The 115343-nt window shown below is 47.5% G+C and carries 107 protein-coding genes and 2 pseudogenes (2 of these 109 running past the window's edge); 39 read left to right on the top strand and 70 right to left on the bottom strand.

Annotation, left to right across the window (positions count from 1 at the left end):
• From M1D59_RS04505 to M1D59_RS04495, 3 genes are all read right to left on the bottom strand, one after another.
• Nucleotides 1–208: the 5' portion of a glycoside hydrolase family 43 protein gene (locus tag M1D59_RS04505; RefSeq protein WP_458117832.1), read on the bottom strand. It extends 1391 nt beyond the left edge of the window; the window shows 208 of its 1599 coding nt (coding positions 1–208); the start codon lies at nt 206–208; the stop codon falls past the left edge of the window.
• A 160-nt stretch (nt 209–368) separates the two neighbouring features.
• Nucleotides 369–1229: a VOC family protein gene (locus tag M1D59_RS04500; protein ID WP_458117831.1), complete on the bottom strand. Its 861-nt coding sequence runs from the start codon at nt 1227–1229 to the stop codon at nt 369–371.
• Nucleotides 1201–1659 (bottom strand): DoxX family protein, encoded by a 459-nt coding sequence (locus M1D59_RS04495; RefSeq protein WP_458117830.1) that lies wholly within the window; start codon nt 1657–1659, stop codon nt 1201–1203. Before M1D59_RS04495 ends, M1D59_RS04500 begins: the two co-directional genes overlap by 29 nt.
• Nucleotides 1660–1889: 230 nt before the next feature.
• On the opposite strand from M1D59_RS04495, the gene M1D59_RS04490 reads away from it, so the two are divergent.
• From M1D59_RS04490 to M1D59_RS04480, 3 genes are all read left to right on the top strand, one after another.
• A complete protein-coding gene (locus M1D59_RS04490; RefSeq protein WP_020450605.1) occupies nt 1890–2228 on the top strand; it encodes a winged helix-turn-helix transcriptional regulator in 339 nt (112 codons plus the stop codon).
• Between the two features lie 153 nt (nt 2229–2381).
• Complete coding sequence (locus tag M1D59_RS04485; protein ID WP_023855896.1) at nt 2382–3359, top strand: glycosyltransferase family protein; 978 nt, start codon at nt 2382–2384, stop codon at nt 3357–3359.
• A 106-nt stretch (nt 3360–3465) separates the two neighbouring features.
• Complete coding sequence (locus M1D59_RS04480) at nt 3466–4044, top strand: class I SAM-dependent methyltransferase (protein WP_026580631.1); 579 nt, start codon at nt 3466–3468, stop codon at nt 4042–4044.
• Between the two features lie 149 nt (nt 4045–4193).
• On the opposite strand, the gene M1D59_RS04475 is transcribed toward M1D59_RS04480, so the two are convergent.
• From M1D59_RS04475 to glvA, 3 genes are all read right to left on the bottom strand, one after another.
• A complete protein-coding gene (locus M1D59_RS04475; RefSeq protein WP_026580632.1) occupies nt 4194–5786 on the bottom strand; it encodes an alpha-glucoside-specific PTS transporter subunit IIBC in 1593 nt (530 codons plus the stop codon).
• A 15-nt stretch (nt 5787–5801) separates the two neighbouring features.
• Nucleotides 5802–6572 (bottom strand): MurR/RpiR family transcriptional regulator, encoded by a 771-nt coding sequence (locus tag M1D59_RS04470; RefSeq protein WP_458117829.1) that lies wholly within the window; start codon nt 6570–6572, stop codon nt 5802–5804.
• 107 nt (nt 6573–6679) lie between these two features.
• Nucleotides 6680–8029, bottom strand: coding sequence for a maltose-6'-phosphate glucosidase (glvA, locus tag M1D59_RS04465; protein WP_020450600.1), 1350 nt, complete (start codon nt 8027–8029; stop codon nt 6680–6682).
• A gap of 182 nt (nt 8030–8211) precedes the next feature.
• Here glvA and M1D59_RS04460 point away from each other — a divergent pair, with 182 nt between their 5' ends.
• Nucleotides 8212–8541 (top strand): YnfA family protein, encoded by a 330-nt coding sequence (locus M1D59_RS04460; protein ID WP_161513128.1) that lies wholly within the window; start codon nt 8212–8214, stop codon nt 8539–8541.
• Here M1D59_RS04460 and M1D59_RS04455 read toward each other — a convergent pair.
• The 5 genes from M1D59_RS04455 to M1D59_RS04435 form a co-directional block, all read right to left on the bottom strand.
• Nucleotides 8538–10373: a sigma-54-dependent Fis family transcriptional regulator gene (locus M1D59_RS04455; protein WP_020450598.1), complete on the bottom strand. Its 1836-nt coding sequence runs from the start codon at nt 10371–10373 to the stop codon at nt 8538–8540. The two genes, M1D59_RS04460 and M1D59_RS04455, sit on opposite strands and share 4 nt — an antisense overlap.
• 102 nt (nt 10374–10475) lie before the next feature.
• Nucleotides 10476–11852, bottom strand: coding sequence for a dihydrolipoyl dehydrogenase (lpdA, locus tag M1D59_RS04450; protein WP_216922033.1), 1377 nt, complete (start codon nt 11850–11852; stop codon nt 10476–10478).
• Between the two features lie 18 nt (nt 11853–11870).
• On the bottom strand, nt 11871–12998 hold the full coding sequence (locus M1D59_RS04445; protein ID WP_079289350.1) for a dihydrolipoamide acetyltransferase family protein: 1128 nt from the start codon (nt 12996–12998) through the stop codon (nt 11871–11873).
• Between the two features lie 22 nt (nt 12999–13020).
• Nucleotides 13021–14055 (bottom strand): alpha-ketoacid dehydrogenase subunit beta, encoded by a 1035-nt coding sequence (locus M1D59_RS04440; protein WP_268489595.1) that lies wholly within the window; start codon nt 14053–14055, stop codon nt 13021–13023.
• Between the two features lie 21 nt (nt 14056–14076).
• Complete coding sequence (locus M1D59_RS04435) at nt 14077–15051, bottom strand: thiamine pyrophosphate-dependent dehydrogenase E1 component subunit alpha (RefSeq protein WP_101561777.1); 975 nt, start codon at nt 15049–15051, stop codon at nt 14077–14079.
• Nucleotides 15052–15262: 211 nt separating this feature from the next.
• On the opposite strand from M1D59_RS04435, the gene M1D59_RS04430 reads away from it, so the two are divergent.
• The 5 genes from M1D59_RS04430 (at nt 15263) to M1D59_RS04410 (ending at nt 21300) form a co-directional block, all read left to right on the top strand.
• Nucleotides 15263–15814, top strand: coding sequence for a DJ-1 family glyoxalase III (locus M1D59_RS04430; protein WP_016886252.1), 552 nt, complete (start codon nt 15263–15265; stop codon nt 15812–15814).
• A 267-nt stretch (nt 15815–16081) separates the two neighbouring features.
• A complete protein-coding gene (locus M1D59_RS04425) occupies nt 16082–16456 on the top strand; it encodes a Na-translocating system protein MpsC family protein (RefSeq protein WP_016886253.1) in 375 nt (124 codons plus the stop codon).
• Nucleotides 16457–16631: 175 nt separating this feature from the next.
• The gene (locus M1D59_RS04420; RefSeq protein ID WP_458117828.1) at nt 16632–18164 is read left to right on the top strand and encodes an NADH dehydrogenase subunit 5; all 1533 of its coding nucleotides are present in this window, start codon (nt 16632–16634) and stop codon (nt 18162–18164) included.
• Nucleotides 18161–20782, top strand: coding sequence for a DUF2309 domain-containing protein (locus M1D59_RS04415; protein ID WP_458117827.1), 2622 nt, complete (start codon nt 18161–18163; stop codon nt 20780–20782). Before M1D59_RS04420 ends, M1D59_RS04415 begins: the two co-directional genes overlap by 4 nt.
• 11 nt (nt 20783–20793) lie before the next feature.
• Nucleotides 20794–21300 (top strand): carbonic anhydrase, encoded by a 507-nt coding sequence (locus M1D59_RS04410; protein WP_026580640.1) that lies wholly within the window; start codon nt 20794–20796, stop codon nt 21298–21300.
• Nucleotides 21301–21334: 34 nt separating this feature from the next.
• Here the strand turns inward: M1D59_RS04410 and M1D59_RS04405 are convergent, their stop codons facing one another.
• The 6 genes from M1D59_RS04405 to M1D59_RS04380 all read right to left on the bottom strand — a co-directional run bounded on the left by M1D59_RS04405 (nt 21335) and on the right by M1D59_RS04380 (nt 27767).
• Nucleotides 21335–22177, bottom strand: coding sequence for a PRD domain-containing protein (locus M1D59_RS04405; protein WP_020450591.1), 843 nt, complete (start codon nt 22175–22177; stop codon nt 21335–21337).
• A 42-nt stretch (nt 22178–22219) separates the two neighbouring features.
• A complete protein-coding gene (locus tag M1D59_RS04400; protein WP_023855886.1) occupies nt 22220–23596 on the bottom strand; it encodes a sucrose-specific PTS transporter subunit IIBC in 1377 nt (458 codons plus the stop codon).
• A 314-nt stretch (nt 23597–23910) separates the two neighbouring features.
• Nucleotides 23911–24651 (bottom strand): YfjL-like protein, encoded by a 741-nt coding sequence (locus M1D59_RS04395; protein WP_458117826.1) that lies wholly within the window; start codon nt 24649–24651, stop codon nt 23911–23913.
• Complete coding sequence (locus tag M1D59_RS04390) at nt 24644–25849, bottom strand: MFS transporter (protein WP_026580644.1); 1206 nt, start codon at nt 25847–25849, stop codon at nt 24644–24646. Before M1D59_RS04390 ends, M1D59_RS04395 begins: the two co-directional genes overlap by 8 nt.
• Nucleotides 25850–25952: 103 nt before the next feature.
• Nucleotides 25953–26273, bottom strand: coding sequence for a YckD family protein (locus tag M1D59_RS04385; RefSeq protein ID WP_245118177.1), 321 nt, complete (start codon nt 26271–26273; stop codon nt 25953–25955).
• 300 nt (nt 26274–26573) lie between these two features.
• A complete protein-coding gene (locus M1D59_RS04380) occupies nt 26574–27767 on the bottom strand; it encodes a macrolide family glycosyltransferase (protein ID WP_458117825.1) in 1194 nt (397 codons plus the stop codon).
• Between the two features lie 107 nt (nt 27768–27874).
• Here M1D59_RS04380 and M1D59_RS04375 point away from each other — a divergent pair, with 107 nt between their 5' ends.
• Nucleotides 27875–28450, top strand: a complete 576-nt coding sequence (locus M1D59_RS04375; RefSeq protein WP_025810226.1) for a TetR/AcrR family transcriptional regulator — start codon at nt 27875–27877, stop codon at nt 28448–28450.
• 29 nt (nt 28451–28479) lie between these two features.
• Here the strand turns inward: M1D59_RS04375 and M1D59_RS04370 are convergent, their stop codons facing one another.
• The 6 genes from M1D59_RS04370 to M1D59_RS04345 form a co-directional block, all read right to left on the bottom strand.
• The gene (locus M1D59_RS04370) at nt 28480–29205 is read right to left on the bottom strand and encodes a YfjL-like protein (protein ID WP_020450584.1); all 726 of its coding nucleotides are present in this window, start codon (nt 29203–29205) and stop codon (nt 28480–28482) included.
• 1 nt (nt 29206) lies between these two features.
• Nucleotides 29207–29770, bottom strand: coding sequence for a hypothetical protein (locus M1D59_RS04365; RefSeq protein ID WP_023855880.1), 564 nt, complete (start codon nt 29768–29770; stop codon nt 29207–29209).
• On the bottom strand, nt 29760–30254 hold the full coding sequence (locus M1D59_RS04360; protein ID WP_023855879.1) for an RNA polymerase sigma factor: 495 nt from the start codon (nt 30252–30254) through the stop codon (nt 29760–29762). The genes M1D59_RS04365 and M1D59_RS04360 overlap by 11 nt, the downstream gene beginning before the upstream one ends.
• 216 nt (nt 30255–30470) lie before the next feature.
• Complete coding sequence (locus M1D59_RS04355; RefSeq protein ID WP_223254885.1) at nt 30471–30941, bottom strand: DUF6884 domain-containing protein; 471 nt, start codon at nt 30939–30941, stop codon at nt 30471–30473.
• Between the two features lie 50 nt (nt 30942–30991).
• Nucleotides 30992–32398: a 23S rRNA (uracil(1939)-C(5))-methyltransferase RlmD gene (gene rlmD / locus M1D59_RS04350; protein WP_249175949.1), complete on the bottom strand. Its 1407-nt coding sequence runs from the start codon at nt 32396–32398 to the stop codon at nt 30992–30994.
• 2 nt (nt 32399–32400) lie between these two features.
• Entirely contained in the window at nt 32401–33264 is an 864-nt protein-coding gene (locus tag M1D59_RS04345) for a DNA-3-methyladenine glycosylase family protein (protein WP_023855876.1), read from the bottom strand.
• A 134-nt stretch (nt 33265–33398) separates the two neighbouring features.
• On the opposite strand from M1D59_RS04345, the gene corA reads away from it, so the two are divergent.
• Nucleotides 33399–34361: a magnesium/cobalt transporter CorA gene (corA, locus tag M1D59_RS04340; RefSeq protein WP_023855875.1), complete on the top strand. Its 963-nt coding sequence runs from the start codon at nt 33399–33401 to the stop codon at nt 34359–34361.
• Nucleotides 34362–34418: 57 nt separating this feature from the next.
• Nucleotides 34419–35015, top strand: a complete 597-nt coding sequence (locus M1D59_RS04335) for a hypothetical protein (RefSeq protein WP_149169176.1) — start codon at nt 34419–34421, stop codon at nt 35013–35015.
• Nucleotides 35016–35193: 178 nt separating this feature from the next.
• Here M1D59_RS04335 and M1D59_RS04330 read toward each other — a convergent pair whose 3' ends face one another.
• From M1D59_RS04330 to M1D59_RS04320, 3 genes are all read right to left on the bottom strand, one after another.
• Nucleotides 35194–36297, bottom strand: coding sequence for a glycerol dehydrogenase (locus M1D59_RS04330; RefSeq protein ID WP_023855873.1), 1104 nt, complete (start codon nt 36295–36297; stop codon nt 35194–35196).
• A gap of 174 nt (nt 36298–36471) precedes the next feature.
• Nucleotides 36472–37263 carry a delta-lactam-biosynthetic de-N-acetylase gene (gene pdaA / locus M1D59_RS04325; protein ID WP_025810242.1) on the bottom strand — a complete coding sequence of 264 codons (792 nt, stop codon included), beginning with the start codon at nt 37261–37263 and terminating at the stop codon, nt 36472–36474.
• 109 nt (nt 37264–37372) lie between these two features.
• Nucleotides 37373–37558, bottom strand: a complete 186-nt coding sequence (locus tag M1D59_RS04320; RefSeq protein ID WP_003179806.1) for an SE1561 family protein — start codon at nt 37556–37558, stop codon at nt 37373–37375.
• A 143-nt stretch (nt 37559–37701) separates the two neighbouring features.
• Between M1D59_RS04320 and yfkAB the strand changes: the two genes are divergently transcribed.
• Nucleotides 37702–38823 (top strand): radical SAM/CxCxxxxC motif protein YfkAB, encoded by a 1122-nt coding sequence (yfkAB, locus tag M1D59_RS04315; protein WP_080131283.1) that lies wholly within the window; start codon nt 37702–37704, stop codon nt 38821–38823.
• Nucleotides 38824–39054: 231 nt separating this feature from the next.
• On the opposite strand, the gene M1D59_RS04310 is transcribed toward yfkAB, so the two are convergent.
• The 3 genes from M1D59_RS04310 to M1D59_RS04300 form a co-directional block, all read right to left on the bottom strand.
• Entirely contained in the window at nt 39055–39846 is a 792-nt protein-coding gene (locus M1D59_RS04310; RefSeq protein ID WP_020450573.1) for a YfkD famly protein, read from the bottom strand.
• A gap of 66 nt (nt 39847–39912) precedes the next feature.
• On the bottom strand, nt 39913–40968 hold the full coding sequence (gene cax, locus M1D59_RS04305) for a calcium/proton exchanger (protein WP_080131282.1): 1056 nt from the start codon (nt 40966–40968) through the stop codon (nt 39913–39915).
• A 104-nt stretch (nt 40969–41072) separates the two neighbouring features.
• Nucleotides 41073–41453, bottom strand: a complete 381-nt coding sequence (locus M1D59_RS04300; RefSeq protein WP_020450571.1) for an OsmC family protein — start codon at nt 41451–41453, stop codon at nt 41073–41075.
• Between the two features lie 100 nt (nt 41454–41553).
• Between M1D59_RS04300 and M1D59_RS04295 the strand changes: the two genes are divergently transcribed.
• Nucleotides 41554–42732: an MFS transporter gene (locus M1D59_RS04295; protein ID WP_023855869.1), complete on the top strand. Its 1179-nt coding sequence runs from the start codon at nt 41554–41556 to the stop codon at nt 42730–42732.
• Between the two features lie 211 nt (nt 42733–42943).
• Here M1D59_RS04295 and M1D59_RS04290 read toward each other — a convergent pair whose 3' ends face one another.
• The 3 genes from M1D59_RS04290 to M1D59_RS04280 are packed head-to-tail and all read right to left on the bottom strand — an operon-like array spanning nt 42944 to nt 44600.
• The gene (locus M1D59_RS04290; RefSeq protein WP_020450569.1) at nt 42944–43759 is read right to left on the bottom strand and encodes a YihY/virulence factor BrkB family protein; all 816 of its coding nucleotides are present in this window, start codon (nt 43757–43759) and stop codon (nt 42944–42946) included.
• Nucleotides 43756–44106, bottom strand: coding sequence for a hypothetical protein (locus tag M1D59_RS04285; protein ID WP_458117824.1), 351 nt, complete (start codon nt 44104–44106; stop codon nt 43756–43758). The genes M1D59_RS04290 and M1D59_RS04285 overlap by 4 nt, the downstream gene beginning before the upstream one ends.
• Nucleotides 44107–44129: 23 nt before the next feature.
• A complete protein-coding gene (locus M1D59_RS04280; protein WP_025810251.1) occupies nt 44130–44600 on the bottom strand; it encodes a low molecular weight protein-tyrosine-phosphatase in 471 nt (156 codons plus the stop codon).
• Nucleotides 44601–44783: 183 nt separating this feature from the next.
• Between M1D59_RS04280 and M1D59_RS04275 the strand changes: the two genes are divergently transcribed.
• Nucleotides 44784–46142, top strand: a complete 1359-nt coding sequence (locus M1D59_RS04275; RefSeq protein ID WP_023855866.1) for an alanine/glycine:cation symporter family protein — start codon at nt 44784–44786, stop codon at nt 46140–46142.
• A gap of 91 nt (nt 46143–46233) precedes the next feature.
• Nucleotides 46234–46449, top strand: a complete 216-nt coding sequence (locus M1D59_RS04270; RefSeq protein ID WP_020450565.1) for a DUF1128 domain-containing protein — start codon at nt 46234–46236, stop codon at nt 46447–46449.
• A gap of 38 nt (nt 46450–46487) precedes the next feature.
• Here the strand turns inward: M1D59_RS04270 and M1D59_RS04265 are convergent, their stop codons facing one another.
• Complete coding sequence (locus M1D59_RS04265) at nt 46488–47003, bottom strand: type 1 glutamine amidotransferase domain-containing protein (protein ID WP_020450564.1); 516 nt, start codon at nt 47001–47003, stop codon at nt 46488–46490.
• A gap of 229 nt (nt 47004–47232) precedes the next feature.
• Between M1D59_RS04265 and M1D59_RS04260 the strand changes: the two genes are divergently transcribed.
• The gene (locus M1D59_RS04260) at nt 47233–51570 is read left to right on the top strand and encodes a multifunctional 2',3'-cyclic-nucleotide 2'-phosphodiesterase/3'-nucleotidase/5'-nucleotidase (protein ID WP_458117823.1); all 4338 of its coding nucleotides are present in this window, start codon (nt 47233–47235) and stop codon (nt 51568–51570) included.
• A 41-nt stretch (nt 51571–51611) separates the two neighbouring features.
• Here M1D59_RS04260 and M1D59_RS04255 read toward each other — a convergent pair whose 3' ends face one another.
• Nucleotides 51612–52295 carry an NAD(P)H-dependent oxidoreductase gene (locus M1D59_RS04255; protein WP_020450562.1) on the bottom strand — a complete coding sequence of 228 codons (684 nt, stop codon included), beginning with the start codon at nt 52293–52295 and terminating at the stop codon, nt 51612–51614.
• A gap of 130 nt (nt 52296–52425) precedes the next feature.
• On the opposite strand from M1D59_RS04255, the gene M1D59_RS04250 reads away from it, so the two are divergent.
• Entirely contained in the window at nt 52426–52818 is a 393-nt protein-coding gene (locus M1D59_RS04250) for a winged helix-turn-helix transcriptional regulator (protein ID WP_020450561.1), read from the top strand.
• On the opposite strand, the gene M1D59_RS04245 is transcribed toward M1D59_RS04250, so the two are convergent.
• The 5 genes from M1D59_RS04245 to M1D59_RS04225 all read right to left on the bottom strand — a co-directional run bounded on the left by M1D59_RS04245 (nt 52815) and on the right by M1D59_RS04225 (nt 58562).
• Nucleotides 52815–53726 carry an alpha/beta hydrolase gene (locus tag M1D59_RS04245; RefSeq protein WP_075755089.1) on the bottom strand — a complete coding sequence of 304 codons (912 nt, stop codon included), beginning with the start codon at nt 53724–53726 and terminating at the stop codon, nt 52815–52817. The two genes, M1D59_RS04250 and M1D59_RS04245, sit on opposite strands and share 4 nt — an antisense overlap.
• Before the next feature lie 80 nt (nt 53727–53806).
• Nucleotides 53807–55102: a nucleotide sugar dehydrogenase gene (locus tag M1D59_RS04240; RefSeq protein ID WP_458117822.1), complete on the bottom strand. Its 1296-nt coding sequence runs from the start codon at nt 55100–55102 to the stop codon at nt 53807–53809.
• A gap of 85 nt (nt 55103–55187) precedes the next feature.
• The gene (locus tag M1D59_RS04235) at nt 55188–56252 is read right to left on the bottom strand and encodes a Gfo/Idh/MocA family protein (protein WP_035339200.1); all 1065 of its coding nucleotides are present in this window, start codon (nt 56250–56252) and stop codon (nt 55188–55190) included.
• Nucleotides 56249–57358: a DegT/DnrJ/EryC1/StrS family aminotransferase gene (locus M1D59_RS04230; RefSeq protein WP_458117821.1), complete on the bottom strand. Its 1110-nt coding sequence runs from the start codon at nt 57356–57358 to the stop codon at nt 56249–56251. The genes M1D59_RS04235 and M1D59_RS04230 overlap by 4 nt, the downstream gene beginning before the upstream one ends.
• 121 nt (nt 57359–57479) lie before the next feature.
• A complete protein-coding gene (locus M1D59_RS04225; protein WP_031304956.1) occupies nt 57480–58562 on the bottom strand; it encodes a glycosyltransferase in 1083 nt (360 codons plus the stop codon).
• Between the two features lie 193 nt (nt 58563–58755).
• On the opposite strand from M1D59_RS04225, the gene M1D59_RS04220 reads away from it, so the two are divergent.
• From M1D59_RS04220 to M1D59_RS04200, 5 genes are all read left to right on the top strand, one after another.
• Nucleotides 58756–60999: a glycosyltransferase gene (locus M1D59_RS04220; RefSeq protein WP_035339204.1), complete on the top strand. Its 2244-nt coding sequence runs from the start codon at nt 58756–58758 to the stop codon at nt 60997–60999.
• Between the two features lie 153 nt (nt 61000–61152).
• Nucleotides 61153–62526, top strand: coding sequence for a glycosyltransferase (locus M1D59_RS04215; RefSeq protein ID WP_458117820.1), 1374 nt, complete (start codon nt 61153–61155; stop codon nt 62524–62526).
• A 66-nt stretch (nt 62527–62592) separates the two neighbouring features.
• Nucleotides 62593–63567 carry an NAD-dependent epimerase/dehydratase family protein gene (locus M1D59_RS04210; protein ID WP_458117819.1) on the top strand — a complete coding sequence of 325 codons (975 nt, stop codon included), beginning with the start codon at nt 62593–62595 and terminating at the stop codon, nt 63565–63567.
• Nucleotides 63568–63584: 17 nt separating this feature from the next.
• Nucleotides 63585–64127, top strand: coding sequence for an acyltransferase (locus tag M1D59_RS04205; RefSeq protein WP_026580665.1), 543 nt, complete (start codon nt 63585–63587; stop codon nt 64125–64127).
• The gene (locus M1D59_RS04200) at nt 64124–65215 is read left to right on the top strand and encodes a DegT/DnrJ/EryC1/StrS family aminotransferase (protein WP_458117818.1); all 1092 of its coding nucleotides are present in this window, start codon (nt 64124–64126) and stop codon (nt 65213–65215) included. The genes M1D59_RS04205 and M1D59_RS04200 overlap by 4 nt, the downstream gene beginning before the upstream one ends.
• A 178-nt stretch (nt 65216–65393) precedes the next feature.
• Here the strand turns inward: M1D59_RS04200 and M1D59_RS04195 are convergent, their stop codons facing one another.
• The 7 genes from M1D59_RS04195 to M1D59_RS04165 all read right to left on the bottom strand — a co-directional run bounded on the left by M1D59_RS04195 (nt 65394) and on the right by M1D59_RS04165 (nt 74902).
• On the bottom strand, nt 65394–67661 hold the full coding sequence (locus M1D59_RS04195; RefSeq protein WP_458117817.1) for an NTTRR-F1 domain: 2268 nt from the start codon (nt 67659–67661) through the stop codon (nt 65394–65396).
• 482 nt (nt 67662–68143) lie between these two features.
• Entirely contained in the window at nt 68144–68836 is a 693-nt protein-coding gene (locus M1D59_RS04190; protein WP_023855753.1) for an N-acetyltransferase, read from the bottom strand.
• Between the two features lie 105 nt (nt 68837–68941).
• Nucleotides 68942–69658, bottom strand: a complete 717-nt coding sequence (treR, locus tag M1D59_RS04185; RefSeq protein WP_020450546.1) for a trehalose operon repressor — start codon at nt 69656–69658, stop codon at nt 68942–68944.
• A gap of 21 nt (nt 69659–69679) precedes the next feature.
• A complete protein-coding gene (gene treC, locus M1D59_RS04180) occupies nt 69680–71368 on the bottom strand; it encodes an alpha,alpha-phosphotrehalase (protein WP_458117816.1) in 1689 nt (562 codons plus the stop codon).
• 72 nt (nt 71369–71440) lie between these two features.
• A complete protein-coding gene (treP, locus tag M1D59_RS04175; RefSeq protein WP_103750387.1) occupies nt 71441–72853 on the bottom strand; it encodes a PTS system trehalose-specific EIIBC component in 1413 nt (470 codons plus the stop codon).
• A gap of 188 nt (nt 72854–73041) precedes the next feature.
• Nucleotides 73042–74454: an alanine/glycine:cation symporter family protein gene (locus tag M1D59_RS04170; protein ID WP_458117815.1), complete on the bottom strand. Its 1413-nt coding sequence runs from the start codon at nt 74452–74454 to the stop codon at nt 73042–73044.
• A 70-nt stretch (nt 74455–74524) separates the two neighbouring features.
• On the bottom strand, nt 74525–74902 hold the full coding sequence (locus M1D59_RS04165) for a DnaJ family domain-containing protein (protein WP_020450542.1): 378 nt from the start codon (nt 74900–74902) through the stop codon (nt 74525–74527).
• A gap of 262 nt (nt 74903–75164) precedes the next feature.
• Here M1D59_RS04165 and M1D59_RS04160 point away from each other — a divergent pair, with 262 nt between their 5' ends.
• From M1D59_RS04160 to M1D59_RS04145, 4 genes are all read left to right on the top strand, one after another.
• Nucleotides 75165–77126: an LTA synthase family protein gene (locus tag M1D59_RS04160; protein ID WP_458117814.1), complete on the top strand. Its 1962-nt coding sequence runs from the start codon at nt 75165–75167 to the stop codon at nt 77124–77126.
• Between the two features lie 124 nt (nt 77127–77250).
• Nucleotides 77251–78003: a type I methionyl aminopeptidase gene (gene map, locus M1D59_RS04155; RefSeq protein WP_020450540.1), complete on the top strand. Its 753-nt coding sequence runs from the start codon at nt 77251–77253 to the stop codon at nt 78001–78003.
• Nucleotides 78004–78086: 83 nt separating this feature from the next.
• Nucleotides 78087–78242 (top strand): hypothetical protein, encoded by a 156-nt coding sequence (locus M1D59_RS04150; RefSeq protein WP_020450539.1) that lies wholly within the window; start codon nt 78087–78089, stop codon nt 78240–78242.
• Nucleotides 78243–78372: 130 nt separating this feature from the next.
• Nucleotides 78373–78504, top strand: coding sequence for a DUF2639 domain-containing protein (locus tag M1D59_RS04145; RefSeq protein WP_065644563.1), 132 nt, complete (start codon nt 78373–78375; stop codon nt 78502–78504).
• Nucleotides 78505–78544: 40 nt separating this feature from the next.
• Here M1D59_RS04145 and M1D59_RS04140 read toward each other — a convergent pair whose 3' ends face one another.
• Nucleotides 78545–79195 carry an MOSC domain-containing protein gene (locus M1D59_RS04140; RefSeq protein WP_458117813.1) on the bottom strand — a complete coding sequence of 217 codons (651 nt, stop codon included), beginning with the start codon at nt 79193–79195 and terminating at the stop codon, nt 78545–78547.
• Nucleotides 79196–79306: 111 nt separating this feature from the next.
• Between M1D59_RS04140 and M1D59_RS04135 the strand changes: the two genes are divergently transcribed.
• From M1D59_RS04135 to M1D59_RS04125, 3 genes are all read left to right on the top strand, one after another.
• On the top strand, nt 79307–79579 hold the full coding sequence (locus M1D59_RS04135; RefSeq protein WP_020450537.1) for an acylphosphatase: 273 nt from the start codon (nt 79307–79309) through the stop codon (nt 79577–79579).
• 107 nt (nt 79580–79686) lie between these two features.
• The gene (locus tag M1D59_RS04130) at nt 79687–79971 is read left to right on the top strand and encodes an autorepressor SdpR family transcription factor (protein WP_020450536.1); all 285 of its coding nucleotides are present in this window, start codon (nt 79687–79689) and stop codon (nt 79969–79971) included.
• Complete coding sequence (locus tag M1D59_RS04125) at nt 79968–80606, top strand: SdpI family protein (RefSeq protein WP_039073277.1); 639 nt, start codon at nt 79968–79970, stop codon at nt 80604–80606. The genes M1D59_RS04130 and M1D59_RS04125 overlap by 4 nt, the downstream gene beginning before the upstream one ends.
• A 40-nt stretch (nt 80607–80646) precedes the next feature.
• On the opposite strand, the gene M1D59_RS04120 is transcribed toward M1D59_RS04125, so the two are convergent.
• From M1D59_RS04120 to M1D59_RS04105, 4 genes are all read right to left on the bottom strand, one after another.
• Entirely contained in the window at nt 80647–81681 is a 1035-nt protein-coding gene (locus tag M1D59_RS04120) for a glycosyl hydrolase family 18 protein (RefSeq protein ID WP_023855760.1), read from the bottom strand.
• A 15-nt stretch (nt 81682–81696) separates the two neighbouring features.
• Nucleotides 81697–82794 carry a nitric oxide synthase oxygenase gene (locus M1D59_RS04115; protein WP_020450533.1) on the bottom strand — a complete coding sequence of 366 codons (1098 nt, stop codon included), beginning with the start codon at nt 82792–82794 and terminating at the stop codon, nt 81697–81699.
• 128 nt (nt 82795–82922) lie between these two features.
• On the bottom strand, nt 82923–84566 hold the full coding sequence (locus tag M1D59_RS04110; RefSeq protein ID WP_458117812.1) for a M14 family metallopeptidase: 1644 nt from the start codon (nt 84564–84566) through the stop codon (nt 82923–82925).
• Between the two features lie 208 nt (nt 84567–84774).
• Nucleotides 84775–85569, bottom strand: a complete 795-nt coding sequence (locus M1D59_RS04105) for an MBL fold metallo-hydrolase (RefSeq protein ID WP_026578896.1) — start codon at nt 85567–85569, stop codon at nt 84775–84777.
• A 104-nt stretch (nt 85570–85673) separates the two neighbouring features.
• Between M1D59_RS04105 and M1D59_RS04100 the strand changes: the two genes are divergently transcribed.
• Entirely contained in the window at nt 85674–86456 is a 783-nt protein-coding gene (locus M1D59_RS04100; RefSeq protein ID WP_065644555.1) for an MBL fold metallo-hydrolase, read from the top strand.
• A gap of 45 nt (nt 86457–86501) precedes the next feature.
• Here the strand turns inward: M1D59_RS04100 and M1D59_RS04095 are convergent, their stop codons facing one another.
• From M1D59_RS04095 to M1D59_RS04085, 3 genes are all read right to left on the bottom strand, one after another.
• Nucleotides 86502–87080, bottom strand: a complete 579-nt coding sequence (locus tag M1D59_RS04095) for a VanZ family protein (RefSeq protein WP_103750389.1) — start codon at nt 87078–87080, stop codon at nt 86502–86504.
• A 147-nt stretch (nt 87081–87227) separates the two neighbouring features.
• Entirely contained in the window at nt 87228–88664 is a 1437-nt protein-coding gene (locus M1D59_RS04090) for an anion permease (RefSeq protein ID WP_229129484.1), read from the bottom strand.
• A 110-nt stretch (nt 88665–88774) separates the two neighbouring features.
• Entirely contained in the window at nt 88775–89122 is a 348-nt protein-coding gene (locus M1D59_RS04085) for a general stress protein (protein WP_020450524.1), read from the bottom strand.
• Between the two features lie 195 nt (nt 89123–89317).
• On the opposite strand from M1D59_RS04085, the gene M1D59_RS04080 reads away from it, so the two are divergent.
• Both M1D59_RS04080 and M1D59_RS04075 read left to right on the top strand, forming a co-directional pair.
• Nucleotides 89318–89701 (top strand): YfmB family protein, encoded by a 384-nt coding sequence (locus M1D59_RS04080; RefSeq protein WP_020450523.1) that lies wholly within the window; start codon nt 89318–89320, stop codon nt 89699–89701.
• A gap of 50 nt (nt 89702–89751) precedes the next feature.
• Nucleotides 89752–90781 (top strand): annotated as a pseudogene (locus M1D59_RS04075) (NADP-dependent oxidoreductase).
• 43 nt (nt 90782–90824) lie between these two features.
• On the opposite strand, the gene M1D59_RS04070 reads toward M1D59_RS04075, so the two are convergent.
• A complete protein-coding gene (locus tag M1D59_RS04070) occupies nt 90825–91955 on the bottom strand; it encodes a DEAD/DEAH box helicase (RefSeq protein ID WP_106071143.1) in 1131 nt (376 codons plus the stop codon).
• 137 nt (nt 91956–92092) lie between these two features.
• Between M1D59_RS04070 and M1D59_RS04065 the strand changes: the two genes are divergently transcribed.
• Nucleotides 92093–93649, top strand: a complete 1557-nt coding sequence (locus M1D59_RS04065; RefSeq protein ID WP_020450520.1) for an ABC-F family ATP-binding cassette domain-containing protein — start codon at nt 92093–92095, stop codon at nt 93647–93649.
• Between the two features lie 221 nt (nt 93650–93870).
• Here the strand turns inward: M1D59_RS04065 and M1D59_RS04060 are convergent, their stop codons facing one another.
• Nucleotides 93871–95055, bottom strand: coding sequence for an MFS transporter (locus M1D59_RS04060; protein WP_458117811.1), 1185 nt, complete (start codon nt 95053–95055; stop codon nt 93871–93873).
• 59 nt (nt 95056–95114) lie between these two features.
• Entirely contained in the window at nt 95115–95537 is a 423-nt protein-coding gene (locus M1D59_RS04055) for a MerR family transcriptional regulator (protein ID WP_003179703.1), read from the bottom strand.
• 163 nt (nt 95538–95700) lie between these two features.
• On the opposite strand from M1D59_RS04055, the gene M1D59_RS04050 reads away from it, so the two are divergent.
• The gene (locus M1D59_RS04050; protein ID WP_020450517.1) at nt 95701–96531 is read left to right on the top strand and encodes an ion transporter; all 831 of its coding nucleotides are present in this window, start codon (nt 95701–95703) and stop codon (nt 96529–96531) included.
• A gap of 37 nt (nt 96532–96568) precedes the next feature.
• On the opposite strand, the gene M1D59_RS04045 is transcribed toward M1D59_RS04050, so the two are convergent.
• From M1D59_RS04045 to M1D59_RS04005, 9 genes are all read right to left on the bottom strand, one after another.
• Nucleotides 96569–97765 carry a cytochrome P450 gene (locus tag M1D59_RS04045; RefSeq protein WP_458117810.1) on the bottom strand — a complete coding sequence of 399 codons (1197 nt, stop codon included), beginning with the start codon at nt 97763–97765 and terminating at the stop codon, nt 96569–96571.
• A 17-nt stretch (nt 97766–97782) separates the two neighbouring features.
• The gene (gene bioB / locus M1D59_RS04040) at nt 97783–98784 is read right to left on the bottom strand and encodes a biotin synthase BioB (protein WP_020450515.1); all 1002 of its coding nucleotides are present in this window, start codon (nt 98782–98784) and stop codon (nt 97783–97785) included.
• The gene (gene bioD, locus M1D59_RS04035; RefSeq protein WP_020450514.1) at nt 98781–99488 is read right to left on the bottom strand and encodes a dethiobiotin synthase; all 708 of its coding nucleotides are present in this window, start codon (nt 99486–99488) and stop codon (nt 98781–98783) included. Before bioD ends, bioB begins: the two co-directional genes overlap by 4 nt.
• Complete coding sequence (bioF, locus tag M1D59_RS04030; RefSeq protein ID WP_458117809.1) at nt 99485–100636, bottom strand: 8-amino-7-oxononanoate synthase; 1152 nt, start codon at nt 100634–100636, stop codon at nt 99485–99487. Before bioF ends, bioD begins: the two co-directional genes overlap by 4 nt.
• Nucleotides 100626–101972 carry an adenosylmethionine--8-amino-7-oxononanoate transaminase gene (bioA, locus tag M1D59_RS04025; protein WP_268461734.1) on the bottom strand — a complete coding sequence of 449 codons (1347 nt, stop codon included), beginning with the start codon at nt 101970–101972 and terminating at the stop codon, nt 100626–100628. The genes bioF and bioA overlap by 11 nt, the downstream gene beginning before the upstream one ends.
• Nucleotides 101969–102739, bottom strand: coding sequence for a 6-carboxyhexanoate--CoA ligase (gene bioW, locus M1D59_RS04020; protein ID WP_020450511.1), 771 nt, complete (start codon nt 102737–102739; stop codon nt 101969–101971). Before bioW ends, bioA begins: the two co-directional genes overlap by 4 nt.
• 181 nt (nt 102740–102920) lie before the next feature.
• Nucleotides 102921–104123 (bottom strand): GTP-binding protein, encoded by a 1203-nt coding sequence (locus tag M1D59_RS04015; RefSeq protein ID WP_065644547.1) that lies wholly within the window; start codon nt 104121–104123, stop codon nt 102921–102923.
• A gap of 65 nt (nt 104124–104188) precedes the next feature.
• Nucleotides 104189–105862, bottom strand: a complete 1674-nt coding sequence (locus M1D59_RS04010; protein WP_065644546.1) for a nucleoside recognition domain-containing protein — start codon at nt 105860–105862, stop codon at nt 104189–104191.
• Nucleotides 105856–106968, bottom strand: coding sequence for an NAD(P)/FAD-dependent oxidoreductase (locus M1D59_RS04005; protein ID WP_103750393.1), 1113 nt, complete (start codon nt 106966–106968; stop codon nt 105856–105858). Before M1D59_RS04005 ends, M1D59_RS04010 begins: the two co-directional genes overlap by 7 nt.
• Nucleotides 106969–107100: 132 nt before the next feature.
• Here M1D59_RS04005 and folE2 point away from each other — a divergent pair, with 132 nt between their 5' ends.
• Together folE2 and M1D59_RS03995 are read left to right on the top strand one after the other, a co-directional pair.
• The gene (folE2, locus tag M1D59_RS04000) at nt 107101–108000 is read left to right on the top strand and encodes a GTP cyclohydrolase FolE2 (RefSeq protein ID WP_458117808.1); all 900 of its coding nucleotides are present in this window, start codon (nt 107101–107103) and stop codon (nt 107998–108000) included.
• Between the two features lie 135 nt (nt 108001–108135).
• Nucleotides 108136–108412, top strand: a pseudogene (locus M1D59_RS03995) (ArsR/SmtB family transcription factor).
• A 29-nt stretch (nt 108413–108441) separates the two neighbouring features.
• Here M1D59_RS03995 and M1D59_RS03990 read toward each other — a convergent pair.
• A complete protein-coding gene (locus M1D59_RS03990; RefSeq protein WP_020450506.1) occupies nt 108442–109107 on the bottom strand; it encodes a DJ-1/PfpI family protein in 666 nt (221 codons plus the stop codon).
• 125 nt (nt 109108–109232) lie between these two features.
• On the opposite strand from M1D59_RS03990, the gene M1D59_RS03985 reads away from it, so the two are divergent.
• Nucleotides 109233–110147, top strand: coding sequence for a LysR family transcriptional regulator (locus M1D59_RS03985; protein ID WP_212110112.1), 915 nt, complete (start codon nt 109233–109235; stop codon nt 110145–110147).
• 29 nt (nt 110148–110176) lie between these two features.
• On the opposite strand, the gene M1D59_RS03980 is transcribed toward M1D59_RS03985, so the two are convergent.
• The 3 genes from M1D59_RS03980 to M1D59_RS03970 all read right to left on the bottom strand — a co-directional run bounded on the left by M1D59_RS03980 (nt 110177) and on the right by M1D59_RS03970 (nt 114328).
• Entirely contained in the window at nt 110177–112066 is a 1890-nt protein-coding gene (locus M1D59_RS03980; protein WP_458117807.1) for an ABC-F family ATP-binding cassette domain-containing protein, read from the bottom strand.
• A gap of 84 nt (nt 112067–112150) precedes the next feature.
• Nucleotides 112151–113575 (bottom strand): SLC13 family permease, encoded by a 1425-nt coding sequence (locus M1D59_RS03975; protein ID WP_023855784.1) that lies wholly within the window; start codon nt 113573–113575, stop codon nt 112151–112153.
• Nucleotides 113576–113722: 147 nt separating this feature from the next.
• Nucleotides 113723–114328 carry a TetR/AcrR family transcriptional regulator gene (locus tag M1D59_RS03970; RefSeq protein ID WP_458117806.1) on the bottom strand — a complete coding sequence of 202 codons (606 nt, stop codon included), beginning with the start codon at nt 114326–114328 and terminating at the stop codon, nt 113723–113725.
• A gap of 128 nt (nt 114329–114456) precedes the next feature.
• Here M1D59_RS03970 and cyoE point away from each other — a divergent pair, with 128 nt between their 5' ends.
• Nucleotides 114457–115343, top strand: the 5' portion of a protein-coding gene (gene cyoE / locus M1D59_RS03965; protein ID WP_458117805.1) for a heme o synthase. It continues 31 nt past the right edge of the window; the window shows 887 of its 918 coding nt (coding positions 1–887); its start codon is at nt 114457–114459; its stop codon lies off the right edge, out of view.

The following is a 115343-nucleotide window of genomic DNA, read 5'->3' as shown; positions in this document are numbered from 1 at the left end:
ACCAATTCACCAAATCTGTCGAGTGCAAAACGGGAATTCCGGGAAAACAGGAAAAACTCGAGGCCGCCATAAAAAAGTCGCTGCCTTTCCGAAGGACATCGGGATCTGAGTAGTCCATGAAAAGAACGGGATTGCAAAACCGCCCGCCGTCAACATTCGGATTCCAGACAGGCGGATGTTTCGCCTTGCCAGTCAGGCTTTTTGCCATCAACCTTCACCCCTGTTTCATTTCCAATTTTTCAAATTCATGTTAGCACAGCTGCCGCCCCTGAATCTTTGTTATTAATGTCTGTTTATTCTCATTCTTTGCTATTGTTGTCCTTTGATTGAATGGCATAAAAAAAAGGCGAAACTAAAGTTTCGCCTTTTCAAGCAGTCAACCTGATATCAATGCCTGAAGCCGGGTCTTTAACAAACCATGCGTTTTCTTGATGCTCAACGGCATAACCTGAGCTTTTCAGTTTTTTCACGATGCAGTCCAATTCCGCCTGATTCGGGAGAAGAACCGTGTAATATGCCATGCCTGCCGCATTAAGTGGAGCAAATGGCGCATGTTGTCCGGCCCAGATGTTTAAGCCGATATGGTGATGGTAGCCTCCGGCAGAGACGAAAAGCGCTGACATGTGTTGATAATCTCCTGTAATATCAAATCCCAGCACAGAGTGGTAAAATTCTTTCGCCAGCTTTAAATCCTTGACGTGAAAATGGACGTGTCCGATTTTTGTTTCAGGGGGAAGACCTTTCCATTCGTGACCATCGGCTTCTTCAAGAAGACCTTGGACATCAACCGGCTCCGTACCCATCACGTAGTTCCCCTGTTCATCACGCTTCCAGCCCTCACGCGGGCGGTCCCGGTAGATTTCAATTCCGTTTTGATCAGGATCTGACAAGTAAAGCGCCTCGCTGACAAGGTGATCTCCCTGGCCGAGTTCAATGCCGGAGCGGAGCAAATGCTTCACAGCCATGCCGAGCTGCTTGCGATTTGGAAGCAAAATGGCAAAATGATAAAGGCCTGCTGCCGATCTTTCAGGCAGCACAACAGCATTTGGAATTTCCTCAATAATCAGAAGCGGATTTTTCCCGTCAACTGTGAACTCCGCCGTTTTTCCGTAACGTTTTAATACTTGAAAACCGATCACATCCCTGTAAAAAGAAACCGATCTTTCAAGACGGCTCACCTTCAGCTTCACATATCCGAGCTCAGTGCCCGGGTGGATTTGCTGCGTCATCTGTTTTTCCTTCTTTCCTTGGTTTCTCCTGCCCTTTGGAACGGAATAAACCATCAAGAGACAGCATGCGGCTTCCGCTCAAGCCCAAGTATATAGAAATTGCAAGAAGCGCTACATCAAATTCATAGCCTGCGCCTCCATCCGTTCCCATGAATCCGGCGGATAGCTTAACAGTGAAAATGGCCCCCAGCATGACAATCGCAAATAAAAGGCCAATCACACGCGTACCGAGCCCGAGAATCATTAAAGCCCCTCCGGCCAATTCGATAATCGCTACGATATAGGCGAGAAAGCCCGGAATTCCGACACTGCTGAAAAATCCTACAGTATTTTCAATCCCGCCTTGAAATTTTGAAAGACCGTGAAGCAAAAATGTAAGACCGGTAACCAAACGTAAAATAAATGCACCTAATTCGTATTTGTTGTTCATTATTTTCTCCTCTAGTTTATTTTTTATTTAAAAGACCAATGACGTACACCAACTTTATCCATCTATCAACATATCATCCGCATAAGAAGTCTGCAGTGTCCTCCTTTTTTCGTTCGTTACTTACTTTGTGTAAGTTAGTATATATAAATAAGAAACTTACGTCAAGACATTTTATGAGCTTTGCTCATTCATTGATATACCGTTATAATAGACCTAGAGAGGTGAGAAATATGAGCCTATCATCTTTATGTCCGAAATTCGAAAAAGGAATGAAAATGATAAGTCAGCGCTGGAATGGATTCATCATTCACCAGCTTCTTAACGGCCCGCAGCGGTTTTGCCATATAGAATCTTCCCTTCCCATCAGCGGAAGGCTGTTATCCGAAAGATTAAAAGAACTCGAACACGAAGGCATCATCCACCGGCACGTGTATCCAGAAACTCCGGTACGGATCGAATACTCCCTGACTGAAAAAGGACAGGCGCTCGAATCGGTCCTTAAAGGAATGGAAAAATGGTCGCAGGAATGGATCGATCCGGACGGCGCCAATGAACGGGAAAATCATTAAAAAAGGCGTGCATCTCAGGTGCATCGCCTTTTTGTTTTGCCGTTTTATTCCGCATATTTTTCAGATCCCCGCCTTTTTCATGCTTGCCTGAACATCAATTTTTAATCCTCATATATTAAATAGGGAAAGATTACTTCCTGAGAGGAGAAAGAAATGCGGAGATGCTTGAAAATATTAGTTCTGATTAAAACGTTTTGGAAGACCATGCCCAAACATGAAGTAAAGTATAAAATGATGAAATCTCTGGAGGAGTTTGCCGAAGTCATGTACTGGCATACAGACGGCTATCTTCCGGATATTTTGGACAAAATCCAATTTCGCCCTGATTTCATTTTCCACTACGACATTGCCTACGGCTTCTCATTATCCCCAAACATAAGGGGGCTCAAGGATACAAACATCCCCACCGGCGCGTTTGTGATCGATTCTCATTTTAATCAACAGATCAGAAGCAGCTATTTCGAAGAAAACCAAATTGATTTAATTTTTTCAGTGACAAAAGAGCATTTTTTAAATGAATATCCCCAGTATGAAGAAAAATTCAGATGGGTTCCATGGGCAGTTGATCCAGAAATATTCAAGGACTGGAAGTTGAAAAAAACGATAGACTATTTGCTCATGGGACTCGTGCATGAAGGAAACAAAAGATACCCCCCAAAAGGAAAATACCTTTTTAGGGAAGCTGTACTGCAGACCATGAAGCATGAAGAAGGGTTTGTTCACCACCCCCATCCCGGCAATGTCATAACTGATGAAGAAGAAATCAAGCAGGCTTTTTTGAATGAAAAGTATGCCCAGGAACTGAACAGGGCCAAGATATTTTTCACGTGCGGAAGCACCCTTCGCTACCCGTTGTTGAAATTTTTTGAAGCTCCTGCCTGCAGAACGTTGTTGCTGGCGGAACCAAATCAAGATATTTACGATCTTGGTTTTAAAGACGGCACCCATTTCATTGCTTGTGAAGTTGAAGACTTTTATGATAAAGCAAAATACTATCTTCAAAACGAAAAAGAAAGGCAGCGTATCACAGACAACGGCTACCGTCTCGTTCATTCGCGGCATACCTATCATGCGCGCGCACAAGAAATAGCAGACGCGATAATAGATTTTTTGGAGCAGCGGAAACGGTGATGAATGGATCCATTTTTCTTATCCGGCGGGATTGTTCCCGCACGCATTTTCTTTTCGGACATATATTTCTATTACTGATGATTTAAAAGATTTCGAGGTGAAAAACATGGGAACGGAAATGCCCGCTGAGTTTTATGATCAATTTATTGACCGACATCTGATTCCGCTTGAAAAAAGTCCTTGGAAAAAGGTGTATGAAGAAGCTGCACGTCTATTGCCGGAATCCAAAGATGAAACGATTGTTGATATTGGCTGCGGCACAGGGAGATTCGCAAAGCTTTTATATGACAAAGGTTACAGAAAATATTTAGGCATCGATTTTTCCAAAGGAATGCTTGAAGAAGCCAAAAGGTATAATCCCTCGTTTACTTTCATCGAAGGGAATGTATATGACGAGGCGATCGTCCGGATGCTGCAAAAATACAATGTTTTTGTTTTGCTGGAAGTGTTAGAGCATATCGAGAAAGACAAGGCGTTTTTATCAAGTCTTCCTCAAGGGAGCGATATGGTGATTTCTGTGCCTAACTATGATTCTCGCGCCCATGTCCGCCACTTCAAACATATTGACGAAGTCATCGAAAGATACGACGGCATATTGGATTTTCAGGGCAGCGAAAAAGTCGTCATTAAAACATCTGAACAGCTGAAGAATGAAATTTACGTGCTGAACTGCAAAAAAAGATAATAAACGGGAATTGGCATGCAGCGAGCTAATGCGGATAACCTGTGAAGCGTTAGCTTGTCTCTGCATCAAAAGAGCATCCCCCAATCGTACATGCAAGTCTCAGCAACTTGCATTTGTCGTTTCAGGAGATGCTATTTTCCCCGGCACAATTATGATTGATCCAGCAGCTTCTCAACCCTTTCACGGACTTGCGGAACCGAAAGACCGATGATAATTTGCAAGGCTTTCCCGTTTCTGACGACACCGTGAACGCCAAAGGACTTAAACGTACTGTCCGGCTCCACTTTCGATTCATCATACACGCTGACTCTCAGTCTTGTCGCACAATTCGTCACTTCAGCTATGTTTTCTTTTCCGCCGAGCGCTTTGATGCAAAGAACCGCCTGATCGGTTTCATCCATTTCCTGCGCAGCAGAAACCTCTTTTTCGGACTCTTTTTTCGCCTTGTATTCTTTTTTCGAATAAAATTTGGTCTCCTGCTGCTGGTCTTTTTCACGCCCCGGTGTGGCGATATCCAATTTTACAATCAAGAACCTGAATACGAAGAAGTAAATGGCGGTGAAAGACAAGCCGATCAAAATTTGAAAAATATAAGTGCTGCCATGCTGATGAAACAGAGGGATCCAGTTGAGCGTTAAAATCTCGATTAAACCGCCGCCCATATTTCCAACAACCCCTGCAGCATACATCAAGGTTGCCATCGTCGCGGCCAAGAGACTGTGTACGAAAAACAGCAGCGGCGAAATGAACAAAAACGTAAATTCGATCGGCTCCGTGATCCCCGCAATCACCGCTGTCAGCGTGATCGGAATCAGCAGACCGGCAACGATTTTCTTCTTTTCTTTTCTGGCTGTTACATAGATCGCGAGCGCGATCCCCAGAATTCCGAAGATTTTAGAGTTTCCGTGGAGCGCGAATCCGCCTTGAGGAAAGAGCTCTTTCAACGGCTCAGAGCTTGCCGAGAACTCGCTGAGATGCTGCGCCCAATAGGTGACAATTCCGCCTTCAACTACGGCCGGGCCGAAAACAAATGGCGTGTAGATGAAGTGATGCAGGCCTGTAGGGATCAAAATTCTTTCCAAAAATGTGTAAACCCATACACCGAATGCTCCTGAGGCGACAAGGAAGCTTTGCAGCGACGCAATGCCGCCCTGCACCATCGGCCAAATCCACGCGGTCGCAAGCGCTACCGGAAGCATGATCGCAAATGAAATGATAACGACAAATGAAGAGCCTTGAAATATTCCTAAAAAATCGGGCAGCTTCTTATCAAAGTAGCGATTGTGGATATAAACGACAATCGATGAAATCAGAATCGCCCCGATAATGTTCGTATCAAGGGTTTTGATGCCGGCGATTTCCGCAAGTCCGCTTGTTCCTCCGGCTTCCTGTGTCATATCAACACCGAAAAAATCGCCCCATACTGTCAAAATGGCGCTGACAAAATAATTGAAGGTCAGATAGGTAGTAAGCGCTTCCAAACATGCCCTCGCCTGCGCTTTTTTCGCCAGTGCGATCGGAATTCCGACCGCAAACAGCAGCGGCATTTGCCTGAAGACAGTCCAGCCGCCTTCTTCAAGGATATACCAGAATTGATACCAAAAGGTGTCCTGACGGGCAAGCGCTCCCATCAGCTGCTCATTTTTAAATAATGTGCTGAGGCCCACGACGATCCCGGCAAAGGCAAATAGCAAAACCGGCACAAACATGGCGCTTCCGAATCGCTGTACTTTTTGCATCAATGCGAATCCCCCCTGTTATTCCTGATTTTTCTTTTCTTCAGCATAGTCGACATAGCTGCGAAACAGCGCTTCCCCAACGAGAAAAAAGGGCGCAAAAGCTGTCAGCTCCGTTTTTGGATAAACCGTCACCGTCTGGCTCGGCGCATAGAGATTGTAAGGCGTGAGCTGGGCGAGCAGATTATTTTTCAAATTAGTCAAAGAGATAAAAGGAATGCCTTTTGCCGACAGAGACTGTGCCTGCGGAATCAGCGACGGGGTTTCTCCTGACAGCGAAATGATGATGATCAGATCGGCCGGGCTAAAATCAGGAAACATGAGGTCGAAATCGATTTGATCTTTGATCACCGTCAAATAACGGTGCTGAGAAACAAACATTCGCTGCAGCTCATAAGCGCACGTGGTCTGAGCGGTACCTGAACCATAGACAAAAATGCGGTCTGCTTCGTCAATGAGCTGACACATCTTGCGCAAATCCGTATTTTTCAAATACTTCATGCTTGCTTCCATATCCCTCATGAGGCATTCAAAGGAACGGCAATCTTCCCGCTCTTCTTCCCGTTTCTCGGCCTCCCATTTCAGAAACACCCTGAACTCACTGTACCCGCTGAAATCCAATTTTTGAGAAAGCCTTAAAATCGATGTGCGGGATACGTTGCATTTCTTTGCTAATTCGTTGATGCCCAGCTTGTAGCAAGTGTCTTGATGGTTCAAAATATATTTCAAAACATGAAAGTCGTTTTCGTTCAGCATTTTATAATGCTTGTTCATTAATTCTTCCAACTGCATCATTTTCACCCCATTTATTCTCTGTCTCTATTATATAAAATACGAGAATAAATGGGAGATATGCCTGGGCTGGCCGGTATGGCTCAGGAGCCCAGGCGCTTTTATCCTTAAAGCGACGGCTGAAGATGTTCCGCGGAGAGCTCCGGCCAATATGCTTTGTTCGCTTCAATCAGATCATCGAGAATCAGTTTGGCTGTTCTTGCATTCGGCACGGTGCGCGACAAAATCAGAGCCTGCCAAAGCTTTTGATACGATTTTTCAATCCAGGCTTCAACGACAAGCTTTTCAACAGACACCTGCTGTTCCATCAGCCCTTTTTGGAACTGCGGTATCTTGCCGATTGTGATCGGCTCCGGACCGTTTTTGCCGACAATGCAAGGCACCTCAACCATCGCCGATGAATCGAAGTTTTGGATCGCTCCGTTATTTTCAACAATTAACAGCATCCGTTCACCGGTATTAAAAGCAAGGGCGCGCGCAAGGTCGACAATATATGAAGCATGATCATCAATTTTGATTTTGCTGCCGGCGCTGGATTGGGCTTTTGCGATTTTTTCACACTCGCCGAAAATGAATTTTTCCCGCCCTTCCATTACTTCGTTCGCCCGCGTGAATTCAGGGTTTGATTTTTTCACCATGTCATCGGGATAAAAATAATATTGCAAATACGTATTTGGAAGCGTCTCAGGATCGAGTTCATATACTTCCCTCGCTTTTTTGAACGTGTCGTTCCAGCTGGCCTCAGCCTTTTCATGTTCGTGTTCAGGAATATAGCCGAACTTCCCGACGTGCTCCTTGATCGCCGGCATCAGATCATTGCCGTTTTTATCACAAATTGACGTCCACCAGCCAAAATGATTAAGACCGTAATAACGGACGACCATCTCTTTTCGTGATGACAGCCCGAGAATTTGAGCCATCCTGTCTTCGATACCGATCGGCATATCGCAAATGTTCAGCACTTTTGATGTCGGCCGCAGCCTTCTCGTCGCTTCGGCAACGATTGCAGCCGGGTTTGAATAGTTCAGCATCCACGCATCAGGTGAATAAGTTTCCATATAATCAATGAGCTCAAGGACGCCGCCAATCGACCTCATTCCGTACGCAATCCCTCCGGGTCCGCACGTCTCCTGGCCGACGACTCCGTATTTCAGAGGGATCTTTTCATCGAGCTCGCGCATCGCATATTTGCCCACTCTGATATGAGCCATGACAAAATCAACATCGGAAAACGCCTCTTCCGGATCGGTTGTCGCTAAAAATTGAATGTGCGGAGCCCTTTCTCGAACCAACACTTCACAGGCGCCGGCTATCTTGTCTTGCCGCTCCCCATCATTGTCATACAATTTCAGCTGTCGGATCGGGAAATCATCCAAATTGTCCAAGAGCATCAATACAATCCCCGGGGTAAATGTGCTTCCTCCGCCTGCAATGACAATCGAATACGTTTTATCCATTTTTAAAGCCCCCTTATAAGCGTTTACAATTTACTTATATCATGCTGAAGGAGCCGTTCCAACAGGTTCGGGAAAGACAGTTCCTATACTCGCGTTCTGTTTATTTTCCCGAAAAACGGGAACTTTCCCGGCCGTTTTATGTCGTGTAGAATAAAGGCAATTCACTGAATTGGAGTGTGTTGTTGATGCTGATCGCAATCGGTTTATTTTTGCTGGCGGGCTTGGCTGAAATCGGCGGGGGCTATCTCGTATGGCTGTGGCTGAGGGAAGCCAAACCGCTGTGGTACGGGGTAGCCGGAGGGCTGACTTTAATCATTTACGGCATAATCCCGGCTTTTCAGGCGTTTCCATCGTTCGGGCGCGTCTATGCCGCGTACGGGGGCGTATTTATTATTCTGGCTGTGCTTTGGGGTTGGCTGGTGGACAAAAAAACCCCCGACCTCTATGATTGGGCCGGGGCCGTGATCTGTTTAGCCGGTGTCAGCGTCATGCTTTGGGCGCCGAGAGGTTAAAGGTTATACTTTCGAAGCCGCTTGTAAAATGTGCTTCTTGGAATTCCGGCCTGCTTAGCCGCTTCGGACACATTTCCTTTCGTTTTTTGCAAAGCTTCCATCATCGTTTGTTTTTGAACACGTTCTCTGAATGTGAGCCGGTCTTCTTCAGAAGGCGCGCCGCTTTTCCAATGGAGTCCGTCCAGCACCGCGCTGTATTGGGACGGGGCGATCAGCCCGCCGTCCGGAAATAAAACCCTGAGCCTTTCAAACGTATTAAAGAGCTCACGGACGTTTCCCGGCCAGTGATATTCTTGAAGCCGATTGAAAAAAATCGGCGGAAAATCGGCCTTCCACCCGTGTTGCTGCTGATAGTGGCGGAACAAATCAGGTATGTCCTCTTTGCGCTCTCTGAGCGGCGGTACTTTTACCGGATAAACATGAAGGCGGTAATACAGATCTTCACGTATCTTTCCTTTTTGGAGAAGATCTTTCAGATCACGGTGTGTTGCTGTGATGATTCTGATATCGAGGGGAACTTCACGGGTTCCGCCGATCGGGGTGACCTTCCGCTCTTCGATGATCCTTAAGAGCGCCACTTGCATCTGATAAGGGATCTCACCGATTTCATCGAGAAAAATCGTACCGCGGTGAGCCTGTTCAAACTTCCCTTTTGAACCGCGGCGCTTTGCTCCTGTAAATGCACCTTCGGCATAGCCGAACAATTCGCTCTCCATCAGGCTTTCAGGAATGGCGCCGCAGTTGACGGCGATAAAAGGCCCGTTTCTCCGGGCGCTTGCCTGATGAATTGCCCTTGCGGCAAGTTCCTTTCCGGAGCCTGTCTCCCCCCATATGTATACATTCGCATCCGTCTGAGCCGCAAGCCTCATGTCGTTAAGCGCCTGCTGAAACGCCCGGCTTGTTCCTGTTTCTCCTGGATAGATGAAACCGGATGCGAGTGATGGAGCTGTTTTTTTGCGGGAGACTTCAGCCAGTGCCATCGACTTTCCGAGGGGCCTCCCGTCTTTTGCGGAGAAAATCGTCTGCTTGTGCACGCCGGCAAACCCGCGCTCATACAGATCATTGACATCCATTCTCCTCCAGTCGGAAAAACGTTCCCGCACCGATCTGCTCGCAGCTACAATTTTGTCTTTTTCATTGCAGACGATAAACGGCTGATCCGAATCGATTTTTTCAAGACAATGGCTGATGAGCTCGGCTTCGTTTTTTTTCGTGTGTACGCTGACCTCGCGCTCGATGGCGTGTGCGGCAGTAGCAGCCATCCCAAGCATAAAGGGATGCCTTCTATCCGTGAGACAGGAAATATCGATCAAACCCATAACGGTGCCGTCTTCATCGCGAATCGGTGCAGCAGAACAGCTCCAATGATGGGATGCCACCGAAAAATGCTCGGTCCCGTGAATGGTGACAGCTTCGCCGATTTCAAGTGCGGTTCCGATGGCGTTCGTGCCGACTTCTGTTTCCGTCCAGCGCACACCCTCAACAAAATTGATTTTTTTCGCCTCTTCAAGCGTCCTCAGGCATCCGGCCAAACTCAATACGTACCCGTCGGCATCGATCAAGAGCGCCATCATTTCCGACTCTTTTAATTCACGGCTGATATTGTGTAAATAAGGCAGGGCGATATCGAGGAATAACGAATGTTTCTTTTTTTGAGCGTTGAATAAATCCTTTTTTAAAATTGACTGTCCTTTATCTAAATACGGATTTACATTTCGGCTTTTGCAGCGGTACCATGATTCCATGACTCTTTTGTTCAAGCGGGCCTGGTCAAGGAGCCCCTCCTGAACAAAACGTTTCCACGTATTTAAATAGCAGGGCGTCGGATTCATTCCATCCTCTCCTAATGCTTTTTCCTCATTATATTATAAAAGCGCTTTCAATATCGATAAAAAAAACTCCGCACTTACCTGCTGTGCGAAGTTTTCCATTATTCAGCAATGAACCGCCTGGCCTGCGACTTGCAGCAAAGCTTCGTGAATCGTTTCCGAAAGAGTCGGATGAGCCGCGATGAAGTGCTCCATTGCGTCTGCCGTCAGCTCAGCGTGCATCATCACGGCTGCCTGGCCGATCAGTTCGGTTGCTCCCGGACCCACGATCGAAACCCCGACAATTTCCTGATACTCCGGCTCTGTGATGATCTTGACCTTACCGGCAGCCTCATTTAAAATAAGTGCTTTTCCGTTTGAAGAAAACGGAAACTCACCGATACGAACATCCCCGTAGCGCTCCCTCGCCTTTTTTTCATTTAAGCCGACGCTTGCGATCTCAGGCGAGGTATAGATGCAGCGCGGAATGATTTCACTGTTGACCTTCATGTCTTTGCCTGAGGCATGGGATGCGGCGACGATTCCTTCGTGAAAGGCGGCATGCGCCAGCTGAACTCCGCCTGTGATATCCCCGCACGCATAAATATGCGGAATGTTTGTCTGCATATGCTGGTTGACTTGAATCCCTTTCCTGTCATATCGCACTCCGATATGCTCAAGCTTCAAATCAGCAGTTCTCGGTTTTCGGCCGACGGCGACCAGACATCGATCCGCTTGAATATTAAAGCTGTCATCGCCATTTTTCAGAAAGACGCGCTGCCGGGCAGGATCAAGACGCTCCACTTGTACAGATGTGAAAACACGGACGCCGGATTCTTCGAGACTTGTGTGCAGAAAGGCGGCAATATCCGGATCTTCCTCAGGCAAAATCTGTTCCGCTTGCTCGGCTATCACTACGTTCGCTCCCAACCTGCTGTATATACTGGCAAATTCACAACCGATGATTCCTCCGCCGATAATAAAAATTGTTTCAGGAATGGACGGCAATGACATGGCATCTCCGCTGTCGATGATCCAGCTCCCGTCAAAAGACGCAAAAGGCAGTGCGGCAGGTTCCGCTCCTGCCGCTATAATCACATGCCCGGCATTGATGACCTCCTGTTTTCCGTCCTTTTCAACAAGTATGTCGTGTTCCGACAAGAACGATGCTTTTCCTTGCAGCACCTTGATTTTGTTTTTATTCATCAAATATTTAATACCCCCGGCGAGCCGCTGAATGATCTCTCTTTTACGGCTTTGGACGGCCTCCCACTGAACCGTCGGGCTTTCGCCTGCCAGCCCGATGCCGAATGCGCCGGCGGACTTTACTTTCTCGAACATATCGGCGCTCTCAAGAAGCGCTTTTGTCGGTATGCACCCTTCATTTAAACACGTCCCTCCGAGGGGGCCATCTTCAATCAGGATGACTTCTCTGCTATTCTTGGCGGCTGTTATCGCCGCCACGTAACCCGCAGGTCCCCCTCCTATAATCGCGAGTGTCACAGTCTATCCACCTTCTCTCTATAAAAGAATCGATGCAGGATCTTCCAAATATTTTTTTACATCTGAAAGGAATGCTGCAGCAGGCGCACCATCAAGCGCGCGGTGATCAAAAGTCAGACTGAGCGGCAGAATGGCGCCCTTTGTCAGTTCTCCGTCTTGATAGACGGGGGCCGAATACATTTGGCCGATTCCAAGTATCCCGGTTTCCGGCGGATTTAAGATCGGCGTAAAGTGCTCGACACCATATGCGCCGAGATTTGTAATCGTAAATGTCGATCCTTCTATTTCGTCGTGCAGAAGCCTACCTTCCCGCGCTTTTTTGGCGTACCATTTGATTTTCTTGGCCAGTTCGATCAGCGGGAGCCGCTCGGCATGACGGATGACGGGAACGGCCAGGCCTTCGTCCAAAGCGGCCGCCACTCCTAAATGAACATGCTCAAAGGTCGCAAGCCTTCCGTCTTGATAAACGCTGTTCATAGCCGGATGATCCAAAAGCGAAAAAACAGCTGCCCTGGCGGCAAAATCAGTGATCGTCAGCTTTGTATCATACCTGGATTGAGCTGTTTCATTAAGCTGTTTTTGCAGGGCTGTTAATTTCGTGATGTCCGCCTTCATCGTAATCGTCAGCTGGGCGCTGTTTTGCAGGCTTTCCGTCATTCTTGCGGCAATCGTTTTCCTCATCGGGCTTGCCGGCGGACGATCTTCAGCCTTATCCGCCTGCTTGTTCGGCCTGTCGGGAAGCGCCTGCAGCACATCCGCTTTCGTAATTCTCCCCCCGGGCCCCGTGCCTTTCAGCGTTTTGATGTCTATATTTGCGCTTTGCGCGATTTTGCGTGCAGCCGGAGAAATTTTAATCCGTTCTTTCGGGGAATCCGGCTGTTTTGTTTGACTTTCCGGCGTTTGTTCGTTTTCATTCCCGATCTGGCAGATGACCGTTCCCGGCGGCACTCCCTCTCCTTCGGACACTTTGATGTCCAACACGGTTCCGTTTGCCGGAGATTCGATTTCCATTTCGATTTTTTCGGAATTGATGCTGGCAATGCTTTCTCCTTTTTCAACGGCTTCACCGACTTTTTTATTCCAGACGGAAACCGTACCTTCTTTCATCGCCATTCCCAATTTCGGCATGACAACCTCGACAGCCATGTTCTCCTCTCCTTTCCAATCTTTATACCGTATGTGTTGAGATTTCTCCGAGCATCTCCAGCACGGTGTTCACCACTTTTTCCGGCGTCGGCAAATACAGGTCTTCAAGAGGCGGTGAAAATGGCACCGGCGTATGTGGAGCCGTGACCTTTTTAACCGGTGCGTCAAGCGAATCAAATCCTTTATCTGCCGCCAATGATGCGATATCCGCGGCGATGCTGCATCTCGGATTGGCTTCATCGACGATCACAAGCCTGTTTGTTTTTTCAACAGATGCAAGGACGGCCTCTTCATCAAGCGGTGAAAGACTCCTCGGATCAAGAACTTCGGCTTCGATTCCCTGCAGTGAGAGCTGTTCCGCCGCTTGAAGCGCCGTATAAACCTGTTTGCCGACTGCGACAATCGTTACATCAGCGCCTTTCCGCTTGATATCGGCTTTTCCGATCGGAAGCGTGTAATATTCTTCCGGCACATCGCCTGTCATGTTGTACAGCGTTTTGTCTTCAAAAAAGATAACCGGGTCCTGATCCTCAATCGCAGCGAGCAATAAGCCTTTCGCATCGTACGGGGTCGACGGCACAATCACTTTCAAGCCGGGAATGCTTGTAAATAGGGCATACAAGCTTTGCGAATGCTGGGCGGCTGCCCTAAAGCCGGCGCCGTGGGTCGTCCGGATCGTAATCGGAACTTCCGCTTTGCCGCCAAACATGTAGCGGAACTTCGCTCCCTGGTTCAGCACCTGGTCCAAACACGTGCCGATAAAATCGTTAAACATCAATTCCGCGATCGGCCTTAAACCTGTTGAAGCCGCCGCCATGGCTGCGCCGATGTACCCCGCTTCACTAATCGGCGTATCAAGGACGCGCTCCCGTCCAAATTCCTGAACAATCCCTTTCGTGACGCCAAGCACACCGCCCCATGCTTCATCATCCTGCAGATGATCGACATTCGCTCCTCCTGCGACATCTTCCCCCATTAAAATGACGTGATCGTCCTTTCTCATCGCAAGTTTGATCGCTTCATTCAATGCGGCTGACATGCTGATTTCCCTCGTCATGTTTCCTTCCCCCTTCATGAATTAATAGGATACATATACATCTGTCAGCAGTTCGGTTTCTTCCGGATAAGCGCTTTTTTCGCTGAATGCGACCGCTTCCTCGACCGCTTCTTCAACTTCTTTTTCAATCCGTAACTGCTCTTCTTCACTCATCAGCCCTTTTGCCAGCAATTCGCTTTTGAACACGGCAATGGCATCTTTCTCTTCCTGATGCACCGCTTTTTCGTCATTTGTTTTGTAGCGCTGGGCATCTCCTTCAAAATGGCCGTAGTTCCGGTATGTCATACACTCAATAAGCGTCGGTCCTTCACCGTTTTTGGCACGCTCTATCGCCCGGCCCGCAGCCTGGAAAACCGCGGCTGCATCTTTTCCATCCACGCGAATGCCCGGAATCCCGTAGGCGGCCGCACGATCTGCGATCGACTCGCAGCTTGACGCATAGGAAAACGGCGTCGCTTCGCCATACCCGTTGTTTTCGGCGACAAATATGACAGGGAGCTTCCAGATGGCGGCAAGGTTGATCCCTTCGTGAAACGTCCCCTGGTTGTTGGCGCCGTCGCCAAAAAAGCAAACGCTTACATTTTTAGTCTTTTTATACTTTGCAGTGAGGGCAGCTCCGCAGGCCAAGGGAAATCCCCCGCCGACGATTCCGTTTGCGCCTAGCATCCCTTTGTCAAAGTCTGCGATATGCATCGATCCGCCTTTTCCTTTGCAAAGTCCTGCAGATTTCCCGTATATCTCGGCCATCATCCCTTTCAAGTCGCACCCTTTTGCAATGCAGTGCCCATGGCCGCGATGTGTGCTCGTGATGGTGTCTTCATCATTCAGATGGGCGCAGACGCCCGCAGCGACCGCTTCTTCCCCGGCGTAAAGATGGACAAAACCCGGCAGTATCCCTTTAGCAAACAGCTGATGAACCCGATCTTCGAAATAGCGGATTTCCAGCATTTTTTGATACATCCATACCGCCTTTTCCTTTGTCAGTGCCTCTTCCATATGAAAAAACCTCCTGTCTTTTTTTACTCACACGTTATGATGCAAAAATCGTGCCAGCTCTCCGACGCGAACATGAAGCTCTTTTCAGACGAACATCCTTCCAAAACAAGAGACAAAACGAGACGGGTGTCTCAATTTGTCTACTTCATCAGTTGCGGAAATGTCTTTGCCGCAGTTAGAATGAACGGTAGAGACGAAGGAGGTTTTTTTCATGAAGAAAGCGTATGTTTTTTTAATCGGCGGATTTGAAGAAATCGAAGCGATAGCAACGATTGATATTTTACGGAGAGCCGAAGTCGAGACCGTCACCGTCTCGCTTGATCCATCGCGCAGCGTGAAAGGCGGGCATGACATTGTCGTCGAGGCAGACGTCATGTTTGAGGATGCTGATTTTCAAAAAGCGGATATGCTGATTCTTCCGGGTGGGAATGTAGGCAGCAAAAAAATGCTGGAACACCAAGCTTTGCACAAGACGCTGACAGAAGCGGCGGATGCAGGAAAATATGTCGCCGCTATCTGCGCCGCAACGATGACGCTCGGAAAAACGGGGCTTGTCAGCGGGAAAAAAGCGACCTGCTATCCCGGGGTTGAAGAACATTTAACAGGAGCGGATGTCACTGCAAATGAAAATGTTGTCGTAGATGGAAACATCATTACTTCCAGAGGCCCGGCGACCACGATTCCATTTGCCCTCAAGCTTGCCGAATTGCTGAACGGCAAAGAAAAAGCCGATGCAGTTGCCAAGGGAATGCTCGTCTGCTAAGACGGCATTCCTCTTTTTTATCCATAAAAGAACGGTATTGACATCATAAATCTTAAAAGATATGATATTTAAAAAGTAATTCCGTAAAATCAATAATTGTAATCTCATGCAAAAGAGCTTTAGCATTCGGCTATAATCCCTATGGTCGCGTGAAAAAGCACCCTTTACCATGTATGACATTAACATTTTGATAGGACGGTATATTTCATTTTCCCTATACTCATGTATAAGGAAAAGAAATATACCGTTTTTCAGGAGGATATAACATTGAAAAAACAGAAAGTGACAAAGGGGTCTCTGGAGGCGGAGATCAGCAAAACCTTAACCCAATGGGAAAAAGACTATTTGGGCCGCGGCTCCGTGTCTGTTAAAACAGACATTCTCAGAAATATGGTCATCATTTCCCTGAACGGTATTTTGACACCCGCCGAATACGAACTTTGCAGTACAAAAGAAGGCCTGCTGTCAATTAAAAGAACCCGCTCCGGTTTGGTGGAATCGGGTATAGAACAACTGAGCCGCATAATGAAGGAGCTGACCGGTGAAGAGACGATCAGCTTTCACACGGATATCAGCACCCGCACTGGCGAGCGGATCATGGTATTTAAATTGGCAAACGACCTGCAAAAAAAATTGGCATAGAAAAACGGAAGATCTTTAAAGCATGAACATGAGTTAAAGATAAGCCGGTATTATTCAGAAAGATTGGCTGAAATGGGCCGATCCTGAATATACCGGCTTTTTTTACGTTTTCAGAAAGGAAGGCAAGACATGAAACAGTATGTTCTTTTCCATCATCCCGACGGAGGGATGCCGGATGTTTGATCTGCTAGATTCTTTATTTTGGCTGAAAATATTTTTCGCGTCGCTTGCGCTTTGTTTGTTAAGCGCACTGCTCGTCCTGAATCGAAAGGTTCCATTGGCATATGTACGGATTCACGCCAAGATCATCGCCCTGCCGCCGCTTGCCGCGCTGGCAGCATTGATAACGGCAAATCCCGGGCAAGCTGGAGCTCCTTGGCGCTTGGATTCGCTGGCTTGGCTGATCGCCTTGTTTGTCTTGACAATCGGCTTCATCGTCCAGCGCTACTCTGTCCGGTATTTGTTCGGCGACCGCTCCTACCGTAAATTTTTTGTGCTGCTGACGCTTACAACAGGAGGCGCTTCATGCGCCTGGCTGAACGATGATCTTCGCTGGCTCCTCCTATGCTGGGGTATCACACTTTTCGGCTTGACCGCGCTAATCGGCTTAAACAGCGCGTGGCAAGCGGCCAAAAATGCCGCTTTGTATGCGGGCCGGATCTTTGCGCTCAGCTGGCTGGCGATAGCAGCAGCCGCTCTTTGGCTGTCTCTCGCGACAGGACACTGGCAGCTATCATCCGCCATAGCGGAGGAAAGCCTTGTACAGCTCAGCTCATGGGAGAAAACCGGGATTGGCCTCCTTATCATTTTAACGGTGATGATTCCTGCGGCACAGTGGCCGTTTCATCGCTGGCTGCTCGATTCGGCAATCGCTCCGACTCCCGTTTCCGCGGTCATGCACGCCGGACTCGTAAATGTAGGCGGCGTCATGCTGACCCGTTTCGCACCGATGTTCAGCGGTGATGGTCTGCAGCTTATTCTGCTTGTTCCCGCCGTCTTTTCCGTCTTGCTCGGAACGGGCATGATGATCGTCCAGACGGACTACAAGCGGCAGCTCGCAGCTTCAACGGTCGCGCAGATGGGTTTTATGCTCGTCCAATGCGCATTAGGAGCCTATATTGCGGCTGTTATTCACCTCATTTTGCACGGCCTGTTCAAAGCCGCCCTTTTCCTGCAAGCCGGATCAGCGGTGCGCCGTTATGAATCGTTCGCCTCTAAACGGGGCAGACCGGCTCTTTTCTGGGACATGATAGGCGGCGCCTTTGCTCTTACTGTCGTCATCGGAATCTGGGTCTCAGCTGCGGACGATGGCTATCAATTGATCAGCGCCCTTGTTTTAGGCTGGGCATTGTTCATTGCTTGGAGACAGCTTGTCACAGCCAATGACGGTCGCGTCACACGAATGGCCGGGCTTTTCATTTTAACGGGGGCTTCACTCGCGTTTGCCATCATTCATTCCGGTTTACACGGGCTCCTGAAGGAAGCTGTTGTACAGGGGGCGCAACCGCCCGTCATGGCGGCCGTTTTAACGGTAGTCGTTTTGTTAGCTGGTACTGCGGCCGGCGCCTTGATCGTTCGGCAGCGGTTTGCATGGTCCGGCGCACTTTATCTGTGTCTTGTAAAAACGGGTGAGCCTCATTTTGAATCGGTCGAAGAACGGCCGAATTATCTTGACCAATATCTTACTCAAGGAGGTCGTCAATCATGAAAGCAGCACCCACATTGTCTAAACAATTGATCTTCAAATATGAACATCAGACAGCGGACTTTAATATTGATGAATCGGTTCAATCAGCAGCACGAGTCATTGCGCCGCTTTGGCCGATTGAAACCTTTGCCGCGCGCCATCCGTGGATGGGTCTTGAAGAACAGACATTTGAACAGACGGCCCGGCAGCTTAAACAGCAGCTTCAGGTTGATATATACCCAAAGTCCTCCATTTTCCGCTCCGCAAAACAAAGGGGAGAAATCGATGAGGCCATTCTTGAAAAAAAGCTGACGCATTGGCTCGATTCACATCAGCCCGGCATGCAGAGGGAAACAGCGGAAGCGTTTTGCAAAGCCGCGCTCAAGCTGGATGAAATCCCTGAAAAGCTCTTGAGATCCCGGCAAGTCGAAAAGCTTGCCAAACAAGCGGCGCGTGGGACAATCGATGATCAAAAAACACGCTTGATCAAACCGCTCAGCGTTTTTGCCGGACAAAAAACCGCTCACCTTCTTGATCATCATGTGATTAAATGGTGCAAGCTGTTTCTCGATGAATCACAATCGGCATGGCGGCTTCCACATCGCGAGAAAGGGTTTTACAGCGCTTGGCGGCAGCTTGTTGAACATGATCCCGCCCTGGCGCGAGCGGAACGCCAACGACTGAAAGGGTGGCCGGAGGAGCCTCGGGACGCGATGAAAAGAGCACTCCGAGCGCTTGATATTTCTGATGGAGACGTTCAGGCATACCTTGAAGCTCATTTGCTCTCTCTTCCGGGATGGGCCGGGATGATGCTTTGGCGTTCCCAGCAATCGCAGGACGAACAAGGGCTGCTTCTCGAGTATTTGGCCATCCGGCTTTCAATGGAATGGATGCTTATTGAACCTTATTTGCCGCTGTCTAAGCCAAAACCTGAAAAAGAGATGCAGGTCGTTCCTTTGATTGCCGCCTGGCTGCATTGGGGCGGCCTGACGCCTGACGAATGGCTCAAACTTTCAGCAGCAGAGCAAAAAGCAAGATTAACACTCGCCCGCCGCTTTGATGATCTAACGCGCAGGCGCATCTGGCTGGAAGCATGGGAACAATCATACGCTGCTGAGGTAAGGAACCTCATCACGGCAAACAAACCTGCCGCTGCCGCCAAAAGTGAAGCGGCGCTGGCCCAGCTTGCATTTTGTATTGATGTCCGTTCAGAGCCGTTCCGACGGGCATTGGAAAAGTCAGGCCCTTTTGAAACGTATGGAACAGCGGGCTTTTTCAATCTGGCAATCGAAACGTGCGAACTTGGCACTAAGCACACTCACAGCTCTCTGCCGGTCATCCTTAAACCTCAGCATCGAGTAAATGAAACGGCCGATAAATCAAGCTTTAAATCGTATCAAGAACATAAAAAAGCAGCAGCTTCGCTGAGCTCCGCCTTTAAAAAGATGAAACAGAATCTATTGGCGGGTATGCTCCTTCCCGAAGTGAGCGGGCCATGGCTGAGCCTGCAAATGGCCGCGCGCAGCCTGGTCCCCCGCACAGCCGGGCAAACTTTCCGGAATGCGCGGAAAACATGGCTGAAAAAGCCTCAGGCAAAGCTCTCGCTTGATCGTATGGAAACATCTGATGCCGGTATTCCGGTCGGATTTACGGATGAAGAAAAAGCCGCCTATGCCAGACAGGCATTAAAGATGATGGGGATCACCGACCGGTTCGCTCCGCTGGTTGTCATTTGCGGGCACGCCAGCAGAAGCACGAATAACCCTTATGCATCGGCATTGGACTGCGGCGCCTGCGGAGGCGCATCAGGCGCTTTTAACGCACGCGTCCTAGCCGCTTTATGCAACCTTCCGAGCGTCAGACAGAGGCTCCGCTCCGACGGCATTTTTATTCCGGATGATACGGTATTCGCCGCCGCAGAGCACATTACAACATTGGATGAACTGCAGTGGCTCTATGTACCTGAGCTTCCGGCTAAAGCTCAACAAGCGTTCGACCGCATCAACTCGGTGCTTCCTGATGTGAGCCGTACTGTCGGAGCCGAACGCTTAGAAGAGCTGCCGCAGCTCGGCTACCAAAATCCGCGGAATGAAGTTGAGCGCTTCGCCGAAGATTGGAGCGAAATCCGTCCAGAATGGGGGCTGGCCCGAAATGCTTCATTCATCATCGGCACACGCCGGCTTACACGCGAAGCTGATCTTGAAGGAAGAGCTTTTCTGCACAGCTATGACTGGCGGAATGACGAGGACGGCTCCATCCTCAGCGGCATCATTTCAGGGCCTGGAACAGTAGCCCAATGGATCAATCTGCAATATTACGCGTCAACCGTCGCACCGCATTATTATGGAAGCGGAAATAAGGCAACTCAAACCGTCACTTCAGGCCTCGGCGTCATGCAAGGAAATGCAAGCGATCTTTTGGCCGGTCTCCCGTGGCAGTCCGTCATGCGGTCGGATGACGAAATATATCATGCGCCTCTCAGACTCCTGATCGTGATCGAAGCACCGGATGATGCTATCGAACGTCTCCTTGACCGCGATCACAGCTTCCGGCAAAAGGCGGAGAACGGATGGATCCACCTGGCATCTATTAACCCGGAGGGAAAATGGAAGAACTGGACAAACACGATAAATGAATGAGGTGAAATGTCATGGAAGAAAACAAAAAAATACTGATGATTATCGGAATGGAGAAACAGCTTGAACAGACCATCTGCCGGGCAGGGAATATTCAGCCTGAGAACGCCCTTGTTTTAAAAAGCGTCTTCCCTGATATTTCACAGCCCTACGGTGATATGATGAGGGATATCATTACCCTTGTCCACCGGAACAAAGCGGAAGAAATTTGGATTGTCCGCGATAAATACGAGCAAACGGCAGATAAAGATATTTCTGACCTTTTAAATAGAAACAAAGATTTAAGCGATAGAATGCAAACTTTAGAGTACCTTTTCCAAAACTGCAGTCCGGAATTTCCGTACGGCAGCATCGATGAATGGCTGTCACCGAGCGAAAATGCGGCCGAAGGCGTCCAAAAAAGCGTCGCCTCCATCCGACAGCACCCGTTAATCCCTTCGCACGTCAATGTAAAAGGATTTCTAATCGAAAATTCGGTTTTAACGGAAATTGAAACCTTAAACAAAAACGGAGCCCGATAACAGGGCTCCGTTTTGTCTTAAACACAGGCATTCTTTACACAACAGCAGACCGCTGATAAAATCTCTGAATATGCATGGTAATATAGCACAGCTCTTTTTCCGGAAATTCAAAGCCATACTCCCGCTTCACAAATGCCCCGATTTCTTCTGCGCACATAAACGCTTGTCCAAACTTCTTTTTAATGAGGCTGATCATTTCACCATCCATTTCGTAAAATGTCTCTCCCGATTCAATATGCTGAATGGCGAAACGGAGATGGTTGACAAGCCGCTCATACGAAATCGTCTCATCCTTTATTTTAATGTTGAGTTTATCTTCGATAATCTCGATAATATCCTTGATCATCGTTGTGAGATCGAGCGTTTTTGTCATATCTCCCGCGTTTGTTTTCGCTGTATGAATATGAAGCGCAATATTGGCGACTTCATCCTCCGGAATATCGATCTTCAGCTTATCTTTAATGAGGGCCTTTGCCCAGCGGCCGATTTGAAATTCTTTCGTATAGAGGACTTTAACTTCCTGAAGCAGCGGATTTTTAATGACCATTCCCTTGCTTAACCGTTCTATCGCGAATGATAAATGATCTGAAAAAGCGACATGGATTCGCTCATTGATTTTGATCCCGAGCTCTTTTTCCGCATGAGAAATAATGTCCTCCGCCACCTGAATATGATCTTCCGGCAACGTTTTTAAGATCTCCTCGAATTGGCGGTATTCTGTTGAATCTTTCATCACAAATATTTTTTCAATTTTAGATCTATCGACAATATCATTCTTCTTTTTTTGAAATGCGATTCCGGAACCTAATACGATCTTTTCCTCGCCGCCATCCTTGACGACGAGCGCATTGTTATTTAAGATTTTTTTTACTTTCATAGCTGCCTTCCTTTCATCCTGTTTTAATGAATGAAAACGGAATTATTCTTTTTCATCTTTAAAGCCAAGACACAAAGTCGCAATGAATGCTGAAATCACCGCAATCGCAAAAGCGATTAAATAATGAATGAGATTGGCGGTGCCAAGAGGGAGAATGATTGAAATCATCGGGATGCCGGACAGTCCGTAAGAGTTTGCCGCAACGTGTGTGAAGACGGCGTATGCCCCTCCGATGGCGCCTCCGATCGATGCGCCGATAAACGGTCTCGCGAGCTTCAGATTGACGCCAAACATGACAGGTTCGACGATTCCCAAAAAAGCGGTGAGAGAAGCCGGAATCGCAATCTTTCTGATAGCGGCATTCTTTGTTTTCAAAAATACGGCGAGCCCCGCTCCTCCCTGCGCGACATTGGCCATCGACCATATTGGAAGCAGAAAATTGACCCCATATTCGGGATCTGCAAGCAGCGACGCTTCAATCACATAAAAACTATGGTGCAGGCCGCTCAAAACGAGTAAGGAGTAAAGCCCGCCAAATAAAAATCCGGCGCAAGCCCCCCCAAAATGATAAACAAACCCGAGACAGTCGCTTACGAAATGAGCGATGATCAGTGAGAGCGGCCCCATGATAAACAGCGCGGCAAATCCGGAAGCCATAACTGTAATAAACGGTGCGACAAGCAAATCTAAAGAACAGGGGACGATTCTTTTTAAGAATTTTTCGATTTTGCTCATTATGTAGACGGATAAGAGAATCGGTATGACCGTCCCCTGGTATCCGATCAAAGGGACTTCAAGGCCGAATACTTCGACGGATTCCGGCTTTTGGCTGCCGAGCAATGAAGGATCGAGTAAATCGGGATGGGTCAGAATTCCGCCGATGACAGCGCCTAAAAACGGATTCGCTCCAAACTGTTTAGCCGCACTGAACCCGATCAGCACAGGCAAAATGACAAACGCTGAGCTTGAAAAAATATCGAGCATTTTCATCAGCGGGCCGCCATAAGCGCCGAGGCTGAATTCTTTAAGCACACTGATGAGACCCATGAGCAATCCGCTCGCAACGATTGCCGGAATGATCGGCACAAAGATGTCTGACAGCGTTTTGGCAAATCGCGTCAATACGTTCATGTTTGGCGGCGCCTCCCGCCGGGCTTCTTCAAGAGGAGCCGGATCGCTGTATTGAATCATTTCCTTATAAATCTTATTGACTACACCTGTACCGAAAATGATCTGAAACAAACCGTATCTGAAAAAAGTCCCCTGCACAGACTCCATCTTTTCAATAGCAGCTATATCGATTTTTTCTTCATCTCTGACATTGAAGCGCAGCCTTGTCGTACAATGGCTGATGCTGATGATATTCTCCGCGCCTCCAATGAGGGGCAAGAGAACTCTTGCAATCTCTTTATGCAGCACCCGGATCTACCTCCTCCAATTTTTCTATCCTATCAAATCAACAGAAGACGATCAAAATGAAAAATGTGCCATCACATCCAAAGACCTCCGGCGAAAGGAATAAAAAAAGACCTAAAACATGCGAAAGCATCAGCCGATAGGCGCAAAAAAAGCACACTAAGGTCTGTAGTTCCTTTAGCACATTTTAGGTCTTGCCTGCCTTACCAGTAACAATCCCGTCAATATTTGTTCTTAATATGATTCTATTCGCTTCGGCCTTGGACATCAATAGTGCAAACCGCCTATATATCCCCCGTATAAAAAAAGAGAAGGCGTTAAAGCGTCTTCTCTACATCTTCAATGGCTATCGCACGGTCCTTTAAAACATGCACACTGTACTTCACATAGCCTGGCCGGTCTTCCCCGTCTAAGCCCATACTGTCAATCTCAATGTTTTCATAATGGTAGCCGCTCAATAACTTTTTCACCACTTTTGCCTGGTCATAGACCTGCCTCCGGCCGTCCCGGCCTGAATTCAAGGTAACTGTAACAGCGATCGGTTCTGTTTGCTTCAGTTTTTTCCAATTTGTATTGACATCATAGCTTCCTGATAGAGAAACTTGGACGTCAATTACGTTTTTCAGCTTTTTTTCAAGCTCTCTCTTGATCTCATTTGAGGCTTCTTTGCTTATTCTGGCTCTCGTCTTTTCCTGTCTGGCTTCTTTGATGCCATCGTTTGTGACAGCCGGGTGCAATCCGCCTTTCACGCTGAAAATGTACTCATCATTCCGCTCATCTGACACACGAAAAAGGTATTCAGCAAACTTGAAATTATAGGAGCTCCCTTTCATATTTAAGGTTTCACCGGCGTGTCCTTCCTGCAAGTATGCCGATAGCTTTTGTTCAGCCAGCGCGCGGCTGAACGGATTTCCGTAAAAGGCGTTATACACATAACAGCCTGTCACAAGAATCAACAACGAGAGACCAGTAATGATGGCTTTCTTTTTCAATTCAATCAACTCTTTCCAAATTCTCGCGTCCCGTCCATTATGAAGGAGAATTCGGACATTAGGCAAGCTCTTTCTGCTTCGTCTCCGTCCCCAAAAAGAAGATCGCCGCGACAGCCGCAATAACGGCGACGCAGAAGATCAAAAAGATCATTGAAATCTCTGTTCCCCGGGCGACGAGATAGCCGACAAGAAGCGGGCCCAGGATGCCGCCGATTCGGCCAAAGCCGGCTGCCATTCCTGCGCCGGTCCCCCTGATTGATGTCGGGTATTGTTCAGGCGTATAAGCATAAAGCGCGCCCCAGGCACCAAGGTTGAAAAACGATAAAAACATACCTGACGCAAGCAGAAGCGCCAGCGATTCAGCCGATCCGAAGAAGTAGGCGCTGACAGCCGTCCCTAACAAGTAGACGGTAAGCACCATTTTCCGGCCGGCTTTTTCAATCAGCCATGCCGCGGAGAAATAGCCGGGCAGTTGAGCCAGCGTCATGATCAAGACGTACTCAAAGCTCTGGATCATGCTGAATCCTTTCATCACCATGACGCTCGGCAGCCAAAGAAACATGCCGTAGTAGGAAAAGACAACGCAAAACCAGACAATCCACAGCATGGCCGTAGGCCGGGCATATTTGCGGGACCAGACGTTTTTCACATTTTCCACGACGGTCGGCTTCCTTTCCTGCGAAAGCTTCTCATATTTCGGAGAATCCGGCAGGGCGATCCGCAAATATAAGGCGTAAATAGCCGGTATCGCGGTTATTAATAAAGCAACCTGCCAGCCGTAGGCCGGAATAATAAAATACGAAATGAGCGCTGCGGCCAGCCAGCCGAATGCCCAGAAACTTTCGAGCAGGACGACGACTCTTCCCCTCCGCTCCGGCGCAACCGTTTCGGATACGAGCGTAGATGCGACTGGAAGCTCTCCGCCAAGCCCCATACCGACGAAAAAGCGCAGGACTAAAAATGCCCACAATGTCGTCGTCAAAGCGGATAACCCGCTGCCGATCGAGAAAAACAGCAGCGTAATCATAAAAACGTATTTTCTTCCGACACGGTCAGCCAAAAGGCCAAAGACAAACGCCCCGACTGCCATGCCGATTGAGTTGACGCTGCCGATCCAGCTCATCTCCTGCGGCGTCAACTTCCATTCCACGTGCAAAGCGGCGATAATAAACGATAATATGCCAACGTCCATAGCATCAAAAAGCCAGCCGAGACCGGCGATGCCAAGCAGTCTGCGCTCTGAAACAGGACGGTTCTTCTTCATACTCACTACACCTCTTTACTCTCTTAGCAGTTTACATGAGTATTAGTTTACACCTGTCTTTACACTTTTGTCACGAAGAAAATGAGGCGCCGTCTATTTCAGTTTAATGAATATGATGCTTGTGAAACTTTTCTTCTTGGTGCTTCAACTTTGGCAGAAACCCGTTTTCCCGCTCTTTTTCATAGCGCTTCTCAATATGAGATTTGATTTCTTTACCCCTCTCCTGATCAAGGATTCCGTACTCCACATACTTATTGATCAGCTGTTTTTTCTTTTCCATAATGTCCTTTTGCAAAGAAGCCAGTTCATTTTTTTGCTTGTCGGTCAACTCTTGATAAACGCGTGTTTCCCCGTAGGCAGAAGACATGACAGCCGTACATGACAGCGGAATGACGAGAAGCAAGCAAACGCACAGTTTGCGCATCATGCAACATCCTTTCTGATCTATGATTCATTCTATTTTTATCTGTTTTGCGGAGTTTATGCATAAAAAAAAGCCGCTTGGTAAAGCGGCTTCAGATTGTTGACAAAATCCCAAAACGACTTTTAGTTTTGGGATTTTGTCATCCTTTCAGCGTGATTGAAAACCCTTGCAGTCTAGGAAGGCCGAGCATCGGAGCACAGCGAATGTTGGAATTCGTGAGCACCGACGCGCAGGCCTGACAACGAATGCGAGGGTTTGTCGACACGCTGAAGCCGCTTGGTAAAGCGGCTGGGCTTTCTATTAAGGCTGCAGCGATTTCCGCGCAGTATATTCATCAATGCGCGCTAATGCGTCTTTCATGTCCATGCAGTTGCTGAAGCTTTCATCAATTTTTTGAATACCTTCCTGATATTTTTCGTCAGTGAGTACTTGTTCTGCTGCACCTCTTAATCTTTCAGCATTGACCTCTTCTGTAAACAGCGGATATCCAGCATTCAGTTCTTTCAGGCGCTGGGCGATCATCGGCTGATCTTTATCATGCGGGAGCACGACCATCGGGACACGGTAATGAATGCCTTCATTGACGCTGTTCATGCCGCCGTGGGTGATGAACACATCGGCTTCTTTAAGCACTTCTAATTGCGGCACATACGGTGCAATGATAAAATGCTCCGGCACTTCTTTTATATCCGCGTAGTTCGACTTTTCGCCGGCGGCGATGACAACCTTGCCGTCGAAATCACGGAATGCATCGATGCACATATTGAAAAAATCCTCAGTTTTACCAAGTACGGTTCCCATTGAAATATAAATGACTTTCTCATTCTTTAACGATTCTATCGGAAAATCGGTCTTGTCCAGACGCTTCGGAAAACGCGGGCCGATAAACAGCACATCATCCCCAAAACGGTCGCTGTCAGGCTGAAAATACCGGCTTGTATACACAACCGTCAGCTCCGCCTGATTGCTCATAAACTGTCCTGTATGCCTAGGTGAGACGCCGTACTTTTCTTTCAGTTCACTAAGCATGTCTTCACATTCTTTATCCAATTGCAGCTCCGCACCTGAATCCGGATGCAGCGGCAGAATCTTCATATGTTCTTGTCCGAAGAGAAATGAAGCCGACGAAGCGATTCCCGGAATGTTCAAATAATCCCTGACCAATTCACCCGCACCGAATGTGTCATAATACACGGCATCGAACGAAATGCTTTTGGACAGCTCTTTTACAATGTCTAAAATATACAGCGAGGTTTTGAGATGAATTTTTAAAAATTCAAGAAGGCCGGACGGTGAATTCGGATCAATATGCGCGTTTCTCACCAGATCTTCGTATAAATGGACGGTAGCCCCGACGCCCTCCAGCCTGTCTTTATACTTTTCTGTTGAAAGATAGTGCACATTGTCGCCTCTGTCAGCAAATGCTTTGGTGATCCCTAATGTAGGATTGACATGCCCTTCCGCCGGAAAATTGACGATTAAAATATTTTTCATGATTAAAACTCCTTTTTATCCTTTTTGAAACGGGTTGACATCAATTCAGCGCCTGATTAGACTGGTGTTAGTTACTACTAACTATCATAAAATGGGGGTAAACACCTTTGCAAGAGACGAACGAACGGATCATATCTGCTGCTTTAGACTTAATGCAAAAATACGGTTTCAAGTCGGTGACGGTAAAGGATATCGCGCTCCATTCAGGCGTCAGCGAGATGACGGTCTATCGCCACTTCAACACAAAGCTCGGACTTTTGGAAGCGGCCGTTCAGCAATTTTCTTATATACCAGCCTTTCAGCGCGTATTTGAAAATGATATCACTTGGAACCTGGAGAATGACTTAACATTGATTGCAGAATCGTATTTGCTTCATATGGAAAAAAACAAGCCCCTCTACCTTATCGCTGTTCAAGACGGCGGAAGGATGACTGATCTTTTCGGTTCTCTGTTAAAGCATATGGAAGAACTCCTTCGTTATTTAACAGACTACTTTCAAACGATGCAGGACAAAAGCCTGATGAAAAAGGGAGATGCGGATTCACAGGCCTTCGCTTTTCTGTCATCTTTATACGGATACTTCTCTTCTGGCGCATTGGCTGACGGCCGGTTTCAAAAAGTCGCTAAAGACACTTATATTAAACAGATAACCGCCGCTTTCTGCGGCGGTTTGCACATCTGATCTAACCTTTCAGACTGAAGGATGGACCGCTACTCATTTAGCTCCTCAACATCCTTCAGCCTGGTATCCGTATTTTTTTCAAAGAAGGTGCTGTATTTGACATAGCCGGTCTCGTCGTCTTTGATATCTTCCCCCTCAAAAATGTTGGCATTAATCGTCACGCTTTCATAGTCGTACCTTTCTTCATTCAACAGGCGCTGAATCTTTTGCGCCGTTTTGTATACGTCTTTTCGGTCGGCATTTGCGGCATCAAGTAAAATATGAATCTCCATCGGCCGCTCTAAGCGGAGGCTTTTCTCCCATTTTGCGTCCTCTTTCAGCTTTCCTTTTAATACTTCCACATGCACGTCAACGTCTTTCAGATGGTTTATGCTTTTCGATAAAAACGTTTTGATTTCTTTTCCGGCTTCTTCTCCAAGCCGCTCCATCAGCGGTTCGTTGAGGTTCTCTTCATAGATACCGTCCGTGTGTACTTCTGGTTGAACAAACCCTCTCAAAGAAAACAGATAGGGATCTTTGCGCTTTTGATCGCCGGTATCCGTGACTTCAAATACATATTCGGAGAACTTGAAATTATAAAGCCCGCTGTCGATCCGCAAGTCTTTTTCAGGATAGCGGTCAGTCAAATAATGCTCAAGCGCCGTTTGAGACAGCTTCTTGCTTACGGGATTTCCGTTGAAGGCGTTATATGCGGCAAGCACAAAAGAAACGAGCAGCACGATCAATACGCTATACAAGATTTTCTTTTTCATCATATCAACTACTTTCTTTCAGCTTTAAGAACAGCCATCCGATCATCATCCCGGCCGCGGCGAAAAAACAGTGAATAACAGCAAGCATGAAAGCGCCAAAGACAGAATACAGCAGGTGCTCCACAACCCCTGTACCGTCGGCTGCATCCCAGCCGGCCAGAATATCCCCCATCCCCCAAATGAAAATCGGCGCAAAGGAGAGGAGAATCACAAGTTTCATATCCCGGTAAAACAAGTACACCGCAAGCCCAAGCACGGCGTACCACAAAATAAAGCCGAAGCTCTCATTTAACAGGGATGTGTGAATCGCGAGAAAAAACGAAATGGCTGTAAACATCAATTGGTACAAGGAGAGCTTCCGATTGATTTTTTTAAACATTTGACTTTCATGAACAGTCGATTCGATATGTTCCTTCGGAAGCTCGGCCTCCGTCATCTTCAAAAGCTTTTGAAGCTCTTCATCGTTTTCGGCCGCTTCCTCAATCCATTCAGCCGACTCTTTGCTTAACAGCCCCTCATGGTATAAAGGAAGCAAATCTTTGAATACACTGCGTTCCTTATCCTTCATCATAGCCCTCCATTTCTTGCTGTAGCTTGAGCTTTGCTCTGTGAAACCCGACCCTGGCATAGTTTTCAGTTTTGCCTGTGAGCATGCCGATTTCTTTAAATGATAATTCTCCGTAGATACGGAGGGTGACAATTTCCTTTGAAGCCTCATCAAGCCGGTTGATTTCCTCGAGAAGCCGCCGCTCTTTCTCGGTTTTCAGAAGGTGTTCTTCAGGAGATAAGCAAGCCGCTTCCTCATGCTGAAATATCGTGTTTGTCCCGGCTTTTGACGCTCCTGAACGAAAGTGTTTTTTCAACACATTTTTAGCAATCGCAAACACCCATGTTTTGATTGTCGACTTTCCCGAAAATGTATGATAGCCTTTCACAGCCTGATAAAATACTTCCTGTGTTAAATCTTCCGCTGTTTCTTTATGAAATGTCTTAACGTAGAAAAAGGCATAAACGGAAGGCTGAATACTCTTGTAGACTTCCTCAAGCTTCATAAAGCCCCTCCCCGGCTGGGCTGCCGCTATTTTTCCATTCACTTATTAGTACCGCTGAACCTCTTTTTGTTACAAAAAATCGCATAAAAAAAGAGGCAAAAATGAATATTTCATTTTGCCTCCGGATATCCCAGCCACCAAACAAATGCCTTCCAGATCATGCCCTGCCCTTATTCAGGCAAACCCGCCAGCGATTTTAAAAAACTCACTTTCTCTTCAGTTGTTTTCAGGTTCACTAAGCTCCCGGCCTTCATCGACAGCCCGCTTCAGCGCCTGGAGCATATAGCCGATTCCCCGATAGCCCGCCAGCGGGTAAGTGATCTGCTGGCGGCTGCCAAACACGTTCCTCAAAACAGGCCTGTATTTTTTCCCGCCGAGCATAACGATTTCGTCATAATCCATCAAGTTTTTCCGTTCACCTTGCGCCTTCAGCTCATCATCCGCCATAATCTCCGGGTGGTCCATCCCGAATGTGACATCATAGTTTTCAGGAACGATATCTTCCGGTTTTAAAAAACCGTGTTTTGCTGAAAGAATCACCCAATCCGCAAAAAACGTCTGCGCATATGCGCGGCACGCCCGATGAAACGGACTCAGATAGACATCCTTTGCGGTAGACGGGCCGATGCCCGGATCGACATCCCAGATTTTCTTCGCCCCGCACGGGATGATGCAGAGTCTTTTCATCATATGTCCCCCCTTTTGGTTCCGCTAAAAAACGCCTTTAAAAAGGCGTTTTATTTCAGCTTCAGCGATACGACCGATTCGACGTGCGCCGTCTGCGGAAACATATCGACAGGCTGAATGTATTCGACATGGTAATCCTTCGCTAAGTACTGCAAATCTTTCGCAAGTGTTGACGGATTGCATGAGACATAAACGAACCGCTTCGGCTTAACCTGCCTGATCGTATCAAGGAAGGTGCGGTCACAGCCAGTTCTTGGCGGATCGACGATGACGACGTCAGGCCTGAAGCCTTCTTTAGTCCATTTCGGCAGCCAGTGCTCCGCCGTTCCTGTGACATAACGCGCATTATCAATTCCGTGCTTTTTGGCATTTTGGTTGGCGTCATCGATCGATTCTTTGATAACGTCCATGCCGCGGATTTCTTTTGCTCCGTCGGCGATCCACATTCCGATTGTGCCGACGCCGCAGTAGGCATCGACGACTTTTTCGCGCCCGCTCAGTTTCGCCGCTTTTTTCACTTCGTCATACAGCTTGACCGTCTGGATCGGATTAAGCTGAAAAAAAGCGCGGGCGCTCAGCTCAAACGTAACCTCGCCGAGAAATTCCTGAATGACCATATTGCCGGCTAGGAGCCTTGTATCATCGCCGAAGATAACCGATGTCTTGGCTTTGTTGACGTTTTGAATTACGGATGTCACTTCAGGCAGACGCTTTTTGATTTCTTCTGCAATGAGCTCCTTGCGCGGCAGGTCTTCTTTTGACGTGACAATGACAACCTGCACTTCCCCCGTCTCAAAGCCGACCCTCGTCACGATCGTGCGGACGTCGCCCGTTCGCTTCCGTTCGTTGTAGACGGAAATGCCGAAGTCTTCAAGAATCTGCTTGACGGTTTGTGTCGTTTTGTTCGTCGCCGGATGCTGAACGATGCATTCCGTAATCGGGACAAGCCGGTGTGAGTCAAGGCCGTACAGCCCTGCTACCATCTTTCCATTTTTCGAAAGCCCGAGTTGAAACTGGCTTTTATTCCGGTAGTGCCACGGGTTTTCCATGCCGATCGTCGGCCTGATGTCCATTTTGCCGATGTCAAAACGGGTGTGCCGTTCGAGCGATTGAATGACGATGTCCCGTTTTCCTTTCAGCTGCTCTTCATAAGCCAGATGCTGGAGCTGGCAGCCCCCGCATTGCTCATAGATGATGCAGGGCGGCTTGACGCGGTGCTCTGAACGCTTGCGCACCTTTTTGACCCGCCCTTCGGAAAATTTCTGATGAACCTTTGTCGCCTCGACGACGACTTCTTCACCCGGCAGTGCGCCGGGGACGAAGACGACTTTTTTCTTGAAGTAGCCGACGCCTTCGCCATTGATGCCGAGGCGCTTGATCGTCAGCGGAAATTGCTGTCCGACTTTTAATTCTGCTGATGATCCTTTTTTGTCACGTTTCACTGATGTTCTCTCCATTTCTACTCAATGCTCCTCCATAAATACAAGGAAGCATAGCTTAAATAAGGGTGCCATTCTTTGCTCATTTCAAGCATTTGTTCTTTTGTCGGTTTATCGTTTAAGCCAAAATGGCGTTTGATGGCATTTTGGATGCCGATATCGGCGGCCGGAAACAGATTGGGACGGCCGAGTCCGAACAGCAGAACGTTTTGGACGGTCCACGGGCCGATGCCTCTTATTTTCACCAGCTTTTCCATAATATCTTCATCTGATAATTGATCAAGCTCATCAAGATTTAAACGGCCGTCTGCGATCATTCTTGATGTATCGATGACGTATTCAGCCTTCCGCATGCTGAACTGAAGTTCGCGCAAGTCGTTATAGTCGAGCTGTGCAATCGTTTCGGGAAGCGGATAAAACCAGACCCCGTCCTTTTGCTCTCCATAAGTGTGAACGAACCGCTCTGTGAGCGTATAAGCAAAAGACAGATTAAGCTGCTGGTGGATCATGCATTTCATCAAGCAATGATACAAATGAAAATCGAGCACCAGCGGCGTTCCGGCATGCTCTGCGAAAATTGATGACAAGCTTGATTGTGAAAAGTGATCCAGTACAGGCTGAAGATTTTCCTCCCATCTGAAGATCCGTTTCACTTCTTTCATCATGGCGTCTCGATCGTCTGTACCGCTGACGGCAAACGCCGGGGCTTCGACAGTTCCCGTCGCCTGCACAGCGACAATCCGGGGCTCTTTGTTTTGATTGCGGAGCGGCAGCTTGACCTCCCTTTTGTCGAGGTTGACCGCATTGAGCGGATCAAGCGAAAGCCTGTCCAAGACGCGGTCAAAATGATACGGCGGTGATACGCTTACAGTTTCCTTCCACATCGCTTCCCATCCCTTTTTCTTCTTTGTCCACAGTATACCATGTTTCAAATTCTCTTAAAAAAGAACAACATTTTATTTTTTCACCGAATGAATCACAGGGCATCGCAGCATCCTATGGAAGCGGAGGGGTGCCGATGATTAAACATTTTGCGATGACAAAGGACGGAAAACTTTTATCTACCGACATCAAAGCAGAAAGGCTGACAGATCAAGATATTGAGTGGTACTGGACGGACTTCGATCAGCCTTCGGATGAAGAAGTCTCTTTACTCAAAAGTCAGTTTCACTTTCACCCTTTAGCAGTTGAGGACTGCGTTCATCATTTGCAGCGTCCGAAGCTTGATCAATACGAAGAATATCTTTTTTTCGTCATACACGCGTTGAATCAAAGGACGCTGGCGTCTGAAGAAGTTGACTTATTCGTTGGAAAAGATTTTATCGTCACATTTCACTTTCATCGTTCAGACGGTATTGAAAAAGTAAGAAGACAGCTTTCGGAAAACAGCGAGTTGTGGAAAAAAGGACCGAGCCATATCGCCTATATGGTCATGGATCAGCTTGTGGACGAATATTTCCCGATTCTTTACAAAATAGAAGACCGCCTCAATGAAATTGCTGAAAGCGACAGCAGAAAAACGTATGGAACGCTGATGAATGAAGTGTTTGATATCCGGAGCGACCTTCTAAAGCTTAGGAAAACAATCATTCCGATGCGGGATTTGCTTTACCGGATTTTAAACATTGAAATTTCAAAAGAAAACCGCGAACGAAAAGCGTATTACAGCGACATTTACGACCACCTCTTGAAGCTGACCGAAATCGTCGAAAACAACCGCGACATGACCGCCGATTTAAGGGACAGCTACCAGACGCTCAACTCCAACCGGATGAACGCCATTATGATGACGCTGACGATCGTCTCAACGATTTTTATTCCGCTCACCTTTATTGCCGGAGTGTACGGCATGAACTTTGACAACATGCCTGAACTGCATTGGCGCTACGGCTATTTTTTCATCCTCGTCATGATGGGAGCCGTTGTCGCCGGCATGATCTTCTGGTTCCGGCATAAAGGATGGTTTGACATTTTCAAGTAAAACCGGAAACCTTTTTCCTCTCTGTTCGACTATTTCTATAACTGAGGGGGGAAAGAAATGAAGGTACATACAGGGCTTGTTGGCATCTTCTTGATCGTTCTCGGCTTGTTGATTAGCGCCGAAAATCATCAAAGCGTGTCTGCTGCAGACGCGCTTTCGGACTTTTTCAGACTGCCTGTCCGCAATTTAGTGGTTCTGATCTGCATGTTGATGCTCATCATCGGCTTCATTATGGCGTGGCGCCATTATTATGAAGTACCGTGGATCCGCTTTAAGCTGTTTTTGTTTATTATCGGCATTTCAGTATTTTACCCGCTGGTCACAGAACAGCTGATGCTCTTTCAAAAATGGAATGCACAAGGCGATGATGCCGTGGAATATATGAAAAAGAGAAGCACTTGCAGCTATCAGAGCGATATGGAGGAAGGAAACATGGACTGTGAGGTGAAAGTGAACAATTACGGAAAAAAGACCGAACGCATCCAGCTCATCCCTGATATAACGAGCGAATTTGACTTTCAGCCGGAAGAGCTGGAACTGTCTCCGCATTCACAAGAGACGTACAGCGTCACCTTTAAGGCTCCGGGAAATGAGGATGTGTATGAATCAGGGATAGAAGAAGAGCCGAGGATGAAGGTTGAAGTGGTGAAATGAGCGACTTCACTCGAGTCAAGCAGCACGCTTTTGGAAACTTTTAAAAATATTACATGGAAGAGAAGGTTTAGAAGTAAAAGGTATACAGAAAAAACGAACTGCAAACAGCCGCTTCACAAAATAATAGACAAACCTCAAAGAAAAAAGCCGCTCCTTCACGGAAGCGGCTTTTCGTCTATTAATCGCGATAAGATTCTGCAATCGCGTTGGCGGCGACGATCGCATTGTAGACATCGTCAGGGGTGACTGGGAACGGCATGTTGCCCATTGTGTCGCCTTCTGCGCAAGCGCTTTGAGCGACTTGGCGCCATTCTTCTTCGATAAATTCGTCGACTCCGAGGTCTTTTAATGTCAACGGCAGACCGACGCCTTTGATAAAGTCAATGACGGTCTCCAGCTCTTCGGCCGGCGCGTTTTCAAGAACGAGCTGTGCCAAAAGGCCGAACGTGACTTTTTCGCCGTGCTGAGCTCTGTGCAGAGAAGGAACGGCTGTCATTCCATTGTGGATCGCATGTGCGGCGGCAAGACCGCCTGATTCGGCGCCGACGCCGCTTAAATAGATGGTCGCTTCAATTGTGTCTTCAACGGCGCGTGTAGAAACGCCATGCTTGATCGCCTGCATCGCTTTTACGCCGTTTTCCAATAGCGTATCATAGCACAGGCGGGCAAGTCCCAATCCAGTTGTTGAAGGCTTCATCAGCACGAGGTTGTCGCCGTTTGCTTTAAAGCAGGCGCGCGCTTCAAAATACGTCGCCAAGGCGTCTCCGATACCGGCTGCGAAAAAGCGCGGCGGCGCGGATGCCAAAATGTCAGAATCCGCGAGAACGACATCTGGGTTCGTCGGCAAAAACAGATATCGATCAAACGATCCGTCATGTTTATAAATGACAGCAAGGGCCGTACATGGAGCATCTGTTGAAGCAATTGTCGGGAAAATCACAACCGGCAGCTTCTCGTAATAAGCGGTGGCCTTTGCTGTATCAAGCGTTTTTCCCCCGCCGATCCCAACGATGATATTAGCGCCTGCATTGCGTGCAAGCTCCCGGTTACGATCGATTTCTTCCTGTGTGCATTCGTAATTGAATTTTTCAAAAACAGCTTGATTGCCGGCTTTCTGAATCGAATTCCCCGCTTCTTTTTGAGCGCGTTCCAAAATGAATTCATCGCAAATGATATATGCGTGATCACCATAATCTTCAATGTAATCGTTCAAGTTCTCAAGGAGTCGTTTTCCTGTAATAAATTTTTTAGGCGATGTGACTGATTTTACTAATTTTGACATGGTAATTCCCCCTTCACTATCAATGATATACCTATTTTCTTTTTAAATCTAGTAATATATGTATATAGAATGGATTTTTATTCTATGGAATTGACTAGGGGAAATAAAAGAGCCTGAACCATCAACTTTTCCGCTCAAAGCAAAAACCCCGTCTCAGCGTCCGGGGCATTTCTTTCAAAAGGGCTTTAGCATCATAGATTTTTCAAACATCAGGTCATCAAGGCTTTTAAATGTATAGCCTTCTTTTTTTAAGTCGGTGATCGCCTGATCAAGCGCTTCGGCATTGTCTTTCGAGACGGTGTGAAGCAAATAGACGGCGCCGGGATGGGCCTGTTTCATCATATTGTCGTACGCATAGCGCCACCCTTTTTGGGCATTGATTTTCCAATCGACAAAAGCAACAGACCAGAATACCGTTTGATAACCGAGCTTTTTCGTTTCTTCAAGCACCCGCTCGCTGAAAACGCCCCGAGGCGGCCTCAGGTAGAGATTGTTTTTTTCGCCTGTGATTTTGTAAACCTCCTCATCGACCGATTCCAATTCCTCTTGTATCACGCGGCTTGTTTTCGTCGTGAGATCCGGATGGTGATAGGAATGATTCCCGATGATATGTCCTTCCTCGGCCATTCGCTTGATCAGCTCCGGCTGATCTTTGACAAAATGGCCCGTCACAAAAAAGGCAGCTTTGACGTTTTGTTTTTTCAGAACATCTAGCACCTTAGGGGTGTAGCCATTTTCATAGCCGTTATCAAAGGTCAGATAGATCGTTTTTTCCTTTGTGTTGCCCAAATAAAAGGCGTCGTACTGCTGCAAAAGGCTGTTCAGCTCTTGTCCCGCATCTGCCGGCCGATGGTTTTTGCTTTTTGAAAAGCCCCAATGGATCGCCTTGTTGGAAATCGCTTCAGCATTGCCGCTGAAGGCCAGCATCAGCAGGAATCCGCAGCATAAGGCAAAGAATCGTTTCATCATCTTCTCGCTCCCAGTTTTATTTTTTCTTATTGTGCAGAAGGGCTGAGCTTTTCATACCAAGCAACACTTGGAAAACAAAAAAACCGCGGCAAAGAATGCAGCGGTTTTATTTCCAGTCTTTTTTAAAGCGCTCGTATTTGGCTTCCAAGTCGTCGAGCATGCTGATCAGTCTGTCAATATCTTCAAGGTCGGTCGATTCCGGGTCTAAAGAATCGATGACTGACATAAACATATCCAATCTGTTTTTTAAATAATTGACTTGCTGTTCTTTGTCATGTACTGCGTTACCCATGATTCTCCTCCTTTTGTTCCTTTATCGTAGCCTATAAACGGCCTTTTTTCAATCATCCATGACTTGCACGCCTCAAGGATCAGGTCTAAAATGAATAGTTGGGCTATATTAGTATGTCCTATCATAAAGGAGTTAGATATGTCATGACAGAAAAAACGCAGGTTCGTCCGATTACCCCGGAATATGATCCTTGGGAAGCCTACATGGACGTTGACCAATATGGAGATATACAGCTGACGAACGTTGAATTTACGACGACGACTCTTTGCAATATGCGCTGCGAGCACTGCGCCGTCGGGTATACGCTCCAGACGAAGGACCCGGACGCGCTGCCCGTCAGCCTTCTGTTGAAACGGCTTGATGAGATTCCCCGCCTTCGTTCTTTAAGCATTACTGGCGGCGAGCCGATGCTTTCATTAAAATCCGTAAAGGAATATGTCGTTCCTTTATTAAAATACGCTCATGAACGCGGCGTGCGGACGCAGATCAACTCAAACTTGACGCTCGATATCGGGCGCTACGAGCTGATCATCCCCTACCTTGATGTGCTTCATATTTCCCACAACTGGGGAACAGTCGAAGACTTTGCAGAAATCGGCTTCGCCATGATGGATAAAAAGCCGACGTATGCCCAGCGGGCGCGCTATTTCGAAAAAATGATCGAAAACAGCCGGACGCTTGTTGATGAAGGGGTTATGGTATCCGCCGAGACGATGCTCAACAAACGGACGCTTCCTCACATCGAGCATATTCACCGGCAAATTGTCGAAGACATGAAATGCCAGCGCCATGAGGTTCACCCGATGTATCCGAGCGATTTTGCAAGCGCGCTTGAATCTTTAAGCTTACAAGACATGAGGAAAGCGATCCACCGCCTTCTTGACATTCGCGACGAAAATACGTGGATGCTGTTCGGCACCCTGCCGTTTTACGCGTGCAGCCCTGATCCTGAAGACCACGCTCTTTTACAGCGGCTGCGCGAAGCGAAAAATGTCACGGTCAGAAACGACCCTGACGGCAGATCGCGCCTGAACGTCAATATTTTTGACGGCAATATCATCGTGACCGATTTCGGAGATACTCCGCCGCTCGGCAACATTCAAACCGACAGCCTGCCAAGCGCCTATGCGAAGTGGAGAAAAACAGAGCTTGCCAAGGAGCTCAACTGCCACTGCCCGCACGTCCGATGCCTCGGGCCGAATGTGCTCGTCAAAAACAGCTATTATCAAGATGTTGATTTTACTTCCAGAACAGCAAGAGTATGAAAAAGCAAGCCGCAAAAGGCTTGCTTTCAGATTGTTGACAAGATCCCAAAACGACTTTTTGTTTTGGGATTTTGTCATCCTTTCAGCGTGATTGAAAACCCTTGCAGTCTAGGAAGGCCGAGCATCGGAGCGGAGCGAATGTTGGAATTCGTGAGCATCGACGCGCAGGCCTGACAACGAATGCGAGGGTTTCTCGACACGCTGAAAGCAAGCCGCAAAAGGCTTGCTTTTTTATTTCGGCTGATGGCTGAGCTGAAAGCCGAATGTGAGGTGATCCTGTACAGGAATCCAGGCGCCGATTCCTTGCGAGGTGATATTTTTGACGACCAGCTTTCTTTTGTTGCCTTTTAATACAATGTACACTTCACCGTAGGTGACCTTCCCTTTTTCATTGACGGCAGGTGCATAGGCGTGTAAATTCCCCAGCTTTTTCGGCTGCACTTTATAAATCTGATCGCGTTTTGTGCCGGCGCCGACGACTGTTTCAAAGGCGAGCGGCAGCTTTGTTTTTTCCATGGCTTCAAGCATCATCATGTTTTTGACATCGTCCGCTTTCGGGACTTTCGCTGTTAAGCCGCCTTTGATTTTGCTCGTCTGTTCCTGGGAATACGTGAGTTCGGCAGGTGCTTTCCCGCCCCGGTTGTCAAAGCGGTTTGTGTTGATTTTGCGGTATTCCCAGTTCGCAACGGTTTCATTCGAGGTATACCCGAGCGCCCATCTGCCCAAATAGATCGTCGCTCTGTAGCCGATTGCCAGCGGTGTGCCGGAAATGCTTGACTCATTCAGCATTTTGATGAGATGCGGATTTTCAATCGCGATATCGGTTGTTTTCAGCAGCTCTTCAGCCAGTTCGCTCGGCTGCAGCCTCGGCTGATCCTGGGAGGCGTTAGGGTATGTGTTCTCTTTGGAAATATTCGTGACAGAGCTTGGAATCTTGATCGGCTTGGCTGCATCAGCTTCCTGTACAGCGAAAAAACTAAAGGATAAAAACGCAGTTAGCGTAAAACACAAAAGCTTTTTCATACTATCACTCTTTCTGTTTCTTTTCCCTTATTGTTTTCCGGATGCTCTCCGTTTATCCCAATTTTTTTAAAGAAGGAAAAAACCGATTCCCATGATGATATAAGCAGCCAGCAATGTCGCACCCTCAAACCAGTTCGTATCCCCGTCGTTTGAAATGACGATCATCAAAAGGACGGCGGAAGCCATGGCGACGAGTTCCGGCAAGGTAAAGACGAGCGGCATGCTCACTGGAAAAAACAAAGAGCTGATCACAAGAACGGGTGCGACAAACATCGCGATCTGCAGCGTTGATCCGATCGCAATTTCAACTGCGACATCCATTTTGTCCTTATAGGCCATAATGACGGCAGAAGCATGCTCTGCCGCGTTTCCGACGATCGCGACAATGATGACCCCGATGAAAAGCTCCGACCAGCCGAATTGTTCGGCCACCGTATCAAATGTGTGGACGAGGTGCTCGGAAATGTAGGCAACGGCAATGGTCGCCAAAAATAAAATCAATGTTGCCCTCTTTCCCGACCATTCCGGCTCTTCATGCGATTCTTCCCGCTCATTTTGATTCGTCTGGTAAACCCCGCGGTGGCTGACAAGCTTGAAATAAAGCGCTGCCAGGTAAAGCAAAATCATGATGATGCTGATGCCGACGCTCATCGACAGCTTCCTCGGCTCTGTCATTTCGGCTGAAAATACTTCTGGGATGACGAAAGCGACAATCACCGCGAACATGAGCAAACCTGAATTGTGTCTCGCATCATACACGTTGAATTCCTGGCGCTTATATTTCAGGCCCCCGATGAAAAACGACAGGCCGGCGACCAGAAGAAGGTTGCCGAGGACAGATCCTGTCAGCGATGCGAGCACAATGCCGGTCAGTCCTTCCCGCAACGCGAAGATCGAAATGATCAGCTCAACGGCGTTTCCGAACGTCGCATTTAAAAGGCCCCCGATCCTCGGACCCGCAATAATCGCAAGGCTTTCGGTGGCTCTTCCCATATAGCTTGCAAGCGCGATAATCGTCAGGCAGTATATGATGAACAATAAAACCTGCGGCCAATGCAACATGCTCCCTGCGACAGAAAGGGGAACTCCCGCAGCCATCATCCAAAAGAAAAAACGGCCCATTTTTCATTCCTCTTTTCTTTTTTGGTGTAGGTTATTTTTGTGCGAACTTTTCAGTTTATATACGGCATACTGATCTATTCCGCATTGACGCAGGTTTTTAAACATCAGCGAATCTGAAATGTTTCGATGATCTTGATGCTGTTTTCAACAGATCTCACCATGGCACAATTTTTCATCGCTACTTTCAGCGCCTTTTGAATTTGTTCTGCACCGAGGTTTTCTCCCTTCAATATGAAGTGAAGATGGATGCTTTTGATGCGGCCCGCCTCTTCGGAAATGCGTTCTTCTTTTGTCTCGATGGTCATATCTTTCAGCTGTATCCTTTTCTTTTCCAATATGTTATGAAGAACGGTTCCGCTGCATGCCGCAATCGAAGCGGCCAGCAATTGATAAGGCCTGAATCCTGCTTCTTCATTGCCTGATATCTTAAGCTTTCCATATTCCAGATCAGCCTCAAAGCCGTTCTGATTCCACACGATTTCCATGATTCACACCTCTTTTGACAGAAAAAGAAAAATCGCCTTGCCTAAAAACTTGTGAAAGTTGTACGATCAAAGAAGGATTACGGATAAGGAGAATCGGCCGATGACTAGATTTCACTTTTTCATTCTCGTTTTGATTGTCAGTATATCAGGTTTTTCGCAAGGGATGCTCCTTCCGGTCATCTCTGTTATTTTCGAACAGGAAGGCCATTCGGCTGCGCTGAACGGTCTTCATGCGACAGGCCTCTACATCGGCGTCCTGATCGCTTCGCCGTTTATGGAAGCACCGCTTCGCAGGCTCGGTTTTAAACCGCTGATCGTCATCGGCGGGGTGATGGTGTGCGCGAGTTTGTTCGCCTTTGTTTTTATTCAGTCGTTTATCGTCTGGTTCTTTTTACGGCTCTTGATTGGAATCGGGGATCATATGCTGCACTTTTCAACGCAAACTTGGGTGACCACATTATCGTCTGAAAAAAACCGCGGCCGCAATATCTCTTTGTACGGCCTTTCGTTTGGTTTGGGATTTGCTGCCGGTCCTTTTTTAACGCCGCTTGTCAACATTGCCCCGTCATTGCCGTTTATCGTCTCAGGTGCATTCAGCCTGCTGGCGTGGCTGTTTATTTTTTGCCTTCAAAACGATTTTCCTGAGAAAAGCGGCTCTGAAAGCCGCAGCGATAACAGCTTGAAGCGCTTCGTCCAAGCCTTTCTGCTAGGATGGGTCGCGTTTTTGCCGACATTCGGCTACGGCTTTTTGGAAACCGCCCTGAACGGCAATTTTCCCGTCTACGCGCTCCGCTCGGGCATTTCCGTCGAAGGCCTATCAATTATTCTTCCGGCTTTTGCGATCGGAAGCATCGTCTTTCAGTATCCGCTCGGCGTGTTGAGCGACAAGTATGGAAGACGAAATGTGCTCCTTGTTATATTGGCTGTCGGGGCAGGCTGCTTCTTTGCGGCGGGCTTTTCCGATTCCGTCCCCTTGCTTGCGGCATGTTTTTTCATAGCCGGAATGGCTGTTGGATCAACTTTTTCACTCGGCATCAGCTTTATGGCCGACCTGCTTCCAAAACGCCTTCTCCCGGCCGGAAACTTGATGTGCGGAATCACCTTCAGCTTCGGAAGCATTTTCGGCCCGGTTGCCGGCGGCTGGTATATGCAGACATTTCATAACAGCAATCTGTTTTATTTGATTACAATCGTGATGGTGTTGATCTGGATCGGGGTGCTCTTTGGCAGAACGAAGAAAAACGGCGCTCTCGAACAATCTGAGGCGGCGCCAATGTAAAAAAGGCCGGCTGCTTACTATAGGCAGCCGGCCTTTTCGAAAACGTCAGGCAGTTTTAATGATATCCGTTTTGTCCGTTGGCGCTTCCGCTCGTTTTGTTTTTCGAACTTTGCTTTGAATTTTGTTTATTATGGCTGCCGCCTTTTTTCGTGTGTTTTGTCATGTTGATCCCTCCGCTTTTGAACTCATGAAACGTTCTTTTATAGATTGCTCATTTCCGCGGATTTTCTTCAGGAATGATTTTACGTTTATGTAAAAGGGCGTTGATCTCCCCTCCAAGAATAATCATCATTCCGCTTAAATAAAACCAGATCATCAGGACGATGATGCCGCCGAGGCTTCCGTATGTCGCGCTGTAGTTTGCAAATTCGCTGACGTAGTATGAAAACAGCATGCTGACGAGGATCCAGCCGGCTGTCGCTGCAACGGCTCCCGGAAGCACGAATTTAAATGACAGCCGCTTGTTCGGGGCAAAAAAGTATAAAGCCGTAAAGACGATCAGCAGCACAAGCGGGCTGATTCCCCAGCGGAGCGCTGACCATGCCGCTAGAAACATTTCCGGCGTACCGTCCAGATTGGCGATGAAATGGCCGATGGCCCTCCCGAATACCGGAAGAAGAAGCGCGACCAATATGGTGAAAACCATCGCGGCGGTCAGGAGGAGTGATGTCAGCCGAACCATGATGAATGAGCGGTTTTCCTCCACTTCATAAGCATGATTAAAGGCCCTGACAATCGCGTTCAATCCGTTTGACGCAGACCAGAGCGCCGCGATGATCCCGAAAGAAAGCAGGCCCCTGTTTCCTGTATTGAGCGTCTCTTCAATAACGGACATCGTGTCTTCTGGAGCATACTGTTCAATCAGCCCGATGACATCGCCCGTTTTGACAGGCAGGTAGCCGATCAAAGTCAATAGGAAAATCATAAACGGAAACAGGGACAGCAGGAAAAAGTAGGCAAGTTCCGCCGATTTGCTCGGCCCTTCATGAAGGAAAAAACGCCAAGCCAGCTCTTTCAAAAAGCTCATTCTTTTTCCGGCTCCGTACGCCCTTTGGATTTAGCTGTGAAGTGATCCCTCGTTTCCTCGATCAGACCGATCACTTTTGGCGTCGTCTCTTTCAGTTCTTTCATCTGTTGATTTAAGAAGTTTAAATCGTCCGATATGGAAGCGGTCAGTTTTTTGGCTTCGTCCATTTTTTCTTTCACGCATTCGGTGAACATTCCGGGATTTGCGCGGTAAAGGCGGACTTTGTTTTTGCACGCGTCAAGCTTTGCGCCGCACGCTTCTCTGGTCGGTTTGTGCAGCAGTGACATAACCGCCCCGACCGAAGCGCCGAGGAGGATATTTCTGATGAAAACGCGGTCGTTTTTCATAAAAAATCTCTCCCTTCGTTTTTTTATAATTTGTGTTCTTTTCGAATGTCCTTTAGCAATTCGCTGCATCCTTTCGCGACGAGTTCGTACACCTCATCAAAGTTCCCGGTGTAGTATGGATCAGGAACATCTGCCGTCTCACAGTCCTCGACATAGTCGAGCAGCCTCCGGATGACGGCTTTGCTCCCGTAGCCGGCAAGGCTTCTCACATGGCCAGCGTTTTCGGCATCCATCGCGATGATATAATCGAACGCTTCCGGGTCTTTGTCGGTAATCTGCCTCGCGTAAAGGCCTTCGCAGCTTATCTTTTTTGCAGATAGCAGCGACCGTGTGCCTTCATGAGGCGGTTTTCCGACATGCCAGTTCCCCGTCCCCGCCGAATCGGCTTCAATTCGGTCCTCCAGTCCGCTTTTTTTGAGCATGTCGTTAAATACAGCTTCTGCCATCGGAGAGCGGCAAATATTGCCGAGGCAGACAAATAGCACTTTGATCATCAAACAAGAGCCTCCTCTATTCTTTCCCCACATTTCAGAAAGAAAAAACACTTTTGCTTTTATACTAAAGATTTTTTTGTTTTTTTCAACTTTGGGAAGAAAAGATGACAATGCTATTGACAAATCTAACAAACTTTCAGAATATTCTAGTTAGACACAAAATTAAAGGGGGATATTTCGCCTATGGATTTTATTTCACATATTGTAGATACAATGAACGGTTTTTTATGGGGACCTCCGCTTTTGATCCTCATTGTTGGAACAGGTATTTATTTGACTTTCAGGCTGGCTTTTTTGCAGATCAGACTTTTGCCTTACTCATTAAAGCTTGCCTTTTCAAGACGTCAGGATAAATCCTCCGAAGGCGATATTTCCCACTTTCAGGCGTTGATGACTGCCCTTGCCGCTACGGTCGGTACCGGGAATATCGTCGGTGTCGCCTCAGCTGTCATTGCCGGAGGGCCTGGCGCCGTGTTTTGGATGTGGCTCGCCGCCTTTTTCGGAATGGCCACGAAATATGCCGAAGCGGTGCTTGCTGTCAGATTCCGCGTGAAAGACAAAAACGGCGAAATGTCAGGCGGCCCGATGTATTATTTGGAACACGGCCTCAAGCAAAAGTGGCTTGGTGTGTTATTTGCCATATTCGGGGCGCTTGCCGCTTTCGGAATAGGCAATATGGTTCAGTCAAATTCTGTATCCGGAGTCATGAGCTCCACATTTTCCGTGCCTGCCTGGGTAACCGGAATCATTGTCACGATTTTTACAGCACTTGTCATTCTCGGTGGGATTAAAAGCATCGGCAAAGTCACCTCGCTGTTCGTGCCGATCATGGCTTTATTTTATGTCATCGCCGGATTGATCATTCTTGTCACAAACTTTGAACTTGTCCCCGGCGCGGTCGGTTTAATTTTTTCTGACGCGTTTACCGGCCAGGCCGTGGCAGGAGGCGCGATCGGAACCGTGATCCGCTGGGGCGTGGCGCGGGGCGTATTTTCAAATGAAGCAGGGCTCGGCTCGGCGCCGATCGCGGCAGCCGCGGCAAAAACTGATATGCCGGCTCGCCAAGCGCTTGTCTCTATGACCCAGGTTTTCATCGACACATTGATTGTCTGCTCGATTACGGGGATATCGATTGTCATGGGAAACATGTATCTGACAGAAAAAAACGATGCGCTGACATCGATGACATTCGCACATTTTCTCGGCCCTGCGGGATCGACAATCGTTGCGATCGGTCTGCTGCTGTTCGCTTATTCGACGATTTTGGGCTGGTCGTACTACGGAGAAAAATGCTTCACCTACCTGCTGAATGAAAAATATGCGATCGTCTACCGTGTCATCTTTGTGATCGCCGTCTTTTTCGGAGCGGTCTTTAAAAATGACTTTGTCTGGGCGCTCGCCGATATGCTGAACGGTCTGATGGCGATACCGAACCTGATCGGCCTGCTCGGTTTGACAGGGATTGTCATCTATGAGTCCAAACAGATCCTTGCCAAAATCAAAGCCGAAAAAGCGGAAAAGCAAAACAGCGTATCCGTTTAAGCCGGAGATGCTTTTTGACAGCCGTCCTTTTCTTCTCGCTTAATTCTGTTACAATAAAGACTACAAAATCAGTGAGAAAGGATGTGCCTTCTTGTCAGAGCAGAAAACAGCCGAGCTTAACAAAATGATCGAAGAGATCTCGCAAAAACTAAACATGCTGAACATCGGCGTCATCAAAGCTGAAGCCTTCAGCAATGAAAAGCTTGAAGATCTTGAATACCTGCACAAAATGGTGATGAAAAAGAAATCTTTCAGTCCGAGCGAAATGCAGGCAATCGCAGAGGAACTGGCTGCACTCCGAAAATAAACATAAAAAAGACCGGAAATCTATTCCGGTCTTTTTCATTAGCCGAGCAGCTTCAAAGATTCGCGTGTAAACGCAGGGATGTCGTCAGGCGTCCGGCTTGTGACAAGCTGGTTCTGGCAGACGACAACTTCCTCATCCTTAAATTGAACCCCGGCGTTTTCCAAATCGACTTGAATCGATGTGTAGCCTGTTGCACTGCGTCCGTCCAGAGCCTTGGCGGTGATTAAAAGCTGCGGGCCGTGGCAGATCGCAAACACCGGTTTTTTGTCATCCATAAAGGATTTCGCAAACGATACGAAACGCTGGTCGGCTCTGAGAATATCCGGCGAAAATCCGCCCGGAATCAACAGCGCGTCAAAATCGGCCGGGCTGACTTCATCAATGGACGCATCTGTTTCCACTTGCGCCTCGCCTTGCTTGCCTTTCAGCGTTTTGCCTTTCTCTTTTTCAATAACCGTAAGCTGGTGCCCGGCGTCTTTGAACGCTTTCGCAGGCTCGGTATACTCCGAATCCTCAAAGTAATCTGTCAGAACAACTGCAATGTTTTTGCTCATATTGATCACCCTCCCAAAAGCTTCTGTCTACATAAATCCATTTCCCCCTGCCACACTAAATAAAACATCCGCACGTTCCTCGCGACAAAGTACCTAAGTCACCCGGCAGACAGGGACAGACTTTGGAATCATTTTCTGAGTGTTTACAATATTCGCAACGAAAGTTCTACAAAACTTTACAAAAAGTTCTTACAATAGAAATTGTTACTCTAATCTGAAAGGTGGAGAAATGGTGGGAATACAGAAAAGACGGTTTTCAAGGAAAAACATTCTCCGTATTCTGCTAACCTCAGTGATGATACTCAGTTTACTCATTCCAAACACCCAGACATATGCAGAAGAACCAAATGAACACCCGCTGATCAACCTCAGCATCCTGGGTACGACAGATATCCACGCCCATATCATGGACTATGACTACTATGCCGACAAAGAGACGGCAGAATTCGGACTGGTCCGCACGGCTCAGCTGATCGAAAAGCACCGGAGCCGGAATCCGAACACGATTCTTGTCGACAACGGCGACTTAATTCAAGGGAACCCTCTAGGGGAATATATCTTCAAACATGAACGTGAAGCAATTATCTCCGGAACGAAAACACACCCGATCATTGATGTCATGAACAAACTGCACTATGACGCCGGCACGCTCGGAAACCACGAATTCAACTATGGCCTTGAATTCCTTGACGGCACGATAAAAGGCGCCGAATTTCCCATTGTCAATGCCAATATAAAAACATCGGACGGAAAGAACAAATATACGCCATATCATATTGAAGAGCGGACGCTGACGGATGAAAGCGGCCAAAAGCACCAGCTTAAAGTCGGCTACATCGGCTTCGTTCCGCCGCAGATTTTAACATGGGATAAAAAGCATCTGGACGGCAAAATCACGGTGCAGGACATCACCGAATCAGCGAAACAAACGATTCCGAAAATGAAGCAGGAAGGCGCCGACGTGATCATTGCGATCGCCCACTCCGGAATTGAAAATGGCGGACAGGCGGCGGGAGCAGAAAACGCCGTATATGACCTGGCTCTCAAGACGGAAGGAATAGATGCGATCATCTCCGGACACCAGCACGGTCTGTTCCCCGGTACGGACTATCCAGGAAATGGCGTGATCGACAATCAAAAAGGAACGATCAACGGCATCCCTGTCGTCATGCCGAAAAACTGGGGCAGCCATTTAGGAATCATCGATATGCAGCTTGAACAGGACGGCAGCAAATGGACAGTGAAAGATGCCAGCGCAAAAACGGAAGCGATTGCCGGAAATGTGACGTCACGACACGAAACCGTCGTTTCCACGATTAAAGACACACACGAAAAAACGCTTGAATACGTCCGCGCGCCGGTTGGCCAAACGGAAGCTGATATTAACAGCTTTTTCGCACAAGTAAAAGACGATCCTTCGATTCAGATTGTCACAGACGCACAAAAATGGTATGCGGAAGATGTCATGAAGGGAACGGAATACGAAAACCTGCCGATTTTATCAGCGGGCGCGCCATTTAAAGCAGGAGGGCGTAACGGTGCTGATTATTATACAAACATTAAAGCAGGAAACCTTGCGATCAAAAACATCGGCGATTTGTATTTGTACGACAATACGCTCTATATCGTCAAGCTGACGGGAAGCGAAGTGAAGGACTGGATCGAAATGTCGGCCGGGCAGTTCAACCAGATCGACCCTTCAAAATCGGGTGAACAGGCGCTCCTCAACCCCGATTTCAGGTCGTATAATTTCGATGTCATTGACGGTGTGACCTACCAGATCGATGTCACACAACCGGCAAAATACAATGCGTCAGGCGGGGTGAAAAATCCGCAGGCCAAACGCGTCAAACAGTTGTCTTACAACGGAAAAGCCGTCCGCGACGATCAGGAATTCCTTGTGGTCACAAATAATTACCGCGCGTCCGGGGGCGGCGGATTCCCGCATCTGACGCAGGACAAAGTCGTTTATGCGGCGGCTGATGAAAACAGGCAGGTGCTCATGAACTACATCATGGAAAAGAAAACGGTCAATCCTGCCGCCGATAACAACTGGTCGATCGCTCCGATTAAAGGAGCCGATGTGACATTCGAATCTTCTCTCCTCGCCAAACCGTTTGCTGAAAAAGCGAAGGACATCGATTTTGTCAGAGAATCCGAAAACAGCGGATATGGCGTCTATAAGCTGAACTTTGAAGGTACAGAGCCTCCGGTTGATAATGGAAACTGGACGTTAACAGTCATGCACACGAACGACACGCACGCCCACCTTGATGAAGCGGCAAGGCGCGCTGCCAAAGTGAAAGAAATCCGCAGTGAGGCAGAAAACAATGTGCTGCTCGATGCCGGCGATGTCTTTTCCGGTGACTTGTATTTTACAAAATGGAACGGACTCGCCGATTTGAAGCTGATGAACATGATGGGCTATGACGCCATGACCTTCGGCAACCATGAATTTGATAAAGGGCCGAAAGTGCTCGCAGACTTTCTGAGCGGAAACAATGCGGCCGTCGATCCGTTAAACAGACACCAGCTGGAAAAGCCCGATTTTCCAATCGTCAGCTCCAATGTCGATGTATCAAAGGAGCCTCAGCTGCGAAGCTTTCAAAAAGAGCCTGCACTCTTAACAGCGGGAGAAAAGAAAGAAAGCGGCATCTATCCTTATATTCTGCTTGATGTAAATGGCGAGCAAGTCGGCGTATTCGGCCTGACGACGGAAGATACGTTATATACGTCAAGCCCCGGACCGAACATTGCGTTCCATGACGCTTATCTGTCAGCGGAGAAAACGGTCAAGGAACTGAAAGAAAAAGGAAAGGTCAACAAAATCATCGCCCTCACCCACCTCGGCTACAACCGGGATCTGGAGCTGGCCAAAAAAGTGAAGGGCATCGATTTGATTATCGGCGGGCATACGCATACACTCGTCGATCATTTAAAAGTGGTGGAGAGCGAAGAACCGACAATCGTCGCCCAAGTGAAAGACTACGGGCAGTTTTTAGGACGGGTCGATGTTGTGTTTGATGAGAAAGGCGTCGTTCAAACGGATCAATCAAGGTTCAATTTGATCGCGATTGACGGCAAAGTGGACGAAGATCCTCCAGCGAAAGAAGTGCTTGACGGCTTTAAAGAAGATATTGACGAACTGAAGAAGAAAAAAGTAGGCTATGCCGATGTCCCGCTTGACGGAAAACGCGAGCATGTCCGCTCAAAAGAAACCAACCTCGGCAATTTTATCGCGGACGGCATGCTGAAGAAAGCAAAACAAGCCGGCGGGGCTGACATCGCCATCACAAACGGCGGCGGAATCAGAAGCGGTATTGCCAAAGGCGACATCACACTCGGCGATGTGCTGACGGTCATGCCGTTCGGCAACACCCTTTATGCCGCTGATTTGACGGGTGCGCAAATCAAAGAAGCGCTTGAGCACGGGGTGAGCCAAGTCGAAGAAGGCGGAGGCGCGTTTCCGCATGTCGCGGGTTTATCCTTCACATTTACACTGAGCAAGCCAAAAGGTGAGCGCATCCTTGATGTGAACCTTGTCAATGACAAAGGGGATGCTGTTCCGCTCGATTTGGACAAAACCTACCGTGTGGCTACAAATAACTTCATGGGCGGCGGCGGAGACGGCTATTCCGTTTTTAAAGAAGCGAAAAACGGTGTCGATCTCGGTTTTACCGATTACGACATTTTTACAGAGCAGCTTGCCTTGTACGATTCTGTTTCACCGAACATCGAAAACAGAATCACAGAAGTGTTCCTTCCTGACCGTCAGACAGACGGCACTTGGACGCTTGCGGAAAAACCGTTCGAAACATACGCGAAAAACGCAAATCAGGTGATTGCTTATTTCCCTGACACAGAAAAAGACCACATCAAGCTGAATATGACAAAAGCACAGACTGACCTTGTCAAAGAAAGAACTGATGATCCAAATATCACCCTGAAAAACGATCGCATTGCGATGCAGCTTCCAGCCGTTAATCTGGCAAGCGAAAAGACTAAAATCAGCATCAAAATCGCCAAGAATATCAAACAGGCGGTCACAAAGGTATATGATTTCAACATTCAGCAGAGTGGAAAAACGGTCAGCACATTTAAAGAACCTGTCGGACTGTTTTTCCAAGTCGAGGCTCCTGACAAACATTTGAGCGTCTATTATGTCGACCGCAAAAACAACAGCTTCACAAAAGTGACAAACGGCTATACGAAAGGCCGTACCGTTGCAGGCTATGTCGACCATTTCAGCGAGTATACCGTGATGAATGACAAAGATGCCGGGTCTCCTTCACTTCCGCCGGGTTCAGGCGATGATGACGGTCCGAATGGCGGCAGCGGCGGTCACCCCCCTGCTTCGCCCGGCGCCGGAAGCGGCGGAGACGGATCAGGCGGTCATGGCAGCGGCGGGTCAGATGACGGAAATGAACCTTCAGATGGTTCAAACGGCGGGTTTTTGCCTGACACCGCTTCAAACGCCTATCATTGGCTGATGCTCGGCCTGCTGCTGCTTATATCCGGAAGCGGCCTGTACCTTTACCAAAGGAAGCGGCGCAAACTCCAAATCTAAATAAAAAAGTGCGGTCTGCTAAAGGCAGAACCGCACTTTTTTTATTCAACCCATTTCACGATTTGATCAAGCGCCCGTCTCGTCTTCGGACGCGGTTCTTTCACGCGGTAACCGAAAGCGGCCATGACCGAGATGTCAAAGCGGCCGTCCTCCAACAATCCTTCTTTTTCAAGGATGTCGTGGACTTTGTCGTAGTTAAAGCCTTCAATCGGGCAGGAGTCAATACCGATCAAGGCGGCCGCCGTCATCATGTTGGCTAGCGCGATGTACGTTTGCTTTGATACCCAGTCAAACATCGCTCTGTCGCTTTCGTACAAATGAAAATCGCCGTCTTGGAAACTTTTCAGAACGCCGTCTTCTTTCAGCATATTTTCAATGATGTCCTCCGGCATTTTTTTCACATGCTTTAACTGATCTGCAACATACCCGGAATCATGCCGCATTTCCTTAGCCGTGCGTCCGAGCAGCAAAACGAAATGGCTGGCTGTCGGCAGCTGTCCCTGTGCGCCCCATGAGACCTGGCGCAGTTTTTCACGCAGCTCTTTATTTTGGACGACGACGAACTTCCACGGCTCGAGGCCGACAGAGCTTGGCGACAGTCTGCCCGCTTCTAAAATGAACTGAAAATCCTCGTCTGATATCTTTCTGTCCGGATCAAACTCTTTTGTCGCGTGTCTAAATTGGAATGCGTCAAGAATCTCCTGCTTCTTGGATTGCTGTGTCATGTTCTGTTCTCTCCTTTTGTCTATAGTTTATATTCCTTTCTTAATTTCATTCTAATCATTATAATAGCAATAAGAAAGTACGCACATTTTTGTGGCATAGTATCATTTTTTATACTAAGGAGAGAGGAAAATGAACAAGAATCCGAAGGCATGCGAAACACCGGACGGTTATTCATGCCCGGTGGAAGCAACGATCGATATCATCGGCGGCAAATGGAAAAGCGTCATTCTGTATCATTTGATCGATGATAAAAAACGCTTTAATGAGCTGCGTCGTTTAATTCCCGCCGTGACACAGCGGATGCTGACCCTCCAGCTTCGCGAACTTGAGCGCGACGGCATCGTCTGCCGCACGATTTATAAGCAGGTTCCCCCGAAAGTCGAGTACAGTTTAACTGAGTTCGGCAAGACGCTGATTCCGATCATCAGTCAAATGATGAATTGGGGAGCTTCCTATGCCGGCAAAATCAAGGAAGCGCGCCAACGATCGGCTGCCGCTGAAATGCTGGAATCGCAAGGCTAATTGGCCGGCTCGATTTTCAAGAGAAAGTCTTTGATTCTGCTTAAGTATTCTTCAGGATCGTGGCGGAATCCGCCGACATGTCCCGCGCCTTCAATCAAATACAGTTTCTTTATCCCTTTTTTCCGGTCATACAGGCTTTTGGCCATTTCCGGCGGAACAAGCTGATCATTTGTGCCGTGGATGATAAACAGCGGCGTGTCTGACTGCTCAAGATTGCTGACCGGCGATATGTCGGCAAGGCTCCAGCCATGGCGCCGTTTGATCAGCCCGCTTGCCAACGGGATGAGAAACGGCACGGACAATTTGACGGCGGCTTTCAGCTGAAAGCGGCATAGCTCTGTTAAATCGCTAAAGCAGGAATCGGCAATACAAAACTTGATTCTCCTGTCCTGTTTCATCAGCTCGATGGCAGCCGCGGCTCCTAGCGATTCGCCAAGCACTCCGATCCAAAGGTCTTTGCCGAACCTGTTCTCAAGCTCGTCAGCCCACCTCGCCAAATCGTCCTTTTCGTAAAATCCGTAAGAAACGTGTGAACCGCCGCTCAATCCGTGGCACCTGCTGTCGCAAAGCAGAACATTGTAGCCGATGGACTGGAACAGCTCGACGTATTTATACCCTCCAAACAGCGACCACTTGATGCCGTGGGAAACGATGACGGCTTTCCTGCTCTTTTGAACGGGAAAAAGCAGCGCATGCAGCCGGCATCCATCCCCCGCCGTCAAAAACAGCTCTTCTTTGTCGTGTGACTCAAACACATCATCGATGATCTCGCCGTGTTTGAGTCCGCTGAAAAAGGTTTCTTCATATGTGCTCCTGTTCGGCATAACAAACAAATAGCTGACAATCAGACTGACGGCAAAAATACTGATCCCAATTCCAAAGACCATCAACAAAATTCCGATCCACACGGCCCTCACCCTTTACGTTCTTGTTTTAACTTATTGTATTCCGAACGGGTCTGGGCGTGAGTCGCGGAAAAAAATTGGCGTCAAGAGCACCCGTTTCCGAGCTGGATGACTTTCGCTTTTCCTGCTGCTTCTCTCAATACGCCTCTTGTATCAAATATCACGGTTGCATGGTTTAGTAACAGCTCTTTCGGAAGTGCGTCATGATCGGTCAAAACGACAACACAGTCGTACGCTTTCAGCATCTCTGAATCTATCGGCATGCTTGCCAGTTTTTTGCCGCTGAGGTCGAGTTCCGGAACGTGCGGATCATGGTAGGAAACATCAGCCCCCATGCCGATCAGCTTCTCTATAATATCAAGCGATTTTGATTCGCGGACATCCGCTATATTACGTTTATAGGTGACGCCATAGATTAAAATGCGGGCGTCTGTCGACTTATCTTTCGCTGCCAGTTGCAAGGAACGCTCTGCGATATAGCGGACGATTCTATCATTTGTCGCTTCCGACAGCTCGATAAAGTCGCTCGATAAACCGCTTTGTTTCATGACAAACTGCAAATACAGCGGATCGACGGGGATGCAATGGCCGCCGATGCCGGGACCTGGATAAAACGCCGCAAAGCCGTACGGCTTCGTGCTTGCCGCCTCGATGACTTCCCATACATTCACCCCGAGCTTGTCGCATATCATCGCGAATTCATTAATGAATGAAATATTAATAAACCGGTACGTATTTTCCAGCAGCTTTGTCAGCTCCGCTGTTTCAGGCGATGTGACAGGCACAACCTCTTCATAAATGCCGCTGTATAATTGATGCACCTTTTCAAGGCATGCCTCCGTCGCGCCTCCCACTACCTTCGGCACGACTTCAATCGGGAATTGATTGCCCGGATCAACGCGTTCTGGAGAATAAGCCAAATAAAAATCCTTTCCGCATACAAGGCCGCTTTCTTCGAGGATCGGTTTGACGATGTCCCTTGTCGTACCCGGATATGTCGAGCTTTCCAACACAACGAGCTGCCCTTTTTTCAAGTGCCCTCCAATCGATTCCGCCGCTCTTTTCACATAAGTCAAATCAGGACCCGCATCATCATTCAGCGGCGTCGGTACGCAGATGATGACGGCATCCGCTTCGCCGATTAAACCGTAGTCCGAAACAGGACGAAAGAAACCGGTGCCTATTCCGTCCTGCACCGCTTGATCGTTGATATCTGAAATATAGCTGTTCCCTTTCCGTAATGCCTCGACTTTCTTTTTATCCAAATCAACACCGATAACCCGAATTCCTTTTGATATCAACAACATGGCCAAGGGCAGACCGACAAACCCCAAGCCGATGACCGCTATCGTTTCGTTATGCATTTCCTGTTTGCTCATTTATCAAATCGCCCCTTCTGTACATTCCTTTAATAAACTATGTTTTAAATCTTTTTTTGAAAGGGACGATCTACCAAATCAAAACCTATTTATTTTTCATATCAGATGTTTGAAACGAAGAAAGAGGCAGCTGCACCGGCTGCTTCTGCAGCACAGACTGGTAGATTCCAAAAATCGTTTCAATCGCCTTTTTCCCTTCATAGCCGTCAACCAATAGTGTGTCTTGGCGCTTGACGGCGCTTATAAAGTTTTGGTACATGGCGGTTTGTTCGCCGCCGAGATCAATCAGCTGCGCCGCTTCTTCAGCAGCATCCTTCTCCCCGTGGATATACCAGCGGCTGATCCGGTTTAATGCCGGGCCTTCCAATGAAATCGTTCCATGTTCTCCAAAAATCGAGAGAGAGCTTCCGATATTGTTTGGCTGTGTGACAATATTCGCTTCTACTACTCCTTTCGCCTGACTGGCAAACGTCAGAACACCGACAGCAACATCTTCCGTTTCTTTTGCTCCGGAACCGCCCAGTATATCTCCGTAAACGCCTTTTACATCACCTAAAAACCATTGCAGCAGATCGATCAGATGTATCCCTTGATTGACCAGCATCCCGCCGTCTTTTTCCCAGCTTCCCCGCCAGGTTGCCGCTTCATAATAAGCGGGTGACCTGTTTAAGCGAAGCGATACTGTGCCTAAGTAGATCCTTCCCAGTTTTCCTCTCTCAATCGTTTCCTTCAGTTTTTTCATGATCGGCCGGTGGCGCATCTGGTGGCAGACCATGAGCTTCAGCCCGTTCTGTTCCGCCAGTTCTATCAGCTCATCGGCATCCTGTAATGACAAGGTCATCGGTTTTTCGACGATGACGTGCTTGCCTGCCTGCAGCGCAGCTTTGGCCATTTCGGCGTGCAGTCCCGAAACCGCCGCAATAATGACCGCTTCTATTTTAGAATCTGAAAGCAGCGCTTGATACTGCTGATAACGGGTCATTCGGCTTTCATCTCCGGCGAAGGAAGCATAGTATTGTTCCGCCTCCTTCATCCGTTCTTCCTGCAAATCACTGACGGCCGACAACTTTGCATCACCGCACCCGGCCAGTGCTTGAAGATGTTTTCTTGACATATAGCCGCAGCCGATTAAACCGAAATGAACCGTCACTTTCCCCCTCCTCCTTTTTTCAGCAGCGCGGAAATAATTTGCTCTTGTTCCTCAGCGGCTAGAAAAGGATCCATCGGAATCGCGAAAAGGGTTTCGGACAAGGACTCGGCTATAGGGAAATCGCCTTTTTTGTACTGCAATGAAGAATAGACCGTTTGCAAATGAAGGCAGCAAGGATAATACACGCCTGAATGAATGTTCTGCTCTTTCAGCGATTGAATGAATTCGTCGCGGTCTTTCGCGCCGATACAATAGAGATGATAGATATGTGTGCGGTCTTCTTTCTCAGCCGGCAGTGTGAGATGCTCCGCCGTTTTCAAACCTTCCCTGTAGCGGCTGGCAACTTTTCTTCTTTGTTCATTCCAGCCGTCGATTTTCTCAAGAAGAATGAGCAAAGCAGCGGCATGTAATTCATCAAGACGGCTGTTGAAACCGATTTTGTCATGGAAGTATTTTTTGCTTGTGCCATGGGTTCTGAGTGTTCTTAATTGCCGGGCCGCATCCGGATCTGAAATCGTCACCATTCCCCCGTCTCCCAACGTTCCTAAGTTTTTTGTCGGGAAAAATGAAAAACAGGCGGCATCCCCGATGCTGCCGACAGGACGCCCTTTATATGAAGCGCCGAACGCTTGGCAGGCATCCTCAATCACAAGCAGTCCGTGTTTTTTGGCAATCGCCATGATCTCGTCCATATCAGCCGGCTGTCCGAAAATGTGGACGGGAATGATCGCTTTAGTAGCAGGGGTGATCTTTTCTTCTATTTTTTTCGGATCAAGGTTGCAGGTTTCACGATCAACATCAGCAAACACCGGCTTAGCCCCCACCCTTGAGACAGCTTCGGCGGTCGCAAAAAAAGTGAACGGCGTCGTAATGACCTCATCCCCTTTGCCGATACCGAAAGCTTCGAGCGTCAGCACTAATGCATCCGTTCCGTTGGCGACCGCGACCGCTTCTTTTACACCAAGCTTTTCGGCTATTCTTTTCTCCAGCTCTTCAACCTTCGGCCCCAATATATATTGGCCGCTGTCCAACACATGCTCAAACTCTTGTAAAATATCTTCTTTTACCGTTTGAAACTGGCGTTTTAAATTGATTAACGGGATCATCTCTGTTCCTCCTCTAAAATCAAAAAGTTCCAAAATAAGTTATGATGCCTGCCGGTAATTTGGCACGGCTTGATTTTTTTCATAAAAAAAGACCTACTTGTTCAGTAAGTCTTGACCATGCTTATTTGTTAATGCCTAATTTCCCTTCCAGCAGCTGTTTGTTATGAAGGACGGATTTGTCATCGGGACGGTATTTTCTCGCCTCTTCATTGTGCTGATACGACTTTTCAAAGTCTCCTAAATTGTAGTAGCACACACACATTTGCAAGTGAGGGTACCAAGTGTAATATGCCGGATAGGTGAAGCTCCATTTATTCGAATCAGGCACCAGTGTTGTCGCCAGCTCATACCAGTAGATAGCGGCATTGTATTCCCGCCGCCGCTGAAAGTTATAGCCGATTCTTGAGCATGTTTCGGCACGAGGCGTTTTGGAAAATTCAAATGACTGGAAGAGCGATCTCAGCTCATTATCCAAGTCGCCGAGAAAGCGGTGGCAGTCGGCTTTGTTGATGCAGGCGTATACTTTGTCTTCAATCCATCCTTCTTTCATTTCAATGTTTTTATTGTAGCTTTCAATTGCTTTTTCGTAGTGTCTGTTTTCTCTTAATTCATTTCCGTAGTAAAAATAGTCGCGCGGGGTAAACGTGTCGCCGCGATCGATCTTCTTTTGGTAAATATTGAGGTTTCGTCCGACAGAGTGGCGGATTTTTTTATGCGTCACCGAGATATCGGCATTGATGATGTTCCCGAATACCTCCAAATATTGATGGCAGTCGCCTTTCCATTTAAAGTTTTTCTCCCTTTTCACCAGGCGGTTGCGGCGGTACCTTAAGGTCACATTTCCGAATTCATCAGTTCCCGCATCATAGTACATGGACACGGAATCAACGGAAGGATCAAGCGTTTCCTTCAACTCTTTTAATTTTTTCTGATCTTCCTCAAGCAACACATCGTCCGCATCCAGATAGAGAATATAATCCTTCGTGGCGTGTTTAAACGATTCATTGCGGGCAGCCGCAAAATCGCCGATCCATTCAAAGAAAAAGACGCGGTCTGTGTAGCGCTTCGCAATCTCTACGGTTTGATCTGTCGATCCCGTATCCACAATGTTAATTTCATCTACAATGTCTTTCACTGTATCAAGGCATCTCGCCAATACTTCTTCTTCATTTTTGACAATCATACATAGACTGATTGTAACCAAAGCCTTCACTCCCTGAGACTCTTTTTTAAAATCTACCCATAAAATATGAACCAGCAGCTGATCGCGTTTGTGCCGCTGTCACTGTTTTAGCTTTTCAGGCTGTGCTATTTCCGAAGTATTTTTCATAGAACTTTCTTTTCTCGCTTGAATATAGATACTACTAGCGAAAATGTGTTTAACCAGGAGGTTTCAGATGGATAATGAATTGGAATATTTGCTAGACTCTGTTGGGCTTAGTTGGAGAGAAACCGAAATATCCCAACTGATATTTCAACACAAATGGCACGATGCTGCGCAGAAGCTGGAAGAGAGGCTGGAAGCCGCTCCCTTCGATCCCGGCTTACTGATAAGCGCTGCTTTTGTTTATGAAAAAAAGCAGCAGGTTCAGAGAGCGTCTGAATTATATGATGATGCCCTCCTGTTTGTCAGGAGCGAACATCAACATCGCCTCATGAAGGAGAAAGAAGACCTTTTCAAAAAAATGGTCAGGCGTCCAAAGATCATTTTTTTCGTCAAACCGGATTTAGACCGGTTTTTGAATGCTGTCGTTGAGCGCCTTTCCGGAACTTACCGGACCAGAAAAATCGCGGTTCATGATTTGAATCAAATCGACACTGGTATGCAATGGGCGGATATTTGCTGGTTTGAATGGTGCGATGATTTATTGATCCACGGGAGCAAAGTCCCTTCTGCAGCGGCCAAAACATTAATATGCAGGCTCCACAGCTATGAAGCATTTACTTTTTATATTAAAAAGGTATATTGGCAAGCGGTGGATCAAGTGATCTTTGACGGGGAACACATGCGGGAATATGTATTAGATCAAGTTAAATCGTTGAAAAAAGAGAAAACGGCCGTCGTTCCAAATGGAATCAAGTTAGACGAATACACCTTTCAGCAAAGGCAAAAAGGCTTTCATATCGCATATGTCGGCTATATCAACTATAAAAAAGGTCCGATGCTTTTGCTGCAGGCTTTCAAGGCACTGATTGACAAAGACTCAAGATACAAACTGTTCATCGCCGGGACGTTTCAGGACGCCCGCTATCAGTTGTACTTCAAGCAAATGATTGATGAACTCCGGCTGACTGACAGCGTCCAATTTGACGGATGGCAGGATGATATGAATCAATACTTGGAAGATAAGCATTACCTGATTTGCACGAGCCTTCTTGAAAGTCAGCATATGTCGGCCATGGAAGCGATGGCTAAAGGCATAAAACCGCTGATTCACAATTTTTACGGCGCAAAGACGATATACGATGAATCAGTTGTTTGGAATACAATAGATGAATTCGTGGCCATGATCACAAGCGGTGATTATACATCTCTCCATTATCGGTCGTTTATTGAAGAGCATTATTCATATGACCTGAGCATGCGCAAAATTGAAGAGATGATTTCAGGCTTTGCAAAGCAGTCAGAGTTGACGGTTATGCCAAATCCGCCGCTGATTACGGTAGGCATCATCAACTATAATTACAGTAATTTTATTGATGAATGCCTTCAATCCGTTTTAAATCAACTCTACCCTAATATCGACATTCTGATCGTTGACGACCACTCAACTGACGACTCGATGCAAAAAATCAGCAGCTATCAAAAAACGCATCCGCACATTCGAACGATATGCCACAGCGAAAATACAAAACTTCCTGATCTCGCTTTTAAGGAAATCTTCCAAGAGGCAAAAGGCGAATATGTTTTGCTTTTAAGCGCAGATGATTTCCTTCCGCACAATTTGGTGCTCCATGACTTTATGCAGTGCTTTTTTGGAGAAGAGGGATTAGATTATGTGTACGGGGACCTTTTGCTTGTTGATCAACACGGAAAAAATGCGGGGCTGTGGACGTATCAAGAGTATGGCGATGAGGAGCTGGTGAGGACTATTTTTCAAAGGGGCGGCTCAGGCATTGTCCCGATGGTGGGCATGTTTAAAGCATCTTATTATCAGCAAAAAGGCTTTACTTGGCTGGTTGATCCGCAAAAGCCGCTTGCAGGGGATGTGCTGAATTGTTTGGCCAACACGAAGCGCGGCTGGAAGCGCCGCTATTTAAGAAAACCTGTATTGTGCTACCGCCGCCATCAAAACAATATTTCCTACCAATTGCATAAAAGGATTCAATCGCTTGTGTACGTCATCGACTATATTGTGAAAGAATTTGACGAAAGCGTCTATTTTCCCCATATCAAATGGAAGGAGCTTGAGGAAAATCAAAGACAGTCCTTGAAATATTTCAGCATCGGAAAAACCTTTTGGAGAATGGCCCGGAGATACGCACAAAACGGATATACCCGGCATTTAGATCAAGACGCCAAAAAAGAATGCATTCAGCCGCTTCTGGATAAAATGGATGAATACTTCCAATTAAGCCTCGCTTCAGACAATCAGTATGAACGATATATGAAAAATATTAAAAAAATCCAGCTGATATAATGCCTTCCGCTCTGTGGAAGGTTTTTCTCTTATACTCTCGCACAAATACACAGTCATATAGATTCATTTATACGTATGATAGAGCGCACAAAGCGTTTTTATTCTTCCATTAAAAGGAGAAATTGAAAGCAGCGTGATCGATGGGAGGTCATCATGAAAGATTTCAAGTCAGACATCATTCATTGTCTGGAACAAAAAGATTGGAACAAAGCCATGAAGCGCTTAAAAGAGTGGGAAGCCGACGGCTCGCATAACGAGCCCGATTTTTATTTTCTTCAAGCCTCTCTTTCTGTCTATCTCGGCCATGACCATAACGCCTGGCTATGGCTCTGGAGGGGGCTTGACCTTTTTCCTGATAACAGATCTTTAAATCTGCTGATGGGAAAAGTGTGCCTGCGCACCGGAAGGGAACAAGAGAGCGCGGCCTATCTTCAAAAAGGAGATGGAGCAGAAACCGAAAGCGGGCCAAAGCTTGATCTTCCTGTTCATGAAAAAACCGAGCCTCCGGCCGGGCAAATCCGCGTTTTGCAAGGCACAATGGAAATCGCCAACCAAATGAACACCTTGGCTAAAGGGCTCTCACAGCATGGCGCGCTTGCCCACACTTTAAATTACTATCCTTATTATTTAAATTACGCTGCCGACTACACCTGGTCATTGCTGAAAGAACGCAATACGCCCGCCATGAATGCGAAGCTGAGAAGGCTTGCCAGTGATCTCTTGCCATCCTATGATTTGTTCCATTTTCATTTTGGCACAAGCTTTACGCTGGACATGTCGGATTATCCCATTTTAAAACAGGCGGGTAAACCAATGATCATGCATCATTGGGGCAGCGATGTGAGGCTTTATTCAACATTGGCTAAAACAAATCCATACGCCGTTGTCAAAACGAAAAACGAAGCGCGAATTCGATATCACCTCAAACGAATTTCACAATATGTCCAGCACTGCATCGTCGCCGATATGGAACTTTACGAGTATGTAAAAGACTATTATGAGCATATCCACATGATTCCTACCATGATCCAGCTTGACCGCTATATTCCCGACTACAGGTCAAATGAAAAACCGCTCATCGTTCATGCCCCCACCTCTCCAGGAATAAAAGGAACCCGCCATATCCTTAAGGCGGTGGAGTCTTTAAAAGAAAAATACGATTTTCATTTTCACCTAGTACGAGGGGTTTCTCATGAACAGGCAAAGAAAATCTATCAAAAGGCGGATTTGATCATTGATCAGCTTCATATCGGCAGCTATGGATTATTTGCCGTCGAATCGATGGCAATGGGGAAACCCGTTATCTGTTGGGTCAGTGATTTTATGAAGGAGCACTATCCTTCCGAACTGCCTCTCATAAGAGCAAATCCCGACAACATTACAGAAGTGTTTGAAAATGTGCTGAAAAACCGGGATATGCTGCCGGAAATCGGCCAGAAAGGAAGAAAGTATGCAGAAGTTCATCATGATATGGTGAAAAACAGCAAAAAAACGCTGGCTGTTTATCAGGCGCTACTTTCGGGATGATGTTGAACACCTTTCGCGTCGCGGGATTTGTAATTCAAAAAAACGAAACAAGCAGGTGAACAATTGATGAGCGATATGACAGAGTTATCCGGCCAGCATATTTTCATAACTGGCGGAGCAGGCTTTATCGGATCCTCTTTAATAGGAAAGCTGATAGAGCGCAACAGCGTAACCGTATACGACAATTTTTCAAGAGACTCCCTCCGGTATAAACCTTACCGGGACCATCCTCACTTGAAAGTGGTGCAGGGAGACATTTTGGATGTGAACACGCTTAAAAAGGCGATCCAAGGGGCCAGCCACATTGTCCACGCCGCCGGCATCGCAGGGATTGACACGGTCATTCAAAATCCCGTTAAAACGATGCAGGTCAACATGATCGGTTCAGCCAATCTGCTTGAAGCGGCTGCAGGTTTAACCGAATGCAAAAGGGTCGTCTGTTTCAGTACGAGTGAAGTGTTCGGCCAAATCGCTTTCAGGGCGCGAGAGACCAGTCATACTGTTTTAGGAGCGGTGGGAGAAGCTCGCTGGACATATGCTGTCAGCAAACTCGCCGAGGAACATATGGCATATGCCTATTTTAAAGAATTGGGGCTCCCGACCGTCACCGTCCGCCCTTTTAATGTTTATGGACCGGAACAAGTCGGGGAAGGCGCCATCAAAACGATGGTTCACAGAGCTCTGTTAGATGAGCCGATTTATATTCACGGCGACGGAACGCAAATCCGGGCCTGGTGTTACGTAGATGACATGATCGACGGAATATTGCGCTGTTTGACGATGAAAGAAGCCATTGGGGAGTCTTTCAACATCGGCAATGAACGGACTGTGATCACTGTATACGGATTGGCAAGCACGATTATCAGAGTTCTTGGATCAAAATCGCAAATCTTCTTTAGAGAGAAAAAAGAAGCCGATATTGAACTTCGCATCCCTCAGGTCAATAAAGCAAAAGAAATGCTCGGTTTTAACGCAAAAGTAGATCTGGAAGAAGGGATCACAAGAACAGCTGAAAGCATTCGAAAAAATTTGGATCAATAAGAAAGGAGGCGCTTTTGTTGAAACAATGGAAAAGCGAAGGAAAAGGTGAATTTACCCTTTCCCAGCTTGGAGGGTGCGGCGAAAATGTCGTTATTGAAGACGGAGTCCGCATTTTTCATCCGGAAAATATCTATATCGGAGATAACGTTTATATCGGCCATGACACGATTTTAAAAGGCTATTATAAGCATGACCTGATCATCGGCTCAAACAGCTGGATCGGTCAGCAATGTTTTATACACGGTGCCGGCGGGGTTACAATCGGAAAATTTGCGGGAATTGGTCCGAATGTCCGGATACACGCCGCCTACCATACCGATCCTGATATACCCGATAGTACCATTTTGTTTTCGCCGCTTACATTTGCTCCCATTCATATTGAAGAAAACTGCAACATCGGGATCGGTGCGTCTATTTTAGCAGGCGTTACGATAGGCGCCCACTCCAAAATCGGAGCAAATGCCGTCGTCAATCGTCATATTCCCCCGTACAGCATAGCGGTAGGCGTGCCGGCAAAGGTGATCAAAAACCGAAGGATGAAAGATGAGGAGCGCTCATGATCAGGTTGATTGAGCCGTATATTACGTTTGAAGAAGTGGAAGCAGAATTAAAAGAAATATTTTCCTCCGGCATGCTGACAAAAGGCCCTTATGTCAGAACATTTGCTGATCATATTAAACAGTATGTAAGTGCAAAGCATGCTTTTTTAACAACATCGGCTACAACGGCTTTATCGATGTGCCTTAAAAGCCTTAACGTCCAACCCGGAGACGAAGTGATCGTCTCAGACTTTTCGTTTCCCGCCACTGTCAATGTAATAGAAGATTTAGGTGCTAAGCCGATTTTTGCCGATGTTGATCTTGAAACATTTAACATGCTTCCAGAAGAGCTGGAAAGTCAAATCACGTCCCGGACAAAAGCCGTTCTTTTTGTAGATGCTCTTGGAAACCCGACAGGCATCACCAACATTAAACACATATGTAAAGAGTATAGCTTACCACTCGTGGATGATGCCGCGTGTGCGATCGGCAGCAGTGAATACGGTTGTAAATCTGGAAAAATTGCCGATCTCACCTGTTTCAGCTTTCACCCCAGAAAGCTGCTTACGACAGGCGAAGGCGGAGCAATTACAACCGACCGGGAAGAGTTGAAAGATTGGTTTTCAGTCAAGTTAAACCATGGCGCCGCTATCTCTGACGGCCAATTGGATTTTATGGATTTCGGCTACAACTACAGATTATCTGATATCCAAGCCGCTCTTGGAATCAAACAGCTCCAAAAACTAGATGACATCATTCATCGCAGAAACCTTCAGCAGAAAGCATATAGTGAACAGCTTGAACCCCTCGGATTCCAAAGTCAAAAAATCGGACCTAACGTTGTACACAATACACAATCCGCCGTTTTCAAAATTCCAAAAAACATCGTTCGCGACGAATTGATTCAATATTTGAGCGACTGCCATATAGAGTCGACTTTCGGCACCTATTGCTTAAGCGGCACTACCTATTACCGCCGCAAATACAGACAGATTAAACCCAATTCCATTTTTCTTGAACAAAATACGATCACCCTCCCCTGTCATGACCAAGTCAATGTGGAGCAGGTAGTCTCAGCCATTCAATCATTTAGCCAACGTAAAGTCTAATCAATCAAAAACATCCCTTTCACAAAATAGTGACAGGGATGTTTTTTTTATTCTTAGAAATAAGCAATAGAAAAAAGGCAGTAAACCATAGGTTTACTGCCCCCTGAATCATTCGCATAGCATTCCAGCGAAGTTCCGGAAAAACAAACGGAAAATATTTGCTAATAGTCGTTAAATATTAAGCGCCGGTTGGACCTGTTGGACCTGTCGGGCCAGTTGGACCCGTCGGGCCGGTTGGACCTGTCGGGCCAGTTGGACCTGTCGGGCCAGTTGGACCCGTCGGGCCAGTTGGACCTGTCGGGCCAGTTGGACCTGTCGGGCCAGTTGGACCTGTCGCTCCCGTTGCTCCGGTTGGACCTGTTGCTCCCGTCGGACCTGTTGGGCCGGTTGGACCTGTTGGACCTGTCGCTCCGGTTGGACCTGTTGGACCGGTTGCGCCTGTCGCTCCAGTTGCTCCGGTTGGACCTGTTGCTCCCGTCGGGCCGGTTGCTCCCGTTGCTCCGGTTGCCCCGGTTGCTCCCGTCGGACCTGTTGCTCCCGTCGGGCCGGTTGCTCCCGTTGGGCCGGTTGCTCCCGTTGCTCCGGTTGGGCCTGTCGGGCCAGTTGCTCCTGTCGCTCCCGTTGCTCCGGTTGCCCCGGTTGCTCCTGTCGCTCCCGTCGGACCTGTTGGGCCTGTCGCTCCCGTTGCTCCGGTTGGACCTGTTGCTCCTGTCGGGCCGGTTGCTCCTGTCGCTCCCGTTGCTCCTGTCGGGCCGGTTGCTCCCGTCGGACCGGTTGCTCCCGTCGGACCTGTTGCGCCTGTCGCTCCCGTTGCTCCCGTTGGGCCGGTTGCTCCTGTCGCTCCCGTTGCTCCGGTTGCCCCGGTTGCTCCTGTCGGGCCAGTTGCTCCCGTCGGACCTGTTGCGCCTGTCGCTCCCGTTGCTCCTGTTGGACCTGTTGCTCCTGTCGGACCGGTTGCTCCTGTCGCTCCCGTTGCGCCTGTCGCTCCCGTTGCGCCTGTCGGGCCGGTTGCTCCCGTCGGACCGGTTGCTCCCGTCGGACCGGTTGCTCCTGTCGCTCCCGTTGCTCCCGTTGGGCCGGTTGCTCCTGTCGCTCCCGTCGGACCTGTTGCGCCTGTCGCTCCGGTTGCGCCTGTCGCTCCCGTCGGACCTGTTGGGCCTGTCGCTCCCGTTGCTCCTGTCGCTCCCGTTGGACCTGTCGGGCCCGTTGCTCCCGTCGGACCGGTTGCTCCCGTTGCACCTGTCGGGCCGGTTGCTCCTGTCGCTCCCGTTGCTCCCGTCGGACCTGTTGCGCCTGTCGCTCCGGTTGCGCCTGTCGCTCCCGTTGCTCCCGTTGGGCCGGTTGCTCCTGTCGCTCCCGTTGCTCCCGTCGGACCTGTTGCGCCTGTCGCTCCCGTTGCTCCTGTCGGACCTGTTGCGCCTGTCGCTCCGGTTGCTCCCGTCGGACCTGTTGCGCCTGTCGCTCCGGTTGCTCCGGTCGGGCCGGTTGCGCCTGTCGCTCCGGTTGCTCCCGTCGGACCTGTTGCGCCTGTCGCTCCGGTTGCTCCTGTCGCTCCCGTTGCTCCCGTCGGACCGGTTGCGCCTGTCGCTCCCGTTGCTCCCGTCGGACCTGTTGCGCCTGTCGCTCCGGTTGCTCCTGTCGGACCTGTTGCGCCTGTCGCTCCCGTTGCTCCCGTCGGACCTGTTGCGCCTGTCGCTCCGGTTGCTCCCGTCGCTCCCGTTGCGCCTGTTGCTCCGGTTGCGCCTGTTGGGCCGGTTGCTCCCGTCGGACCGGTTGCGCCTGTTGCTCCTGTCGCTCCCGTCGGGCCGGTTGCTCCGGTTGCGCCTGTCGCTCCCGTTGCTCCGGTCGGGCCGGTTGCTCCGGTTGCGCCTGTTGCTCCGGTTGCGCCTGTTGGACCTGTTGGGCCGGTTGCTCCGGTCGGGCCGGTTGGACCTGTTGGACCTGTCGGGCCGGTTGGACCTGTTCCTCCGCCTTCTACATCTAATAGTGCTACATCATCTACAATGACATTCGCTGTACCTGCCTGCGGCAAAGTATTAATCAAAATGAAAGCCATAGTAGAGCCAGCTGGAGCTGGGGTCGTCGTTTGATAGACTTCAAGCCATGTATTATTCTCAACAATTGGTAGTCTGTTGAACGGGATATTTAAAAAGAGACCTTGGCCTAGAAAATTAAATGAACTATCAAAATAAGACACTTGAATTTGCACCTGAGGCGATGGAGCAGGAAAACCTTCTTTAGCTAGAGAAACTAAAAATTCCAAACCTTCTCCTGCATCTACTGGAACAAATTGTGCAATAAAAGAAGTAACAGCCCCGCCCAGTAATCTTGCCGACCAAAAACCTGAATGGGAAAATTGAGTTGTGACGGTTGCATTTTGGCCTACCCAGGGTGGAAGTGCCCCGTTTTCAAAGCTGCCGTTTACAACCAAATTTTGGATCGACATCTAGGATTTTACCTCCCTTTCATTAGATTAGCTTCAATTCCCTTTTCGAGAATGAAGCTAACATATACTATGTCTCCTTGCTAAGCTCGGTCACGTTATTTTCCATATGATTAAAACACATTTATAGCAGCTAAATCTGAGAGAAGCAAAATATATTAATTTTAACAACAACGTCCTTTTACTTAATATGAAACTTAAGGGGAAAGCTCCATTTAGCTTTCCCCTTCCCTTCAAGGGAACCGAATAGATTTAAATCTCTATTAATGCTGCTGCGGAGCTGTATCAACAATTTTACTAGCCAATGGAAATCTTTGTGTACCATCCGCTGCGAGACTTCTATTGAATATTCTGATTTGAAATAAAGTTCCGTTTCTATAAACTCTTTCCCTTCACCCCCTCTTGCCGGAACAAATTGAGCAATATATGAAGTGGCTGTTCCGCCATCAGTCACATTATTTAACACGGCTAAGATTGAAAAACCGTCATTTCAGCAACCGGCCTGGATTGCCCACAGCCGTTTTGCCTGCGGGAACATCTTTTGTGATGACGGCGCCCGCTCCGATGACCGCATGCTCCCCGATGACGACCGCCGGCAGCAATGTTGCGTTGTTTCCGATTTTCGCTCCTCTTTTAATAGTTGGACCTTGATACGGGTAGTTTCCCATTCCCATATATTTATCATTTGATGTGGAACAGCAAGGACCGATAAACACTTCATCTTCGATCGTCATATCAGCGGTGATATAACAGCCCGTTTGAATCGTCACTCTCTTTCCAATTTTAGTATTGTTTTCAACCATCGCGTTGCGTCCTATAATGCTTTCTCTTCCGATCGCAACATTTTCGCGAATGCTCGCCATGTCTCCCACAAAAACGCCTTTTTCCAACAGCACGTCCCGGTATATAACAGCACTCGCACCGACTACGGCATCATCTTCTATCCGCAAAGGCGCTCCCGCCTGCTTCGGCTGGCGGGCCATTTTTTTATTTGAAGAAGCCGCTTTGCCAAGGACGGCCAAATCGCCGATTTTCACCCCGCTGCCGATCTGAGTATCCTTTTTAATAATGGCATGATGACCGATTGTTACGTTGTCCCCGATGACCACATTTTCTTCAATGACAGCCTGCTCTCCCAATACTACGTTCTTTCCGATCTTTACGGTTTCATGAATCATTGATACATCCTCCATTTCTCATTTACACCTGCTGTAGCATATTCAATGCGGACGTGATGAGAAACGGCTGCATAAAAAAACACGGCCGCCGTCAGGCGCACCGTGCTACTTTTCTCTTCTTGCAAAATCGACAAAACGGAATTTATCCAAGCGGTGTCTGCTTTCCGTATATTGAAACAAGGTTGTATCATCAAGGAAAACAAAATTCTTCACAACCACAATGTGTTCGTATCCGTTCAAATCCAAATATTCTTGATCCTCAGCCGTACATGGCTCGACCACAATTTCCTTATGGGCATAGCTGATGACGAGCCCGCATTCACCTTCAAGGTATTGGTAGATCGAGTCCTCGCATATTTCTTTCGTCAAGAGCGGCACATGCTTGCGGATAAAATAGTCTTTATCCAGGATGATGCGCTCTCCGTTAATATTCCGCGATCTGACGACCCGCCATACCTCTTCATCTCCAGAAGTGCGAAGCTGCTTTTGAATATATGCATCCGGATGCGTCAAGCCGAACTCGTGGACCGTCGTGCTTGTCTCTTTGCCAAGCGTTTCTGAAAGTTCCTTAAAGCTGACCAAACCGGAAACCGGGAACTGCATTTTCTCCCTGTGCAGCACGACTGACCCTTTTCCTTTGATCTTTTGAATATATCCGTTCTGGGCAAGCACATTCAGCGCTTTCCGAACCGTTTCCCTCGAGGTGTCGTGCTGTTCGGCAAGGTCGTTTTCAGACGGCAGGATATCTCCGGCATTCAGTATGCTTTGATCGATTTGTTCTGCAATTTGTTTGTAAATCATCATATACTTGTTGATCTTCATTTTTTTACCACCACGCTTAGTTTAGCATGGTTTGGCGAGATGATAAACAATCGATTGATACGGTTTCACTTTAAAGCGTGTAAATGACTCGGGAAGATCGGTGTCATTGGAAATGAGAACCTTGGCATCATAGCCGTCAATATCAATATCATCAGGGAGCTGAAACTCGGTCTCTTTCTCGTAAAAATTATTGATCACCAGCAGTTTTTCATCCGCTCCGTTTCTCAAATACGCATAAAGTGCTTGATCGTCTTCCAGAATCAGCTGATAATCTCCGGTTGTGATGATATCGAATTCCTTGCGGAGCTTATTCAGCTTTTTATAATGGTAGAAAATCGAGTCAGGATCGCTGAGCGCTTTTTCTGCGTTGATTTCTTTGTAGTTGGCAGGCACCGGAATCCACGGTGTCCCCGTCGTAAACCCGGCATTTTTTTCTCCGTTCCACTGCACCGGCGTCCTTGAATTATCACGGGACTTCGCTTTCAGGATTTCGATGATTTCGACTTCCGGCTTTCCTGCTTCTTTCAGCAGACGGTACATATTGAGAGATTCGACATCCCGATAAAGAGAGATGTCATCGAATTTCGGGTTGGTCATTCCGAGCTCTTCTCCCTGGTAAATGTATGGCGTTCCCTGAAGCATATGAATCGCGGTTGCCAGCATTTTCGCAGATTTTATGCGGTATTTTCCGTCGTCTCCGTAGCGTGAGACGATCCGCGGCTGGTCGTGGTTGCACCAGAACAATGCGTTCCACCCGCCTCCTTTATGCATCTCAGTCTGCCATTCAGAAAGAATCTTCTTCAGCTTTAGAAAATCAAAATCCGCCAGCGCCCATTTTTCCCCGTTTGGATAGTCGGCCTTTAAATGGTGAAAGTTAAACACCATATCGAGCTCCCGGCTTTCAGGGTTTGTATACCGGATGCAATCTGCGATTGTCGTCGATGACATTTCCCCGACCGTCATGCTGTCGTATTTTGAAAAGACCTCCCTGTTCATTTCATTCAAAAACTCGTGAACCCTCGGCCCGTCCGTATAAAATCTGCGCCCGTCCCCCTCGTCATCATCAGGGAAACGCTGGTCTTTTGAGATGACATTGATGACATCAAGTCTGAAGCCGTCGATTCCTTTTTCAAACCAGAAATGCATCATCTCGTACACTTTTTTTCTGACTTCATCGTTCTCCCAATTCAAATCCGCCTGTGTAACATCATAGAGATGGAGATAATACTGTCCGGTCTCTTCATGAAACTCCCACGCCGAACCGCCGAACTTCGATTCCCAGTTTGTCGGCGGGGCACCGTCCGGCTTCATGTCCTTCCAAATATAAAAGTCGCGATACGGATTTTCTTTTCCGGACGCTGCTTCTTTAAACCATCTGTGCTCTGTTGATGTATGGTTGACGACAAGATCCATGATCACCTTTATGCCGCGTTTGTGAGCCTCTTCTAGAAGCTCTTCAAAGTCGGCCATTGTTCCATATTCTTCATGAATGTTGTAATAGTCGCTGATGTCATAGCCGTTGTCATTTTGCGGCGATTGATAAATCGGCGTCAGCCAAATGACATCACAGGCGAGCTCCTTGATGTAGTCGAGCTTTTCGATGATGCCGCGAATGTCGCCGACACCGTTACCTGTTGTATCTTTAAAGCTTTTCGGATAAATCTGATAGACGACTGCTTTTTTCCACCATGGATTTTCTTTCGTTTCCATTTTCAACACCACCGTTTTCTTCTTTATGAAATGGGAAAAGGGCTGACAAATATGCGCGCCCCTCTCCCTCTCTTATTTCATTTTTAATTTTGCATAGAGGTATGTTCCGGCGAACGGCGCGATCAGCACGATCGCCATCCCGACTGCAAACGCTCCCCAGTATTGGCTCATGATAGAGAAAATTCCGGGTACACCGCCGACGCCGACAGAGCTTGCCAAAACCCCTTGCGAGGAAATGAACATTCCGGCAATCCCCGAGCTGATCATCGCGATCACGAACGGAAATCTGTATCTGAGATTCACCCCGAACAGCGCCGGTTCGGTAATTCCGAGATAAGCTGAAATGCCGGATGTCAAGGACAGACCTTTCTGCTTCTCATCTTTGACAATAAACATCATCGCAAGCGCGGCTGAACCTTGTGCGATATTGGACAGCGCCAGCATCGGCCATAAAAATGTTCCGCCGAGCTTTGATCCGATCAGTTGAAGGTCAACGGCAAGGAATGTATGATGCATTCCGGTAATGACGAGAGCGGCGTAAAGTCCGCCGTATAACAGTCCGCCCAGTACGGCAAATTGTTCAAAGACAGCAATAAGGCCTGATGTTAAGACATTTCCGATGGCAAATGTAATCGGTCCAATGACAATAAATGAAGCAAAACCTGTGACAAGCAGCGTAATCGGCGCCACGACAAGGAGCTGAATGCTCTCAGGCGTCCGCTTTGTCAAAAAGCGCTCAATTTTTGCAAGCAAATAAGATGCGAGCAAAATGGGAAGCACCTGCCCCTGATAGCCGACCTTCTGCACTTCCAGACCGAATAAATTCCAGACAGGAATCTCTCCGCTTTGCTCGGCAGCCCCGTATCCCCAAGCGTTTAACAAATCAGGATGCACAAGCATGACGCCCAGCACGATGCCGAGCAGCGGATTTCCGCCAAACCGCTTGACGGCCGACCAGCCGATTAATGCCGGTAGAAATGCGAAAGCCGTTCCCGCAATCAAGTTAATCATATTGGCGAGATCCGCCCATTGCGGATAGACTTCAACGATCGATTTTCCGCTGAAGAAAATGTCTTGAGCCGTCAGGATATTGTTGATTCCCATCAACAGCCCGGCGGTGACAATCGCCGGCAAAATTGGAATAAAAATATCTGCAAGCGTTTTCACAGCACGCTGTAAAGGATTCATATTTTTCTCTGAGGCTTTCTTGACGTCATCTTTTGACGATTCGCCGATTCCTGTGGCCTTCACCAGCTCCGCGTATACATTGTTGACCGTTCCTTGGCCGATCACCACTTGGAATTGGCCGTTCGTTGAAAACGATCCTTTGACAACATCTATTTGCTCCAGCACCTCTTGATTGACTTTGCTTTCATCGAGCAGTGCAAATCGCAGACGCGTCACACAATGGGTTACCGCTGCAATGTTGTCCGCACCGCCGACAGCATCGACAATCCGTCGCGCTGATTGATTTAAATCAGTCATTCCAATCCCTCCTTCTCCTCTTATAACTTGTATATACATGTTATATCTATATTGTATTCCTGTATATACAAGTAGTCAACATATTTTTATAGCGCTTTCAAAAATAAAAAAAGCCCGGCCGTTCCCTTCATAAAACGAAGGACAGCAAGGCTTCCTCCGATTTATACGCCGGGAACAACCGGCTGAGATCATAAATTGTTCACTTTTTCATCACGTTCATCAGCGCCGTCCTGCTGACCGATGTCTTTCAAATAATACTTTTCTGATGTAAAAAACTCATCATATAAAGACCTTACTTTTTTGCTCAAGAGCAGCACCGCCAAAATATTCGGAATAAGAATGAAAACGAGCGCAAGATCAAGGAATCCCCATATTGCCTTTGCTCCTCCGGCAGCCCCGATGATGACGGCGGCCAGATAGACGAATTTAATCATATGCCCCGCGAGCCGTCCGAACAGAAATTCAGCTTGTTTTACTCCGTAAAAAATGACCACTGTGATCGTTGATAAGACAAAGAAAACGAGCGAGACGGAGACGAAGTATCCGCCCACAGGGCCGAAATAGCTGCGGAATGCGGCTGCCGCCAGTGCCCCTGGATTGCTCGCAGCATTTTCAGCGGTCCAAATGCCTGATGCGAGCACAACGAAGGCTGTGGTCGTGCATATCAGCAGCGTATCGACCACAATGCCGATCACCGCCCAGAATCCCTGTCTCACAGGGTGGTCGGTCATCGCCGCCGCATGCGCAATCGGCGCCGTCCCCATCCCGGCTTCGTTGGAATAAAGTCCACGTGCAAATCCCCAGCGAACGGTTTCAGCAACCGCCGCACCTGCAAAGCCGCCGAATGCCGAAGAAGATGTAAACGCATTCGAAAAGATGAGAGAGAAAAATGCGGGTACAGAAGAAAGGTTCATGACGACAATCAGGAAACCGGCCCCGATGTACGCCCCTGCCATAAGCGGAACCGCAAGCTCTGTCACTTTTCCAATCCGTTTAATCCCTCCGATCACCACTAAACCGATCAAAAAAGCAATCCCGATTCCGGTGTATAAACGATTGAATGAAAACGACTCAGCTAATGATGCGGAAACCGAATTTCCCTGCACCATGATGCTCGGAACGAGCTCGATCATCAGCGCGACCGAAAAAAAAACACCGAGCCATTTCATAGAGAGTCCTTTTGTAATGTAATACATCGGCCCCCCGACATATTCACCTTCTTCGTTTTTTTCTCTGTAGTGGACGGCGAGGACGCTTTCCGAAAACTTGATCGCCATGGCAAACAGTGCGACCAGCCACATCCAAAACACGGCTCCCGGACCGCCGAACATGATCGCCGCAGGCACACCGACGATATTGGCGGCGCCGACTGTTGAGCTGAGAGCCGATGTCAAAGCTTGCAACGGTGTAACCGTCCCTTCTCCTTTCGGCTTTTTGCCGACGCTTCCGATCGTCTGCTTAAAGATATAGAGAGGATAGCGAAATTGAAAAAATTTCAGCAGGATCGTTAAATAGACTCCCGTTCCTGTCAGCAGTATGATGAGCGGCGGCCCCCAAAGCCAATCTGATATGTATTCAACCCAGTTCAACAATCGTTCCATCCTATCACCCTTTTATTCGTTTATGGGTCAATACCACTATAGGACAGAAATAAACCTGCTCAGCGCTTTTTTATTTCCCGCTGAGCCTTCGGTACACTTTTTCTTTATAAAACGCTGAGGCAGGTTTGGAAAACATGCCTTTTTTATCGGCGAGCCTGTCGAGCCTGAGCCGCGTTTCTGTTTTTCTCTCAATTAAACGATCGCGCTCGTCTTCATCCGCGCACTTTGCGATTAAGTCGTCAATTGTCATCAGCTCTTTCTTCAAAGCCCCTTCATCCCCCGTCATTCCGGCGTTTTTCATCACCCGGTAAGCCATGCGGAGATGCTCTGGAACATGGGCGGCATCGTCTTTTTTCAAGGGTTTCCCCATTCCCGGAAGCCCTTCGAATTCGCCGTCCTTAATGGCCCGCTTAATCTTATCTTCTGAAACAATGCTCGAAAAATCCATGGTCTACATCCTCCCCTTTCGTTCATATACTAACAACAGTCTGCCATAAAGATGCGTTCCCGCCAATGCAAGACAAGCGTAAAATATTCCCAAATGTTTTTCAGAAAACTGTAAAACCCTGATTTACCAGGGGTTTTGCGCTTCTTTTCACAAGGTTGATTTCCGCTTTTCTAAATCGGTATTTCATGGTATATTTTATACATTCGTTTTTTTCTTTCGTTCCGATGGTTTTTTACTGATCCGGAAAAAAGGAGTGTAACAATTGAAAAGATTTATTAAGGAAAGAGGTCTTGCCTTCTTCCTGATAGCCGCCATATTGCTATGGCTGAAAACTTATGCTGCGTATGTAATTGAATTTAATTTAGGAATAACCAACACAGTACAACAGATTTTGCTTTTTGTGAATCCGATTAGCTCAAGCTTGTTCTTTCTTGGATTAGGACTCTTGTTCAAGAAAAAAATACAGCAGACAGCGATTATAGTGATTCATTTTTTAATGTCTTTTTTGCTATATGCAAACGTCGTATACTACAGATTTTTCAGCGACTTTATCACGCTGCCTACGATCATGCAGGCAAAAACAAACGGGGGGCAGCTCGGGGACAGCATCTTCTCGCTCATGCACCCGCTTGATGTTTTGTATTTCATCGATACCTTTATTTTAATCGGGCTGGCTGTTTTCTATAACAGACCTTCTGAAACAACAACGAAGCGCCCGTTTAAAATTGTGATGGGAGCAAGCATCCTTGTCTTCCTCGTCAACCTGGCCGTTGCCGAGATTGATCGTCCGGAGCTTCTGACCCGTTCTTTTGACCGCAACTACCTTGTGAAATATTTGGGGACCTACAACTTCACAATCTATGATGCGGTGCAGAATATCAAGTCAAACAGCCAGCGCGCACTGGCAAGCTCCAGCGACGTGACGGAAGTAGAGAACTATATTAAAGCCAATCATGATAAGCCGAATGCCGAATACTTCGGAAAAGCGAAAGGCATGAACGTGGTTTACATTTCACTGGAATCACTTCAGACGTTCGCGATCGACTATAAGATCGACGGCAAGGAAGTCACGCCGTTCTTAAATTCACTGGCGCATGACAATGAAACGTTTTATTTTGATAACTTTTTCCACCAAACAGGACAAGGTAAAACGTCTGACGCGGAATTTATGATGGACAACTCGCTGTATCCTTTATCACAAGGGTCAGTGTTCATTAATAAAGCGCAAAACACGCTGCAGTCGGCTCCGGCCATTTTGAAGTCTCAAGGCTATACATCAGCGGCATTCCACGGCAACTACAAAACGTTCTGGAACCGCAATGAAATGTATAAAGCCATCGGTTATGACAAATTCTTTGACGCTACGTATTACGATATGAGCGAAGATAAAACGAAAAACTACGGATTAAAAGATAAACCGTTCTTTGAAGAATCAATGCCGCTGTTGAAAAGCTTGAAACAGCCGTTCTATACGAAGTTTATCACCCTTTCGAACCATTTTCCGTTCGAGATGGATGAAGGCGATACAGACTTCCCTGCCGGCGATACCGGCGACAGCGTCGTTGACCATTATTTCCAGTCGGCCAACTACATGGATCAGGCCATTGAACAATTTTTCAACGATCTGAAAAAATCCGGACTGTATGATAATACGATTGTCGTCATGTACGGAGACCACTACGGTATTTCGGAAAATCACAACAAAGCGATGGCCAAAGTATTGGGCAAAGACATCACACCATATGAAAATGCCCAATTGCAAAGGGTTCCGCTGTTCATCCACGCGCCTGGGGTCAAGGGAATCAAATCCAATAAATACGGCGGCGAAGTCGATGTAGCCCCTACCCTGCTTCATTTGATGGGCGTGAATACGAAAGATTACCTGATGAGCGGTTCAGACCTTCTGTCACCGGAACACCGTGAAATTATTCCGTTCCGCAACGGCGATTTCGTTTCTCCGGAATATACGAAAACGAACGGAAACTACTACAACACGAAAACAGGAGAGCTTCTGAACGAAAAAGACATCGATCCGAACATCGATGAGTCCGTGAAAAAAGAACTCGAAATGTCGGATAAAATCGTCGACGGAGATTTGCTGCGCTTTTATAAACCGAAAGGCTTTAAAGCGATCAACCCGAGCGACTACGACTACACCAACCACAATCCGAAAACATCAGAATCTGATGCGGCGCAAACTACGAAATCAGATTCCGGACAATAAACAGACAGCACCCGCTTATTTATAAGCGGGTGCTTTTTTTGTCTTGAAGCCGCGCTGTTCCTTTTTCGCAAGCAGATATGGTAAGCTTGAAATGGAATATAAAAAAAGAAAGCGGGAATGAATTGTGATTGTAACAAATGACCAAGAGCTGGAAGGGCTCAAGAAAATAGGCAGAATCGTCGCTTTAGCCAGGGAGGAAATGAAGGCAAAAGCAGCACCCGGCATGAGCACAAAAGAGCTGGACCTCATCGGTAAAGAAGTGCTTGAGGCTCATGGCGCCGCATCGGCTCCGGAAAAAGAATACGATTTCCCAGGAACGACGTGCATCAGTGTGAACGATGAAGTCGCCCACGGCATCCCAAGCGAATCCACGATTTTAAAAGAAGGGGATTTGATCAACATCGACATCTCCGCTGAATTTGGCGGCTACTATTCTGATACTGGCATTTCATTTGTACTCGGAAAAGGCGATGAAACGCTGCACAAGCTTTGCCAAAGCGCGGAAAGCGCATTTCAAAAGGGACTTTTGCAGGCGCGCGCCGGCAAGAAACAAAACCAAATCGGCAGAGCCGTATACAATGAAGCAAAAGCAAACGGATTTACCGTCATTAAAAACCTGACGGGACACGGGATTGGAAAGAACCTCCATGAAGCGCCCAACCATATCTTAAATTACTATGACCCGTTTGATAATGCGCTCTTTAAAAACGGAACCGTCATCGCCCTTGAGCCGTTTGTTTCCACAAAAGCCGAGCATACCATCGAAGCCGGAGACGGCTGGACATTCAAAACGCCTGACGGCAGCTTTGTGGCACAGATCGAGCATACAATCGTCATTACGAAAAACGAACCGATCATTTTAACACAGCTTGACTGATTACGTGAAAAAGCCCGGCTCATAGAAGTCCGGGCTTTTATGCTAAAATAAAAGACAAACTGTGCCGAAAGGAGCTTTACCGCATGCTGTTTGCCATCATCGGGCTGATCTTTTTCATCGAGAGCATCCTGTTAATCGTATATGCTCATAAAAAAAAGAACGGCTTCTTAAAATATATCGGAATCGTCCTCAGCATCTCGATCATTGTGATGATCGTCACCAGTTTGACACACGGCTGAAGCCTTCCTCAAACTTCCAAACTACGACGAAAGACTCAGTTTTTGAAAATTGCCGCCTATCCCTTTTCAGTGTTTTTCTATAGATGTTAGAATGCCAATTGCATCGAATTATAGAAGGGAGTTTTCTGCCATGCATTACGGAAGCAAAGGCTGGTATGTAGAAGAACTGAAAAAGCTGGGAATGACGAAGTATGAAGGAAGAAAGCTTCAAAGCTATAAAAAACACTTTTTGGCCAACCTGCTTGAAAGCGCCAAAAAATAAACATGTTAAAGCCGTGCTCCTCTTCGGACACGGCTTGTTTTTATGCGCTCAACTGCTTTAAAAATGAGCTTCTCCAGCTTTCCGACAGCGCTTCAACCTCAAGGATCTTCCGAATGGCGGGGTGATTGCCCCTGTCATGGTACATCAAATGGTTGGCGTACGAAACTGTGGCTTCATGCGCATCTCTTGAAACGAGCTGCAGCCCGGAATCGGGCGCAACGATTCCTTCTTCGAGAACCCTGAAATAAAATCCGCTGAATCCGGTGTCCCTCACCTGTAATACCATATCTTTTTGATTCAGCCGTTTGGCAAGCTTGAAACAAGGCTGGCGCGGCTGGCTGACTTGAACAAGAGCCTCCCCTAGCTTGAAGATATCACCGATGCACACATCTTTTTCGGTGAGCCCTTTAACCGTCACGTTTTCTCCAAATGCCGCCTCCGGCAGCTTCCGCTTCAAGACGCTTTCCCAATACATGTAGTGGTCCGCCGGATAGACGCAAACCGCTTTATCCACTCCTCCGTGGTGAATCAGATCCGCCTGCCCGTCCCCTTCAAAATTCGTACGGCTCAAATATACGGGTCCGCCGACAGGCTCCTTCACGATTGCCGTTTCCACCTGTTTTCCGTCGAATTCGTATGTGTGCGGACGGCCTACATGAATAGATAAAATTTCATACTCCTGATGCTCCAAAACCTCACGCCCTTCCTTTATTTTCATATTTTAACGATTTATCCGAAACATGTCTATCCCATGATCTCAAAATGAGAAATGTGGTAGCATAAAAGAAAAGGAGTGTTCTCGATGCTTCAATACAGAATCATTGTAGACGGACGCGTTCAGGGCGTGGGATTTCGCTATTTTGTTCAAATGGAAGCAGATAAGCACAAATTGACCGGCTGGGTCCGGAACCGCGACAACGGCACAGTTGAAATCCGCGCCGAAGGACCCGAGGAAAGCCTGAAGCCATTTTTAAAAGCGATTCAAAAAGGAAGTCCCTTCTCAAAAGTAACGGACGTGAATGTCGAAGAAACAAAAGAGATTGACGGATTCCACAAGTTTAATATCAGTTATTGAAAAATCCGCCGGAGATGGCGGATTTTTCAAACGAATCTTGACTAAATTCCTCTTTTATTTTAGTATTTAGTTAAATAGCTAAATACTTAATTCCAAGGATGCTGAATATGAACCAAACCTTTAAGGCTCTAGCTGACCCGACGAGAAGAAAAATTTTAAATCTGCTGAAGGATCGGGATATGACCGCCGGTGAAATATCTGACCAGTTTCAAATGTCTAAACCAAGTATATCTCAGCATTTAAAAATTTTAAAACAGGCTGAATTAATTCAAGATGAAAAAAAAGGCCAATACATCATTTACTCGCTGAACACCACAATATTTCAAGAAATCATCGGCTGGGCTTTCAGTTTTACTGAGCAAGCCGGCAAAGATAAAGGGGATGCCAAATGAGAAAACACATCTTTTCACTCGCTATAATCGCCATAAATCTAATCATGTGGGCCATCGCTTATCCGCACATTTCCGATCAAGTTCCAATTCATTGGTCATTTTCGGGAGAAGTCGACAGTTATGCTTCAAAAATGGAAGCAATGCTTATCATGACCGGGCTGCTCGTTTTTGTGTATGTGTTGATGTTCTTAACGCCAAAAATCGATCCGCGCAGAAAAAACTATCAGCTTTTTTCAAAGACTTATTACCTTCTCATCAATGCCATGCTGATTCTATTTTCCCTGATCAACGTGCTTGTAATCATGACAGGGCTCGGGTATGATCTGCCCGCTGGCAGCATTGTACCGGTTCTAGTAGGCGCTCTACTCATTGTCATAGGCAATTACCTCCCGAGAGTCCGCTCAAACTTTTTTTTCGGGATCAAAAACCCTTGGACATTGAGCAGCGATTCAATCTGGAAAAAAACCCACAGATTTGCGGCGAAAGTATTTACTTTAGCAGGACTGCTGATCATTGCGGACGGATTGTTATCTATCAGCCCAGAAATCATGCTTCCGGTTATTTTGGCAACGGTTTTCGCGCCCTATATTTATTCTTATGTCCTGTACCGGAAAGAAATCAATATGAAAAGCTGACATGAGAATAAATGAAAAAGAAGGCTCCGAATTGGAGCCTTTATTTTATTCCCTTCCGCACCGCCTGCCAAAAAGAGGCCGATTCATGTCCCATCGAGTAGACGGAAACTCCTGCGATTTTATATCGCATGGCCAGGCGGCTTTTCGCCGCAATCGTTTTTTCATCTTCATACCAAACGACATGGCGGTGTTTGTGTTGATCTGTATAAGAAAATCTCATCGACCCCGATCTTTTATCATATACAGGCTTAGCCTTCACTTTTTTCTTAAGCGCCTTCACGTCGTTCCACTGCTTCAATTTGCTGTTCTTTCGGGATGTTAAATCCCAATCATTCCCGTATGAGGGGATGCCCATAATGACTTTTTCGGCTTTGATCGTTTTCACCGCATATGCTAATGAGCTTTTGACCCAGTTCATTCCGGCAACAGAGCCCGGCTCGCTCCAGATCCCGTGTTCATCGTAAGTCATGACTTGAACATAGTCAGCTGATTTTCCGATTTCCGCATAATCATACGGCCAGCTCCAACCATCTTTTCGGTCATCTGCACTCTTCGCCGGTACCGAAACCATCGTTTTGATCTTGTGTTTTTTCAAAGCGGCTGCGACATGACGGATGAAGCTTGAGTATTTAGCTCTCTCGTTCGGCTTTACAGCTTCAAAATCAATATTAATTCCGGTAAACGACTGCTTCTTCGCAAGCGTAATAAGCTGTTCTGTAAAGTGCTGCCGTGCCGTTTTGTCGGACATGACCGTTGATGCCAGATTTCCGTCAAAATCGTGAATGGATTCGTTGTAGTTTGAAATGACCGCCCACGTCTTGAGGCGTTTCTTCTTTGCAAACGATAATTGTTTTTTCGGAGTGTCTCCGATGATATCTCCTTTTTGATTAAACGCGTAGGTGTCGAGAGCTGCGGCATTGATATAGTGATGGTATGCCGTCAGCGATTGATAGGAAGCTGCTTCCCCTGTTGTATAGCCGAGTACGATTTTGGCCGCTTTTGCTTCTGTTTCTGTATATGTAAGCATCGTTAAACATACAGCGAATACGCTGCATAGCAAGTAGATTTTTCTCATTGTCTATTCGTCCTCTCAATCGTTCGAATAAGGCTTTTCCTGATAAAAGTAATTCGGTTTAAGCGTTTTATTTTCATAATAGCTGTGAAAGATATGGGTCGCTGCCGGAGATAACGGCGGAATCAGCCATGTCCAGCTTGCTGAAAGCTCCCTTCCCGCTTCAGCTTCCTGCTCCTCGAACCGCTTGAATTGGCTTGCCGCGGTATGATGGTCAACAATGCTGACGCCGGCATTTTTATAAGAGTGAAGCACCGCCGTATTTAATTCAACAAGCGCCTTGTCTTTCCACAGCGAAGTATTCCGTTCCGTATCAAGTCCCATAATGGCTGCCACTTTTTCGAGTACATTATAGCGGTCTGTATCCGCGAGGTTGCGCGCTCCGATTTCCGTTCCCATATACCAGCCGTTAAACGGGGCGGCATTATAATGAATTCCTCCGACCTCCAGCTTCATATCGGCTATAATCGGCACACCGTACCACTTCAGCCCCAGACTTTTAAAGCCTTCAATCTCCGGATGTTCAATCCTGACCTCTTTGACGATTTCACGAGGCAGCTCATACCACACAGGGGGATGGCCATCTATTTGAAAAACAAGCGGCAAAACGTCAAAAGGCGTACCTTCGCCTTTCCAGCCGAGCGCTTCACACGCTTTTGTCAGTTCCAATGATGCCGGATCGCCGATGACACCTTGCTCCGTTTCATACCCCGCATACCTGATCAGCTGATGGTTCCAAATGGACACTTTTTTTTGCCCGCTTTGTTCCGGGGGAAAAATCGTAATGAACGGTCTGATTTTCCCTCCGTTTGTCGCAAGCTCTATATGGTGAAAAAGCGCATCCCGCACCTCTGCCTCGGTTTGAACGCCTCTTTGATCGATGACAGTAAGAGAGTGCCAAAACAGCCGGCCGATGCAGCGGCTGCTGTTTCTCCACGCCATTTTCGCGCCATGTTCGATTTCTTCTAATGTATGTGTATAGCTTCCGGTTTCTCTGATTTCTTCGTCTATTTTATGTAAGCGCATCCTTGTTTCTTCTTCGGACTTCGACAGTTCCCCGTAGCAGAGCTCGATGAAGGTCTTGGCTTCCCTCCATAATTCTTCATATGATTCCAACCGGATTCTCTCCTTCCAGATTTCAGACTGATATTTATTGTATAGGTTTCAATCTCAGTTTAAAACCATTATGTATGAAAAGACAAAAAACCGCTAAAAAGCATCCGTCAAAGACGGATGCCTGATGATTATTCCTTAATGTTAAGCGTTTTGGTGTTCAGCATGAAGCGGTAAACCGGCAGCTGTTTGCCTGTTTGAGAAGGGATGTAACCCGTGCTTACATAACTGTCAACCGATTCCGGCTCAAGCGCAATCGACAGCAGATTGCTTTGCGGCTGTGCTGTAAAATAGATTTTTGTTCCTTTTGGAAACTCTTTTTTCTGTTTTTTAAGCTTCGTTTCCACCTTGATCACAGGCCGGCCCTCAGATTCTCCCGATGTTTCTTTCGATAAAACCTCATACGCTTCAGCGGTGAGCTTTTGTTTGAAAGGAAGTGTCACGCTTTTTAATCCCTGATCCTTCAGCTTCTGCTCAATATCTTGATGGCCCGGAAGGACAAGGTAAGCGGTCGGACGTGTTCTTGACAGCACAGGGACGGCTTCCGAAGCGCTGTAATATTGGACAGGAACGTCAACTGCTTGTCCTGAAGCGATATCAGCGACTTTCAGCGTTTCTTTATACGGCCCTGCAAACTCACTGTTGATGATCACTTGGTCTTTATCGCTCACTTTTGCACCATTTTTTATCAGCTTTAATTTTTCTTTGGCGACAAGGCGCTTGATCTCGGCTGCATGCTTCACTGTCGTGTCGATGATCGTCTCATGCGTAGCAACCTGAGCCGCGACTCTTCTTGCAAAATTTTCGCGTCCGATGTCTATCCCCCTGCTTTCCACTAGGAAGGAAAGAGCAGGCTGGAGGCCGAATGCATTACGCCCGATTCTCGCTTCAGTACCGCCTTCATAGATTTCGATTTTTCCGTCCTTGCTTTTTCCTGTCGTATAATATGCATCATTAGAAAAACCTTTTTCATCAAGTTTAGCTCTGACGCCGTTCACATAAAGGCTGTCAGACGCATATCTGATCGATTCGGGAATGTTTAAGTTTTTTCCTGATAAAATTAAAATATCATGGTATTTTAATGACCCTTTTTCGCCTACGCTTTGAAATTCGTTTTGGCCGACACCGTATTCATGGGCATCAATAACGACTTCAGGCGAATATTGATTGAACTCCTGGTGAATGGCGCGGACTTCCGGAGATTCAAGCTTAACATGATCCCTGTTTCCGTCGATTCCGCTCGCCAGCCGTCTGTTAAACTGATACGAGCCGTCAGGATTGACCCGCGGAACGACGATGACATTGATCTTGTCCAACACTTTGTCGCCGTACGGCCCGGCCAGTTTTTCAGCCATCGCCAGGACCGATTCTCCCGCCGCCGGCTCATTTCCGTGTATCTGTCCTTGCAGCCAGACGGTCGGTTTTTTTGATATGGAACGTATTTGCTTATCCTTTGTGAAATAAAGCACGGGAATATTTCTTTTTTCAATTGAAAAACCGATATTCCCGATTTTGACATTCGGGCTTTTCTTTGTCAGACTGGTTATAAACTTCATTATTTCTTCTTGTGTCGTAAAGGCTTCCCCTTCTTTCACAAAAGCAGGGGTCGAGAAAGTTTCTTCCGGCTCCGGATATAATGATGACACTTGCTCTGGCTGAGTATAGTTCTTTCCATAGTAAGGGGTTTCCGCAGCGTGAACCGCATCAGACACCATCAGTCCTGCAAACATTGCCGCAGCTGCCAGCAAAGCTTGGACCCTTTTTTGAATGTTCATCTTTTCTCAGCTCCTTTCAGGCATACCTGCATTATAAATGAAATATCAGCTTATTTTGTCTAAAATTTCAGAAAATGATTCCTTTGGTATACAACAACATCCGAAATATAGAACGATGGATGGCCATCATCACATGTAAATGGTTAGTTTTTCCCTATAAAAAAACATTCAGCCTGGCTGAATGTTTTAATGGGCAGCATATGACATTTTACGAATCAGAGGCGGGAAGGCGGCCTGACAGATCAAGGAGCTCTTTGGAAAAATCGTTTCCTTTCATCGGTACACCGTGTCCCGTCAACAATGCAGCCGGTTTTAATTCCGACAGCTTCCGAACCGAGTCTGCCGCTTTTGTCCAGTCCATTGTGAAATAAGCCGGGGGTCCGTTCAGCTCCTGCTTTTGAATCGCCACTTCAAACAGAGATTCCTGCTCTACAGTTGTAACGGCGTCGCCTGCGATCAAGGTTCTGTCCGACTGCCGGAAAAGCGAAACATGACCCGGTGTATGTCCCGGCGTCTCAATCCATTTCCACCCTTTAAGAAATGGAAGCGAACCATCTTCAGAAAGCTGCTTTACATGGGACGAAATGTTGATTGAGTGCCTCGGAAACAACGGAGACATCTTTGCAACCAGCCCGCTTTTTACTTGCGGTTTGGCAGGCGGATAATCGGCTTTTCCCGTTAAATAAGGCATTTCTTTTTCATGGGCGTAAACCGGAACCGGCCATGTTTCGAGAAGACCTTCCAAAGCGCCGACATGGTCGAAATGTCCGTGCGTCAAAACGATTGCTTTTAGGCTAAAATCGCCGAACCGCTCCTTTGCCTCTCTTAAAATAAATGGAGCGGACTTGGGCATTCCGGCATCGATTAAAACGGCTTCCCGCGAATCGGGATCGAAAATAAAATACACATTGACGATTTGCACCGTCAAACCGAATACGCCTTCGGCATACTCTTCCAGGACCCCGCTGTTGATGGATGTCAAAGGCATGTAAGGATCACTCATTATGTTCACCACACTCACTTATCATATATTTTATTACTTTGCACATTTGACTTGAGGATATGCATGGATAAGCACCTTTGAAAAAATGAAGGAGGGACAAACCAATGGGAGATGGTCAATGGTTTACTGTAACAGAGCTTGATGAATCCACATATGCGATCAGCGAATACGGGCATTGGGAAAATGTGCACTCTTACTTGCTGATTGGGGCGAAGGAAGCCGTTTTAATTGATACAGGTCTTGGTATCGGCAGCATGAAGACGGTAACGGATAGTCTGACCGATCTGCCGGTCAGCGTCATCACAACCCATGTCCATTGGGATCACATCGGAAGCCACGGTGAATATCAGCGCATTTACGTTCATGAAGCCGAGAAAGACTGGCTGACGGACGGAATCAAAGGGCTTCCGATCGAGCACATTCGCCGCGATGTCTCTCGAGATATCACTAAACCTGTACCGGCCGGCTTTTCCGCTGAAACATACACCCCGTTCAGAGGTGAACCGTCGGGAACGCTGCAAGACGGCGACACAGTCGGCTGCGATTCAAGGCCGCTCGTTATTTATCATACGCCTGGACACTCCCCGGGGCATATCTGTATCTTTGATCCGGCGTCAGGCTACTTGTTTACCGGCGACCTGCTGTATACCGGAGCCCCCATCTATGCATTCTACCCGACGACTGATCCGGTCCAATTGATTCAGTCACTTGAAAAAATCTCGGCTATCGGGCGCGTGAAAAAAGTTTTCGGCGGGCATCATCAGCTCGGTCTTGCTCCTGACATTTTGCAGGAAGCCGGGCATGCGGCACTGCACTTAAAGAAACACGGGCTGGCAAAACACGGCACAGGCATGCACCGATTCAAGAATCTGAGCTTTCAATTTTAACTAAAAAAGATGATTGCCCTGGCGGGAACCATCTTTCGCACTTCTTCAAAAATGCAGACCTTTTCGGCGGGAAGCTGAGCCTTTGGCTCCGAACATGAAAGACGTCAGGCAGAAACCGATTACTCCGCCGGCCGTATTTAAAATTAAATCATCCACATTAAAGGTTCTCGCCATTATGAATCCAGTCACAGATAGCACAAGCTGGAGACTCTCAATCAAAAAGCTCGTCAAAAAAACAAAAACCGTCGCTTTTTTCAGCGAAATTTTTCTCCATAGAACGGAAAGATACACACCTAAAGGAATGAGCAATAAAACATTAAAAAATGTAAGCTTGACAGAATTCCAAAAAAACCAATCAAACCCGCTCTGCTGATGCATTTGCACCCATTCAGCGACAAAATAAAACGGAATGAGCTGAATGTTCATTTGAGCGTATGCCGGCTGCGGCGGAATGTTGATTCCGCCTATCGTATAGTGATAAACGACGCTCAAATAAACAATAAAACTGGCAAACACCATTTTTCTAAAAAAACTTGTTTTTTCTCGATTCTTCACAATGTCGTACAAAAAGTAGACGATTGCGCACATGAAACCGAGTAGCATTAAATTAACTGACCAAAACATTAATATCCCCCTTGCGTCACCATCGTTCAGTGCATACCAGTTATAACTGACTGAAATGCACACTTTTTCGACCATAAATTGTGGAATTTCAAATCAACTGCTTCAAAATAAACATAAAAAAGGACAGGATCTCTCCTGCCCTTCATTTTACCATATACCCAACAATTTCCACCACAACCCTCCGACAACAAGCCATGTCACAATATGAACAATCGACAGGATAAAGCCGATTGACCACCATTTGCTTTGCGGGATATAGCCGGCCCCGAAAAAGACGGGTGCCGCTCCAGCTCCGTAGTGTGTCGTCGAAGCAAAAAGGTTGCTGAAAAACGCAAGGCTTAATGCTGCGAGGAGCGGCGGAGCGCCTGCAGCGATAATCACGGCGAGAAAGGCCGAGTACATCGCGCTGATATGAGCGGTTGCACTCGCAAAGAAATAATGCGAATAATAGTAAACCGCAATTAAAATGAGAAATGCGCTGACCCAGGAGAATCCTGAAACATACGATTTCATCGCATCGCTGAACCAGCCGACCATGCCGAGTTCATTCAAGAAGCTCGCCAGCATGACGAGCGCGGCAAACCATGTCAGCGTATCCCATGCGCCTTGCTCTTTCTTAATATCGTCCCACGTCAGAACCTGTGTCAAAAGCAGGACGGCTAAACCGATCAATGCCGTTGTCGTTGCGTCAATTTTCAGGTTTCCGCCGAAAATCCATAAAAAAAGGACGAGCAAAAAGACCGCGACCATCGAGAGTTCCGATTTTTTGAAAGGGCCCATTTCTTTCAGCTTCTCTGTTGCGATTTTCGCCGCATCAGGCGTTTCTTTCACCTCAGGCGGATACAGTTTATAAATGACAAGCGGGGTGATGATCAAGCTGACAAGTCCTGGGACGATGGCCGCCACAGCCCAGCTTGTCCAGGTCAGATTCACACCTGCCACATCATGGGCAAGTTTGGCAATCAGCGGGTTTGCCGCCATAGCCGTTAAGAACATCGCTGAAGTGATCAAGTTCCCCTGAAAGCCCACCTTCAGCAAGAAAGCGCCAATGCGCCGTTCCGTGCCGTCCTTTGGCGTTGACTGAAAAGTTTCGGATAACGAACGAATAATCGGAAAAATAATTCCCCCGGCCCGTGCGGTATTACTCGGGATCGCCGGCGACAAAATCAAATCGCTGACAAGAAGTGAATACGAGAGTCCGAGTGTTTTTTTGCCAAACATCCGCACAAATAAATAGGCGATTCGCGCACCTAAACCGGTTTTAATGAATCCCCGTGAAATAAAAAAGGCAATGACGATCAGCCAAATCGTCTTGTTTCCAAAACCGCTGAGCGTTTCTTCAATCGACAGCGTTCCGGTCAACGCCGTGACCGCCAATGCGAATACGGCGATTGCCCCCATCGGCAGCGGTTTTGAAATAAAGCCGATAATCGTTGCCACAAAGATTGCAAATAAGTGCCATGCTTTCGGGTCCAATCCGGCGGGCGACGGAATAAACCAAATCACCGCTCCGACTAAAAACGTGACCGCAAGAGGAATGATGTTCAATGCCGATTTTTGTTCTGCATCTTTTTCTTTAGCCAAAACCTTTTCCTCCTATTCATATCGTTTTCGTTTATTATTCTACTCCTTTCCTGCTATCATTCAAATTTTATTTTATTAAAAAAACTGCCGACCTTGTCGGCAGTCTCAATTTATACCCAGGATTTCACTCTTTCATGATCCGTGACAAAGAGGAGGACTTTTCCTTCATCAAGCTGCTTCTCGAATTGTTCTGCTTCCTGTTTTGAAAAGCCGATCTCATGAATTTTATTGCGAAGTTCGTCCCCTTTTTTGTTGAAGATATTGCCCACGGCATTTTTAAGGCCTGTCTCTTCGGCTCCGATCGTATTGGCATCCGCGTTGTCTGCGAGTCTTTCAGTACGGTCGTCATCATGTGACAGAACGTAAATATCTTCTCTTGCAACTCCGATTTCCCTGAGTTCCTCAACATCCTTCATCAGTTTTTCATCATTAGTATATTGTCTTACTACTGGTTTCATATGAATCTCCTCCCTTTTTTCATGTTGTATTTAACACTTACCCTTTGTTTGCGCGGCTAAACGGATGAATGCTCTGTCATGACATTTTCATTTCAATGTTACAATTGTTATAAATTTTCAGACAAAACGTTTGAAAGGATTGCCAATTCAGGTACATTACAAATAGACAAGGCTTTGAGATGGGGTGATTGAAGCGTGTATTATTTTTCACCGGAACAGCAATATAACGCATGGATCATTAGCGATTTGGTCAAGCAGATTTTTTCAAGGGAAGGTCATCAAGAAGTTGATACTCATCGATTTGAATCTTTTGCCGCCAGACGATTCGGCATTAATATCGATTACGTCTTTTCAATCATCATGAACATCGGCGATCCGGAAGAAAGGAGAACGGCAAGCAGCACCGAAGACCTCCTCTCTTCATATCTCCTGTCATTGCTTCCTTTTATCACAAAAGACATGTTTCAATTTTCGAGAGAAAATGCCAATCAATATCTTTTAAATGAAAGAAATGCTGATGTTTTTCATCTTTTTCTGCCCGATTCTGTGCTGAAAAAAACCTTTCATGCAACCCGCTGATCTTTTGCTAAACCTCTTTTTTACGTGGTAAGTTATAAGTAAAAGGAGGAATCATTATGTCGCAAAAACAAATTGAACTCGCAAGACGTCCGCAGGGCATACCTGTTATGGACGATTTTCGCATAAAAGAAACGGAAATTCCGGAAGCAAAAAACGGTGAAGTGCTTGTAAAAACGCTTTATGTCTCAGTGGACCCTTATATGAGGGGAAGAATGCAGGACACGAAATCCTATGTCGAGCCATTTCCGCTTGATAAAGTAATCACCGGAGGCGTGATCGGCGAAGTGATATCTGCAAAAGGAGACAAGCTCAAAAAAGGGGACATTGTTTTGGGCCGCTTGGGCTGGCAGGAGTATTCAGCGGTTCGCGAAGACAATCTGCAGAAAATCGATCCGTCCCTCGCGCCTGTTACCGCTTTTCTTGGGATTCTCGGCATGACCGGTTTGACGGCTTATTTCGGACTTTTGGACATCGGACAGCCAAAAGCCGGTGAAACGGTTGTTGTCTCCGGTGCCGCCGGAGCAGTCGGCTCCGCCGTCGGACAAATTGCCAAAATCAAAGGGGCGAGAGTCGTCGGTATTGCAGGCTCTGACGAAAAAAACGGCATACTTAAAAGAAAAGCTCGGTTTTGATGAAGCAATCAATTATAAAACAACGGAAAATATGGCCTCAGCGCTTGAACAAGCTTGTCCGGACGGTGTCGATGTTTACTTTGACAACGTCGGAGGCACGATTTCAGATGCTGTCTTCCCCCTGCTCAATAAGTTTGCACGAATTCCGGTTTGCGGGGCGATTTCTTCTTATAACGTCAAAAGCGCAGAAGATGATATGGGGCCGCGTGTACAAACGGCCTTAATTAAAACAAGCGCCCTGATGAAAGGATTTGTTGTCAACGATTACAGGGACCGCTTTCCTGAAGGAACCAAACAGCTCGCCGAATGGGTAAAAAGCGGGCAGCTTCAATATGAGGAAACGATAACAGAAGGTTTCGAGCGGATACCTGAGGCATTTTTAGGCTTGTTTGAAGGAAAAAACCTCGGCAAACAGCTGATCAAAGTCGCCGATTCCGACAATGCCTGAGCATTCATATAAAAAAGAGGCCTGCCGGCAGCAGGCCTCTTTCTTATCTTTCAATAATCCGTCCTCTTTCATACACGATCCGCTGAAGCGGGATTTCAAGCTTCTTCGCCAGCTTTTTCAGCCTTTCCTCTTCAATGCGGTTGACAAGGCTGATCACGGTTCCTTCATTCCCCGCTCTTCCCGTCCTTCCCGACCGGTGGATATAGCCTTCAATGTTTGGCAAATCGGCGTGGATGACATAAGGGAGATCTTCGATGTCGATTCCGCGCGCTGCGATATCGGTCGCGAGAAGCAGCGTGAATTCGCCTGCTTCAAATGCCTGCAATATTTTGGCGCGCTCGATTTTTTTCGCCTCGCTGTGAAGAACGCCGATGTCGACATGATGAAATTTGAGCTTTTCGGCATACACGTTTAAGTTGCCGATGTCTTTGACAAAGACGAGCGCCTGCATGCCCGGAAGCCGCGAGAATTTTTGCAGGATCTTCACCTTATCCCGCTGGTCGCATACGAGAAATTGGTGTTTGATTTTTGCAGATTCTTCTTTCGACCTCTTGATCCTGAGAACTTCCGCTTCTGTCGTCATACCGCGGAGCTCGCGTTCGGCGTCGTCTTTTAAAGTCGCCGAAAAACAGAGGAGCTGTCTGTCGCGGAGCGTCGATTTGATGATGCTTTGTATCGTCCCGCGATGCTCCGGTGTAAGCAGATGATCGGTTTCGTCAAGGACGATCGTCTTCACTTCATGCATTTTCAGTTTTTTCATTTTAATCAGCTCAATTACGCGTCCAGGTGTGCCCGCAATGATGTGCGGGTGTTTTTTCAGCTTTTCCTGCTGCTTTTTGACATTGGCGCCGCCGATCAGGGAAGCGGCTCTGATATCCGAGCCTTTTTTCCATTCGACGATCACATCAAAAATCTGCATGACAAGCTCGCGGGACGGAGCCAAAATCACAGCTTGCACGTTCTTTTGATCCGCCTCCAGCTTTTCCAGAATCGGCAGGACGTAAGCGAGCGTTTTGCCTGTTCCAGTCGGCGACTCGGCGATCACGTCACGCCCGTCCAAAATCAGATCGACTGCGTTTTTTTGGACACTCGTCGGCTCTTGAAAGCCCGATGCCTTCCAGTTTTCTTGAATAAACGGTTTTGCTTTATTTAAAAATGGCCATCTTTCTGTCATGTTTTTCTCCTTTTATCAGGTTGATTCTGCTCCTAGTATCTCAAAACAAAAGCGGCTGCGCAATTTTTCTTTTATTGTTCCCTCTGAGTTCGATATAATCTTATAGAATACAGATTATATTTTTTGAGGTGCAAAACATGAGTTTACTTACAGTCACAAAGCTGAGCCACGGTTTTGGCGACCGGGCGATCTTTCATGATATATCCTTTCGCTTGCTGAAAGGCGAACATGTCGGTCTCATCGGAGCAAACGGCGAAGGAAAATCGACCTTCATGAATATCATTACAGGCAAACTTGAGCCTGACGAAGGAAAAGTCGAATGGTCCAAAAAGGTCCGGGTCGGCTATCTTGACCAGCATACATCACTTGAGCGCGGACAAACAATCCGCGACGTGCTCAGAAACGCTTTCCATTATTTATTTGCGATGGAAGAAGAAATGAATGCCATCTACACAAAAATGGGCGAGGCTGACCCCGATGAGCTTGAAAAGCTTCTCGAAGAAGTCGGAACGATCCAGGACGCCCTGACCAACAACGACTTTTACGCGATTGACGCAAAAGTCGAAGAAATCGCCCGCGGCCTCGGGCTTAACGATCTCGGCCTTGACAGGGATGTCGCGGATTTGAGCGGCGGCCAGCGGACAAAGGTGCTGCTTGCCAAACTGCTCTTGGAAAAGCCCGACATCCTGCTGCTCGATGAGCCGACAAACTATCTGGACGAACAGCATATCGAATGGCTGAAACGCTATTTGCAGGAGTACGAGAACGCCTTTATTTTGATTTCTCACGACATTCCGTTTTTAAACAGCGTCATTAATTTGATCTACCATGTGGAAAACCAGGAGCTGACCCGCTATGTCGGCGACTACAACCAATTCCGCGAAGTATACGAAGTGAAAAAACAGCAGCTTGAAGCAGCCTACAAGAAACAGCAGCAGGAGATTTCGGAGCTGAAAGATTTCGTCGCCCGCAACAAAGCGCGCGTCAGCACAAGAAATATGGCGATGTCCCGGCAAAAAAAGCTCGATAAAATGGATATGATCGAGCTCCCTTCGGAAAAACCGAAGCCTGAATTTCATTTTAAACAAGCAAGAACATCCGGAAAGCTGATTTTTGAAACGAAAGAGCTCGTCATCGGCTATGATGAGCCGCTGTCCCGTCCGCTGAACTTGAGAATGGAGCGGGGCCAAAAGATCGCTCTGTACGGAGCCAACGGCATCGGAAAAACGACATTGCTGAAAAGCCTTCTGGGTGAAATTTCACCGCTGTCGGGAGAAGTCGAACGCGGCGAACACCTTCATATCGGCTATTTCGAGCAGGAAGTCAAAGAGACCAACAACAACACATGCATAGAAGAAGTGTGGAACGACTTTCCGTCCTTTACACAGTACGAAATCCGCGCGGCTCTGGCGAAGTGCGGACTGACGACAAAGCATATCGAAAGCAGGGTATCCGTATTAAGCGGCGGGGAAAAAGCAAAAGTCAGACTATGCAAGCTTATCAATTCGGAAACGAACCTGCTTGTACTCGATGAACCGACAAACCACCTTGATGTTGAAGCAAAAGAAGAATTAAAAAGAGCTTTGAAAGAATACAAAGGCTCCGTCCTGCTCATCTCTCACGAACCTGAATTCTATATGGACATCGCGACAGAAACATGGAATTGCGAGTCATGGACAACGAAAGTTTTATAAACAAAAAAAGCTTGTTTCCTTTTAGGGAAACAAGCTTTCAGATTGTTGACAAAATCCCAAAACGGCTTTTTGTTTTGGGATATTGTCATCCTTTCTGCGTGATTGAAAACCTTTGCAGTCTAGGAAGGCCGAGTATCGGAGCGGAGCGAATGTTGGAATTCGTGAGCACCGACGCGCAGGCCTGACAACGAATGCGAGGGTTTGTCGACACGCTGTTATCATTAATGACCGGCTTTGATGCCTGCCAAATAACGGCGGCCTCCAGTCAAAACAGCCATGCCGGCAAGTACGGCGATGCATCCTGCAAAATAGGGGGTATGCGCAGTAAAATGATCGGCTAACACACCGGCGATCCAAGGCGCAATGGCCCCGCCGATGAACCGCATGGAGCTGTAGGCAGATGAAGCGACAGACCGTTCGACAGGCGCAGCTTCCATCACCGCTGTTGTCAAAATCGTATTGATCATGCCCAGAATCCCTCCGGCTATGATGATCGCCCCGATGACGAGCGCCATGTGCTCCGTCCAAATCCCGATCGCGAGCAAATCAGCTGCAAACAGCATAAACAGAAAGATCAGCGAGCGGACGGTTCCAAAGATCCGCTGTACGGCCGGAGCGATGAAAACGGAAGTGATCGCAAGAAACAGCCCCCAGCCGAAAAAGACATAGCCGAGGCCCCGTTCATTTAAGTCAAGAACAAACGGCGAATATGCAAGCAGGGTGAAGAAACCGAAGTTATATAAGAATGCGGCGCCTGAAAGCGTCAATAGCCCTTTATAACGAAGCGCTTTGATCGGCGCGCTGACGGAAATTTTCTTCCGCGGCTTTTGGACAGGCGGCAAAAGAAAAAAGATGGCCAAAAGAGCGGCCGCCATTAAAACCGATACGCCGAAAAACGGCGCTCTCCACGATATTGTGCCAAGCTCTCCGCCGGCAAGCGGTCCAACCGAAATGCCCAATCCCAAAGCCGCCTCATACAAAATAATGGCTTTTGCGCTTCCGCCAGATGCCACGCTGACAATGACGGCAAGCGCAGTTGAGATAAACATGGCATTTCCGAGTCCCCAGCCGCCGCGAAAGCCGACGAGCTGAGAAATGGAATGCGAAAGCCCGCCCAAGCCTGCAAAAACGATGATCAGGATCAAGCCGCTGATTAACGTCAGCTTTGCCCCAATCCGGCTCGATACGGCGCCTGATAAAAGCATGGCGAAACCTGTGACTAGCAGATAGCTTGTAAATAAAAGCGAAACCTGGCTGGGGGAAGCATGCAGCTGCCGCGCAATCGCCGGCAGAATCGGATCGACAAGCCCGATCCCCATAAACGAGATCACGCAGGCAAAGGCCACGGCCCAGACCGCTTTTGGCTGTTTAAACATACTTGAGTTCTCAGGTGGTTGTTCATTCATGATCTATCAAACCTTTCTTTGCAAATAAAGAAACGCTATAAAAATAGCGTTTTTCTTGTTTAATCAATTGATTGAAGCGCATTCTCGGCTTTTGCCTGCATACCCTCCAAGCGCTTCTTGAATGATTGAAATTTCTCAATTTTTTCATCAATCATTCTCATCTGTTCATTCAGCATCCTCTGAATGTCTTCGAGCTTTTCTTTTCGTTCCCGTTTGTCCAGCGATAAAAGGTATCCTTCTTTATTCATCTCCAAGTGCTTGCCCGTTTCCATGAACTGCTGGAGCTCCTGCAGCGAGAATCCCAGCACTTCCTTCGCGCTGATCACTCTTTCAAGCTCTTCAAGATCGTCTTCAGAGTAAAGACGGACACCGCCTTCCGTCCGCTTCGGTGAAGAAAGCAGACCGATTTCTTCGTAAAAGCGGATCGTTCTTTTCGTCAGGCCGCTTCGCTTGGCCATTTGATCAATCTTCATCCACTCCACGTCCATATCCCCCCGAGATTTTTCTTCTTTTCTATTATACTACTATTATACTTTTACGTAAACGTTAAGTTTTTTCGATACAAAAAAAGAACTGACTTGACATCATCCTGCTGCTGTAACGTATCATAGAATGGACAACTAAACAGGAGGACAAATAATCAGAGTGAACACTCATCAAAATCGATTTTCAGTTCAAAGTAAAGTTTCGGCATTGATTGAAAGCCGGCTGTTTCAGTCATTCATAACGACGGTCATTGTGTTGAATGCCATCTCGATCGGTTTGGAAACTTACGCTTTCTTTAAACCTTATCAAAAAGTATTTTTTATTGTGGATTGTTTGTTTTTAACGATATTTGTCATCGAACTATCTCTTAAACTATTCGTTCAAAAACAGCACTTTTTTAAAAACAACTGGAACGTTTTTGACTTCGTAATCGTCGCCGGCAGTTTGATTCTTTACAATACGAATTTCGTCAGCGTTCTCCGTATCTTCCGGGTGCTGCGGGTGCTGCGGACGATCACTTCCGTTCCCTCATTAAGACGGATCGTCAATGCGCTGTTTATGGCGATTCCGACTATCAGCAGCGTCATTATTCTGATGAGCATCATTTTTTATGTGTACGCCGTCATCGGTACGATGTTCTTTTCTGCTATCGCGCCGGAATACTTCGGCAACCTGCAGCTCAGCCTTCTGACACTGTTCCAAACCTTTACGCTCGAATCGTGGGCAAGCGGCATATTCAGGCCGATTTTTGCCGAGAGCGGCTGGTCATGGCTCTATTTCGTTTCATTTATCATCATTGCGACTTTCATTATGATCAACTTGATCGTCGGGGAAATCGTGAATAATGCACAAAAAATTTCTCAGGAAATAGAAGATGAGACAGGCGAGCTGAAAGAGGATACAAAAGAAATCAAAGAACTGCGCGCGGAGGTTAAAGAATTAAAAGCGCTTCTGGAAACCTATATCACGCAAAATGAAAAGAAAGATTAAAAAGGGCCGGCACCTGTAAGCCAGCCCTTTTTTGTCTTTAATTGAGGATGACAGGCAGCTCAGCCAGCGATCTAAAGCCGATTAACCTGCGAAATGGAACGTCTGTTGAAGCAAGCTTCAACTTAGGCAGCCGCTCCAACAATACGGGAATGGCAATTTGCGCTTCTAGCCGAGCTAATGCCGAGCCTAAACATACGTGTGCACCGGCTCCAAAGGCAAGGTGCGGATTCGGTTTTCTCGTGATGTCAAATACATGCGGATTTTGAAATATCTTCGGATCGCGGTTGGCGGCGCCTAAAAGGATGTATATGCGCTCTCCTTTTTTGATGATCTTCCCGTTGATTTCACAGTCCTCTGACGCGGTGCGCGCTGTCAGCTGTGTCGGACTTTCATAGCGCAGGCATTCTTCAACGGCTGACTCAATCAGCAGCGGATTTTCTTTCAGCGCGCTGAGCTGGCCGGGATGGTTCATGAGCAAAAACAATCCGTTCGTCAAAAGGTTGACCGTCGTCTCGTGCCCGGCAATCACAAGCAGAATGCACGTCGCAAGCACTTCATCTTCGGCGAGCTGCTCATGACCGGCGAATGTGCTGATCAGGTCTTGAGAAGGATGAGCTTTTCGCTTTTCAATCAAATCTTTAAAATACGCCGTCAGCTTGGCAACGGTATCCCCGCCTTTTGCCAGCACCTTTCGTGTGCGGGTCAAATCGATCGTTCGAATGAGATCCGCCGTCCATTGCCTGAATTGATATCTCTCCTCTGCGGGGACGCCGAGCATGTCGGCAATGATAAGGCTTGCCAAAGGAAAGGCGAATTCGGATACCATGTCCGCCGTCTTCTTGTTTTCAAGCTGATCGAGCAATTCATGGACGATTTCTTTTATAACAGGACGGAAAGATGCCGTCTTCTGCGGCATGAATTCTTTGCCGACAATCGTCCGCATCCGCTTATGGCCGGACTCATTTTGAAACAGCATCATATTCCGCTGCAATTCGTGAAGTTGTTCATATTTTGTAGAGGCTTCAGGGAGAGGAACGCGGTTTTTAAATACCGCGTCCCTCAAAATCGCCGCCGCTTCTTCATATCCGGTGACATACCATCCCGGATGCTTTAAAACGGTTCCTTTATATACAGGATGAACGGACCGCAGTTTATCGTAAAACAGATATGGATCTCTCCAAAAATCCGAATCCGATTTCAGACGCGGCCCTGCCTCGTGCAGTTCTGTCGTCATGCTATATCTCCCCCGTGTTACCGCTGTAAACTGGCTTTCATTTCTTCCACCGATTCGACTTCAAATCCTAAATCATGGAGCATCTTATGGTCCTCTGTTTCATTCTGCCCTGCCGTTGTTAAATAGTCTCCGACGAAGATCGAATTGGCGGCATACAGCCCCAGCGGCTGCAAGGAGCGGAGGTTGACTTCGCGCCCCCCTGAAATACGGATTTCCTTTGTCGGGTTGATAAAGCGGAACAAAGCCAAAACCTTTAAACAATAAAGCGGATTTAATTCATTGACCCCTTCCAGCGGAGTTCCGTCGATCGCATGCAAAAAATTAACCGGAATTGAGTCTGCATCAAGCGCCTTTAAGCTATTCGCCATATCGACGACATCCTGCTTCGTCTCTTTCATCCCGACAATGACGCCCGAGCATGGGGACATTCCGGATTTTTTGGCTGTTTCCACAGTGTTTACTCTGTCATCATACGTGTGGGACGTTGTAATGTTTGAATGATTGCTTTTTGATGTATTGATGTTGTGATTGTACCGGTCCACTCCGGCTTCCTTCAGCCGCTCGGCCTGTTCGGGCTTTAGCAGTCCGAGGCATGCACAGACTTTTAAGCCGTACGTTTCTTTAATTTCTTTAACGGCGCCGACCACTTGATCGACATCTCTGTTGGACGGGCCTCTGCCGCTCGCCACGATGCAATACGTTCCGATATTTAAATCGTGCGCACGCTTTGCACCTTCAAGCAGGGTCGTTTTGTCGACCATCCTGTAGCTGTCGATCGGCGCTTTTGATATCGAAGACTGCGAGCAGTAGCCGCAGTTTTCCGGACAAAGTCCGGATTTTGCATTCATAATCATATTGAGCTTTACTTTTTTTCCAAAGTAGCGTTTTCTGATTTGAAATGCAGCATGCATAAGCAGGAGAACGTCGTCATCCGAGCATTCCAAGATGGAAAGCGCCTCTTTTTCAGTTACTTCTCCGCCATCCAGCACCCGTTCTGCAAGTTCCATCCACTGATTCATGTTTCTGCCCCCATTTGCATTTGATTCATAATCAAGGAAACATCGACATGCTCCTTGATCATGTGGTGAATTTGTGTTGGTGAAACGTCTTCAAGCTTCGGCGTAACGCCGAGGAGCGGCACACCGCAAAATCTTTCAATCATGTCCGGATTCGTCTGTTCGTCAAGTCCGGGCCGGCTGCTGATGCCGTTGATCACGATGCCGATCACGCGTATCCCCATTTGTTTCGCGTATTGGACGGTTAAATACGTATGGTTGATCGTTCCAAGATTGGGACGGGCCACAATGACAGCCGGCAAATCGAGCGCTTTGATCAAGTCGCTGACGAAATAATCCTCTCCGAGCGGCACCGCAATCCCGCCTGCCCCTTCAACAATGAAGCAATCGTGCCGATCCTTAATCTTTTTCCAATGGTTCACGGCATCTTCCAGCCCGACGGTCCTCCCTTCGAGCTTCCCTGCTGTGTAAGGTGCAAGCGGCTCTTTAAACACGAAAGGTGTGATCTCCTCATCAGCGAGAGATGTTTCAGAGCTGTTCTTCAAAAGTGCTGTATCACTCTGCGGATCGCTGCTAAGCTCTCCACTCAAAAACGGCTTGAACACGCCGACATCAACATGCTGCTCTTTCAACAAAGCGGCAAGGCCGCAAGCGATAAACGTCTTCCCTACTCCCGTATCAGTTCCCGTTACAAAAAAACCCTTCATTTCACCAAGTTCAACTCTCTTCCCACTAATTTAAACCCCTCTAATAGAGCTTCAATATCTCTTAACTTGCGATCTGCGGTGACGGTCAGCCTGATTCGGCTCTCTCCTTCCGCAACAGTCGGCGGGCGGATGGCCGGGGCCTCAATCCCTTTCTCCTTGAGGCCGTTTGCAAATCGAACGGCTTTTTGAGGGTCTCCGATCATAACGGGTATGATCGGCGTATCTTCTCCCTTGACCGTAAACCCGATATCCTCGAGACCCCGTTTGATCGTGGTCACCGATGATTGCAAAAGCCGGCGTTTATCCCGGCTGTCTTTAATGATGTCTAAAGCTCTGCATGCCGCCGCACAGCTTGCGGGCGGGACAGCCGTTTGAAAGATAAACGTTCTCGCATGATTCAGCAAAAAATCGATCAATGCTTTAGAGCCCGCGACGAAGCCGCCTTCCGCGCCTACAGCTTTACTTAACGTGCCGATCACAACATCTGGGGAGATGCCGAAATACTCGCCCGTTCCCCTGCCGGCATCTCCCAAAACCCCTGTTGCGTGGGCATCATCAACGATGACAAAGGCCCGGTACCGCTTGGCAAGGAGCATGATTTCGTCAAGCGGTGCAATTGTGCCGTCCATGCTGAACACGCCGTCTGTCACAATAAAACAGCGAGCACGGCTCTGTGCGGTGCGGAGTTTTTCTTCAAGATCATTCATATCCGTGTGGCGGTAAACAACCGTATCAGCTTTTGAAAGGCGGCAGCCGTCGATGATGCTCGCATGGTTCAATTGATCGCTTAATATGACGTCTCCTTTTTCAGGCAAAGACGAAAGCACGCCGATATTGGCCAAATATCCGCTTGAAAACAAGAGAGCGGCTTCTGTCTGCTTAAAACCGGCGATTTTCCGCTCAAGTTTTTCATGCCATTCGGTATTGCCGGACGTCAGCCTTGACCCTGTGCTCCCGGCTCCAAAGCGACGAAGCGCCGTTTCTGCGGCGTGAATCAGCCGTTTGTCGTTCGCCAGGCTCAAATAATCGTTTGACGCCCAATTCGTACGTTTCGCTTCCGCGACAGCTTGAGGCGGTTTAAGCGAGCGGTAAAGCCCGGCTGCCTTCGTCCTGGCGAGCCGACTGCTGAGCCATTCGTCAATGGGCACGGCCTGTAACCTCTTGAATCGCTTCTTTCATAATGGACACCATAGCGCTCAGGTCATCGGCGGTGCTGGCGAGCGGAGGAAGAAATGCGATAACATCCCCGAGCGGCCTCGTCAGCATGCCAAGCTCCCTCATTTTCAAAGACACCCGGTATCCGATTCGCTCTTCAGGCGGATAAGGCTGCCTCGTTTCTTTCGACTGAACGAGTTCGATCCCGCTCATTAAACCGAGCTGGCGGATGTCGCCGACATGAGGGAGCGCTGCCAGATCATGAAAAAGCGATTCCACTATTTTCGACTTTTCCGCAACTTGAGCGACGATTTTTTCCGATTCGAACAGGCGCAAATTTTCCAGCGCAACGGCGCAGCCAAGCTGGTTCCCCGTGTACGAATGGCCGTGGAAAAACGTTTTCAGTTTGTCATAGTCATCATAAAATGCCTGATAAATTTCCTCTGTCGCAAACGTTACGGCGATCGGCAAATAGCCTCCGGTAATGGCCTTACCAGCCGCCATCAAGTCAGGCTGAACACATTCATGCTCACAGGCAAACATTTTCCCGGTTCGGCCGAATCCTGTCGCCACTTCATCGACAATCATTAAAACATCATATTTCGTACAAAGCTCCCGGACGCCTGCCAAATATCCTTCAGGCATCACGATCATCCCCGATGCCCCTTGGACCATCGATTCGACCGACAGCGCGGCGATCTCACCGTGCCGCTCGCTCAGGAGCCGTTCGAGTTCTGCGAGGCATTCATCGCGGCACTCGTCCGGGTTGCCGCTTTTCGAGCGGTATACGTAAGGAACATTTACCTTAAAGCTTTCAAACATAAGCGGCCCGTATACATGGTGGAAGAGCTCGATCGCACCGACGCTGACAGCGCCGATCGTATCGCCGTGATAGCCGTTTTTCATCGAAATGAATTTTTGTTTCTCCGGCTTGCCGATGTTTTTCCAATATTGAAAGGCCATTTTCAGCGCGATTTCCATTGCTGCAGCGCCGCTGTCCGAATAAAAAACACGCGTCAGCTTTTCCGGCGTGATCTTGATTAACACCTCGGCAAGCTCTGTCGCCGGAACATTTGTCATCCCCAGCAATGTCGAATGAGCGATTTTGCCGAGCTGTTTATTGATGGCTTCATCCAGTTCCTTCTTGCGATGGCCGTGGACATTGAGCCATACTGAAGAAAATCCGTCATAGTACTCCCTGCCGTCGATATCTTTCAGTTTGATGCCCTCCCCGCTTTCGATGATCAGCGGGTTTTCGTCATAGTCTTTCATTTGGGTAAAAGGCAGCCAAAGATATTTTTTGCTTTTTTCAACGAATGATTGATTCATGTTTTACCTCCCGACCGAATGAATACAGGCTGTTTTTCCAAGCCGTCTATACAGCTCTTGATATCTGTTAATCCATCAACAAAAAAAATCCGGCAGCCGCTCTCGTCTCCATGCTCTTTCATCCTTGTTATCCGCTGATAACCCAGCTTTTTAGCGGCAACATAGCCCGTTATGTAATCAGGGTCATCTGACCAGCATAATTCGGCGACGACAGCCGGATGCTCACATACCTTAGAAGCGATGGCAAGCGCCTCTTTCAACCGCGGATTCGGCGGCATTCCGCACAAAGCCGCCCACATTTGAAAATCGGCTTCCGGCCAATCGAGCCGTGAGACGCGCACTCCTTTTTGTTTTCTTCCGTCAATCCTCCGGCCTGAATGAATGTCAAACAAAACGGCGCCCCTTACGTCCGAGTATTCGGCAATGCCTTGAAACGCTTTGTCTACCGCGTTTTTCGGTACGCCGGCGCGGCTGATCAGCTCACGGGCAAGCGCTTGTCCTTCTTCCGCTGATTTTGTTTCATTCGTTTCAATGCGCAGAGGCTGGACAAACTTTATCGGTTCATTTACAAGATCGAAGCGAATTTGCATAAAGTCCGGCTTGCCCCGCGAATGAGACAATGCTTTTTCCAATAAATCGCTGACGGCATCCTTTACACCGATGAAAGGCGCAAGCCGCTCTCCTCCGGATATGTGTTTTCCCCCCTCTTCATGGGGACCGTTCTCGGAGGCTCTCATTCTCACACTGTAATACGCTTCTCCCTTCATGCTTTCATCCCCCCTCTAAACACCGCACTCATATGTTAACCTATAAATAATTTAAGTTAACATTACAATAAAATATTAGTATTCCTTTCCTGATATGTCAACATGGTGTACAAAACACCGGTTTGTTTGAAATAAAAAAAGACAAAAGAGCTATCTCTTTTGTCTTAATGTGGAAATTCATTTATCTAGCTCTTTCAATCTGCCAATCGAACGGGTCAGATAAAAGCGACCAGTCGTCCGCCATCTCCGAATCTGTCAAAAGGCATCGATCCGCTTCGGCGGTAATTTCTGACGGGGACAGATCCAATCCGATAAAGACGAGCTTTGTGTGGCGGTCTCCGAATTCTTCATTCCATTCTTTTAATAGCTCTGGATTCTGTCTGAGGATTTGCTCCTGTTCCGCCTTGGACAGCGCGGCCACCCAATAAGAGATCGGTTCCAGCGACACGGATGGGCCTGCCTGCGACATCAAAAGGGCAAGGCTGTTGCGCGTCGCACACCAGGCGATTCCTTTCGCCCTGACGACGTTTTCCGGCAGCGAATGAATCCAGTTATAAAACCGCTCGGTATGAAAAGGACGGCGCGCTTCGTATACAAACGAAGATATTCCGTATTCTTCAGTCTCAGGCGTATGCTGGTGGTGTCCTTCGTTTAATTCCCTGATCCAGCCTGCTGAACCGCTTGCTTCGTCAAAATTGAAGAGACCGGTGTTTAAGATGACCTTCGGATCGACCTCTCCTTTGACCGCTCTGATGATGTTTGCTTTAGGCTGCAACGTTTTCAGCACTTTCTCAAGCTTTTTCAGATCTTCCTCAGAGACAAGGTCGCATTTATTCAAAATCAGCACATCGCAAAACTCGATTTGATCGATGAGCAGATCGGCGATGTCGCGTTCATCCTCTTCACCGACAGCCTCTTTCCGGTCCAGCAGGCTGTCCCCCGACTGAAAATCGTGCCAAAAACGATTGGCGTCGACCACCGTGACCATTGTGTCCAAACGGCAGAACCGGGTCAAATCAATGCCCAATTCATCGTCGATGTAAGAGAATGTCTGAGCGACCGGGATCGGTTCGCTGATACCAGTCGATTCGATCACGATATAATCAATATTTCCTTGCTTCGCCAGTTTTTCGACTTCAACAAGCAAATCCTCTCTGAGTGTGCAGCAAATGCAGCCGTTTGACATTTCGACCAGCTTTTCATCCGTCCTCGACAGGCCACCGCCTTGCTTGACAAGCCCGGCATCAATGTTGACTTCGCTCATGTCATTAACGATAACGGCGACTTTCAGCCCTTGGCGGTTTTGCAATATGTGATTCAGCAGCGTCGTTTTACCCGCCCCCAGGTATCCGCTTAACACTGTTACAGGAATCTTTTTACTCATTTTTTCATTCTCCTTCCTCTTATCAAATCGTAATTATTACGATTTATATTTTATTTCACCACAATTTATTTAAAAATGCAAAGTGTCAGCTTCCAGATGATCATGATGATCAAAACTGACACGACTGAAGTGGCCATCTGTTTTCCCATAATGGCTGCCGCCGTTTTCATCCCCAGTTCCTTGGCAATTGTCCAAACCGTCACCATGCATGGAGTAAAGGTTGATGCCAAGTAAATGAGCAGAAAGAGCGTTGCCCCCGGCAGCACATCAAGAAGCGCTCCATTCCCTTCATTGAACAAGAGAATACCGTCTTTCCTGATCAGAGAAAAAACAAGGCCCGGCGCCGCATCTTCCGGAGCACCGAACAGGCTTAAAACAGGCGAGACAAGCAATGTCACAAGACGGATGACACCGAGTTCATTCAATACTGTCGCCGCCAGGCAAATGATGAGAAAGATCGGCATCGCCTGAAAGATAAATTGCTGGAGCACTTCTTTTACTCGAAAAACGATCCCTTTCCAGGACGGCATCTGTAAAAACGTTTGCCGGCGCTCGAAGTAAGCGGCCCATTTCTGATCAATGCGATACCATATCCGGTTATGAGCGGCTGCTGCGGCAACAAGAACAGCGAGGTAAGGGATAAACAGCCACTCCCTTCCCGCAGCATGAAAAATCGACAGCGTCGCGCCGATTTGGTAGCTGCACGCTGATCCGAAAGAAATAAATGATACACAGCGCTTTCTCGTACACATGCTGCACGACCGCGTCTGCTGAACGGCAACGACATTGCAGCCAAATCCGGTCAAAAGCGGAACTAAATCGCGGCCGTTCAGACCGATCTTCCGCATCAGCGGGTCCAGTGAATCGACGATCCGGTCCTTTAAACCCGAATCATCTGCTGCCGCATTTGCTATAGACATAAACAAAACGACAGGAAACGCCCAAACAAACGAGTAAATGCCAAGGGATAACAGGCCATAATTCCCCGCCAATGCCGCGCTCAGCCATGACGGCAAGCCTCCGACCGCATTTTGGAGAGGTTCAACCGCCCATTCGTCCGCGTATTGCTGCATCCACTCTGATGTATGATAAGCCAATATGATCGGCGCCATAAATAACAAACATAAAAGTGCAGTACTCACAACAGGCCCAACTACGGGACGATGAAACACAAACTGCTGAACAGCCACACTTTCAAGTTCAATCTGTTTCATCCGTTTCCGTTTCAGCGGATGAAATTCAGCCTCTTTTCTTAAAAAAGCGATGATATGCTCTTTTTTATCGTCTGTCACAGTTCTCGTATCAACCAACAGGACCGGGAGACTGTGCTTAGCCACTTGCTCAGAAAGCGTCCGGCGCATGGCGTCCGTCATTTTATCCTGAAACGTAACGATAAAGCAGACGCGCCTGGCATCCGGCGGAATCAGGTCCAAGACCGCGTTCAGCTCTTCTGAAAAATGGGTGCCGCGCAAGACGGCAACCACCTCATCGGCCTTTTCGATCTCTTTTTTCAGCGCTCTTTTCGACACGCTGTCATCCTCCCGAATGCCCGGTGTATCAATGGCTTGCCAGCCCGGAAGGCTTTTGATCTCCCGTTCAGCCGCAAATATCGTCGATCCTTTCACATTGGCTGCTTCGCCTGCTCTCTGATCCGTGATCGCGGAAAAAAGCGTTGTTTTCCCGACCGATTCGAGTCCGATGAAGAGCATGCGCTGCCGCCGCGTTGGCTCTTTCAGCATTCACACTGCACCTCACAGCAGCTCAAATCCGTGAGAAACATTTGATTTTCCCTGTATTCTGTCAGCACCTTTTCATCGATCGAAAACTTTCGTTTTTCCAACAAATGCTCGGCGATGACGGCGAATCGCTGCCTGAATTTATAAATGAAACAAAAGACGGCGTTTTGGTGCTGAACGCTCGGCCCGATTAAATAAAGACCGTCCGTCACGGTCGACATATCTTCATTCGTTAAAAGCGGTTTGCCGTTCTCTCCCCATTCAAACAAATTCTCGATTTGTTTTGCCCCGGAATGAAAGCCTGTCGCGATAATCGGCCGTGTTTCCGAGCGTATTTTCCTCCCGTCTGACAAATATAAATCATAGGCTGGTCCATTTTTCGCCAGTTTTTCTACCAGGGCTTTTTCCAAAAACTGAACCTTCCCTTTTTCATATGCATCTTCAAGACGCTCCCATGTATAAGGTGAAAGCGACCGGCTTGGATCGGCTTCAGCGTTTTCGCGGAGCGAATTCGGCATCACAACCGTCACATCGCTGCCATAGGACGCCAGTTGAACCGCCGCATCCATTGCGCTTTCATAGCCGCCTACCACGTAATAATGGGCTTTTTCAAATTGGCTCCATCTGGCGACCTTGCTATTGTGGATGCCAATCTCTGCACCATGAAACGAATATTTCGGGAATTGGAATTCACCGGCTCCCCAAATAACGTCTTTGGCCTTCATCGTGCCTTTATTAGTTTCAACTGAAAAACCGCCGTCGTCTTTATAAACATTGCGAACCGATGTGCCTTCTTGAATTGGAAGCTGAAAATGATCGGCCAAAAGCGCCAAATAATCTCCATACTCCTGCCCGCTCAAGTGCTCGCGGTGAAAAGTAAAGGCAGGGGATGTTCCCGGAGCAACAGCATTTAAATCCAAAGCCCCGAATCCCTGCCCGGTAAAGGACGGTGTTATCAGTTTCATTTCTTCAGGCCAGCTTCGAAATGAAGCTCCTGCACGGTCTTTTTCCAAAATCGTAAACGATTGAAAACCGAGTTTTTTCAGAACGATTCCCATTCCAATACCTGCGGGTCCCGCTCCAACAATGACGATTTCGCTATGCTGCAAAACAACCACTCCCTAAACGAAATCATTTCGATTTAATTTGCATGCTTTAGACATGACCACTTGATTTTATCACAGCATTCCCTCAAAATAAATAGGAACTATTTCGATTTACTACAGAAAGGGGTCTCATCAATGGAACGTATACTGCATTTGCCCGCAAAACCCGAACGCCACCGCCGCTTCGGATCTGTCGAAGCCGTGAAAGGAATAAAACCGAACGATAAAGAACAGATGAAGGATATTCAAAATACACCGAACGACTATTTTTTTGACATTGACCATGTCGGTGTCTCAAACGTTTCGCATCCGATTTTGATTGCATCCTCGCTCAAGCCGTCTACACAAACGACGATCGGCGCTTTTTCCTTTACAACGAGCCTTGCGCGCGGCCGCAAAGGAATCAATATGAGCCGCCTGACAGAACAGCTGCAGCGCTATCACGAAGCAAACTGGACGATTGATGTCCATACACTGAAAGATTTTGCAAAGGATTTAGCCGACAATATGGAACAGCAAAGCGCATCCGTCTCTGTCAGTTTTCCATGGTATTTCGAGCGCCTTAGCCCGGAAACCAAACTGTCAGGATTGATGCACGCCGATATCCATATGACAGTCTCTTATCATGAAAACAAAGGCTTTTCACAAACCGTCGGCATCACGGCCCATGTGACGACGCTCTGCCCGTGTTCAAAAGAAATCAGCGAATACAGCGCCCATAACCAGCGCGGCATAATCAAGATCACCGCACATATCAATGAGCAGGCGGAGATGCCGGACGATTTCAAAACCGAGCTTCTTGCCGCAGCGGAAACGAACGCAAGCGCAAAGCTTCATCCCGTCTTAAAAAGGCCCGACGAAAAAAGAGTGACTGAACAGGCTTATGAAAATCCAAGATTTGTAGAAGACGTCATCCGCTTAACGGCTGCCGACTTATACGAAATGAACTGGATCTCCGCCTTTGAGATCGAATGCCGGAACGAAGAATCGATTCACATGCATGATGCGGTGGGGCTGTCGTTTCCCAAAATATAAATCAAAAAGAGCTGCCGGTTTTTCCGGCAGACTCGATCCTTATGCAGTTTTTGATTGATTCAGCGCCCGGCTGTTTTTAAACAGGAGCATTGAAGAAATGTATAATACCGATGCAAACAGACAAACCGCCCTGACATCAGTTTATCCGCTGTTCTTTACGCCCTCAGTGATCAAATCAGACTTCAAATCATAAAAAATCTTGCAGAAGCCGGCGAACAATCGTGCAGCGCTGTTAACGTTCCCATTCCAAAATCAACCCTGTCTCATCACTTTAAAGTCCTTAGGGAATCGGGAGTCATTCATACAAGAATAGAAAGAACACAACGGTTTATTTAGGCTTCGCCTAGAGGACTTGGACAGCCGTTTTCCGGGGTTGCTTCAAATCGTTTTACAGGCAGACGAACCGTTGTAAACTGCCGGGTTCTCCCCGGCAGCTTCGACTTATTTCTCTTTCCGCACGTATTCAATATCATCCTGATACTGGCTGTACCCCTCTTGATATTCCATAACACGCGCTGTTTCTTCTATGAAGCTTTCATCATAGCCCGCTCTTCTCAATAAGTGAAAGCCCATTTCCATGCCTGAAGCAATTCCCCCGGCGGTGATGATCCGTCCGCTGTCGACGATTCTCGCCCGGCTGACGCGGCAGGCCGGCGCGATGTCCGCCAAGCGGTCGATCGGTACTTGCCCCATCTCTGACGCCTCAAGCCGATCCGGCTCTTTCCGACTTGTGGCGGAAAGCCCGTCTAAGAGCCCCATGCGCCCGTAAATCCATGAACCTGTACATACGCTCACCAAAAGCGTCGACTCAGGGAGAGAGCGGATAAACTGATGCAGCCGTTTGTTGTTGGTCTCCTGTCGTGTACCGAAACCGCCCGGAATTAAGAAAGCATCCATATCTGGCTGGTCATTGAAGCTGTAATTCGGATGAACGGTAAGCCCGGCTTGTGTCTGAACCGGTTTCATCGCATCCGCCACAAGAAAGGCGTCCAGTTCAGGATCGAGCCTCCTCGCCACTGAAAACACTCCGTATGGGGCGGCATAGTCGATGATTTCAGCATCCTTGAAAATGTACACGCCAAGTCTGAATCCTCTCGTTCTTTTCATTGTTTTCCTCCTCAATTTTTCTTTTATTCTTGCAAAACCTACGATATCATGGGGAGAGACATTTTACTTATGAATGATTACGATAGAAATCATTTTGATTTTCGATATCAAGGAGATGACAAGCTATGATTGAGCTTTTAGAGGGTAAATTTTTTAAAACCTTCATCGCCGTCATGGAAGAAAAAAACTTCAGCCGCGCCGCTGATCGGCTGGGGTATGTACAGTCGACAGTCACCAGCCATATTCAGCTTTTGGAGCAGGCTTGCGGACAGCGTTTGTTTCACCGGCTGTCAAGAGGTGTGAAGCCGACACCGGCCGGTTTGAAGCTAAGTAAATATGCCTATCAATTTATTCATTTAGGCAGCACCTTGGAAGAAGCGATGAATGAACTGGATCAGCCGCAAGGAACCGTCCGCATCCGCATGCAGGAATCGTTTTTTCTGACGCGCACGTCTCTCCTGATCCGGGATTTTATTAAAGAATATCCAAAGATTAGATTGCAATTGGAAAACGGGTTTCAGCACGATATCGTTCAGCAGGTGCAAAATCATGCCGTCGATTTCGGAATCGTACCGCAAAATCCGAATAGGCCCGACATCCTTTTTACCCCTTTGCTCGAAGAAAAGCTGGTGTTCATCGCTTCCAATGATCTCGCTGAAAAGGTTGAAACTGAGAGCCTTGGCGCTCTTAGTCGTGAAACATTCATCAGCTTCGGCACAAGCTGCGTCTACCACACAAAAGCGGGCAGATTATTGCAAGATGCCGGGATTGAAGGAAACAGCGCCCTGGAGTACCCAAGCATCGCCATGATCAAAGAGGCGGTAAAATGCGGCATCGGCTTTGCCTTCATTCCTGAAATCGCCGTCAAACAAGAACTTGAAGCCAAGCAATTCAAACTGCTGCCTGTGACTGCCCCGATTGTCTCCACCCACGGGCTCATCGTCCATCAAGACAGAGAGCTGAGTCTGGCGGCGTCTTTATTAAAGGAAAAATTAATCGGCTATTTTTGTAACGATGCTGAAAAAAGCCCGACAAATTAAAAACTGCCGGGATTTCCCGGCAGCTTCCATTACAATTGTTCCAGCTCCTCGATCATCAACGACAGCTCGGTCCAGCGCTCCATTGCCTCGTCAAGCTCTGCGGCTGTTTGCGCCTGCTCTTCCATCAATGTCTGAATCTTGGCGAAGTCGCTGCCGGCGGCGGCGATTTCCTCTTCAAGCCGTTTATGCTTTTCTTCGAGAGCGGCGATTCTGTCTTCGATGCCGTCCCATTCCAGCTGATCTTTATAAGACAGCTTCTTTCTTTTCTTTTTCTCAGGTTTGGCAGGTTCCGCGGCTTCAGGCGCCGGCTTTTGACGGCTGGTCTCCTTTTGCTTCTCCATATATTCGCTGTATGAACCTTGAAAACGCGAAACGTTTCCGCTGCCTTCAAATACAAGCAGCCTGTCGACGACACGGTCAAGGAAATAGCGGTCATGGGAAACGGTCACGACAACGCCGGGAAACTGTTCCAAATAATCTTCCAGCACTCCGAGCGTCTCGGTATCAAGGTCGTTTGTCGGCTCATCAAGGAACAGGACGTTCGGCTCTTCCATCAGCACTTTCAAAAGATAAAGGCGCCTCTTTTCTCCGCCTGACAGCTTGCGAATCAAGTTGCGCTGCATGCTCCGCGGAAAAAGGAACCTTTCCAGCATCTGCTCAGCTGTGACCACTTGTCCGTCGGCCGTTTTGACGACCTCAGCCGTCTCCTTAATGTATTCGACGACCTGCAGCGCATCGTTCATTTCGCTGTGATCCTGTGTATAGTATCCGATTCTTACAGTCTGGCCGATCGTGATCTGCCCTCCATCAGGCTTGACGCGGCCGGCAAGCGCGTTTAAAAGCGTTGTTTTGCCGATCCCGTTCGGTCCGATGATGCCGATCCGGTCCCCCGGCACAATCAGTTCATCGAATGAACGGACAAGCTGATTGCCGCTGCGGCTGATGTCAACACCTTCAGCTTCAATTACCTGCTTGCCGAGACGATGGGAGCCGATGGCAAAATCAAGGGAAGAACCGGTTTCAGGCGAATCCTGTTCCTTTAGTTCCTCCACTCGCTGAATTCTTGCTTTTTGTTTTGTCGAACGGGCTTTAGCTCCCCTTCTCAGCCAAGCAAGCTCCCTTCTGAGAAGGTTTTGCCGCTTCGTTTCGCTTTGTTCGGCGAGCGCTTCTCTTTCGGCCCGCTTTTCCAAAAACACTTCGTAGTTCCCTTTGTATGTGTATAGGTGCCCACGATCCAGCTCATAGATCCTGTTTGTCACCCGGTTTAAAAAGTAGCGGTCATGGGTGACGAGGACGACAGAGCCCGGATACCCGCTCAAATAGCCTTCAAGCCATTCGATCGTTTCATTGTCAAGGTGGTTTGTCGGCTCATCCAAAATGAGGAGGTCAGCAGGCTGAATCAATGTTTTTGCGATCGCAACCCGCTTTTTTTGCCCTCCGGATAGCGAGCTCACTTCTTTTGCCACATCCACGACGCCAAGCTTCGTTAAAATCGTTTTTGCCGCCGTATTCGCGTCCCAGGCGCCGTGTTCGTCCATTTTCCCCTGTGCCGCCAGCAGGTTTTCCTGCTTCTTCGGATCATCAGGCGAAGCATTCAGCTCCTGAAGCGCCTGCTCATACGCCCTCATCGTCCGCATCATCACGGAAGCTCCCGAATAAATGTGCTCAAGCACGGTTTCCGGACCCTCTAAATCAGGATCCTGATCCAAGTACTCGATATGGAGGCTGCCAGGCTTGGTGATGTCTCCTTTTTCGGTCGATTCATGGCCGGCGATCACTTTCAGCAAACTGCTTTTTCCCGTTCCGTTCGGTCCGATCAAGCCGATCCGTTCGTTTTCTTCAATATGAAACGATATATGGTCAAATAATGTTTTATCTCCGTAAGTTTTATATAAACCTTCCGCTTTAAAAATGCTCATCTGTCTACCAATCCTAACGTAATGTCATAACCTTATTTTAATGCAGATGATGCAAGAAAACTAGTGAGAGCTTTTTCACGGACATTACAGGAAGACGGCCGGAAGCCAGAAATATACGCTGATCACGATCAAGACGACACCTGCGATATTGAGCCAAAAACCCGCCCTGACCATGTCCTTCATCGTCAGCAGATTGGAGCTGAAAACGGCCGCATTCGGCGGGGTGGAGATCGGGAGCATAAAGGCGCATGATGAAGCAAGCGCAGCTGCCGCCATCAGCCCGTACGGCTCAACCTGAAGCGCGGCGCCAAGACCGATCGTCATCGGAATCACCATATTGGCGACAGCCGTATTAGACATGATTTCGGTCATAAATAAAATCGCAGCCGTCAAAATGATCAGTACAAATAAGTAAGGATGGCCTTCCAACAGCTTTAGCTTGCCGCCGATCCATGCCGTCAGATTGGTCGCCGAAAAACCGGCCGCAAGCGACAAGCCGCCTCCAAACAACAGAAGAAGCCCCCATGGCAGTGTCTGCATATCCTTCCATTCCAAAATCCGTTCATCCTTTGTACTCGGAATTAAAAACAGCAAAACCGCTCCGAAAATCGCAATCGACGTATCTGAAATTTGAAACGGCAGGATGAATTTGAACATCCACAAACATGCGGTCAACAAAAAAACGGCAAAAACCGATTTTTCCTCCCTCGTCATTGCGCCAAGCGCCTTTAAATCATGATCGATAAAATCAGGTTTTTTTCCTTGAAAGGCGCTCACTTTAAATTTTATTTTCGTTAAATAAACATATAAAATAGCAAGAAACAGAACGGAAACCGGGAACCCGAATAAAAACCACTCAAAAAACATAATTTCGTGATTGAGCATCTGTTTGGACATCGCCGCAAAGACCGCATTCGGCACGGAACCGACCAATGTCGCAAGTCCGCCGATCGAAGCCGCATACGCGACAGCCAGCAAAATGCTTTTGCTGAACTTCTGCAGCGATTCGCCTTTTAAAATTTCTTTTTCCTGCACTTCTTTAATAACTGCAAGCGCTACGGGAAGCATCATCAAAGCGGTGGCTGCATTCGAAATCCACATCGATAAAAACGCCGTCGCCGCCATCACGCCGAGCACGATTCGATGGCTTTCAGCCCCGATCCGCTTCAAAATATGCAAGGCCATCCGTTTATGAAGATTCCATTTTTCGATGGCGATCGCAATGATAAATCCCCCCATATACATAAACACAATCGGATCGCCGTATGCTTTGGCCGTCGTTTCCATATCTAAACCGCCCAATGTCGGCAGCAAAATGACTGGCAAGAGCGATGCCGCCGGAATCGGCACGGCTTCCGTAATCCACCAGACGGCCGTCCAAGCTGTAACCGCAAGAACGATCCGCGGCGCGTAAGCCAACTCAGCTTCCGGTATCAAGCCGAGAATCAGCAAAAAACTGATCGGCCCCAATAACAATCCGGTCAGTTTAGTCGGTGTATATACTCTCATTTACCCCTTCCCCCTTTGAAAGCGATTTCCCATTCATCACTTTCGCTTCGCCCGGGGAAAATTCCTCTAAAAAATTTAAAATAAAATTTAAATTAATGTATGACACTGAGCCTAGAAATTGAAAAGTACAACTTTTCTATTAAAAAGTCACTCAGAGGCTGAAAGCAAATTTTTTAGCGCTTTTCCATATAAATTCATCGGGACGCTTTCTCCATTAATAAAATTGAATATCGCAAGACCATTTTCAAGTGAAAAAATAGTCCAAGCGATTTCTTCCGAAGATAGCGTAACCTCATGATTCTCTTTCAACATTAGTTTCGCGACAGACTTGGAGATCCGGTCCACAGACTCCCTGATCATGCAAGACCATTTGTAGCGCACTGACTCATTACGCATCACATAAAGAAGAAATTCCATATTTAAAATCATCCACTTTTGATTTTCTTTCACCACTGAGACAAAATGATCATTCATTGTTTCAATAAAATATGAAAGTGAATGCTGATTATTTATGATTTGATCGATGTTATTCACTTGTAAATTCATTTGTTGTTCCAATAAGGCCAGAAAGAGCTCTTCCTTAGATTTAAAATTGGAGTAAACCGCTCCTTTGCTAAATCCGGCATGTTCAGCAATTTTTTCAACAGAAGCCCCATGAAAGCCAAACTCCGAAAAAATCTCAACAGCCGATTCTAACAACAATTGACGTGTTTCCTCTTTTCGCTCTTTTTGGGTTAGCCTTCTTCTAAGCATTCTTCTTCCTCCTCTTATTGACAATCATACTGTTCAGAATTAACATACCATATAGTATGTATATTCTAAAAGGTATCACTAGCACTTCACTAAATCAACGTGTGGCCATTAAAAAGAGGAGAAGAATCATGCAAATTGAAAATAATATCAAAACGGATAAACGACCTGTGTCCATCATATTGTCAAAAACCATTAAAACAGGAATTATTAAATCTAACCTTATTCCGATGTTTTCTGGATTAACATTATCTTTATATACTTATAAAATGAGCCTTTCTGAGAAATTACCAGAAATATTTTTTTCATTAATTGGGTCTATTTTAGTAATGGGAGCGGCAGGAGCTTTTAACAACTTATATGACCGGGATATAGATTCTATTATGGAGAGAACCAAAAACAGACCAACCGTTACAGGAGAAATAAAGCCTAAAACAGTTCTATGGCTCGGTATCTTTATGATGATTTTTGGTGTAATAATCCTTGGTTTCACCACCTCTCTGGCAGCACTCCTAGGGTTTCTAGGATTGTTTTTTTATATTGTCCCGTATACCATGTGGAGTAAGAGAAGAACAGTTTACAATACAGAGGTCGGGAGTATCGGCGGAGCTATGCCGCCTCTTATTGGATGGTCAGCTGTCTATCCGGACATCACACATCCTGCTGTTCTCGGTCTTTTTGTGACATCTGTGATATGGCAAATGCCTCATTTCTATGCTATAGCCATTCGAAAAAATGATGAGTATAAGGCTGCGAAAGTTCCAATGCTCCCTGTTATCAAAGGAGTTAAAAGAACATATATACAAACTAATATTTATTTAATCATCCTTATCGGGACAAGTCTCCTTTTTATTTCTTTGAGCCTCGGCATTATGCTTGTTTCCCTTATATTAGGTGTCATATGGTTGGTTCTTAGTGTGTATGGTTACAAAAAAATGGATTCAGAGAAATGGGCAAAATCCATGTTTATTTACTCTCTGATTCATATGACAATTCTTTTTTCGACTGTCATTATCTA

This window comes from Bacillus sp. PK6-026 (assembly GCF_054161455.1).
The sequence above is the reverse complement of the archived record's forward strand: the minus strand, read 5'-3'. Positions and strand labels throughout refer to the sequence as shown.

Bases quoted from the DNA above. Each gene is read 5' to 3' on its own strand.
- M1D59_RS04380 (WP_458117825.1), bottom strand. From the start codon at position 27,767: ATGAAAAATATTTTAATCGTCAATTTTCCGGCGGAAGGGCATGTCAAT.
- M1D59_RS04135 (WP_020450537.1), top strand. From the start codon at position 79,307: ATGCTTCAATACAGAATCATTGTAGACGGACGCGTTCAGGGCGTGGGA.
- M1D59_RS04200 (WP_458117818.1), top strand. From the start codon at position 64,124: ATGATCAGGTTGATTGAGCCGTATATTACGTTTGAAGAAGTGGAAGCA.
- treP (WP_103750387.1), bottom strand. From the start codon at position 72,853: ATGACTGATTTAAATCAATCAGCGCGACGGATTGTCGATGCTGTCGGC.
- M1D59_RS04480 (WP_026580631.1), top strand. From the start codon at position 3,466: ATGGGAACGGAAATGCCCGCTGAGTTTTATGATCAATTTATTGACCGA.
- M1D59_RS04345 (WP_023855876.1), bottom strand. From the start codon at position 33,264: ATGTGGAAGGAAACTGTAAGCGTATCACCGCCGTATCATTTTGACCGC.
- M1D59_RS04220 (WP_035339204.1), top strand. From the start codon at position 58,756: ATGGATAATGAATTGGAATATTTGCTAGACTCTGTTGGGCTTAGTTGG.
- M1D59_RS04320 (WP_003179806.1), bottom strand. From the start codon at position 37,558: ATGGGTAACGCAGTACATGACAAAGAACAGCAAGTCAATTATTTAAAA.
- M1D59_RS04310 (WP_020450573.1), bottom strand. From the start codon at position 39,846: ATGAAAAAGCTTTTGTGTTTTACGCTAACTGCGTTTTTATCCTTTAGT.
- M1D59_RS04470 (WP_458117829.1), bottom strand. From the start codon at position 6,572: ATGCAGTTGGAAGAATTAATGAACAAGCATTATAAAATGCTGAACGAA.
- M1D59_RS04250 (WP_020450561.1), top strand. From the start codon at position 52,426: ATGAACAAGAATCCGAAGGCATGCGAAACACCGGACGGTTATTCATGC.
- M1D59_RS04500 (WP_458117831.1), bottom strand. From the start codon at position 1,229: ATGACGCAGCAAATCCACCCGGGCACTGAGCTCGGATATGTGAAGCTG.
- yfkAB (WP_080131283.1), top strand. From the start codon at position 37,702: ATGACAGAAAAAACGCAGGTTCGTCCGATTACCCCGGAATATGATCCT.
- M1D59_RS04385 (WP_245118177.1), bottom strand. From the start codon at position 26,273: ATGCGCAAACTGTGCGTTTGCTTGCTTCTCGTCATTCCGCTGTCATGT.
- M1D59_RS04215 (WP_458117820.1), top strand. From the start codon at position 61,153: ATGAAAGATTTCAAGTCAGACATCATTCATTGTCTGGAACAAAAAGAT.
- M1D59_RS04015 (WP_065644547.1), bottom strand. From the start codon at position 104,123: ATGAGTAAAAAGATTCCTGTAACAGTGTTAAGCGGATACCTGGGGGCG.
- folE2 (WP_458117808.1), top strand. From the start codon at position 107,101: ATGGAACGTATACTGCATTTGCCCGCAAAACCCGAACGCCACCGCCGC.
- M1D59_RS04355 (WP_223254885.1), bottom strand. From the start codon at position 30,941: ATGAAAAGACTCTGCATCATCCCGTGCGGGGCGAAGAAAATCTGGGAT.
- M1D59_RS04165 (WP_020450542.1), bottom strand. From the start codon at position 74,902: ATGGATTTTTCGAGCATTGTTTCAGAAGATAAGATTAAGCGGGCCATT.
- M1D59_RS04485 (WP_023855896.1), top strand. From the start codon at position 2,382: ATGCGGAGATGCTTGAAAATATTAGTTCTGATTAAAACGTTTTGGAAG.
- M1D59_RS04190 (WP_023855753.1), bottom strand. From the start codon at position 68,836: ATGATTCATGAAACCGTAAAGATCGGAAAGAACGTAGTATTGGGAGAG.
- M1D59_RS04275 (WP_023855866.1), top strand. From the start codon at position 44,784: ATGGATTTTATTTCACATATTGTAGATACAATGAACGGTTTTTTATGG.
- M1D59_RS04490 (WP_020450605.1), top strand. From the start codon at position 1,890: ATGAGCCTATCATCTTTATGTCCGAAATTCGAAAAAGGAATGAAAATG.
- pdaA (WP_025810242.1), bottom strand. From the start codon at position 37,263: ATGAAACGATTCTTTGCCTTATGCTGCGGATTCCTGCTGATGCTGGCC.
- M1D59_RS04110 (WP_458117812.1), bottom strand. From the start codon at position 84,566: ATGAACATTCAAAAAAGGGTCCAAGCTTTGCTGGCAGCTGCGGCAATG.
- rlmD (WP_249175949.1), bottom strand. From the start codon at position 32,398: ATGGAGAGAACATCAGTGAAACGTGACAAAAAAGGATCATCAGCAGAA.
- bioA (WP_268461734.1), bottom strand. From the start codon at position 101,972: ATGAATCAATCATTCGTTGAAAAAAGCAAAAAATATCTTTGGCTGCCT.
- M1D59_RS04290 (WP_020450569.1), bottom strand. From the start codon at position 43,759: ATGAGCTTTTTGAAAGAGCTGGCTTGGCGTTTTTTCCTTCATGAAGGG.
- M1D59_RS04170 (WP_458117815.1), bottom strand. From the start codon at position 74,454: ATGGAACGATTGTTGAACTGGGTTGAATACATATCAGATTGGCTTTGG.
- cax (WP_080131282.1), bottom strand. From the start codon at position 40,968: ATGGGCCGTTTTTTCTTTTGGATGATGGCTGCGGGAGTTCCCCTTTCT.
- M1D59_RS04045 (WP_458117810.1), bottom strand. From the start codon at position 97,765: ATGACGACAGAACTGCACGAGGCAGGGCCGCGTCTGAAATCGGATTCG.
- M1D59_RS04365 (WP_023855880.1), bottom strand. From the start codon at position 29,770: ATGAAGGATAAGGAACGCAGTGTATTCAAAGATTTGCTTCCTTTATAC.
- M1D59_RS04195 (WP_458117817.1), bottom strand. From the start codon at position 67,661: ATGTCGATCCAAAATTTGGTTGTAAACGGCAGCTTTGAAAACGGGGCA.
- M1D59_RS04240 (WP_458117822.1), bottom strand. From the start codon at position 55,102: ATGAGCAAACAGGAAATGCATAACGAAACGATAGCGGTCATCGGCTTG.
- M1D59_RS04125 (WP_039073277.1), top strand. From the start codon at position 79,968: ATGAGAAAACACATCTTTTCACTCGCTATAATCGCCATAAATCTAATC.
- M1D59_RS04145 (WP_065644563.1), top strand. From the start codon at position 78,373: ATGCATTACGGAAGCAAAGGCTGGTATGTAGAAGAACTGAAAAAGCTG.
- M1D59_RS04100 (WP_065644555.1), top strand. From the start codon at position 85,674: ATGGGAGATGGTCAATGGTTTACTGTAACAGAGCTTGATGAATCCACA.
- M1D59_RS04065 (WP_020450520.1), top strand. From the start codon at position 92,093: ATGAGTTTACTTACAGTCACAAAGCTGAGCCACGGTTTTGGCGACCGG.
- M1D59_RS04455 (WP_020450598.1), bottom strand. From the start codon at position 10,373: ATGAATCCGACGCCCTGCTATTTAAATACGTGGAAACGTTTTGTTCAG.
- M1D59_RS04415 (WP_458117827.1), top strand. From the start codon at position 18,161: ATGAAAGCAGCACCCACATTGTCTAAACAATTGATCTTCAAATATGAA.
- M1D59_RS04420 (WP_458117828.1), top strand. From the start codon at position 16,632: ATGTTTGATCTGCTAGATTCTTTATTTTGGCTGAAAATATTTTTCGCG.
- M1D59_RS04230 (WP_458117821.1), bottom strand. From the start codon at position 57,358: ATGATCCCGTTAATCAATTTAAAACGCCAGTTTCAAACGGTAAAAGAA.
- bioW (WP_020450511.1), bottom strand. From the start codon at position 102,739: ATGAAGGGAGAAGCGTATTACAGTGTGAGAATGAGAGCCTCCGAGAAC.
- M1D59_RS04330 (WP_023855873.1), bottom strand. From the start codon at position 36,297: ATGTCAAAATTAGTAAAATCAGTCACATCGCCTAAAAAATTTATTACA.
- bioB (WP_020450515.1), bottom strand. From the start codon at position 98,784: ATGAATCAGTGGATGGAACTTGCAGAACGGGTGCTGGATGGCGGAGAA.
- treR (WP_020450546.1), bottom strand. From the start codon at position 69,658: ATGAAGATCAACAAGTATATGATGATTTACAAACAAATTGCAGAACAA.
- M1D59_RS04260 (WP_458117823.1), top strand. From the start codon at position 47,233: ATGGTGGGAATACAGAAAAGACGGTTTTCAAGGAAAAACATTCTCCGT.
- M1D59_RS04095 (WP_103750389.1), bottom strand. From the start codon at position 87,080: ATGTTTTGGTCAGTTAATTTAATGCTACTCGGTTTCATGTGCGCAATC.
- bioD (WP_020450514.1), bottom strand. From the start codon at position 99,488: ATGAAGGGTTTTTTTGTAACGGGAACTGATACGGGAGTAGGGAAGACG.
- M1D59_RS04495 (WP_458117830.1), bottom strand. From the start codon at position 1,659: ATGAACAACAAATACGAATTAGGTGCATTTATTTTACGTTTGGTTACC.
- M1D59_RS04105 (WP_026578896.1), bottom strand. From the start codon at position 85,569: ATGAGTGATCCTTACATGCCTTTGACATCCATCAACAGCGGGGTCCTG.
- M1D59_RS04255 (WP_020450562.1), bottom strand. From the start codon at position 52,295: ATGACACAGCAATCCAAGAAGCAGGAGATTCTTGACGCATTCCAATTT.
- M1D59_RS04010 (WP_065644546.1), bottom strand. From the start codon at position 105,862: ATGCTGAAAGAGCCAACGCGGCGGCAGCGCATGCTCTTCATCGGACTC.
- M1D59_RS04300 (WP_020450571.1), bottom strand. From the start codon at position 41,453: ATGGAAATCGTGTGGAATCAGAACGGCTTTGAGGCTGATCTGGAATAT.
- M1D59_RS04070 (WP_106071143.1), bottom strand. From the start codon at position 91,955: ATGACAGAAAGATGGCCATTTTTAAATAAAGCAAAACCGTTTATTCAA.
- M1D59_RS03985 (WP_212110112.1), top strand. From the start codon at position 109,233: ATGATTGAGCTTTTAGAGGGTAAATTTTTTAAAACCTTCATCGCCGTC.
- M1D59_RS04295 (WP_023855869.1), top strand. From the start codon at position 41,554: ATGACTAGATTTCACTTTTTCATTCTCGTTTTGATTGTCAGTATATCA.
- M1D59_RS04150 (WP_020450539.1), top strand. From the start codon at position 78,087: ATGCTGTTTGCCATCATCGGGCTGATCTTTTTCATCGAGAGCATCCTG.
- M1D59_RS04440 (WP_268489595.1), bottom strand. From the start codon at position 14,055: ATGACGAGGGAAATCAGCATGTCAGCCGCATTGAATGAAGCGATCAAA.
- M1D59_RS04280 (WP_025810251.1), bottom strand. From the start codon at position 44,600: ATGATCAAAGTGCTATTTGTCTGCCTCGGCAATATTTGCCGCTCTCCG.
- M1D59_RS04060 (WP_458117811.1), bottom strand. From the start codon at position 95,055: ATGAATGAACAACCACCTGAGAACTCAAGTATGTTTAAACAGCCAAAA.
- M1D59_RS03970 (WP_458117806.1), bottom strand. From the start codon at position 114,328: ATGCTTAGAAGAAGGCTAACCCAAAAAGAGCGAAAAGAGGAAACACGT.
- M1D59_RS03975 (WP_023855784.1), bottom strand. From the start codon at position 113,575: ATGAGAGTATATACACCGACTAAACTGACCGGATTGTTATTGGGGCCG.
- glvA (WP_020450600.1), bottom strand. From the start codon at position 8,029: ATGGATAAAACGTATTCGATTGTCATTGCAGGCGGAGGAAGCACATTT.
- M1D59_RS04405 (WP_020450591.1), bottom strand. From the start codon at position 22,177: ATGAAAGTAAAAAAAATCTTAAATAACAATGCGCTCGTCGTCAAGGAT.
- M1D59_RS04335 (WP_149169176.1), top strand. From the start codon at position 34,419: ATGAAGGTACATACAGGGCTTGTTGGCATCTTCTTGATCGTTCTCGGC.
- M1D59_RS04410 (WP_026580640.1), top strand. From the start codon at position 20,794: ATGGAAGAAAACAAAAAAATACTGATGATTATCGGAATGGAGAAACAG.
- M1D59_RS04120 (WP_023855760.1), bottom strand. From the start codon at position 81,681: ATGAGAAAAATCTACTTGCTATGCAGCGTATTCGCTGTATGTTTAACG.
- M1D59_RS04210 (WP_458117819.1), top strand. From the start codon at position 62,593: ATGAGCGATATGACAGAGTTATCCGGCCAGCATATTTTCATAACTGGC.
- M1D59_RS03990 (WP_020450506.1), bottom strand. From the start codon at position 109,107: ATGAAAAGAACGAGAGGATTCAGACTTGGCGTGTACATTTTCAAGGAT.
- treC (WP_458117816.1), bottom strand. From the start codon at position 71,368: ATGGAAACGAAAGAAAATCCATGGTGGAAAAAAGCAGTCGTCTATCAG.
- M1D59_RS04085 (WP_020450524.1), bottom strand. From the start codon at position 89,122: ATGAAACCAGTAGTAAGACAATATACTAATGATGAAAAACTGATGAAG.
- M1D59_RS03980 (WP_458117807.1), bottom strand. From the start codon at position 112,066: ATGAGCATTTTTAAAGCGGAAGGTTTATATAAAACTTACGGAGATAAA.
- corA (WP_023855875.1), top strand. From the start codon at position 33,399: ATGATTAAACATTTTGCGATGACAAAGGACGGAAAACTTTTATCTACC.
- M1D59_RS04360 (WP_023855879.1), bottom strand. From the start codon at position 30,254: ATGAAGCTTGAGGAAGTCTACAAGAGTATTCAGCCTTCCGTTTATGCC.
- M1D59_RS04130 (WP_020450536.1), top strand. From the start codon at position 79,687: ATGAACCAAACCTTTAAGGCTCTAGCTGACCCGACGAGAAGAAAAATT.
- M1D59_RS04265 (WP_020450564.1), bottom strand. From the start codon at position 47,003: ATGAGCAAAAACATTGCAGTTGTTCTGACAGATTACTTTGAGGATTCG.
- M1D59_RS04430 (WP_016886252.1), top strand. From the start codon at position 15,263: ATGAAGAAAGCGTATGTTTTTTTAATCGGCGGATTTGAAGAAATCGAA.
- M1D59_RS04390 (WP_026580644.1), bottom strand. From the start codon at position 25,849: ATGAAGAAGAACCGTCCTGTTTCAGAGCGCAGACTGCTTGGCATCGCC.
- M1D59_RS04370 (WP_020450584.1), bottom strand. From the start codon at position 29,205: ATGATGAAAAAGAAAATCTTGTATAGCGTATTGATCGTGCTGCTCGTT.
- M1D59_RS04445 (WP_079289350.1), bottom strand. From the start codon at position 12,998: ATGGCTGTCGAGGTTGTCATGCCGAAATTGGGAATGGCGATGAAAGAA.
- M1D59_RS04435 (WP_101561777.1), bottom strand. From the start codon at position 15,051: ATGGAAGAGGCACTGACAAAGGAAAAGGCGGTATGGATGTATCAAAAA.
- M1D59_RS04285 (WP_458117824.1), bottom strand. From the start codon at position 44,106: ATGAAAAACGACCGCGTTTTCATCAGAAATATCCTCCTCGGCGCTTCG.